At 41.7% G+C, this 115,343-nt stretch carries 94 protein-coding genes, 1 tRNA gene and 2 pseudogenes (1 of these 97 running past the window's edge); 54 read left to right on the top strand and 43 right to left on the bottom strand.

The genetic code is table 11. From position 1 onward, the window contains the following. A protein-coding gene (locus G4P69_RS08735; protein ID WP_310833930.1) for an RNA-guided endonuclease InsQ/TnpB family protein crosses the window boundary here: on the bottom strand, nucleotides 1-1,149 show its 5' portion. Its footprint begins 279 nt before the window's first position; 1,149 of the gene's 1,428 nt are visible here — the first part of the coding sequence; it begins with the start codon at nucleotides 1,147-1,149; its stop codon lies off the left edge, out of view. Between the two features lie 88 nt (nucleotides 1,150-1,237). Here G4P69_RS08735 and G4P69_RS08730 point away from each other — a divergent pair, with 88 nt between their 5' ends. After that, a complete protein-coding gene (locus G4P69_RS08730; protein WP_208344397.1) occupies nucleotides 1,238-1,378 on the top strand; it encodes a hypothetical protein in 141 nt (46 codons plus the stop codon). Nucleotides 1,379-1,634: 256 nt separating this feature from the next. On the opposite strand, the gene G4P69_RS08725 is transcribed toward G4P69_RS08730, so the two are convergent. Continuing rightward, a complete protein-coding gene (locus tag G4P69_RS08725; protein WP_208344386.1) occupies nucleotides 1,635-2,024 on the bottom strand; it encodes a VOC family protein in 390 nt (129 codons plus the stop codon). A gap of 374 nt (nucleotides 2,025-2,398) precedes the next feature. On the opposite strand from G4P69_RS08725, the gene G4P69_RS08720 reads away from it, so the two are divergent. The 3 genes from G4P69_RS08720 to G4P69_RS08710 all read left to right on the top strand — a co-directional run bounded on the left by G4P69_RS08720 (nucleotide 2,399) and on the right by G4P69_RS08710 (nucleotide 6,961). Continuing rightward, nucleotides 2,399-2,629: a hypothetical protein gene (locus tag G4P69_RS08720; protein WP_243902590.1), complete on the top strand. Its 231-nt coding sequence runs from the start codon at nucleotides 2,399-2,401 to the stop codon at nucleotides 2,627-2,629. 379 nt (nucleotides 2,630-3,008) lie between these two features. Continuing rightward, a complete protein-coding gene (locus tag G4P69_RS08715) occupies nucleotides 3,009-5,207 on the top strand; it encodes a protein kinase domain-containing protein (protein ID WP_208344387.1) in 2,199 nt (732 codons plus the stop codon). 95 nt (nucleotides 5,208-5,302) lie between these two features. After that, nucleotides 5,303-6,961, top strand: a complete 1,659-nt coding sequence (locus G4P69_RS08710) for an ammonium transporter (RefSeq protein WP_208349386.1) — start codon at nucleotides 5,303-5,305, stop codon at nucleotides 6,959-6,961. A 26-nt stretch (nucleotides 6,962-6,987) separates the two neighbouring features. On the opposite strand, the gene G4P69_RS08705 is transcribed toward G4P69_RS08710, so the two are convergent. Together G4P69_RS08705 and G4P69_RS08700 are read right to left on the bottom strand one after the other, a co-directional pair. Further along, nucleotides 6,988-7,467, bottom strand: coding sequence for a roadblock/LC7 domain-containing protein (locus G4P69_RS08705; RefSeq protein WP_208344332.1), 480 nt, complete (start codon nucleotides 7,465-7,467; stop codon nucleotides 6,988-6,990). Nucleotides 7,468-7,643: 176 nt separating this feature from the next. Beyond that, nucleotides 7,644-8,729, bottom strand: a complete 1,086-nt coding sequence (locus G4P69_RS08700) for an ABC transporter substrate-binding protein (RefSeq protein ID WP_208344331.1) — start codon at nucleotides 8,727-8,729, stop codon at nucleotides 7,644-7,646. Nucleotides 8,730-9,023: 294 nt separating this feature from the next. Here G4P69_RS08700 and G4P69_RS08695 point away from each other — a divergent pair, with 294 nt between their 5' ends. Both G4P69_RS08695 and G4P69_RS08690 read left to right on the top strand, forming a co-directional pair. Further along, entirely contained in the window at nucleotides 9,024-9,602 is a 579-nt protein-coding gene (locus tag G4P69_RS08695) for a TIGR04376 family protein (protein ID WP_208344330.1), read from the top strand. Nucleotides 9,603-9,758: 156 nt separating this feature from the next. Then, nucleotides 9,759-10,337 carry an ABC transporter permease gene (locus G4P69_RS08690; protein WP_208344329.1) on the top strand — a complete coding sequence of 193 codons (579 nt, stop codon included), beginning with the start codon at nucleotides 9,759-9,761 and terminating at the stop codon, nucleotides 10,335-10,337. Between the two features lie 32 nt (nucleotides 10,338-10,369). Here the strand turns inward: G4P69_RS08690 and G4P69_RS08685 are convergent, their stop codons facing one another. After that, complete coding sequence (locus G4P69_RS08685) at nucleotides 10,370-10,624, bottom strand: hypothetical protein (protein WP_208344328.1); 255 nt, start codon at nucleotides 10,622-10,624, stop codon at nucleotides 10,370-10,372. A gap of 543 nt (nucleotides 10,625-11,167) precedes the next feature. Between G4P69_RS08685 and G4P69_RS08680 the strand changes: the two genes are divergently transcribed. Beyond that, nucleotides 11,168-12,415 carry an RNA-guided endonuclease InsQ/TnpB family protein gene (locus G4P69_RS08680; RefSeq protein WP_208344327.1) on the top strand — a complete coding sequence of 416 codons (1,248 nt, stop codon included), beginning with the start codon at nucleotides 11,168-11,170 and terminating at the stop codon, nucleotides 12,413-12,415. A gap of 1 nt (nucleotide 12,416) precedes the next feature. Here the strand turns inward: G4P69_RS08680 and urtA (G4P69_RS08675) are convergent, their stop codons facing one another. After that, nucleotides 12,417-13,718: an urea ABC transporter substrate-binding protein gene (urtA, locus tag G4P69_RS08675; protein WP_208344326.1), complete on the bottom strand. Its 1,302-nt coding sequence runs from the start codon at nucleotides 13,716-13,718 to the stop codon at nucleotides 12,417-12,419. A gap of 558 nt (nucleotides 13,719-14,276) precedes the next feature. Between urtA (G4P69_RS08675) and G4P69_RS08670 the strand changes: the two genes are divergently transcribed. Further along, nucleotides 14,277-16,277, top strand: a complete 2,001-nt coding sequence (locus G4P69_RS08670) for a multicopper oxidase family protein (RefSeq protein ID WP_208344325.1) — start codon at nucleotides 14,277-14,279, stop codon at nucleotides 16,275-16,277. A 4-nt stretch (nucleotides 16,278-16,281) separates the two neighbouring features. On the opposite strand, the gene urtE is transcribed toward G4P69_RS08670, so the two are convergent. The 5 genes from urtE to urtA (G4P69_RS08645) form a co-directional block, all read right to left on the bottom strand. Further along, the gene (gene urtE, locus G4P69_RS08665) at nucleotides 16,282-16,980 is read right to left on the bottom strand and encodes an urea ABC transporter ATP-binding subunit UrtE (RefSeq protein ID WP_208344324.1); all 699 of its coding nucleotides are present in this window, start codon (nucleotides 16,978-16,980) and stop codon (nucleotides 16,282-16,284) included. 9 nt (nucleotides 16,981-16,989) lie between these two features. After that, entirely contained in the window at nucleotides 16,990-17,736 is a 747-nt protein-coding gene (urtD, locus tag G4P69_RS08660) for an urea ABC transporter ATP-binding protein UrtD (protein ID WP_208344323.1), read from the bottom strand. Further along, nucleotides 17,711-18,832, bottom strand: a complete 1,122-nt coding sequence (gene urtC / locus G4P69_RS08655; RefSeq protein ID WP_208344322.1) for an urea ABC transporter permease subunit UrtC — start codon at nucleotides 18,830-18,832, stop codon at nucleotides 17,711-17,713. The genes urtD and urtC overlap by 26 nt, the downstream gene beginning before the upstream one ends. An 11-nt stretch (nucleotides 18,833-18,843) precedes the next feature. Beyond that, nucleotides 18,844-20,004, bottom strand: coding sequence for an ABC transporter permease (locus tag G4P69_RS08650; RefSeq protein WP_208344321.1), 1,161 nt, complete (start codon nucleotides 20,002-20,004; stop codon nucleotides 18,844-18,846). 84 nt (nucleotides 20,005-20,088) lie between these two features. Further along, nucleotides 20,089-21,390, bottom strand: coding sequence for an urea ABC transporter substrate-binding protein (gene urtA, locus G4P69_RS08645; RefSeq protein WP_208344320.1), 1,302 nt, complete (start codon nucleotides 21,388-21,390; stop codon nucleotides 20,089-20,091). 410 nt (nucleotides 21,391-21,800) lie between these two features. Here urtA (G4P69_RS08645) and G4P69_RS08640 point away from each other — a divergent pair, with 410 nt between their 5' ends. Then, a complete protein-coding gene (locus G4P69_RS08640; protein ID WP_208344319.1) occupies nucleotides 21,801-22,589 on the top strand; it encodes a transposase in 789 nt (262 codons plus the stop codon). A 52-nt stretch (nucleotides 22,590-22,641) separates the two neighbouring features. Here G4P69_RS08640 and G4P69_RS08635 read toward each other — a convergent pair whose 3' ends face one another. After that, the gene (locus G4P69_RS08635; protein WP_208349385.1) at nucleotides 22,642-24,309 is read right to left on the bottom strand and encodes a caspase, EACC1-associated type; all 1,668 of its coding nucleotides are present in this window, start codon (nucleotides 24,307-24,309) and stop codon (nucleotides 22,642-22,644) included. Between the two features lie 245 nt (nucleotides 24,310-24,554). Between G4P69_RS08635 and G4P69_RS08630 the strand changes: the two genes are divergently transcribed. Further along, the gene (locus G4P69_RS08630; protein ID WP_208345537.1) at nucleotides 24,555-25,868 is read left to right on the top strand and encodes an AAA family ATPase; all 1,314 of its coding nucleotides are present in this window, start codon (nucleotides 24,555-24,557) and stop codon (nucleotides 25,866-25,868) included. Beyond that, entirely contained in the window at nucleotides 25,861-26,343 is a 483-nt protein-coding gene (locus tag G4P69_RS08625; RefSeq protein WP_208345538.1) for a hypothetical protein, read from the top strand. The genes G4P69_RS08630 and G4P69_RS08625 overlap by 8 nt, the downstream gene beginning before the upstream one ends. A 143-nt stretch (nucleotides 26,344-26,486) precedes the next feature. Here G4P69_RS08625 and G4P69_RS39100 read toward each other — a convergent pair whose 3' ends face one another. Next, on the bottom strand, nucleotides 26,487-28,097 hold the full coding sequence (locus tag G4P69_RS39100; protein ID WP_243902916.1) for a caspase, EACC1-associated type: 1,611 nt from the start codon (nucleotides 28,095-28,097) through the stop codon (nucleotides 26,487-26,489). A 133-nt stretch (nucleotides 28,098-28,230) separates the two neighbouring features. On the opposite strand from G4P69_RS39100, the gene G4P69_RS08610 reads away from it, so the two are divergent. Continuing rightward, entirely contained in the window at nucleotides 28,231-28,575 is a 345-nt protein-coding gene (locus tag G4P69_RS08610; RefSeq protein WP_208346037.1) for a hypothetical protein, read from the top strand. Further along, complete coding sequence (locus G4P69_RS08605) at nucleotides 28,572-28,997, top strand: HNH endonuclease (protein WP_208346036.1); 426 nt, start codon at nucleotides 28,572-28,574, stop codon at nucleotides 28,995-28,997. The genes G4P69_RS08610 and G4P69_RS08605 overlap by 4 nt, the downstream gene beginning before the upstream one ends. Before the next feature lie 33 nt (nucleotides 28,998-29,030). Here G4P69_RS08605 and G4P69_RS08600 read toward each other — a convergent pair whose 3' ends face one another. The 3 genes and pseudogenes from G4P69_RS08600 to G4P69_RS08590 form a co-directional block, all read right to left on the bottom strand. Further along, nucleotides 29,031-29,402 carry an AAA family ATPase gene (locus tag G4P69_RS08600; RefSeq protein ID WP_279605516.1) on the bottom strand — a complete coding sequence of 124 codons (372 nt, stop codon included), beginning with the start codon at nucleotides 29,400-29,402 and terminating at the stop codon, nucleotides 29,031-29,033. Nucleotides 29,403-29,405: 3 nt separating this feature from the next. Further along, nucleotides 29,406-30,219: pseudogene (locus tag G4P69_RS08595) on the bottom strand (IS5 family transposase). Nucleotides 30,220-30,477: 258 nt separating this feature from the next. Further along, nucleotides 30,478-30,564, bottom strand: a tRNA-Ser gene (locus G4P69_RS08590). Between the two features lie 66 nt (nucleotides 30,565-30,630). On the opposite strand from G4P69_RS08590, the gene G4P69_RS08585 reads away from it, so the two are divergent. From G4P69_RS08585 to G4P69_RS08565, 5 genes are all read left to right on the top strand, one after another. After that, nucleotides 30,631-30,999, top strand: coding sequence for a 2Fe-2S iron-sulfur cluster-binding protein (locus G4P69_RS08585; RefSeq protein ID WP_208344452.1), 369 nt, complete (start codon nucleotides 30,631-30,633; stop codon nucleotides 30,997-30,999). Between the two features lie 202 nt (nucleotides 31,000-31,201). Beyond that, on the top strand, nucleotides 31,202-31,720 hold the full coding sequence (locus G4P69_RS08580) for a thermonuclease family protein (RefSeq protein WP_208344453.1): 519 nt from the start codon (nucleotides 31,202-31,204) through the stop codon (nucleotides 31,718-31,720). 21 nt (nucleotides 31,721-31,741) lie between these two features. Further along, a complete protein-coding gene (locus G4P69_RS08575; protein WP_208344454.1) occupies nucleotides 31,742-32,575 on the top strand; it encodes an inositol monophosphatase family protein in 834 nt (277 codons plus the stop codon). An 863-nt stretch (nucleotides 32,576-33,438) separates the two neighbouring features. Next, nucleotides 33,439-34,131: a DUF6875 domain-containing protein gene (locus G4P69_RS08570; RefSeq protein WP_208344455.1), complete on the top strand. Its 693-nt coding sequence runs from the start codon at nucleotides 33,439-33,441 to the stop codon at nucleotides 34,129-34,131. Nucleotides 34,132-34,345: 214 nt separating this feature from the next. Continuing rightward, nucleotides 34,346-44,305: a non-ribosomal peptide synthetase gene (locus G4P69_RS08565; RefSeq protein ID WP_208349377.1), complete on the top strand. Its 9,960-nt coding sequence runs from the start codon at nucleotides 34,346-34,348 to the stop codon at nucleotides 44,303-44,305. Between the two features lie 163 nt (nucleotides 44,306-44,468). On the opposite strand, the gene G4P69_RS08560 is transcribed toward G4P69_RS08565, so the two are convergent. Then, the gene (locus tag G4P69_RS08560; RefSeq protein WP_208346154.1) at nucleotides 44,469-45,047 is read right to left on the bottom strand and encodes a nuclear transport factor 2 family protein; all 579 of its coding nucleotides are present in this window, start codon (nucleotides 45,045-45,047) and stop codon (nucleotides 44,469-44,471) included. A 686-nt stretch (nucleotides 45,048-45,733) separates the two neighbouring features. Here G4P69_RS08560 and G4P69_RS08555 point away from each other — a divergent pair. Together G4P69_RS08555 and G4P69_RS08550 are read left to right on the top strand one after the other, a co-directional pair. Further along, on the top strand, nucleotides 45,734-46,345 hold the full coding sequence (locus G4P69_RS08555; protein ID WP_208349369.1) for a hypothetical protein: 612 nt from the start codon (nucleotides 45,734-45,736) through the stop codon (nucleotides 46,343-46,345). 520 nt (nucleotides 46,346-46,865) lie between these two features. Beyond that, nucleotides 46,866-47,831 carry a glycosyltransferase family 2 protein gene (locus G4P69_RS08550; protein WP_208349415.1) on the top strand — a complete coding sequence of 322 codons (966 nt, stop codon included), beginning with the start codon at nucleotides 46,866-46,868 and terminating at the stop codon, nucleotides 47,829-47,831. 188 nt (nucleotides 47,832-48,019) lie between these two features. On the opposite strand, the gene G4P69_RS08545 is transcribed toward G4P69_RS08550, so the two are convergent. Further along, nucleotides 48,020-48,382 (bottom strand): sensor histidine kinase, encoded by a 363-nt coding sequence (locus tag G4P69_RS08545; protein ID WP_208346171.1) that lies wholly within the window; start codon nucleotides 48,380-48,382, stop codon nucleotides 48,020-48,022. Nucleotides 48,383-48,571: 189 nt separating this feature from the next. Here G4P69_RS08545 and rpsB point away from each other — a divergent pair, with 189 nt between their 5' ends. The 9 genes from rpsB (at nucleotide 48,572) to G4P69_RS08500 (ending at nucleotide 63,946) form a co-directional block, all read left to right on the top strand. Then, a complete protein-coding gene (gene rpsB / locus G4P69_RS08540; protein ID WP_208346172.1) occupies nucleotides 48,572-49,366 on the top strand; it encodes a 30S ribosomal protein S2 in 795 nt (264 codons plus the stop codon). A gap of 451 nt (nucleotides 49,367-49,817) precedes the next feature. Then, nucleotides 49,818-50,474, top strand: coding sequence for a translation elongation factor Ts (gene tsf / locus G4P69_RS08535; RefSeq protein ID WP_208344981.1), 657 nt, complete (start codon nucleotides 49,818-49,820; stop codon nucleotides 50,472-50,474). 186 nt (nucleotides 50,475-50,660) lie between these two features. Further along, on the top strand, nucleotides 50,661-51,545 hold the full coding sequence (locus tag G4P69_RS08530; protein ID WP_208344980.1) for a hypothetical protein: 885 nt from the start codon (nucleotides 50,661-50,663) through the stop codon (nucleotides 51,543-51,545). A gap of 7 nt (nucleotides 51,546-51,552) precedes the next feature. Further along, nucleotides 51,553-54,096 (top strand): ATP-dependent DNA helicase RecG, encoded by a 2,544-nt coding sequence (gene recG / locus G4P69_RS08525; protein ID WP_208344979.1) that lies wholly within the window; start codon nucleotides 51,553-51,555, stop codon nucleotides 54,094-54,096. Nucleotides 54,097-55,232: 1,136 nt separating this feature from the next. Further along, nucleotides 55,233-57,404, top strand: coding sequence for a multicopper oxidase family protein (locus tag G4P69_RS08520; protein WP_208349368.1), 2,172 nt, complete (start codon nucleotides 55,233-55,235; stop codon nucleotides 57,402-57,404). A 177-nt stretch (nucleotides 57,405-57,581) separates the two neighbouring features. After that, on the top strand, nucleotides 57,582-59,618 hold the full coding sequence (locus tag G4P69_RS08515) for a tyrosinase family protein (RefSeq protein ID WP_208349356.1): 2,037 nt from the start codon (nucleotides 57,582-57,584) through the stop codon (nucleotides 59,616-59,618). Between the two features lie 4 nt (nucleotides 59,619-59,622). Then, a complete protein-coding gene (locus G4P69_RS08510) occupies nucleotides 59,623-62,427 on the top strand; it encodes a LodA/GoxA family CTQ-dependent oxidase (protein ID WP_208349353.1) in 2,805 nt (934 codons plus the stop codon). Continuing rightward, nucleotides 62,417-62,836, top strand: coding sequence for a hypothetical protein (locus G4P69_RS08505; RefSeq protein WP_208340054.1), 420 nt, complete (start codon nucleotides 62,417-62,419; stop codon nucleotides 62,834-62,836). The genes G4P69_RS08510 and G4P69_RS08505 overlap by 11 nt, the downstream gene beginning before the upstream one ends. Before the next feature lie 27 nt (nucleotides 62,837-62,863). Beyond that, entirely contained in the window at nucleotides 62,864-63,946 is a 1,083-nt protein-coding gene (locus G4P69_RS08500) for an NAD(P)/FAD-dependent oxidoreductase (RefSeq protein WP_208349344.1), read from the top strand. A gap of 348 nt (nucleotides 63,947-64,294) precedes the next feature. Here G4P69_RS08500 and G4P69_RS08495 read toward each other — a convergent pair whose 3' ends face one another. After that, entirely contained in the window at nucleotides 64,295-65,431 is a 1,137-nt protein-coding gene (locus tag G4P69_RS08495) for a cob(I)yrinic acid a,c-diamide adenosyltransferase (RefSeq protein WP_208340113.1), read from the bottom strand. A 298-nt stretch (nucleotides 65,432-65,729) separates the two neighbouring features. Between G4P69_RS08495 and fraC the strand changes: the two genes are divergently transcribed. The 3 genes from fraC to G4P69_RS08480 all read left to right on the top strand — a co-directional run bounded on the left by fraC (nucleotide 65,730) and on the right by G4P69_RS08480 (nucleotide 68,206). Beyond that, entirely contained in the window at nucleotides 65,730-66,275 is a 546-nt protein-coding gene (gene fraC / locus G4P69_RS08490; RefSeq protein ID WP_208340056.1) for a filament integrity protein FraC, read from the top strand. Between the two features lie 44 nt (nucleotides 66,276-66,319). Next, the gene (gene fraD / locus G4P69_RS08485) at nucleotides 66,320-67,348 is read left to right on the top strand and encodes a septal junction protein FraD (RefSeq protein WP_208340057.1); all 1,029 of its coding nucleotides are present in this window, start codon (nucleotides 66,320-66,322) and stop codon (nucleotides 67,346-67,348) included. A gap of 78 nt (nucleotides 67,349-67,426) precedes the next feature. Next, nucleotides 67,427-68,206: an ABC transporter permease gene (locus tag G4P69_RS08480; RefSeq protein WP_208340114.1), complete on the top strand. Its 780-nt coding sequence runs from the start codon at nucleotides 67,427-67,429 to the stop codon at nucleotides 68,204-68,206. A gap of 128 nt (nucleotides 68,207-68,334) precedes the next feature. On the opposite strand, the gene G4P69_RS08475 is transcribed toward G4P69_RS08480, so the two are convergent. Next, a complete protein-coding gene (locus tag G4P69_RS08475) occupies nucleotides 68,335-68,991 on the bottom strand; it encodes a pentapeptide repeat-containing protein (RefSeq protein WP_208340058.1) in 657 nt (218 codons plus the stop codon). A 436-nt stretch (nucleotides 68,992-69,427) separates the two neighbouring features. Here G4P69_RS08475 and purN point away from each other — a divergent pair, with 436 nt between their 5' ends. After that, nucleotides 69,428-70,102: a phosphoribosylglycinamide formyltransferase gene (gene purN, locus G4P69_RS08470; protein WP_208340115.1), complete on the top strand. Its 675-nt coding sequence runs from the start codon at nucleotides 69,428-69,430 to the stop codon at nucleotides 70,100-70,102. Here the strand turns inward: purN and G4P69_RS08465 are convergent. The 5 genes from G4P69_RS08465 to G4P69_RS08445 form a co-directional block, all read right to left on the bottom strand. After that, entirely contained in the window at nucleotides 70,071-70,631 is a 561-nt protein-coding gene (locus G4P69_RS08465) for a DUF1016 N-terminal domain-containing protein (RefSeq protein WP_310833925.1), read from the bottom strand. The two genes, purN and G4P69_RS08465, sit on opposite strands and share 32 nt — an antisense overlap. A 274-nt stretch (nucleotides 70,632-70,905) precedes the next feature. Further along, nucleotides 70,906-71,502 carry a CPBP family intramembrane glutamic endopeptidase gene (locus G4P69_RS08460; RefSeq protein ID WP_208340059.1) on the bottom strand — a complete coding sequence of 199 codons (597 nt, stop codon included), beginning with the start codon at nucleotides 71,500-71,502 and terminating at the stop codon, nucleotides 70,906-70,908. Nucleotides 71,503-71,539: 37 nt separating this feature from the next. Next, entirely contained in the window at nucleotides 71,540-72,601 is a 1,062-nt protein-coding gene (locus G4P69_RS08455; protein WP_208340060.1) for a DUF3326 domain-containing protein, read from the bottom strand. A gap of 142 nt (nucleotides 72,602-72,743) precedes the next feature. Further along, the gene (locus G4P69_RS08450) at nucleotides 72,744-72,929 is read right to left on the bottom strand and encodes a hypothetical protein (RefSeq protein ID WP_208340061.1); all 186 of its coding nucleotides are present in this window, start codon (nucleotides 72,927-72,929) and stop codon (nucleotides 72,744-72,746) included. A gap of 178 nt (nucleotides 72,930-73,107) precedes the next feature. Next, nucleotides 73,108-73,422 carry a 2Fe-2S iron-sulfur cluster-binding protein gene (locus tag G4P69_RS08445; RefSeq protein WP_208340062.1) on the bottom strand — a complete coding sequence of 105 codons (315 nt, stop codon included), beginning with the start codon at nucleotides 73,420-73,422 and terminating at the stop codon, nucleotides 73,108-73,110. Between the two features lie 231 nt (nucleotides 73,423-73,653). Between G4P69_RS08445 and acnB the strand changes: the two genes are divergently transcribed. Then, entirely contained in the window at nucleotides 73,654-76,305 is a 2,652-nt protein-coding gene (gene acnB / locus G4P69_RS08440) for a bifunctional aconitate hydratase 2/2-methylisocitrate dehydratase (RefSeq protein WP_208340063.1), read from the top strand. Nucleotides 76,306-76,696: 391 nt separating this feature from the next. Here the strand turns inward: acnB and G4P69_RS08435 are convergent, their stop codons facing one another. Further along, a complete protein-coding gene (locus tag G4P69_RS08435; RefSeq protein ID WP_208340064.1) occupies nucleotides 76,697-76,936 on the bottom strand; it encodes a hypothetical protein in 240 nt (79 codons plus the stop codon). A gap of 295 nt (nucleotides 76,937-77,231) precedes the next feature. Next, nucleotides 77,232-77,486 carry a SemiSWEET transporter gene (locus G4P69_RS08430; RefSeq protein ID WP_208340065.1) on the bottom strand — a complete coding sequence of 85 codons (255 nt, stop codon included), beginning with the start codon at nucleotides 77,484-77,486 and terminating at the stop codon, nucleotides 77,232-77,234. 336 nt (nucleotides 77,487-77,822) lie between these two features. Here G4P69_RS08430 and rsmA point away from each other — a divergent pair, with 336 nt between their 5' ends. From rsmA to G4P69_RS08410, 4 genes are all read left to right on the top strand, one after another. Then, a complete protein-coding gene (rsmA, locus tag G4P69_RS08425) occupies nucleotides 77,823-78,656 on the top strand; it encodes a 16S rRNA (adenine(1518)-N(6)/adenine(1519)-N(6))-dimethyltransferase RsmA (protein WP_208340066.1) in 834 nt (277 codons plus the stop codon). Between the two features lie 239 nt (nucleotides 78,657-78,895). After that, nucleotides 78,896-79,846, top strand: coding sequence for a 4-(cytidine 5'-diphospho)-2-C-methyl-D-erythritol kinase (gene ispE, locus G4P69_RS08420; protein ID WP_208340067.1), 951 nt, complete (start codon nucleotides 78,896-78,898; stop codon nucleotides 79,844-79,846). A 20-nt stretch (nucleotides 79,847-79,866) separates the two neighbouring features. Next, entirely contained in the window at nucleotides 79,867-80,178 is a 312-nt protein-coding gene (locus tag G4P69_RS08415; protein WP_208340068.1) for a DUF3082 domain-containing protein, read from the top strand. Nucleotides 80,179-80,231: 53 nt separating this feature from the next. Continuing rightward, on the top strand, nucleotides 80,232-80,534 hold the full coding sequence (locus tag G4P69_RS08410; RefSeq protein WP_208340069.1) for a hypothetical protein: 303 nt from the start codon (nucleotides 80,232-80,234) through the stop codon (nucleotides 80,532-80,534). A gap of 2 nt (nucleotides 80,535-80,536) precedes the next feature. On the opposite strand, the gene G4P69_RS08405 is transcribed toward G4P69_RS08410, so the two are convergent. After that, nucleotides 80,537-81,358 (bottom strand): NADPH-dependent oxidoreductase, encoded by an 822-nt coding sequence (locus G4P69_RS08405; RefSeq protein WP_208340070.1) that lies wholly within the window; start codon nucleotides 81,356-81,358, stop codon nucleotides 80,537-80,539. Between the two features lie 139 nt (nucleotides 81,359-81,497). Here G4P69_RS08405 and G4P69_RS39090 point away from each other — a divergent pair, with 139 nt between their 5' ends. After that, nucleotides 81,498-81,815 (top strand): type II toxin-antitoxin system Phd/YefM family antitoxin, encoded by a 318-nt coding sequence (locus tag G4P69_RS39090; RefSeq protein WP_243902218.1) that lies wholly within the window; start codon nucleotides 81,498-81,500, stop codon nucleotides 81,813-81,815. Nucleotides 81,816-82,049: 234 nt separating this feature from the next. On the opposite strand, the gene G4P69_RS08395 is transcribed toward G4P69_RS39090, so the two are convergent. From G4P69_RS08395 to G4P69_RS08380, 4 genes are all read right to left on the bottom strand, one after another. Next, nucleotides 82,050-82,832 carry a hypothetical protein gene (locus G4P69_RS08395; protein WP_208340071.1) on the bottom strand — a complete coding sequence of 261 codons (783 nt, stop codon included), beginning with the start codon at nucleotides 82,830-82,832 and terminating at the stop codon, nucleotides 82,050-82,052. A 17-nt stretch (nucleotides 82,833-82,849) separates the two neighbouring features. After that, nucleotides 82,850-84,025 carry a hypothetical protein gene (locus G4P69_RS08390; protein ID WP_208340072.1) on the bottom strand — a complete coding sequence of 392 codons (1,176 nt, stop codon included), beginning with the start codon at nucleotides 84,023-84,025 and terminating at the stop codon, nucleotides 82,850-82,852. A gap of 424 nt (nucleotides 84,026-84,449) precedes the next feature. Continuing rightward, nucleotides 84,450-84,695 (bottom strand): hypothetical protein, encoded by a 246-nt coding sequence (locus G4P69_RS08385; RefSeq protein WP_208340073.1) that lies wholly within the window; start codon nucleotides 84,693-84,695, stop codon nucleotides 84,450-84,452. Nucleotides 84,696-84,785: 90 nt separating this feature from the next. Next, on the bottom strand, nucleotides 84,786-84,968 hold the full coding sequence (locus G4P69_RS08380; RefSeq protein WP_208340074.1) for a hypothetical protein: 183 nt from the start codon (nucleotides 84,966-84,968) through the stop codon (nucleotides 84,786-84,788). A 58-nt stretch (nucleotides 84,969-85,026) separates the two neighbouring features. Between G4P69_RS08380 and G4P69_RS08375 the strand changes: the two are divergent. Together G4P69_RS08375 and G4P69_RS08370 are read left to right on the top strand one after the other, a co-directional pair. Beyond that, nucleotides 85,027-86,458: pseudogene (locus G4P69_RS08375) on the top strand (RNA-guided endonuclease InsQ/TnpB family protein). 139 nt (nucleotides 86,459-86,597) lie between these two features. Then, nucleotides 86,598-87,053: a peroxiredoxin gene (locus tag G4P69_RS08370; RefSeq protein WP_208340075.1), complete on the top strand. Its 456-nt coding sequence runs from the start codon at nucleotides 86,598-86,600 to the stop codon at nucleotides 87,051-87,053. Nucleotides 87,054-87,151: 98 nt separating this feature from the next. Here G4P69_RS08370 and hpf read toward each other — a convergent pair whose 3' ends face one another. Further along, a complete protein-coding gene (hpf, locus tag G4P69_RS08365; RefSeq protein ID WP_208340076.1) occupies nucleotides 87,152-87,805 on the bottom strand; it encodes a ribosome hibernation-promoting factor, HPF/YfiA family in 654 nt (217 codons plus the stop codon). Between the two features lie 692 nt (nucleotides 87,806-88,497). Here hpf and lipB point away from each other — a divergent pair. After that, nucleotides 88,498-89,172, top strand: coding sequence for a lipoyl(octanoyl) transferase LipB (gene lipB, locus G4P69_RS08360; protein WP_208340077.1), 675 nt, complete (start codon nucleotides 88,498-88,500; stop codon nucleotides 89,170-89,172). Next, a complete protein-coding gene (locus G4P69_RS08355; protein WP_208340123.1) occupies nucleotides 89,169-89,357 on the top strand; it encodes a hypothetical protein in 189 nt (62 codons plus the stop codon). Before lipB ends, G4P69_RS08355 begins: the two co-directional genes overlap by 4 nt. 151 nt (nucleotides 89,358-89,508) lie before the next feature. Here G4P69_RS08355 and G4P69_RS08350 read toward each other — a convergent pair whose 3' ends face one another. Next, the gene (locus G4P69_RS08350) at nucleotides 89,509-90,261 is read right to left on the bottom strand and encodes an amino acid ABC transporter ATP-binding protein (protein WP_208340078.1); all 753 of its coding nucleotides are present in this window, start codon (nucleotides 90,259-90,261) and stop codon (nucleotides 89,509-89,511) included. A gap of 77 nt (nucleotides 90,262-90,338) precedes the next feature. Between G4P69_RS08350 and G4P69_RS08345 the strand changes: the two genes are divergently transcribed. After that, nucleotides 90,339-91,865 carry an ABC transporter permease subunit gene (locus G4P69_RS08345; protein WP_208340079.1) on the top strand — a complete coding sequence of 509 codons (1,527 nt, stop codon included), beginning with the start codon at nucleotides 90,339-90,341 and terminating at the stop codon, nucleotides 91,863-91,865. 58 nt (nucleotides 91,866-91,923) lie between these two features. Here the strand turns inward: G4P69_RS08345 and G4P69_RS08340 are convergent, their stop codons facing one another. The 7 genes from G4P69_RS08340 to G4P69_RS08310 form a co-directional block, all read right to left on the bottom strand. Continuing rightward, nucleotides 91,924-93,561, bottom strand: a complete 1,638-nt coding sequence (locus G4P69_RS08340) for a mechanosensitive ion channel family protein (RefSeq protein ID WP_243902915.1) — start codon at nucleotides 93,559-93,561, stop codon at nucleotides 91,924-91,926. A 62-nt stretch (nucleotides 93,562-93,623) separates the two neighbouring features. Further along, on the bottom strand, nucleotides 93,624-93,977 hold the full coding sequence (locus G4P69_RS08335; RefSeq protein ID WP_208340081.1) for a slr1659 superfamily regulator: 354 nt from the start codon (nucleotides 93,975-93,977) through the stop codon (nucleotides 93,624-93,626). A 51-nt stretch (nucleotides 93,978-94,028) separates the two neighbouring features. Beyond that, on the bottom strand, nucleotides 94,029-94,613 hold the full coding sequence (locus tag G4P69_RS08330; protein WP_208340082.1) for a DUF6272 family protein: 585 nt from the start codon (nucleotides 94,611-94,613) through the stop codon (nucleotides 94,029-94,031). Between the two features lie 157 nt (nucleotides 94,614-94,770). Then, complete coding sequence (locus G4P69_RS39895) at nucleotides 94,771-96,093, bottom strand: PP2C family protein-serine/threonine phosphatase (RefSeq protein WP_310833923.1); 1,323 nt, start codon at nucleotides 96,091-96,093, stop codon at nucleotides 94,771-94,773. Between the two features lie 38 nt (nucleotides 96,094-96,131). Beyond that, nucleotides 96,132-97,154, bottom strand: coding sequence for a chemotaxis response regulator protein-glutamate methylesterase (gene cheB, locus G4P69_RS08320; protein ID WP_208340083.1), 1,023 nt, complete (start codon nucleotides 97,152-97,154; stop codon nucleotides 96,132-96,134). Nucleotides 97,155-97,365: 211 nt separating this feature from the next. Next, a complete protein-coding gene (locus G4P69_RS08315) occupies nucleotides 97,366-100,323 on the bottom strand; it encodes a response regulator (RefSeq protein ID WP_310833922.1) in 2,958 nt (985 codons plus the stop codon). Further along, the gene (locus G4P69_RS08310) at nucleotides 100,320-101,027 is read right to left on the bottom strand and encodes a chemotaxis protein CheW (protein WP_208340084.1); all 708 of its coding nucleotides are present in this window, start codon (nucleotides 101,025-101,027) and stop codon (nucleotides 100,320-100,322) included. The genes G4P69_RS08315 and G4P69_RS08310 overlap by 4 nt, the downstream gene beginning before the upstream one ends. A 163-nt stretch (nucleotides 101,028-101,190) precedes the next feature. Here G4P69_RS08310 and G4P69_RS08305 point away from each other — a divergent pair, with 163 nt between their 5' ends. The 4 genes from G4P69_RS08305 to G4P69_RS08290 all read left to right on the top strand — a co-directional run bounded on the left by G4P69_RS08305 (nucleotide 101,191) and on the right by G4P69_RS08290 (nucleotide 104,890). Beyond that, nucleotides 101,191-103,239: a methyl-accepting chemotaxis protein gene (locus G4P69_RS08305; RefSeq protein WP_208340085.1), complete on the top strand. Its 2,049-nt coding sequence runs from the start codon at nucleotides 101,191-101,193 to the stop codon at nucleotides 103,237-103,239. Nucleotides 103,240-103,408: 169 nt separating this feature from the next. Beyond that, nucleotides 103,409-104,479, top strand: coding sequence for an FAD-binding oxidoreductase (locus G4P69_RS39075; RefSeq protein WP_243902220.1), 1,071 nt, complete (start codon nucleotides 103,409-103,411; stop codon nucleotides 104,477-104,479). After that, nucleotides 104,437-104,580 (top strand): hypothetical protein, encoded by a 144-nt coding sequence (locus G4P69_RS40420; RefSeq protein ID WP_390691848.1) that lies wholly within the window; start codon nucleotides 104,437-104,439, stop codon nucleotides 104,578-104,580. The genes G4P69_RS39075 and G4P69_RS40420 overlap by 43 nt, the downstream gene beginning before the upstream one ends. Nucleotides 104,581-104,650: 70 nt before the next feature. Further along, complete coding sequence (locus tag G4P69_RS08290) at nucleotides 104,651-104,890, top strand: bestrophin family ion channel (RefSeq protein ID WP_208340086.1); 240 nt, start codon at nucleotides 104,651-104,653, stop codon at nucleotides 104,888-104,890. 182 nt (nucleotides 104,891-105,072) lie between these two features. Here the strand turns inward: G4P69_RS08290 and G4P69_RS08285 are convergent, their stop codons facing one another. Then, on the bottom strand, nucleotides 105,073-106,413 hold the full coding sequence (locus G4P69_RS08285; protein ID WP_208340087.1) for a hypothetical protein: 1,341 nt from the start codon (nucleotides 106,411-106,413) through the stop codon (nucleotides 105,073-105,075). A gap of 342 nt (nucleotides 106,414-106,755) precedes the next feature. Between G4P69_RS08285 and G4P69_RS08280 the strand changes: the two genes are divergently transcribed. From G4P69_RS08280 to G4P69_RS39070, 6 genes are all read left to right on the top strand, one after another. Beyond that, nucleotides 106,756-107,208 carry a chemotaxis protein CheW gene (locus G4P69_RS08280; protein ID WP_243902914.1) on the top strand — a complete coding sequence of 151 codons (453 nt, stop codon included), beginning with the start codon at nucleotides 106,756-106,758 and terminating at the stop codon, nucleotides 107,206-107,208. Beyond that, nucleotides 107,205-108,416: a CheR family methyltransferase gene (locus G4P69_RS08275; protein WP_208340089.1), complete on the top strand. Its 1,212-nt coding sequence runs from the start codon at nucleotides 107,205-107,207 to the stop codon at nucleotides 108,414-108,416. The genes G4P69_RS08280 and G4P69_RS08275 overlap by 4 nt, the downstream gene beginning before the upstream one ends. 220 nt (nucleotides 108,417-108,636) lie before the next feature. Beyond that, nucleotides 108,637-110,262, top strand: a complete 1,626-nt coding sequence (locus G4P69_RS08270; protein WP_208340090.1) for a methyl-accepting chemotaxis protein — start codon at nucleotides 108,637-108,639, stop codon at nucleotides 110,260-110,262. Nucleotides 110,263-110,783: 521 nt separating this feature from the next. Next, nucleotides 110,784-112,529, top strand: coding sequence for a methyl-accepting chemotaxis protein (locus G4P69_RS08265; protein ID WP_208349339.1), 1,746 nt, complete (start codon nucleotides 110,784-110,786; stop codon nucleotides 112,527-112,529). A gap of 103 nt (nucleotides 112,530-112,632) precedes the next feature. Then, nucleotides 112,633-113,208 (top strand): IS607 family transposase, encoded by a 576-nt coding sequence (locus G4P69_RS08260; protein WP_208349337.1) that lies wholly within the window; start codon nucleotides 112,633-112,635, stop codon nucleotides 113,206-113,208. A gap of 128 nt (nucleotides 113,209-113,336) precedes the next feature. Then, nucleotides 113,337-114,077 (top strand): hypothetical protein, encoded by a 741-nt coding sequence (locus G4P69_RS39070; protein ID WP_243902222.1) that lies wholly within the window; start codon nucleotides 113,337-113,339, stop codon nucleotides 114,075-114,077. A 203-nt stretch (nucleotides 114,078-114,280) separates the two neighbouring features. On the opposite strand, the gene guaD is transcribed toward G4P69_RS39070, so the two are convergent. Further along, on the bottom strand, nucleotides 114,281-115,343 hold a 1,063-nt coding region (gene guaD, locus G4P69_RS08250; protein ID WP_208349335.1), incomplete at its 5' end, for a guanine deaminase.

Raw genomic sequence — 115,343 nt, 5'->3', positions numbered from 1 at the left:
AGGATTTACCTTTACTACAGCTGCTCCAGCTTTTGAGGCTATGTAGCCCAACGTAGTAAAGAATTGACCGAAACCAGCATCCAACCAAGACTTATTTAATCCTGATTTGGCGCTTTGCCCATTTGAAAGAAACTTTCCTAACTCGTCCTTTTTGGCTTTATTTCGCTTGGTAAGACCGCGTAAATTTAAGTCTTCGTGAAAGAAAACCTTCTTGCCAGTACGCACCAATTTATGAGCAGTTTTGTAAGCATGATCTTTGCGGGAACGTGCAATACTTTGATGTTCTCGCGCTTCCCTTTTTGCTAGCCTCCGACGGTTAGCGCTCCCTTTTTTCTTGGTTGCTTTGCGTTTAGAAACTTTGGCTAATCGCGATTGAGACTTGCGGAATGATTTAAGCGAGGGCAGTTTTTCGCCCTCTGACGTCGCAAGGTAGTCATCCTCATGCAGTACTGCATCCATCCCGATTGAGTTGTCCCAAGTAGGGGTGATTTCGTCAGGGTTGAACACTGGTACTGTTGGATCTTCGAGACAAATAGTTGTGTACCAACCATCTGCTTTACGGGTTAAAAGGATATTTTTAAGCGTAAAACCATCGGGCAAGGGTCGGTGTAGCCTTACTTTCAACCATCCCTTGAGTTTTGAAATTGACAGGAATAACCAGTCAAATTCTACTCGTTCAATGGTTACGGCTTGACCCTCAATCTTCATCGTGCGGAAACTAGCTGTGTTTTTGAATCTCGGTTTTCCGCTTTTCTTCCCGTTACCGTCACCAACAATGAACCTATCAAACGCTTTTTTAACTCTATCCGAGACATCTTGCAGCGTTTGAGATGGTACAGATTTGTAATCCAGTAACTCGCCGGAGTGACCAACTTTGATTAAGTCTTTTTTGAATTCTGGTAGTAGCTTTTTCTGGCTGTAATAATCTGGATTGTCTCTCAGAGTTGGAGGGGTGACAGTGCAAGAGATTAAGCAGAATTCACCTTGAGGAAGAATTACATAATTCCTGTTTAGTTCCCACCAATTAAACCTATCTCCTAGCTGCCAGTTGTACCAGTACCGGCAAATTCTTAACCATTCGTTAAGTTCTAGTTTTTGATTGGTGTCTGGGTAAGCTCTGTATTGGTAATTTAGCAGCGTAGGAATCACCTCTAGGTTTTTGTTAACTGAATTTATGATAGCATAAACGAGGAGATAATGAGGATATTTTATGAAAGATGATTATTTAAGAATAAGGATGAGTAAACGTAGAATGGATAAGTTACGTTTATACGCTCAAATGAAAGATACTACTATGACTCATGTTGTTGAAGATTGGATTGATGGATTACCCGTACCAGAGCTTGGCGATTCGTCAGCCACCCCGCTCCCTGGTTGAGCGTTGGTGAGACAGCGCTGCAGCCGGGTTTACCGGCGTAGGCGACTTTGGTCGTTCAGTTCTTCCTCACCGCCCCAAAATTCATCTCACACTGATCCGGAGTACCGGATTCAGATGTGAGGCTTCTTTTGGTGTTAGCTAAAAATTCATCCCTGTGTGTCGGGATCAGCAAAATATGGTGTGTAGCATATAAGTAATTTAAGACAACAAAATTACTTACTTATGCTGCTGTATTTTTTTATCTGTATTGTATAGATTAAACCGAACCTCTACTATCAGTAGATTCGTGCAATATTATGCGATTATTATCGGGATCGTATGCATAAATTTCCCTACCGTGAGAAGCAACAATAATTTCCCCAACAGGAGGATTGCCTAAAGTGGTAAGGTGTGCGATCGCGCTTTCTAAGTCATTAATTTCTAAACAGAGACTTATTTTACTGTTAGCTGAAGTTTGAAATTCTGACAGGTGAGTTGGTTTTGGTTTAAAAATACTCAATTTCATACCAGGAAGTTGAAACTCAGCATAAGTATTCGGGATAAAGTGTTCTGGTTGTTTTTGCAAAAACTGTGTATAGAAACACACCATTTTTTCAATATCGAGGGTTGCAATAGTAATGAGTGCATCAGTATATTGAAAAACCATAGAGAAGGAGTCAGGAATCAGTACTGTCTTATATTACTGGAACGTTTTTCATCATGGAGACAAAGAAAAATTTTCCCTAAAAGCCCTGACTTTATTCTGGCTCCTGAATTCAGAATTCCGACTCCTTTTCAATTACCAACGGAAGACGTTTTTACCGAAACCTAATTAATAAACTGATGCTTGGGCACAATTAGATCCAGCTTTTTCTTATACCAATTTTCTGTGAAGCTGCACATTATTTCTACCCCTCCTAACCTCCCCTTGCCAAGAGGAGGTGCTGCTATACGGTGGGGTTATTTCTATGCGTCTTCATATAAAAATGGTATTACCACGGTTTACGGATGAGTGCTTCGGGAAAATCTCCCACCAATAGCATGGCTGAAAACATTACAGAAATCCGCACAACAGAGAAAAACCAATTTGCTCTGGAGATGGATCACATGGCGGATTGCGTAATTCATAATAAACAGCCACACACCCCAGGGGAAGAAGGTTTGCAAGTGATCCCTGCCATCTATGAAGCAGCACGGACTGGTAAAACCATTACGCTTCCTCGAGTATCTGGGCTTGATGTTACACGTGGTCCAGCACCCAGAAACTTGTAGCAGGGAGCTCTTAGCAGGGGAGCTCTTAGCAGGGGAGCAGGGGTTTTGGAAGGACAATTAGACTTTTTTGAGTCCCCAAAGGGGGAACAGGAAACTTTTAACAATTTCTTTCTTCCATATATGTGATGGGATTAAGGCATCATCAACTCATATTACTATTCAGACCGGTTGGTCTGATTTTTTTTATTAAAGTATTTGCAAATTTATTTTAGTTAAGGAATGTCAACAAGCTAAAATTTTGATTAATTATCGCATTACTTAAAGCTCGAGAGTACGAGTGATGCATAAGGTTGGTTTCTGAAATGTTGTCCCTTTGTAATGTAGTTGACATTATCCTGTTTTGAAAGCTGGCTGTATACCGAGTTAGAGAATGTTAATTATGAGTTATCCAAACCTAAAACTATGGGCGTATTGCACAGCTAAGAGCAGCTTCATGATTCAGGGTAAATATCAGTTAATTAAACCTATGCGGGAAGGGAGTTTAAACCATCCTTATGAAGTTTATGAAGTAGAAGAGAACGGAACGCCTAAAGTCTTGAAGGTTCTGACTACAGAAGAGGAGCTACATTTAAAGCTGTTTAATCGAGAAGCTGAATTCTTAAAACGGTTGAAGCATCCGGTAGTTCCTCAACTTGAGGATAACTTTCCTCTAGATTTGTCATTCAATACTGGGATAAGGCGATTGCACTGCATAGTGATGGAAAAAATTGAAGGTTTAGACTTACAGCAGTGGTTATACGAAAATCATAGACTATCTGAGCAGCTAGCCTTGGACTGGCTACAACAGCTTTTAGAAATTTTGGCTTTACTCCATAAAAATAATCTTTTTCATCGTGATATCAAGCCCTCTAATATTATGCTCAGACCTAACGGGCAACTCGTGCTAATTGATTTTGGCACAGCGAGGGAAATTACACACACTTTCTTTAATAAATTACCGACAGAAGAAGTCACGCGAGTTTACTCGCAAGGATACACTTCCCCAGAACAAGAAAGGGGTCAAGCCGTTCCACAATCTGATTTTTTTGCATTAGGGCGTACCTTTATCTGTTTGCTCACAGGTAGACATCCTAATTACGAAGACTTCAAAACTGGCAAATTAAATTGGCGACTCTACGCTCCCCATGTTTCTGAGAGTTTTGCTAACTTGCTTGATGAGCTAGTAGCATATGATCATAACAAGCGTCCTCAAAATACACAAAAGATTTTTGAACGCTTGCAGGAAATTTGGGTTGAAACCAATGATGCTTTAAAGGCAATAGAGTCAGCGGTTCGTTTAAGTCTCTTAGATTTGCCTAAACCACTAAGATTTTTAGCTGAGCAATTTCTCAGACATCATCTCCAACAGTTAACAAAACAGAACCGGGTTCCGAAGATCGCTTTATTTGGTAGACAGGGAGTTGGTAAATCATCTCTGATTAACGCGATTCTGGGAAAAAATGCTGCTGATGTGGGGATTGGAGTTGAATCCACAACGCTACAGCAAGATACTTACCAACAAGCTGAATGGAGAGTAGAAGTCGCGGCATCGTCAACGCTATACCATGAAACATATCAACGGGCTGGATGGAGATTAGAAATTATAGATTCAAGGGGTATAGGCGATTCCCTGAATGATGCAGCGACTCAAACAGCAATTGATTACATTGTCAAGAACAAAGTAGACATTGTGTTATTTGTCATTCCAGCGACTAAAGCGTATGTGCCATTTGATATTAATTTTCTGCGAGAGCTAAAAGCTAGGCATTTTCAAGCACATAAAGTAGATTTACAAAGTATTTTGGTCATTAATAGAATTGACGAAATTCCCCCTCTAATATGGGATCCACCATATAATCTTAATTTGGATTTGCCGGTCCCTAACCAAAAACGAACTGCAAAAGAAGCCAAGGAAGCTAATATCCGAGCATGTGTTGCGGCAAGAGTCAATGATTATAACAAACTAATTTCCTCTTATGTTCCTGTTTGTGCATACCAAGATGAGTATGGTGGGAGCAGACTATATCAAATAGATATACTGACTCAAGAAATATATAAATATATTCCAGATGAAGCAGCAAAACAGGTTTTTGCAGGGGCTGCTGATGTTAGTCTTCTTAAAAAAGCTGTGGCTGAAAGATTTACATTAGCGGCTGCTTGGATTGCTTTCTTTGCTCGTCTTATTCCTATTTCTACTCTTGCTACAAGAATAGTTTTTACTACACAATTACGGCTAGTAAGTATGATTGCTCAAATTGCTGCAACAAATGAAGACAAAAGCAGGATAGCCGAAACTTTTTTAAATGAGTTAGGTGTACAGCCAACCAATACTAGCTCATTTTTGGCTAAAACACTTGCAATTGGGAAAGCAGCTATTTCGTACTTTATTGATGGTAAAACTACAATCGAGGCACATCAAGCTTTTACGCAGGAACAAGAGCGTCGTGAACCCGAATTTCAAGAGGCTGAAAAGAAAGGTTCGGAAACTGTAGTGGATATTCTCAGAGAATTAGAGGATGAACTGAATCAAATGTTGAATATTAATCATCCGAAGAATGAAGAAGATGACGATTTTGCAGGTTTGCCGCCTATGCTATAGGTGTTGTTTTGTTGTAATCAAAAATTAAAAAGATTGAGAGATTAGCACTTTTATATATAAACTGCTAGAAAAGGTTTGAAAAACTACTAAGCTGCATGTATAAGAAAAAACACAAAAAAACTAATCGCCAAAAAAATTGGCTGTCAATAAATTGGAAACTCTGCTTACCTTTGGCTGCTATGATCCTCCTAATATCCGTTGGAGTGGCTGTTGCAGCAAATTCCCCATCTGATACAGTATCAACAAAGGATATCAAACGAGCGATAGACACTGTATGGGTACTTATCACAGCCTGTTTAGTGTTTTTTATGAATGCTGGGTTTGCGATGGTGGAAACAGGATTTTGCCGTCGCAAAAATGCCGTCAGCGTTTTAATCCAAAACTTTCTGGTGTTTGCTATTGCAACAGTTGCTTTTTGGGCAACTGGTTTTGGCTTGATGTTTGGTAAGGGGAGTGGAGTTGATCCGATTATTGGTTTTTCTGGTTTTTTCTTGATGGGAAATCAGTTTAATTCCCCTAATCCTAATGTACCTCTCGAAGCAATATTTTTCTTTCAGTTAGTCTTTGCCGATACTGCTGCAACTATCTTTACAGGAGTTGTTGCTGAACGTATTAAGTTTTGGGCATTTTTTTGGTTTAGTCTCGTCCTTATGGGGTTTATTTACCCCGTCACTGGTCATTGGATTTGGGGCGGTGGTTGGCTAAGTCAAATGAAGTTTTATGATTTTGCAGGGTCAACGGTAGTACACTCGGTTGGTGGTTGGGCTGGTTTAATGGGTGCTTTGTTGCTAGGACCTCGTATTGCTCGTTATAAGCTACAGATCGTAGATCCTCCAACTAATTCGTCTGGAAAATACACTCAAAACAATTCACGTAAAACTAGGGTACTGGGTCTTTTGTATAGTCGCCGAACTTATATAAAACGTGAAGATATAGCTAGGGGAAATCCTATAGAAACTCCAATTGACAGTAATGCTGAAGTTGAAAAGCGTGAGCTACCATCCCATAATTTAGGGATTGCTACTTTAGGTTGCTTTATTCTCTGGCTGGGTTGGTTTGGCTTTAACCCAGGTTCAACTTTAGAAGCAAATGCTAGCGCTATTGCTCACATTTTCTTGACAACTAATATGGCTGGGTCTGCAGGTGGAATTGCAGCTACTATCGCGACACGGTTTCACCCAAACTTTCGTAAGCCGAATGTGCCAATGATACTTAACGGTGTCTTGATAGGATTAGTGAGTATTACAGCTTCGTGTGCTTTTGTCTCTATTCCCTACGCTGCTGTTATTGGTGCGATCGCCGGAGTTCTGGTGGTATATTCAACCCTCTGGATAGAACAGCAAAGAATTGATGATCCAGTGGGTGCTATTTCAGTTCACCTTGTAGGAGGTATTTGGGGAACTTTAGCAGTCGGTTTGTTTACCGCTAGCAATTACACTTCTTGGCTGGGTGACAGGGCTGGACCACAACTAGGATTAATACCAGGATTGTTACAATCAGGTCGTTTTGATTTTACCCAATTGGGAATTCAGTTAATTGGTGTGATAGCAGTCGGACTTTTTGCTTGTACATTTAGTTACATTACCTGGTTCGCAATCAAGAAAACAGTAGGATTGCGAGTTAATCTCCAAGTAGAACGGGATGGTCTGGATCTAAGTGAACATGGAAATAAAGCTTATGATGGTTTTGAACCAGAACCGGAACTTCTAGACGAAATTATAGGATCAGCAATACAAGGCGGAGAAAAAAGTTAAAATCAGCGTTGCTTGTAGTGCAATTTTTAGATTTGATCCCAACGGGTATCTTCTTCATTTTGTTTTCGCTGAAGGCTGCGTATGTTAGAGGTTTCGGTATTCTTGGTTATATCTCTTGCATCAAAGCTGTCTTCAGCGTTGAGTACAGCTTTTAGCCTTTCTACTGTTTTGTTTATTGCTATCCTTAACTCTCCTGGAAGGTCATTTTCCGACTTAATCGCTTTTACAAACAAGCAGTGGTAAGAAGTCAAGGGAACTAATATCTCGTAGCCGTTGTTAGTTTCCCTCTCGACTTTAATAACTCCCTCAAAATCTTGATTATTGTTTCTCGCTAACAAGATACATTTTGCGGCCATCTTTCTGATACTATCATAATCAAATTCTCCTATCAGCGTTGTCATGAGTTCAAGCTGCTCACTGTAGCACACAAAAGCTTCTTGAACACCTACTCTTCTAGCAACTAGTTCTTTGATAATGCGGTCAAGTTTTTCTCTCTTGGTTTCCATAAATATAAATTCATTTTTTACAAAATTTTACATAAAAAGGGAGATTATTTAGTTTTTTGCTCACGAATCAACCTACAGTCGCGTAAAACCCTTTGGGCATAGCTGCGCTAAGTGCTTAGCCTGTCCAGAAGGAAGTTGCTATGATGCCGTGTTGAGACAAAGAATAATTGTACTCCTTAGCTACTAGTTAATTCTGTCCAGTAGCGCTCATAAACTTCTTCAATTTTGCCCAAAGGAGTAATTCGTTCGCACTTGTCTAGCACAGATTCTGGAGGAAACAAACTAACATTTTTCTGGAATTTCTTTGGTAATAAGTCAAATCCAGCTTGGTTAGGAGTGGCAATGCTTAGACGTTGGCTCATCCGCGCTGCTACTTCTGGTTGTAAGATAAAGTTAATCCAAGCATAAGCTCCGTCAAGATTAGGGGCTGTTTTTGGAATAACGATTGTATCAGTCCATAATGAAGAACCACTCTTAGGGATAATATATTTAAATTTGGGATATTCTTGAGAGAGTTTAACACCGTCTGCTGAGTAACACATCGCCAAGAGCAAATCTCCTGCCACAATTTGATTACGCCAAGCATCAGTGTCAAAAGCTGCGATCGCTCCTTTAAGAACTTTTAGCTTTTCGTAGGCTTGTTTAATTTCATTTTCGTTTCGTGAGTTATAAGAATAACCTAGCATCCGCAACACCGCGCCCATAACTTCTCGAACATCATTGATCAAAGTCATGCGCTTTGAGAGTTGTTCTTGATGTTGCCAAAGATACTCCCAATCTTCTGGTGGGTTTTTGAGTACTTCAGAGTTGAAAATTAAACCTGTTGTTCCCCAGTTAAAAGGAATGCTGTAGCGGTTATTAGAATCATAAGTAGGGTTTTGAAAACGTGGTAATAAATTATCTAAACCAATTAAGCGAGCATGATTTATTTCGTTTAACAACCCCTTGTTCACCATCTTCTGCACCATGTAGTCAGATGGATAAATCACACTATAAGCTCCTCCACCTCCTGCTTGTAGCTTAGCCAGCATAATATCATTAGAATCATACACATCTGCAAGCACTTTCAGACCCGTCTGAGCAGTAAAGGTTGTTAATAATTCTTTATCAAAATACTGTGTCCAAGTGTAAAGATTTAATTGATCGCGAGAGCCTCGATTTTTGGAAGTTGCTCGCACATCCGCCAGTCTCCAGCCGCAACCAGCAGTAGACAAAGTAGAAAGCGCCGCGATACCTGTTACAAGTTGTCTTCTTTTAATCATATAGCAGAATTCAGGAGTCAGAAGTCAGGAGTCAGGAGAGCAGGGAGCAGGGAGCAGAGGAGCAGGGGAGCAGGGGGGCAGGGGAGCAGGGAGATAAAAAAATCCCAATCGCCCCCAGTACTTACTCCCCGATGCCCAATGCCCAATGCCCCATGCCCTATTCCCCATGCCCATTGTTAGCCGTTCATTGTAGCCGCTAGGTAAAAGATCTGTACAATATTGCTTTTTGAAGAGTGGGTAGAGTGGGAATAATTACTACAATAAAATCAAACACCTGACTTTGGAGTTCTAGCAGTGGGCTTATTTGATGATTTGAATCGGTTTCTAGAAAACCGTTTAGAAGAATTCTTACGGAATAATCCGCATCTCGAGCTAGAGGCGCTGTTAGAGCAGTTGCGATCGCAAGAGGAAGACACGTTAAAGCTGATTGCAGATTTACAGTTACAAGAGAAGCGATCGCAAGACGACATTCTCTCCACTGCACAAGAAATCCAAAGATGGCATATCCGGGTTGAAAAAGCAAAAGCTGCTGGTAGACAAGATTTAGAATCAGCAGCTGCACAACGAGAAGCAGCACTGTTACGTGAAGGTAATCAGCGTTGGGGACAAATGCAAGGTATAAAGGAACGTATTTCCCAAGCTAAAGAACTACTGCAAAAAATTCAGAAACGAAGACAAGAAGTACAAACCAAAGCTGCTGAAGCTCAAACAATGCGTGCTAAAGCTCAAGCCCAGCAACGTATAGAAACTTCTGGCTGGGGAACCCAAAGCAGCAGCTATTCTAGAACATTTGATGATTTAGAGGAAAAATTCCGTCGTTGGGAAACAGAGGATGAGTTGCAACAGATAAAGCGTAATATGGGCAAAGCTTAAGCTTCCTTGCTCTAGTCCCCTTCATTCGACCCATTTCAAAACCTGAAATGGGTCAACTCGTATTTATAGCATCTCTCGAATCCCCAATGCCCAATGCCCCACGCCCATTGCCACTTGGGTTATTATTCAAATGTTCCAAGTCAAATTCAAATATATATGGAACATAGTATCTTTGTAGACATTTTAACGAGCGTGGAACGCTTATTTGTAGGGTACATACCAGCAGCTATTTTAGGAATTTTAATTGGACTAGTCGTTGGTATCAATAATATAGGTTACCTAGTCTTCATGCGAATACTACAAATAGCAAATAGTATTCCTTCGATAGCCTTGCTGCCTATTGCCCTATTAGCCTTTAAACAAACTGAGGTAGCAATCTGGATTGTCGTTTTTATTAGTGCTTTATGGACAGTTATTATAGACACAGCAAAAGGTATGCGCCAATTTCGTACTCATGGCCATAACTTTAGAGTTGCTATCCCTCATATATTTAGAGCTTTGAGACTAGGGATTTGGTTTGCCTGGGTTACAGTCATTGCTGCGGAGATGTTAACAGGTGGACAAGGGCTGGGTTATGTTATCTGGGGTGGCTATAACAACACAAGCAACAAAAAAGTGATAATCGATGCATTAATCTATATTGGTATGATCGCCTTTACACTTGACCAGCTACTAGATATAACAGGATTGTTCCTCTCGCAGATTGTGGTAGAAGGAGAGCAAAGGAATAGATAAAATATTAAACACAACAGCTACATCACAAATCTTTACTCTTGTTGGGAAGTCGTAAAAGATATAGAGTGCGTGGGTTGAGGTGGTAAGTCCAACTGAGGTTGTTCTGGTGGTATTACACAGGTAGCATCCTTGATATAGGAGCCAAAAAACTTGTCATAGTTAGAAGCAACGGCTAAAAACACTCCACCTAAAATATAGATTGGTAGTGGTAATTTCCATTGTTGGATCCAGTCAAAAAATTGAGCAAGGGCAAACAGTACAAAAAAGCAAGCAAGCCAAACCCTCATTCTTCAATCCTTACAATTCAAACAACTGTAACAATTGTAATTCAACCTCTGATACTAAAGACCAAGCGTCTTCGTCGATTTTATAACTTGGAGTAGTACGAGCTAGAAAACCCGCTACTATTCTCATTGACGCTCCCACTCCTTCTAGGAGTGGGATTCGTGCGGGTAGCCACACCCAACACTATCCCATAAACTCAATTGATCTGGCGGGTTCCCAGGCACACCGCGTTCACTCTTGCGAGTACGGTGTTGTTTCCTTTTAATCCCTGTTGATTCAGGGATGGGCGTTTCAAGCAGGCAAAGCTGTTTGGGTTCCGAGCAGTCCACCCGTACCATCTGCACCTTAACCCTTTTGGGCTTTGGAGCATTCTTTTTAACTAATTCGCCGTAATTCCCCATCCGTCTGCACGGTGGGGATATAAGGCGGGAAAAATAGAGGTTATTTCTAAGAAATCGGCGAAATTTTTCCAAGTTCTGTCCGGAATTGCCTTTACTGGTAATGTTTAATATAGTAAAATAGCAAAATCAAGGAGGTGATGTTGAGTGTTGCGCAAAGTTGTCAAAGTCCGCATATATCCAGATGAACAACAACAAATCCAGTTAGCACAAGCTTTTGGATGTTCTCGTTGGTGGTGGAATTATGCACTGAATAAATCAATTGAGACTTATAAAGACACCGGGAAAGGATTATCTCAGTCAGCACTCAACGCACTACTCCCAGGACTCAAAAAAGCGGAAGAGACAATCTGGCTAGGTGAGTGCTACAGCCAAATATTACAGGCTACAACACTCAACCTTACCAAAGCTTACAAAAACTTCTTTGAAGGACGAGCTAAATTTCCTCGATTCAAATCAAAGAAAGATAAACAGTCTATACAATATCCTCAGAGCGTCAAAGTTCTAGATGGGGCTATTAAGCTTCCAGGTAATATCGGTGAAGTCAAAGCCGTTATTCATCGAGCAATTGAAGGGATAATCAAGACTGTTACCGTGAGCAAGTGTCCATCTGGCAAGTACTTTGCAGCTATCTTGTTTGAGGTAGACGGTGATACACCAGAAGCATCCAGTGAGGGTGATGTAATTGGGATTGACTTAGGACTAAAACACTTTGCTGTAGTCAGCAACGGTGAGAAGGTGTCCAAGTTTGAAAACCCCAAGCACATTGCTAAGCACGAGAAAAACCTCAAACGCAAACAGCAAAAATTAGCACGTAAAAAGGACGGAAGTAAATCAAGATTCAAGGCTAAAAAACTTGTTGCTAAGGTTCACGAACGCTTGTGCAATTCACGGCAGGATTTTCTACAAAAGCTTTCTACAAAGCTCGCCAACGATAACCAAGTTGTAGTAGTAGAAAACCTAAATACCAAAGGTATGGTTCGTAATCACAACTTAGCTAAAGCAATATCCGACGCTGGATGGGGAATGTTTACCAATTTCTTAGCTTACAAGCTAGAGCGTAAAGGCGGCGCTTTTGTTGAGATTGATCGGTGGTTCCCTTCATCTAAACTTTGCTCTAACTGTTTCTATCAAATGGGTGAGATGCCCTTGGATGTCCGTGAGTGGACTTGTCCACATTGCGGAACTCATCATGATAGGGATGGGAACGCTGCACACAATATTAGAGCAGAGGGCATTCGGATTCTAAAACTAGCTGCCAGTCAGCCTGTCACTGCCGGAGGGAACCCCGGTACTGCGGTAGGAGGGGAGGTAAGTCCGAAGAGAGGGCGCAAGTCCAAACTAAGGCACACCCCTATGAATACCGAAGCCCCATCCGCCTACGCGGTGGGGTAGTTCACACTTTATATTTACCACCCTTGGTTGGATCGGACCAATCACAACCAAATCCCTTAGTTTCTTTCACAAATTGATTCCAAGGAATTGGATCAACTGGTCCAGGAGTAGCATAGACAATCTTAAATAAACCATCTTCTCTCACTTCGCCAATCCGCACAATTTTAGATAGGTGATGGTTCGGTTGCATTGTTACTTTACCTTCGGGAGCAAGAAAGATTAGATTGTATGCAGCTGCGCGCACTTTACCCATATCAACACTATCGGCTTTTTCTACAGATTGCTTCCACAAATAAACTCCGACGTAAGCGGCTTCCATCGGGTCATTTGTCACTCGGGTATTACCGTATTCTTTCTTAAAAGCTTCAACAAACTTTTTGTTTTCTGGAGTATCAACTGTCATGAAGTAGTTCCAAGTAGCGTAGTGTCCTTTAAGATAATCAGCACCAATTGCTTTGACTTCTTCTTCAGCGATACTTACAGACATAGTAGGATACTTATCTACTCTTAAACCAGCACCTTGCAGTTGTCTGAAGAAAGGTACGTTGCTATCACCATTGAGTGTATTAAAAATCACACCGCCTTTGGGTAAAGTCTGCTTAATTTTATTGATGATTGGTGTGACCTCTGTGCTACCTAGTGGTAAGTAATCTTCTCCGACAGTTTCACCGCCTTTAGCTTCCAACTGTGCTTTAATGATTGTGTTAGCAGTACGCGGAAAAACGTAGTCTGAACCGACCAAAAAGAACTGTTTACCTTTATTCTTTAACAGCCAATCAACAGCAGGTTCTATTTGTTGATTTGGCGCAGCGCCTGTATAGAAAATATTATGGGAACACTCTTGACCTTCATACTGTACAGGATACCAAAGCATTTGGTTTTTGCTTTCAAATATCGGCTTGACATTCTTACGGCTTGCAGATGTCCAACAACCAAAAACCACAGCAACTTTATCTTGATCAATTAGCTTCGTAGCTTTTTCTCGAAAAATATCCCAGTTTGAAGCACCATCTTCTACAATTGGTTCAATTTCCTTGCCTAATACACCGCCACTAGCGTTTATTTCTTTAATTGCCAATTTTTCTGCGTCGGCGACGCTTTTTTCACTAATGGCCATTGTACCACTCAGGGAGTGTAAAATCCCTACTTTTATGGTGTTATTATTTCCAGCAGCAACAGGAAAAGCAGTAGAACTCTCTTTAGAGGGTTGAGAATTATTAGCACAAGCCTTTAATAAAAAACTAGTACCAAATGTAGCCGAACCATAGATTAAAAAATTCCGACGGTTAAATTTTCTTGCCATGTGGTTGCGTATTTTCTATCGCTCTATTCAAGAGTTGTCAAGTAGAATTCAGAAATAAAAAAAGAATATAGCTGTCAGAATCAATAAGCAGAGTAAGAAGATGCGCCTCTCATCGAAGACTAATAAAATGAACATAAGCGATGGTGTTTCACCAAGTCGCAGATCATCCCCGATCTAAATTCTGGCGAAGTAGCGTATATATTCTTTTGGGTAAATCTTACTCTATTTAATACACGCTTGTTACAAAATAAATATGAAGTATAAATTGTTACTTTATTAGTAAGCCAGCAAATTGTTGCAAAATATTAAGGACTAAGCAAAGCCGTTTGGGGATATCCCCGGTTTAAAAACCTGACGCTGCTACAAATTTTAATTAAAATTGGGTAAAACTCTCTTTAAAATTTTGCGAAAACACTCTTGTCTCCTTTGGAGTGAATAGAGTCATTAAGTGGAAAAGGTTTTATGTCTCACTGCGAGTGCAGCGGAGTGACTCATTCTCTAATCACATAGTCGTGTTTTGAATACAGCTTTATTCTTCCTTATCATTGATTGATTGCTATGGAAAGCCACAAAGATATCGCAGACAACGCACTTGATTCTTCAATCAGCACACAAGCAGAATTATCTGTTGATATCAACAACGAAAACTTTTTTGAAGGGGAAATTGGTACAACTCCCCGACTTTTACCAAATGAACTGATTCCCTACCAAGACGATTTGCCTGTTCCTTTAACCTACGATCTACGAGAGTCGGGATCTGTAGTTTACCAAAAGGTTACCCTCCAGTCTAGCTGTGTTCGTTTCTCGAAACAACTGGGTTCTACCAGGGCTTGGACTTATGATGGCACTGTTCCAGGACCATCATTTATTGTCAATCAAGGGCAGGTTGTGCATGTTGATTGGTACAACGGCATCAACAAAGATACTCCGCTACCATATAGGGTTGCCGTCTGCCCGGATCCACAGCAGGATGAGCCAATCCCACAAAATGTTCCAGGTCTAGACGAGACGGCTGAAGTCAACTGTCAGGCTGCTGACCTTCATGCAGCTACTGTGACTCATTTGCACGGGGGTCGTACCGCTGCTGATAGTGATGGTTGGACAGAGAATGTTGCTTTGCATAACCAATCCCAGCGAACTACTTATGAGAATAACCAGAGGAGTACAGCACTTTGGTATCATGACCATGCAATGGGTGTTACCCGCTTCAATGTTTATGCTGGATTATTTGGCTTTTGGATTATCCGTGGTCAAATCGAGTATGAACTCATCAAAAATAAAATTCTGCCTGGTGAGGAAGATGAGTTGTACTTGGTGATCCAGGATCGCAACTTCGACACTGATGCTGAAGGAAGATTGACCGGCGACCTGTTGCACAAAACTGAGCAAAGTACTGCTGAGATGTTCGGACCATACACTCTCGTTAACGGGACGCTGTGGCCCCGTTGTTCAGTTGGCGATCGCCCAGTGCGCCTACGTCTGCTCAATGGCTCTAACGCTCGCGCTTACTGTTTGCGATTGGTAGAGGTTAAGGAGAATGGGGACTATGGAGAAGATCTCACACAGAAGGTGCCAATCTATCAAATTGGCACAGATGGCGGTCTATTGGACTTTCCTGTCAAGCTCCCAGACCTCGGTTTAGTTCTTGCTCCTGCTGAGCGTGCAGACGTCGTCATCGATTTCACCGGGTTTTCTGACAAGAAATTGGCCTTTGTCAACACTGCTTTTGCCCCTTTTGATGGCACGACTGTTACCTCTGCTGGCAATGGGACAAGCAATCCAATTGCCCCAGATCCAAGCAATCGTCTACCATTCCTCCATGTCCTGCGCTTTGATGTTCGACCACATGAGCATGTAGAACCCTCTGTGCTCAATGAGAAAACGCGGCTTGACCACAACTTTGTACGCTATGTTCACAGTGCAGGTGATGCACAAGGACGCAAAGAACTGGTTTTGGGCAAACACAATCACCGTTGGATTGCTCTAACCGAGAATCCAACAGGGAATTTGCTGTTTCGAGAGTTACAAGAGGTGACTACCGACGAAAAGGTCGCAAAAGCAACAGACTCGCCCCTAATCGCAATTCAAACGTCAACTACCGAGATTACTTGGTATCGTACAGTAGCAATGCACTTCCACGACACCATTAACATCTTAATTCCTTATGATTCTTGGGAGATATGGAATATTATCAACCTAACTGGTGACACCCACCCAATTCACCTGCATCTGGTTGAGTTCCAAGCACTACATCGGCAGCCATACAACATAGACGGCTATGTAAATGAGGGTGGATTTACTCTCCCCGGCAAGCCGATCGCACTAAATGGTGCCCCCGTTTCTCCCGACTCTAATGAGCAGGGATTTAAGGACACAATTCGCGTTAATCCAAACGAATCGCTGTCTATCGCTGCTCATTTCAAAGGCTACTGTGGTCGCTATATGTACCATTGCCATGTTCTAGAGCATGAAGACCACGATATGATGCGTCCATTTGTCGTGGTTCCAGCTAAAGTTTTGGCCTTGATGGATGAGGGTATGGGTGGTATGGCAATGTAATATTTTACACGCTCAAAAACCGTTGAATAACCTCCTGACTTAGTTCACCTGTAGAACCAGAAGCAACAATACCGCCTTTTTGCATTGCATAATAGCAATCAGATTGGCGGACAAAATGCAAGTGTTGTTCTACCAATAAAACAGAAATATTAGTAGTGGAAACAATGCGACGGATGGCGGCTTCTATTTCTAGAATAATTGAGGGTTGAATTCCTTCTGTCGGTTCGTCTAGTAGAAGTAATTCGGGTTCTCCCATTAAAGCACGTGCAATTGCTAGCTGTTGTTGTTGTCCCCCGCTTAAATCGCCACCCATGCGGGAAAGCATAGTTTTCAAAACTGGGAACAGGCTAAAAATTTCTTCGGGAATTTCTTGAGTTTTGGTTTTTCTTTTTCTAGCTTCTAAACCCAATAAAAGATTTTCTTTTACAGTTAAGCGGGGGATAATTTCACGCCCTTGGGGGACGTAACCAATCCCCATTTTTGCTCTTTGGTCTGGAGATTTTGAATTTATTGTAGTTCCTGCAAAGGTAATTGAACCACTATGAGGTTTAAGCAACCCCATAATTGTTTTTAAAAGCGTAGTTTTTCCTACACCATTGCGTCCAATAAGACACACTATTTGCCCATCTAATACACTCAAATCTACGTTGCGCAGAATGTGACTTTCACCGTAGTAAACGTTAAGATTGGAGATTTGCAACATTTTTAAATTCTAATTGGTTTCTTGTCCCAAATAAACTTCAATCACTCGTGAATCATTTTGTACTTCTTCAATGCTACCTTCACACAGTACTGAACCTTGATGGAGAACTGTTATTTTTCGGGCTATTTGGCGGACAAATTCCATATCATGTTCAATAACTAATATTGAATGATTTTGTGCTAATTCTAAAAGTAATTCTCCGATATGATAAGTTTCTTCATCACTCAATCCAGCGACCGGTTCGTCAACGAGTAACAAATCAGGAGACTGCGCTACTAACATCCCAATTTCTAGACGTTGCTTTTCTCCATGAGAAAGTAAACCTGCTGGGATATTGGCTTTATTCTTTAAGCCGATGGTTTCAAGTAAGTTTTTAATCTTATTTTTTTCAGGAGTCGTAGTTTTTCTAAATAGGGTGGAAAAGACGTTTTTATTAAGGTTACTACTAAGTTCTAAGTTTTGTTGAGCGGTTAAATTAAGGAAAATTCGGGGCGTTTGAAATTTACGACCAATTCCCATGCGAGCAATTTGGTGTTCTTTCAAGGAACGGAGATTTTTGTCTTTGAAAATCACTTGTCCCTGGGTAGGGGTAACTTTCCCTGTAATGACGTCAAGAAATGTTGTTTTACCAGCACCGTTGGGACCAATCACTACTCGTAGTTCTCCCACATCCATGTCGAAGTTGAGGTTGTTAACGGCTTTAAATCCATCAAAGGTAACAGTGAGGTTTTCAGTTCTCAATATTTTCGCGTTCATGCTGGACTTCAGGATCTTGTTCTAGGCTCGGGTAAGTGGTAATTTGAGACGGGCGTTGGAAAAGAGGAATTTTTTGATGAAGTAACCATCCAACAATGCCATCTGGTAGTACAGTAACTATTATTAAAAATAGCCCTCCCTCGAAAAATAGCCATATTTCAGGAAATTGTTCGCTCAAAAAAGTGCGAGCATAGTTGACAAGCAAAGCACCTAAGATTGCTCCTATTAATGTGGCGCGTCCACCGACTGCAACCCAAATTACCATTTCAATAGAAAACGCAATATCCATAACTCTAGGTGAGACAGAACCACTTTGCAGGGTGTAAAATGCTCCTGCTATTCCTGCTATTGCTCCTGAAATTGCAAAAACCAGGACTTTGAAATCTGTAGGATCGTAGCCTGAGAAGCGCACTCGGCTTTCATCATCTCGAATAGCTATTAGTAACCATCCGAAACGCCCACTGGTTAACCAGCGACAAAGACAATAGGTGATTACAAGAAATAATACTGTAAGGGAGTAGAAAATAAATTGGGTTTTTGAATCGCTGACTGTTATACCGAATAAAGTGGTGAAGTCTATTAAGCCGTTGGTTCCATTGAAAAGTTTTTGTTGACCATTAAAGAAGTTGAAAAAAACAATTGTGGCGGCTTGGGTTAGAATCGAAAAGTACACTCCTTTTATACGGTTACGGAATACTAAATATCCTAATAACCCTGCTAATACTGCTGGAATTATCACTACAGCAGCGATCGCAACAGGAAACGAGTAGAAAGGTTGCCAAAACCAAGGCAGTTGTGTGACACCATATAATCCCATAAAATCGGGTAACTCGCCTTGGGGAACTTGCAGTTTGAGGTGCATAGCAATAGCGTATCCACCCAAGCCAAAGAAAATTCCGTGTCCTAAACTCAGTAACCCTGTATAACCCCAGATTAAATCTATACCTAAAGCGACGATTGCTAGTGACAAAAATCGACCTAGCAAATTTAGGCGAAAACTAGAAAGAATAACCGGGATAACCAAGATGAGGATGAGTGCGATCGCCACCACCACCCCTATCTCAATTAAAATTAACCGTCGTCCCTTCCTTCGCATTTTTTTTGTTTCTAAACATCAACAGTACGACCTTTTTGTGGAAAAATACCGCCAGGCTTCCACTGTAAAAACAAGATAATCAACGCAAATACCATTACCTTTGCCATACTTGTTGTAGCAAAGAACGTAAAAAAATCTGCCAAAGGCTTAATTGGCGCTAACGACAAAGCCAGAGTACCAGAACCAATCAAGAAATTAACCGTCCCAATTCCCAACGCTGCCACAATAGTACCAAAAAGATTACCCACACCACCTAGAACAACAACCATAAAAGTATCAACAATATAGTTTTGTCCCGTATTTGGTCCTACTGAACCCAGTAAACTAATTGCACAACCCGCTACACCAGCCAAGCCAGAGCCGAGTGCAAAAGTAACAGCATCAACTTTTTGCGTTGGAATACCCAAACAAGCACTCATACTTCGATTTTGAGTGACAGCACGAATTCTTAACCCCCAAATCGAGCGCTGTAAAAATAAGTAAATACCAGCTACACAAATAACTGTTAAGGCAATAATAAATAACCTAGCATAAGGCAATTGCACCCCGCTTAAAGAAATACCGCCTCGTAACCAAGTAGGTGCGGTAACATCCACATTCTGACTACCAAACCAGGGTTGAGTCACTGCTAAGTTATAAGTTAAACCCAAAACATTACCTATTGCTATTGCTACACTCACAGAAAGTAGCAATATTACTGACACAATCCAGTTACGAACGCGTCCAAAATTAGTTCTGGAATTTAAAATCCATAAACCACCAAAAAACAAGAGACAAAACAACGCTATTCCAATCACTAAAACCCAATTCACGCTACGGACAAACTGCTGCAAAATCAAACTTACACCCCAAGTCGCCAGCAAAGTTTCTAAAGGGCGTCCGTAGAGATAGCGAATCACTCCTCTTTCTAGAATTAATCCCACACACGCTGTTAGTAGGAAAGCAAAAATTAGAGCAAAAAATATATAAGTCTCAAACCATACTCCACCAAGTTGTTTGCTCGCATTTTGCACCACAAATGTGGTATAAGCTCCCAACATCATCAACTCACCGTGTGCCATGTTAATCACACCCATCAAACCAAATACAATGGCAAGTCCCAGTGCTGCAATTAATAATACAGCACCAATACTAATACCATTAAATATTGCATCGAAAAATCCCGGTAACACTTTTCCTAACCCTCTTGACTTATCTACAGCTTCGCTGTGTTACCGCCTCAGTCTCAGCCAACAACTACCAAGAAAAACGCGGGTTCACACTTTATATTTACCACCCTTGTTAGGGTCAGACCAATTACAACCAAAACCCTTAGTTTCTTTCACAAATTGATTCCAAGGAATTGGATCAACCGGTCCGGGAGTAGCATAGACAATCTTAAATAAACCATCTTCTCTTACTTCGCCAATGCGGACAATTTTAGATAAGTGATGATTAGGTTGCATTGTTACTTTCCCTTCCGGCGCAAGAAAGGTTTGATTGTATGCTGCTGTACGCACTTTACCTATATCAACATTACCAGCTTTTTCTACAGCTTGTTTCCACAAATAAACTCCGATGTAAGCAGCTTCCATCGGGTCATTTGTCACTCGGGTATTGCCGTATTCTTTCTTAAAAGCCTCAACAAACTTTTTGTTTTCTGGAGTATCAACTGTCATGAAGTAGTTCCAAGCAGCGTAGTGTCCTTTAAGATAATCAACACCAATTGCTTTGACTTCTTCTTCAGCGATACTTACAGACATGGTAGGATAGTTATCTGCTCTCAAACCAGCGCCCTGGAGTTGTTTGAAGAAAGCTACGTTACTATCACCGTTGAGGGTATTAAAAATTACGCCGCCTTTGGGTAAAGTCTGTTTAATTTTGGTAATGATTGGTGTAACCTCTGTGTTACCTAGTGGTAAGTAGTCCTCTCCGACAGTTTGACCACCTTTAGCTTCCAACTGTGCTTTAATGATTGTGTTAGCAGTGCGCGGAAAAACATAGTCAGAACCAATCAAAAAGAACTGTTTGCCCTTATTTTTAAGTAGCCAATCAACAGCAGGTTCTATTTGTTGATTTGGCGCAGCACCCGTGTAGAAAATATTATGGGAACACTCTTGACCTTCATACTGTACAGGATACCAAAGCATATGATTTTTGCTTTCAAATATCGGCTTGACATTCTTACGGCTTGCAGATGTCCAACAACCAAAAACCACAGCAACTTTATCTTGATCAATTAGCTTCGTAGCTTTTTCTCGAAAAATATCCCAGTTTGAAGCACCATCTTCTACAATTGCTTCAATTTGCTTGCCTAATACACCGCCACTAGCGTTTATTTCTTTAATTGCCAATTTTTCTGCATCGACAACGCTTTTTTCACTAATGGCCATTGTACCACTTAGCGAGTGTAAAATTCCCACTTTTATAGTGTTATTATTTGCAGCAGCAACAGGAGAAGCTGTCGAACTCTCGTTAGAGGGTTGAGAATTATTAGCACAAGCCTTTAATAAAAAACTGGTGCCAAATGTAGCCGAACCATAGATTAAAAAATTCCGACGGTTAAATTTTCTTGCCATGTGGTTTCGTATTTTCTATCGCTCTATTCAAGAGTTATAAAGTAGAATTCAGAAATAAAAAAAGAATATAGCTGTCAGAATTAATAAGCAGGGTAAAAAGACCAGCCACCCATCGAAGACCAATAAAATGAACATAAGCGATGGTGTTTGACCAAGTCCCAATCCCCTATCTAAATTCTGGAGAAGTAGCATATATATTCCTTTGGGTAAATCTTACTCTATTTAATACACGCTTGTTACAGACAAGATAAATATAGCCATTCTTATTTGTGTAAAATACAGCTCACTCTGAGGGCGTAGTCTCCGGCTTCTCGCAGAGTACGCCGTTCGCCCCTACAAAGGTATCGTACTCAATCGAGAATCGCTATAGGTAGGCGATCGCGCAACACAATATTTCCCCAATCATTACTATGTCACGCCCTAAACGTAATTTTCAACCAAACTTCTGTTATCACATCACTATTCGTTGTAACAACCGAGAATTTCGCCTAACGCGCTTGGAATGCCGAGAGGTGCTGCTTTATGCTATCAAAAAAGCACAAGAAAAATATGGATTTAAGGTTTATGCTCTCTGTATTATGAGCAACCATGTCCATTATTTGTTAGAACCTAAACAACCAGAAGATCTGCCCAAAATTATGCACTGGCTGAACTGGTACACTGCTATGTGCTTTAACCGAATGCTGAACAGAACCGGACATTTTTGGGAAAAGCGGTATCACAGTACAGGTTTTGCTAATACAGATACGCGGCGAGCATTAAATACCCTGCGATATATCCACGCAAACCCCAAAGCAGCAGGAACACAGCAGGGTTTCTTTTATGATTTCAGCAATTATGGTATTCATGACCGCTTAAGTAATGATGGTATCACTCAATGGCATCCTGCGTTTTTGCAATTAGGGAAAACGTTGGAAGAGTGCGCTGCTAAATATCGAAGATTCTGTAAAAAATATCGACCACAACCCAAGTCGGAGAAAAAGAACCATTGGGGTAGTCGTTTGCTGGCTGGAATGACGATTAAAGGTAAGACGAAAAAATCCCCAGGACAGATGAGTTTACCTTGGGACAAGCATAACGCGTCAGAACGTACGGAAGTACATGAGGTAGCAGAAAAGTTTATCCAGGCTAATTGTTTTAGCCCTTCGGTGCCAGGTATTGGAACTTTGGTGCCAGGTATCGGAACTTTGAAATACTGATTCTAGCGTGAATACGGGTGCTGTTATAAATCTTTATAAAATTCGTAAACGCCTAAATGCTACACTTTACAAGTCTCGATGCGAGAGAAGAGACCACCCCCCCCCAAAAAAAACCCGCCCCAAACCCGCCCCCCCAACCCAACCCAACCCAAACAAAAGTGCTCCCCCTTAGTGAGGGTAAGTGTCCTTCTGGAGATTGAGTATCAAATGTTACCTTGTCGTCGCTTATCCAGTTTCCTTTCACTCTCCATCCTACGCGATCGCCAAATTTTTTCCAGGCTTCTTCGTAATATTTGCCGTCAGGTTTACCACCCTCTTGCAGGTAAATTTTCTTTTGAACGCTGAAGCCATAGCGCCCATTGCTATATTTTACCCATAGGCTGTCAATTGTGCGTAGATCAGCACAAGGAAAGTTTAATAGTTCTTCAGCCCTAATCCAATCATTCTCCTTTCGACCAACAGCCTGTAGCATAACCATATAAGTTTCATAATCAGCTTCCTTCCACTTTTGTGCTGCTAGTAGGTCGCGTAGTTTAGTATAGTCTATGCCTTTTTCCGAACTTAGGTCGTCTATCTGAGATGGGGGGGTGTTAGGTTGTAGGGGTTGAGGTTTGGGCGGTTGCTGGGGAATTAAACGTTCGTGGATCGGTGTAACGTCCTCATCTCGCAGTTTGAGAATTTGCTGTATTCGTTTCAATAGCTCCCAATCATTTTTATTGAGTACAGATTTCTCTTCTAAAACAAGAGCTAGATCTTGCTCATACTCTCGTAAACTTTGCTGAAAATCACGGATTGGTTGCAGAACTTCCTGTTCTATCTGTGTTACTTTTTCTGGTGGAGCTAAGTTTAATTGTTTTTGCTTTCTATCTAGAAGCCTACGTCCTAACGCTGAGAAACGGTCATCTTGAACCAAAAACGCACCCTTTTTTACACATTCCTCAACTTCCTTTCGATATTCCAATTCTGGATCGCCTACTGGTGCTTTCGCTAAACAAATTGTATAACCTTCTTTAACGGAGAATATTTCTGGCTTCATTGCTGGTTGTGCTGACTGCACTTTTCGCTTGGCGTATTCGTGCAAAGTCGCCACTGTAATCATGCCATCATTATCTGCTGCTACTCCCTTTTCAATTCCCTCCACTAAATAGCGCGTGTATACTCCTCCTCCCTCGTCTTCAAACGACACTTGTGCAGATGTTGAAGAGGTTAACACAGCTCTACCTTCTCCTCCTAATTGCTGTTCAATTTCTTTATCGATGCTTGGAAGAATCTCTCTTGCACTCATTCCTTGAGCAAATGCACCGCTAAAACAACAGTCCAGAATTAACACCTGTCGCTTTGATTTGCTGCGGTTCATACACTGTTCTTGGAGAAATCTTGCAGGTACAGCAGTTGAGGTATAAGGTAATGAATGGGCATTAATTTGAGTATTGTAGCTAGCAAAGTACAAATACCCATTTTCATCTCGGAAACCGTGACCAGAGAAATACAATAGCAGAATGTCGTTTTTTTGACATGTTTCCGTAAATAACTGCTCGATTTCTAATTGGATGGTGCTAGAGGGAGTATTCTCTAATAACTTGACTTCAGCAAACCCACCAATATTTGGGTCTTGCAAGATGCGTTGCATTGACTTAATGTCTTGAACAACACCTGGTAATGGTTTTAACTTATTGCTCTGATACTCACTCGCTCCTATCAGCAAGCCATATTTCGCCATTTTGCTATTTTATTGCTCATTCCTAATCAATTATAGCGATGCGTTTACCCCGAATTATGCTTTCAAGATGCAGCAGATATTGGTTGAAATGCTGATATGACGTATCAACTCTAGCCCAATATCAATGGCAAGAAGCGAATCATGCAGTAGTTTATCATATAGTCTGAGGATTAGAATTAACCATTAAACCTACCTGTTGTTTTCCTTCAACATCTTGGATCTTGGATTCGCAGGAAAGTTGTAAAATGAGCGCCATGCTAACAGAATTTACCCTCGCCAACTTCAAAAGTTACATTACAAGTCGATTACCCATAGGATCGCTCACTGTCCTAATAGGCGCAAACGCTGCAGGTACAAGTAATGCTCTTGAAGGTTTGCGCTTTCTGTCGTGGTTAGCACAAGGACAAAAACTCTCTAGTATTCAATATGCTGTTAATAGTGCAGAGCGTGTTGTACGCGGTCGAGTAAATGATTTGTGCCATGAGGGACAATCAAGTTTTACCATCGGTTGTCGTTTTGATTCAACGCAGTGGAACCAACTCGATATAACCCTCAATGTGCGTGATGGAGAACTACATATCAGTAGCGAGCGAATCGTGGATTCGACTAGTCTTGTCCCATTATATGACCTAGATCAACCTTCTCAAGGAACAGGAACAGATATCGGTGTTGCATATAACAACTTTACAAGGGGAAAAAATAAACCACGAGTAACGTGCAGCGATCAAATGGCTATATTCGTGCAATTAGATAGCCCTGCTAGTTTTGATGCAAAGTACCCCAAATCTCAAAAGATTATTCCTGAAACTGTACGAGAATATCAACGAGTCTTAAACAACATCCTGTTTTTAGATCCCGTTCCCGCCAGAATGCGTGAATACAGTTTTAAGTATGATAGGCGATTACTTGAGGATGGGACAAATCTTTCTAGTGTTTTATTTCACTTGTGGGAAAATCAACCAGACAATCAACAAGCAATTTTGAACTTTATCCAAAGTCTACCAGAGCAGGCTATAGATGGGCTAGATTTCATTTTTGGCCCACGAGATGAAGTCATGGTGCGACTAGCGGAAACCTTTGGCAATAAACGTCGCTATTGTGAAGCAGCATTATTATCTGATGGGACATTGCGGGTATTGGCTATAGCTGCTGCTATGCTATCGGCACCTGCTGGTAGTCTAGTCGTCATCGAGGAAATTGACAACGGTGTTCATCCCAATCGTGCCAAGCATCTACTCGCCAGCATCCAGGATATTGCTTTGCAGCGTAACTTGCGGGTGCTGCTTTCCACGCATAACCCAGCGCTGATGGATGCTTTACCTGATGCTGCACTAGGTGATGTAGTTTTTTGTTTCCGGGATCTACACGCAGGAGATAGTCGCCTTGTAAGGCTTGGGGATATGTACGAATTTCCAGGTTTAATATCGCAGGGATCACTCGGTCAGTTGGTAACTGCTGGGATAGTAGATCGATTTGTCAAGTCCCCGCACACACCTGAAGAAAGAAAACAGCAAGCTATGGAATGGGTGTCTCGGTTGCAGGAATACGGCAATGAGTAGTATCTGCCTGATCGATACGAGCATATTCCTGGAAATACTGAACGTTCCTAACTATAATCAGCATAGAGCATCAGTTCTCGAAGATTTTCAGATCTATGCTCAATCTGGTTGTACTTTTTTGTTGCCTATGGCGACGATACTGGAAACGGGGAACCACATCGCCCAAAACGGTAATGGCTCAGTGCGAAGGAAAACAGCCCTACGTTTTGTTAAAGAAGTTAAAGAAGCATTCGCAGGTGTAGCCCCTTGGAGACCGACTACATTCCCAAACACGGTAGAAATATTGGAATGGATTGATAAGTTTCCAGATTTGGCTGGCAGAAATAAAGCTACTCATAAGCTGGAAGGAACTAGCTTCGGGGATCTCAGTATTATTCAGGAATTTCATAAGTCCTGTAATCTTTTCCAGATGAGTGAAGTGTTTATCTGGTCACTGGACACCGATTTACAGAATTATCACCAAAAGCCAAAATGAATATATATGAGTGACAAGATAAATGGATAGGCGATCGCACAAAACAATATTTCCCCATAAGTACTCTGAAATGCTGCTTGTGTCGTGAATAGGGGTGCTGTTATAAATCTTTATAAAATTCGGAAACGCTTAAATGCTAGACTTTATAAGTCTCGATGCGAGAGAAGAGACCCACCACCCCCCCCCAAACCCCAAACCCCACCCACCAACCAGGGTAAGTGTCCCTCTGGAGATTCAGTGTCAAATGTTACTTCTGAATAGCTAATCCAGTTTCCTTTCACTCTCCATCCTACGCGATCGCCAAATTTTTTCCAGGCTTCTTCGTAATATTTGCCGTCAGGTTTACCACCCTCTTGCAGGTAAATTTTCTTTTGAATGCTGAAGCCGAAACGTCCATTGCTATATTTTACCCATAGGCGGTCTATTGTGCGTAGATCCGCACAAGGAAAGGTTAACAGTTCTTCATTCCTAATCCAGTCTTTGTCTTTTCGACCAACAGCCCGTAGCATCACCAGATAAGTTTCATAATCAGCTTCTTTCCACTTTTGTGCTGCTAGTAGGTCGCGTAGTTTAGTATAGTCTATGCCTTTTTCTGAACTTAGGTCGTCTATCTGAGATGGGGTGTTAGGTTGTATGGGTTGAGGTTTGGGTGGTTGCTGAGGAATTAAACGTTCGTGTATCGGTATAACGTCCTCATCTCGCAGTTTGAGAATTTGCTGTATTCGTTTCAATAGCTCCCAATCATTTTCATTGAGTACAGATTTCTCTTCTAAAACATCACGGAGATCTTGTTCATAGTCTCGTAAACTTTGTTGAAACTCACGGATTGGTTGCAGAACTTCCTGTTCTATCTGTGTTACTTTTTCTGGTGGAGCTAAGTTTAATTGTTTTTGCTTTCTATCTAGAAGCCTACGTCCTAACGCTGAGAAACGGTCATCTTGAACCAAAAACGCACCCTTTTTTACACATTCCTCAACTTCCTTTCGATATTCCAATTCTGGATCGCCTACTGGTGCTTTCGCTAAACAAATTGTATAACCTTCTTTAACTGCAAAAATTTCTGGCTTCATTGCTGGTTGTGCTGACTGCACTTTGCGCTTAGCGTATTCGTGCAAAGAAGCCACTGTAATCATGCCATTATTATCTGCTGCTGCTCCTTTTTCAATTCCCTCCACTAAATAGCGCGTGTATACTCCTCCTCCCTCGTCTTCAAACGAGACTTGTGCAGATGTTGACGAGGTTAACACAGCTCTGCCTTCTCCTCCTAATTGCTGTTCAATTTCTTTATCGATGCTTGGAAGAATCTCTCTTGCACTCATTCGGTGAGCAAATGCACCGCTAAAACAACAGTCCAGAATTAGCACCTGTCGCTTTGATTTGCTCCGGTTCATACACTGTTCTTGGAGAAATCTTGCAGACACAGCCGTGGCAGTATAAGGTGAGGAATGCTCATCGATTTCGGTGTCGTGGCTAGCAAAGTACAAATACCCATTTTCATCTCGGAAACCATGACCGGAGAAATACAACAGCAGAATGTCGTCCTCTTGACATTGTTTTATAAACAATCGCTCAATTTCTAATTGTATAGCGTTGGAAGCAGAATTCTCTAATAATTTGACGCCAGCAAACCCACCGATGTTTGGATCTTGCAAAATGCGCTGCATTGACTTAATGTCTTGAACAACACCTGGTAATGGTTTTAATTTATCGGACTGATACTCACTCGCCCCTATCAGCAAGCCATATTTCGCCATTTTGCTACCTTATTTCTCATCGGCTGGTGTGCGGTTAACCCTTGAATTTTTGACTTTTACTCGATTTTGCCATATTAAACAAGGCGTGAGCGGTTTTTGTTATTATATTTGTATCCGAGCAATAGAAAATTGTATGTATCAGTCAGTCCAGTACATTACCAATCAACAAGGGGAGCGAGTTGGTGTAGTGTTGGATTTGGAAACATATCATCAGTTAACAAACCCATCAACAGCGGATCCTGAAATCTTAAATAATTTGAGCTTCGAGGAATTGCAAGCGTTAGCAACAAGTGTTTTATCCCCACCAGAGCAAACCCAATTAAGCGATTTGCTAGCCCGCAATGCTCAAAACGAATTATCATCTGATGAAACTGCTATTTTAGACAGTATATTGGCTCAGGTAGACCAGCTTAATATTCTCAAAACTAGAGCAAGATACACTTTAAACAAGCTGAAAGAGACCTCAAAATTAGCGTGAGTGTTTACATTTCTGTTGATCTACAAAAACGCATTCGTAATCATTTTGCCAACTGTTGTGCATACTGCAAAACTGCTGAATCGCTAACAGTCAGTACTTTCGAGTTTGAGCATATCATTCCCCGATCAGCTGGGGGAGAGACTATTTTTGAAAATATGTGTTTGGCTTGTCCGTCTTGTAATCGTTATAAAGCATCGCGCCAAACAGCACTCGATCCAATAACTCACCAAGAAGTTTCTTTGTTTCATCCACAGCAGCAATTATGGGCAGACCATTTTACTTGGAGTAAGGATAGTACTGAAATTATAGGACTTACACCGGTTAGTCGAGCAACGATTTCTGCTTTGAAAATGAATCGTCCGCAATTGACTCGTATACGTAAAATGTGGGTAAAGTTAAGGGAACATCCACCAAAGATTTGATTGACTAGTAGAGGTTGACGGAGGGAGATAAAGCTAAGGTCTCCCACCCAGAAGATTCTTTTTCCAAAGCTCACCCAAGCTATAATCTAGTAGCCACGACTCCAGCTCGTCGTTTGCCAATCTACGAAATGATGATTTTCCCTGCTCGAGGTCTACAACAATGACATTATTTGCCTCAAATTCGTTGAGTAGTTCTACAGACTGAGTTGAAAAAATGACTTGTTTAGTAGCAGTACGTATCAATGATGCTAGAACGGTGATAGCATAAGGATGAAGACCAAGCTCTGGCTCGTCTACCAGAATTGTCTCAGGCTGAAAATCTTCAGGTTGTAAGAAAACTGTTGCTAAGCACATAAAACGTAGCGTACCATCTGAGAGGGTGTTTGAAAAGTTGTGAGGGGTCAAATTTTATGCCAGTCGCCTCACCATAATCCGGATCATGGCAAGGTAAATAAACGTCTCCGATGTCTCCGGTAGAAGTTCATAGTCTCTTACCAATCGGCGACACCCCATAAACCAACCGAAAGTGCGCTCCACCACCCATCGCTTTTTGAGCAAGACGAAACCCTTAGTTTGTTCTGGTCGCAGCACCACCTGTACAATCCAACGATAAACATTCATGACCCACATCATGAAATCTGGACCGTCAAAGCCACCATCAGTCCAAATGGTGGTCAAGCGAGAAACCTTGTCGCCCATTTCTTTGACGCGCTTGAGTACTTGTTTGCCGCCTGCTCGCTCTGGTACACTGGCAGCAGTGACCAATACCCGCAGCACCAATCCCAAGGTATCAACGGTCATAAACCGCTTGCGTCCTTTAATTTTCTTGCCTACATCATAACCCACAGATTGACTTACCATCGCGGCACTCTTAACGCTTTGACTATCGATAATCGCTTCTGATGGACTCGGATGGCGCTCAATATCGATTCTTGTCCATTCTCGCACTCCTATCATGGATATGTAACCACGTCCCGTCTTTGCGCCAATTTCGGAAATATGTGTACACTGTTTGCCAAGGTGGAAAGTCCCCGGGTAGCGTAGGCGTAGCCCGCCGCAGGCATCGCCATCTCACTCCTTCTAGCAGAACATAAAAGATCGCGTTCAAGACTTCCCACATATCGACTTCACGCTTGCGACCACCGGGTTTGGGTTCTGGAATCATGTCACTCAGAAATTCATATTGTGCACGGGTCAGATTACTAGGGTATGCTTTACTCATGTTACTCTCTCGGTGCTGTGTTCTTTCTATTGACAGCTTACACTGAGAGAGCTTTTTTACACGGTGACCAACTTTTCAAACACCCTCTAAGGCAACAACTCTACATAGTATCACTACTTTTTGCGCCTTTTGATCTGCTTGTATGCGAAATTATTATCTCAAAGTAGAGATTGAACAAATAAGGTTGACTAGCCTTATTAAGGACTAATTAACCTTAGTAAAGTAGGATTCTCAATAACTCCTCGAGATAAGGAGAAACGGAGAGGGAGGGATTCGAACCCTCGTTGAAGTTGCCCCCAAACAGCATTTCCAGTGCTGCGCCTTCAACCACTCGGCCACCTCTCCAGGTATCACGAATTTTAATTGTACAATACAATTGCAGAAAATGCAATCAAAAAATCTAAAATCAAAATGTCCCGTACATACACTGTTAAAGTCTACGATCGCGCGACAGGTAAAACATACACCCTAGAAGTACCCGAAGACCGTTATATCCTACATAGCGCAGAAAAACAAGGAGTAGAATTACCCTTTTCATGCCGAAATGGAGCTTGCACCACTTGTGCTGTTAGAGTTCAATCCGGAGAAATTTACCAACCAGAGGCGGTAGGACTGTCACCAGCATTGCGCCAAAAGGGCTACGCCTTATTATGTGTCAGCTATGCTCGTTCTGATTTAGAGGTAGAGACACAAGACGAAGATGAGGTTTACGAACTTCAATTCGGGCGCTACTTTGCCAAGGGAAAAGTTCGGGCTGGCTTGCCATTAGATGAAGAATAGGGGCAATGGGCATGGGGCAGAGGTAATCAGTGAACAGTAAACAGTTATCAGTGATCAAGGGGTTTGGAGAAGGATTTAAAGCTATAAGATAGACACATTATTATTGACTGATAACTGTTAATAACCCCCATGCCCAATGCCCCATGCCCCATGCCCATTGCCCAATGCCCATTGCCCCATGCCCATTGCCCCCAAATCCATCATGACTAAAACTCTAATCTTACTGTGTTTATTACTACTCGTGGCTTGTCAACCTCACAAACCATTAGAAGAAGCAAAACCGGTGCAGGTAAAGGTTTCACAAGTAGTAAGTGGGCAAAGCATAAAGGTATTAGGTATTAGCGACCAACCAACTGTAATGTCGCAGGTGCGGTTGATAAGTATTGATGCACCAGATTTGCAACAACGCCCTTGGGGAGATGAAGCAAAAGAACGTTTAGAGGCGCTGATCGGGGATCAGCCCGTTAACTTAGAGTTTGATGTGGAAGCAAAAGACCAATTTGGGCGGACTCTTGCTTATGTGTGGAAAGAGGGAGTTTTATTAAATGAGCAGTTAGTCAAAGAGGGATATGCCCTATTCGTAGCGCGATCGCCTAATCACAAATACGATTTACGGTTAGAACGTGCACAACAATGGGCTAGACTTATGGGGCAAGGAATTTGGAACCGAGAAAAACCAATGCGTCTCACTCCCACTGAGTTTCGTAGCCAGAATCGTTAGTTGAGATTTCTATTTTTTACAATGACTAAATTACAAATTTTCTTAGAAATTGCCACGGAAGCAGCACTAGCTGGTGGTCAGGTATTGCAAGAGTACTTGGGTAAGTTAGAAGACGCAATTATTGAAAAACAACGTCCTGGGGATTTAGTGACAGCTGCTGATAAAGCTTCAGAAGTAGTGATTTTAGAAATCTTGCGTCGCCACTTTCCTGAACACTCTATCCTAGCTGAAGAATCAGGAAAACTAGGTAATCAAGAAAACGAATATCTTTGGGCTATTGATCCTTTAGATGGAACAACTAATTACGCTCACCAATACCCTTTTTTTGCGGTTTCCATTGGACTATTAATTAATGGAGTTCCCCAGGTTGGTGTAATTTACGATCCTTTCCACAATGAACTATTCCGTGCAGCTCAAGACTTAGGCGCAACACTCAACCGTCGCCCAATCAAGGTATCACAAACTTCAGAACTCAGCAAAAGCTTGCTTGTGAGTGGGTTTGCCTATGATCGTCGCGAAACATCTGATAACAATTACGCAGAATTTTGTCATCTTACCCATCTTACCCAAGGAGTGCGACGCAGTGGTTCCGCATCACTCGATTTAGCCCACGTCGCTTGCGGTCGTCTTGATGGTTATTGGGAAAGAGGTCTTTCTCCTTGGGATATTACTGCTGGTGTGATTTTATTACAAGAAGCAGGGGGTAAAGTTTCTGCATATGATAATACTCCCTTAAAAATTGAGTCAGGCAGAATTCTTGCAACTAACGGTTACATTCACAACAGCCTTAGCCAAGAATTACAGAACATTCCCCCGCTGTCTTCATATATTAGCAAGTCTCTGAGGGATGGGTAGTTTGGCCTACACTTTTCCTGGATTTCTCGCTTTGTGAGAAATCCGGGTTGTCTTCCCTTCTGCCATCTGCCTTTCTTAGGTGAAGAATTTTTACGAAAACAGAACTTTTGCATAAAAAGGAAAGGCATAACATAAGTAATATTCAGAAGCTCGAAATTGAGGAATATACAAATGGCTAATATCAATATTTCTGACCTGCAACCGCTAAATTCTGGGGTAAAAATATCATTAGAACAGAAAACCAGGTTAAGCTTAAAAGTCTTATCCTGTAAGGATTTTGTTCAGCGTTGTAGTAGCTGATTTTTTAAATTACCAGGTAGATCCTGAACGAAAAAACAAGGGTTTTAGCCTTCAAAGAAATTTGTATTATGTATGTAATAATACTTAACCCAGTTTTCTGTTCTAATGATACTTTTACTCCGATGCAGATGTCCCCGCTACACCTTAGGGAAGAATCGTCATCAGAAGTTTTGTCTGGAAAGGCGGAGGAAAGAGGGAAGCTAGCTATGCTCGCGGGATAAATCGCTTGTTGCCCTTATTCCCACGTTCTCCAGAATACCCGAACCGTAAGAATGCACTAAAGCCGAGAGTTTAATACCCTCTGCAAACTTGCAATTTAGTGGCTCTCGTAATCCATCTCAAGGAGATCTTCTGCAACCTTCCACCATGAAGATAGATTTTCATGGCAAGGTTTGTGGGCGATTGTGCTGCCTTCCCACTGCAGTAGTACACTGCGGGACGCAAAGCGCAGCCATGTCCGCACACCTGGCTTGCCCGTTTGCGTTTAGTGTCTCGCTTGGCAGAAGAGCCGTCCAATCGATGGTTCCAAGTAAATCTTCAAACTTAGAAGTATCTGAAGCACAATGGAAATACGTACACCCAGTCAGATCAAACAGATCCAACAAGACCTCCCATATTTAGTTGAGACTATGGAGTGGGTTGAAAGTTTTGTAGCAAAACCTCATCCAATCGTAGGTAGACTTGGTCCTGTTTGCCCTTTTGTTCCTCATGCAATCAAGTCAAACAGTATGCGTTTAGGAATTCTTCGCATCAAAGACTTGGATATAGAGCAAATTGCAGATGTGGTTTTGCACTACAGAGATATTTTCCAGGAGCTAGAACCACAAACAGGACCAGATACTCTCAGAAAAACATTATTACTCATCGTTCCTGATATCGATATAGAGGATGCTCTTACTATCATTGATGGTGTTCAAAAAAAGGTTAAGCCTTTGTTTGTTGAATCAGGAATGATGATCGGGGAATTTCACATGCGTACTGAAAGTCTTGGCCTTCACAACCCAAATTTTCGTCCTCTTCGCAGTCCCATTCCGATGTTTGTTCTTCGGAATATGGTTGAAGTTGATATTGCTTTTCTTCAAGATGAGAATTTGCACTTACGGATTAAATATCTAGAGGCTTATCTAAAGCATATGGAAGGGACATATTCACATCGTTTCGAGCAGAAAATAAAAGATCAAACTAGGTTAACGACGGCTCGTGAATTAGTGCGATTAGCACGAGATCAACTGCACTTAGAAGCTGATCTTGTATAAAGAATGTTACTTCTGTTCGATTTCTTTAACTGATTTCGATGTTTCCTGCTTGGTCAATTTTGCACAGGAGATATCAGCTTCTTAATTCAGTTCACTTCATTCTCAAAACTTTTTTAGACACTGATAATCCAAATTTGGATATCTATTAATCAAAAATGAAACCTTTTAGGTTTTGCAAAATTGTTGTCCTATTAAAACAGGAGATTTCAAAAAGATGGATACGTATAAAAAAACTATTAAATCCTACTCCTATAAACAACAGCAGTGGCTAATTAAAGATTTACAGTCAACTGAGGTCATACCAGAATTAGAGGCGCAGTTAGAGTACTGGAAGCAACAATTAGCCAATAGTCCTCCAGTACTGGAATTACCCACAGACCGTCCAAGACCATCAGTGATGTCCTGTGTTGGTAAAAAACTACATATAGAGCTACCTAAAAGCTTGAGCGAAGCACTGAAGGCATTCTCGCAAAGAGAAGATTGTAGTCTGTTTATGACTTTGCTAGCAGCGTTTAAAACCCTGCTCCACCGCTATTCCAGTCAGTCAGATATTGTGGTCGGTTCACCGATTGCCGGTCGTAACCGTACCGAGACTGAAGATCTAATTAGTTTTTTTGTTAACACTTTGGTTTTGCGTACTGACCTTTCTGACAATCCCACTGTTCGAGAATTGCTAAGTCGAATTCGAGAAGTTGCTTCGGGGGCTTACAACAACCAAGATCTACCATTTGAGAAGCTTGTAGAAGAACTGCAACTAGAACATTCCCTCAGCTACAATCCCCTGTTTCAGGTAATGTTCGTCTTTCAGAACACTTCAGTAGGAAAACGTACATTAGCAGATCTAACCCTGAGCGCTCAGCCAGTGGAAACCAAGGCTACACCGCTTGATTTAACTCTGGAGCTAGAGGAAACAGCGTCTGGTGTGAAAGGTTGTTTTGATTACAACACAGACTTGTTTGATGAGACAACTATCATCAGAATGGCAGGACATTTCCAAACTCTGCTTGAAGGGATGGTCGCTCATCCAGAGCAAAGAGTTGGACAATTGCCTCTATTGACAACAGCCGAACGGCAGCAATTACTGGTGGAATGGAACGATACCTACATAAAGTACCCCCAATCCGAATGTATTCATAGGTTATTTGAGGCTCAAGTAGAGCAAACTCCCAATGCAATAGCAGCGGTGTTTCAGGATCTAGAGACATTGCCTGCAGGGTGTTCACAAATCACTTACCATGAGTTGAATGCCCGTGCAAATCAATTGGCTCATTACTTGCAAACATTGGGCGTAGGCTCAGAAGTTCTTGTGGGAATCTGTGTGGAGCGCTCTTTAGATATGCTGGTGGGACTACTAGGTATTCTAAAAGCAGGTGGTGCCTATGTACCACTAGACCCTGCGTACCCCAACGAACGCCTAGCATTGATGCTAGAAGATGCACAAGTACAAGTGCTTTTAACTCAGAATCACTTGAGTTACAAGTTGCCTGAGTCTGCGGCTCATGTTGTTTGCCTGGATACTGATTGGGGAGTTATTTCTAGTGAAAGTGAAGCCAATGCGTTTAGTGAAGTCGCGGGGGACAACTTGGCTTATGTGATTTATACCTCAGGTTCTACAGGCAAGCCTAAGGGAGTTCAACTCACCCATAAATCTGCAACGAACTTCTTAAATTCCATGAAGCAGGAGCCTGGACTCACAAAGTCTGACATTCTCCTGGCAGTCACAACAATATCATTTGATATTGCAGTACTTGAACTTTACTTGCCATTGATAGTAGGAGCCAAGGTAGTTATTGTCAGTCGGGAAGTCGCAACTGACGGAAAACGGTTATTAGAGCAATTGGTAACCTCTGGCGCTACGATCATGCAAGCAACTCCAGCGACTTGGCGTCTACTTCTAGCATCCGGCTGGGAGAGCAGCCCAAGGATCAAAATCCTTTGCGGTGGTGAAGCTTTAACCCCAGATCTAGCAAATCAACTGCTTGAAAGAAGCATTTGTTTATGGAATTTATACGGTCCTACGGAAACAACTGTTTGGTCATCTGCCTATAAAGTTGAAGGCTTGCAACAGCAGTCTCGGGCAAAAGAAGCCCCAGAGCCTATCGGACATCCCATCGCCAATACCCAAATCTATCTGCTGGATTCCAACCTTCAACCAGTTCCCATCGGTGTGAAAGGGGAACTCCACATTGGTGGTGCTGGGCTAGCCAGAGGCTATCTTAACCGTCCAAAGTTGACGAACGAGAAATTTATTCCCAATCCCTTTTATAATTCAAAATTCAAAATTCAAAATTCAAAATTATATAAAACTGGAGATTTGGCACGGTATTTGCCAGATGGCAATATTGAATATATTGGGCGCATAGATCATCTAGTGAAGTTACGTGGCTTTCGGATTGAATTAGGAGAAATTGAAACTGTACTAAACCAACACCCCGATGTCCGGCAAAGCGTGGTCATAGTTAGAGAAGACCAACCAGGTGATAAACGCCTTGTAGCTTATATCATTCTAGAGCAAGAATCGCCTACCACTTCCAGGATGCTCCGCAACTTCCTGAAGGAGCAATTACCAGAATATATGGTGCCTGGGGTCTTTCTCATGCTGGAAGTTTTCCCCCTAACCCCTAATGGCAAAGTTGACCGCCGCGCTTTGCCAGCACCGGAGACGTCCCTAAGTGATTGTGAAGTTGACTTGGTTTTACCCCGTACAATTACAGAAAAACTCCTCGCTAGTATTTGGGCAGAAATTCTTGGGCTAAAACAAGTTGGTATTTATAATAACTTCTTTGAACTGGGGGGGCACTCACTACTAGCAACCCAAGTCACTTCTAGAATCAGGGAGACTTTTGCTGTCGATGTGTCTCTACGTTATCTGTTTGAATCCCCTACCATAGCAGCATTTAGCCAGGTGATTGAGACTGCCCGCAATAGCAACACGATGGGACATGTGTCTGAAATTGAAAGGGTATGTACAAAAGAGAATCTGCCCCTGTCTTTTTCTCAAGCTAGACTGTGGTTGCTCAATCAATTAGATCCAGAAGGTTCTGCTTACAATCTCTCAACAGCATATCAGCTTACAGGTGAGCTAAATGTTGTTGCCCTAGAGCAAAGTTTGGGTGAAATTGTCCAACGTCATGAGGCACTGCGGACAACTTTTGCATCTGTGAATGGGCAACCATTTCAAGTGATTCATGACAGCCAAATTGTACCGCTATCACTAATAGAAGCTCAAGACTTGTCAGAGAGGGAAGTTGAGATACTAGTGACACAATTGGCTGCACAACCTTTTAATCTGGCAACTGGACCATTGTACCGCGTTCGACTACTGCGCCTAACTCCTGAAGATTATTTGTTACTATTCACAATTCACCACATTATCTTTGACGAATGGTCAGAAAATATCTTCTTTGAGGAACTTGCTACACTTTATGAAGCTTTTTGCACAGGTAAGCGATCGCCACTTCCGGAATTACCAATCCAATATGCCGATTTTGCTAACTGGCAACGCCAATGGTTACAAGGCAAAACCTTAGAGGCGCAGCTCGACTACTGGAAGCAACAATTAGCCAATAGTCCTCCAGTACTGGAATTACCCACAGACCGCCCCAGACCATCAGTGATGTCCTATGTGGGTAAAAAACTACATATAGAGCTACCTAAAAGCTTGAGCAAAGCACTGAAGGACTTCTCTCAAAAAGAAGGTATTACCTTATACATGACTTTGCTGGCAGCCTTCAAAACTCTGCTTTACCGCTACTCCAGTCAGTCAGACATCGTGGTTGGTTCACCCATTGCTGGTCGTAATCGTACCGAAACTGAAGATATAATTGGTTTCTTTGTTAACTGTTTGGTTTTGCGTACTGACCTTTCTGGTAATCCCACTGTTCGGGAATTGCTAGGTCGAATTCGAGAAGTTGCTTTGAGTGCTTACGAACACCAAGACCTACCATTTGAGAAGCTTGTAGAAGAACTACAACCAGAACGTTCCCTCAGCTACAATCCCCTATTCCAGGTAATGTTTGTTTTCCAGAACACACCAGTAGGAAAACGTACATTACCAGGTCTAACCCTCAGCCCTCAGCCAGTGGAAACCAAGGCTACACAGTTTGATTTGACTCTCGAACTAGAAGAAACGGCGTCTGGTCTGAAAGGTTGTTTAGATTACAATACAGACTTCTTTGATGAGACTACTATCATCAGAATGGCAGGACATTTTCAGACTCTGCTTGAAGGGATAGTCGCTCATCCAGAACAAAGAATTGCACAATTGCCTCTGTTGACAGCAGCTGAACGGCAGCAATTGCTGGTGGAATCGAATCAAACCAGAGTTGACCACCCTCAAGCTCAATCAGTCCATCAGTTGTTTGAAGAGCAGGTAGAAAAAACACCGCTATCAGTGGCGTTGGTTTTTGAGGATCAGCAACTGACTTACCGAGAGTTGAACAATCGTGCTAACCAACTTGCACACCACCTGCAAACACTAGGAGTCAAACCTGACGTGCTAGTTGGTTTGTGTGCTGAGCGATCGCTCTTAATGATCGTCGGAGTTTTGGGCATTCTCAAAGCGGGTGGTGCATATGTACCATTAGATCCTGGATATCCACCAGAGCGCTTAGCTTTCATCTTAGACGATACCCAAGCATCGGTGATACTGACGCAAGAAAAGTTGGTCAATAAGCTGCCAAATCGAGAAGCAGAAGTTATTTGTCTAGACTCAGATTGGGAAGCGATCGCCAACAATAGCCAAGAAAATCCTGTCAGTGCAGTCACTCCCAACAACCTAATGTATGTCATTTATACATCAGGATCTACAGGACAGCCCAAAGGCGTGATGATCCCTCATCGTGGGATCTTGAATATGCTGCATTGGCGACAAAGAACTTTTGGTATTACCCAACAAGACAAAGTTTTACAGACAATTCCTTTTAGTTTCGATCCTTCAGTGTGGCAGATCTTCTGGCCATTGTCGTTCGGAGCACAATTGGTGATGGCTCGTCCCGGCGGACATCAGGACGGTGCTTACTTGATCAAGACAATCATTGAACAAGACATCACCGTCCTTGGTTTAGTACCCTCGATCATTCGCATGCTACTGGAGGAGAAGGGAATTGAGAAGTGCAAACACCTTAAACACGTCACTACGGGTGGAGAAGCATTATCCATTGAACTTATGGAGCGCTTCCTAACCAGTCTGGATTTGGAAAATGTGTTGTTGAATTGCTATGGTCCTACAGAAGTGTCTATTGATGCTACTGTGTGGATCTGCCCACGTCACACTGATCACCCTAGTGCTCCAATTGGTCGCCCGATTGACAATGTCCAAATTTATATCCTCGATGAAAATTTGCAACCTGTTAGTGTTGGTAAAACAGGTGAGTTGCATATTGGTGGTGCGGGTTTAGCACGAGGTTATCTCAACCGTCCTGAATTAACCAATCAAAAGTTCATTCCCAATCCTTTTAGTAGCGAACCTGGATCTCGTATTTATAAAACTGGAGATTTAGCACGTTATTTGCCGGATGGGAATATAGAGTTCTTAGGTCGAATTGACGACCAAGTCAAGATCCGTGGTTTTCGGATTGAACTAGGCGAAATTGAAGCCATACTACGTCAACATTCAGCAGTGCAACAAACTTTAGTTCTCGTCAGAGAGGATGTTCCTGGAAACAAGCAGCTTGTGGCATATGTTGTTGCAAAACCAGAGCAAGCCCCCAACCAAAGTGAACTACGCTGTTTTTTACAGGATAGGTTACCTGAGTACATGGTGCCTACTGCCTTTGTATTCTTAGATGTTCTGCCATTAAATGCCAATGGTAAGGTAGATCGTCGTGCCTTGCCTGCACCAGATATTTCTAGCTTCAGTCGAGCCAAGAGCTTTGTTGCACCCAGCACTCCTACAGAGAAGGTGTTGGCATCTATATGGGAACACCTCCTTTCTATACCACAGATCGGTATTAATGACAACTTCTTTGCATTAGGTGGACATTCTTTGTTAGGAATGCAAGTGATTTCGCGGTGTCGCCAAGCTTTTTCTACAGAAATTCCGCTACAGTTACTGTTTGAGAAACCAACAATTGCTGGTTTAGCTGGTGTGATTGACCAAAGTCACATTGAAAGTGCTGATGTGAAGACGCACCAAAGGATTATTCCACAATCCAAGGGAGACAGAATCCCCCTATCCTTTGCTCAACAAAGAGTTTGGTTTTTAGAACAATTGACACCAGACAGCGCAACCAGCTATATCATGACCAATGCGTTGCGCTTGACAGGCAACCTTAATGTCGATGTGTTGCAACAATCACTAGATGCAATTGTTTGCCATCATGAGGTACTGCGAACTAATTTTATATTATTACCCGATGGTAGCCCTATACAGATCATAGGTGAGCCAAGATCCGTCGAACTTATGACGATTGACTTGACACAAGAGCCAGAATCTGGTCAAAAAGAGCAGGTGCAAACTATCTTGGACTATGAGGCACAGCGTCCTTTTGACTTAGCATCTGACTTGATGTTGCGAGCAACTTTACTCAAAATAGATCAACAAGAACAGATACTGGTGTTGAGCATGCATCACATCGCCTCGGATGGGTCTTCAATGCTTATCTTGTGGAAGCAGTTAGCATCAGTTTATACAGCATTTTTGAATGGCTTGCAAAATCCCCTCTCAAAACTACCAATCCAGTATGGTGACTTTGCTATTTGGCAGCACCAATGGCTATCTGGTGAGATACTCGACACTCAACTCAACTACTGGAAAACGCAGCTAGCTGGTGCTAACCAAGTACTAGAATTGCCTACCGATTACCCACGCCCGCCAGTTCAAACCAACCGAGCCGGAACACAGTCTCTTCTTATACCCAAAGCTCTAAGTGAATCAATCACAGCAATCTCACGACAGGAAGGCGTCACCCTGTTCATGACAATGCTTGCAGCATTTGGATCTTTACTATACCGTTACACTGGTCAAGAAGGTGTCAGTATTGGTACTCCAATTGCTGGTCGTAATCGGGTTGAGATTGAAGAACTTATTGGATTTTTCGTCAACACTGTAGTTTTGCGGATTGATTTTTCTGGTCATCCTAGTTTTCGTTCACTGCTAGATCGCGTCCGGCAGCTGGCATTAGATGCTTATGCCCATCAAGAAATGCCTTTTGAAAAACTGGTGGAAGAACTACAGCCAGAGCGAGACACCAGTCGTAACCCCCTGTTTCAAGTGTGGTTTAATATGCTCAACTTGGAGGATGTTCAACTGGAACTCCCTGGGTTATCTTGTGAACCAATCCCAATGCAGGAAACTGCTGCCAAGTTCGACTTGACTGTGTATGTGACAGAACAAAAACAGGGAATAAAACTCGATTTGGTGTATAATGCAGACCTATTTACGCCAGAGCGAATGATGGAGTTGCTAGAGCAATACCATAATTTGCTCAACCAGATTGTTATTAACCCACAAGTAAGCATTACTAATTTATCTCTAGTCACTGTCCAAGCAAAATTCCTCTTACCAAATCCACAACAGCCACTTCATACGGGATCCGAGCAACTTGTTCATACTAGCTTTTGCGAACAAGCTCAAAGAGTGCCACTAAAATTGGCGATTGTAGATAAACAGCTTACCTGGACTTATGCTCAACTTGAGGAACGTGCTAACCAATTTGCTCACTATCTACTGGCAAATAACATTCGCTCTCAAGAGATTGTTGCAATCTATGCAGAGCGTAGTGCAGCACTCGTGTGGGCAATACTAGGCGTTTTGAAAGCAGGTTGTGCTTTCATGATTCTCGATCCAGCTTATCCGTCAGCGCGAGTGATTGATTGCCTTGAGATTGCCCAGCCTTGCGCTTGGTTCAATATAGCAGAGGTCGAATCACCAGCGAGTGTTTCTGAATATTTAGGTTTATCTGGTGTTAATTGCCTTGAGTTTTCTCCTGACTTAATATTGCCAACTGACGCGCCAAAAGTAGTCATTGAACCAGATGATTTAGCTTATGTCGCCTTTACCTCTGGTTCGACAGGAAAACCCAAGGGAATAAAAGGCACTCACAGACCCCTATCCCATTTTCTACAATGGCATGTACAAACGTTTGGTCTTTCTGAATCAGATAGATTCAGTATGCTCTCAGGTCTTGCTCATGACCCTTTGTTACGCGATATTTTCACACCATTATCACTTGGTGCAACTCTGTGTATACCCAAGCAAGAAGATATAGAAACTCCTGGTAGTCTGGCTGACTGGATGAAGCGACAACGTCTTAGCGTCGCTCATCTCACGCCCGCTATGGCACAACTTTTGACTACGAATGTCAAAACAAACACAACAGATTTGCGTTATCTGTTTTTTAGTGGTGATGTTTTAACACACCAGGATGTAAGCAGAATTCGCAATTTTGCTCCCCAAGCCACCTGTGTTAATTTCTATGGAGCTACTGAAACGCCACAGGCTATGGGTTATTTCATTGTCCACGACCAATGCGATCGCATTTTCAAAGAGACAATCCCGATAGGTCGAGGGATTGCTGATGTACAGTTGCTTGTTCTCAACGCCGATCTAAATTTAGCCGGTGTTTCAGAACTGGGAGAAATTTATGTCCGCACCCCTTACTTAACTCAAGGCTACATTGGTAGCGATCAACTGACGCAAGAGAAATTCATTATCAATCCATTAACAAATATTGCTCGTGATCGACTGTACAAAACTGGGGATTTAGGACGCTATCTACCGGACGGCAATATTGAATTTGTTGGTCGCGTGGATCACCAAGTTAAAATTCGTGGCTTCCGCATTGAGCTGGGAGAAATTGAAGCGGTTCTGAGTCAACATCCTTCCGTAGAACAGATTGTAGTCATTAGCCGTGAGGATGTTCTTGGTGAAAAACAGCTTGTGGCATATGTTGTTCCTAAGCTTCGGCAAGTTTGTACAACCAATGAACTATGCGACTTCCTTAAACCGAAGTTGCCTAAGTACATGATTCCCGCATCCATTGTGATGTTAGACGCTTTACCCCTAACTCCTAACAACAAAGTAGATCGATTAGCTCTGCCTATACCCGCCGATGCTCGGCAACAGTCCTTTAACTCCTCGGTTACCGCCCGGAATCAGCTAGAGGAACAGCTGACGGAGATTTGGCAAGAAGTTTTAGGCATCCACCCAATTAGCGTAAAAGATAACTTCTTTGATCTAGGGGGACACTCGTTACTAGCTATACGCTTATTCGCTGAAATAGAGCAAAAATTTGGCAAAAAAATTCCCCTAACTACCCTCTTCCAAGCAGGTACTATCGAGACTCTTGCTAACAGGATTGCTCTTGAAAAACAGTTTACATCTGATTATCATCACCAGGATGTATCAGAAAATCTATGGTCATCCTTGGTAGAAATTCAACCTAAAGGTTCTCGACTGCCTTTGTTCTGTATCCACCCTCTTGGTGGCAGTCTTTTAGGATACTACAATTTGTCAGTTCACTTGGGATTGGATCAACCGGTTTATGGGCTACAACCGCTAGGACTAGATGGCAAACAGCGTCCCTTCACTCGGGTTGAAGACATGGCTGAGTACTACATTCGGGAAATCCAAACTGTTCAGCCTCATGGTCCTTATTTTTTTGCAGGGTATTCCTTTGGGGGTACAGTTGCTTTTGAAATGGCGCACCAACTGATCAGAAAAGGTGAAAAAATAGGTATTATAGCCATGGTTGATAGTCTTCGTCCGGGTTGTGATGCACGAGCTTCTTTCTTCAAGCGGATTTTCTTACATTTAGAGCAAGTTTTAGAAGAAGGACCTGCATACTTGAAGCGCAAACTTGTCGGTTGGAAACAGTGGGGTACCTACAGTCTCAAACATAGATACAAGCATTATTTGCAAACACAGCATAAAATATCGGAAACTGACGAACACTTAGAAGTTATAGTTGCTAACACCATGGCAGCCGAAGCATATAACTACCAGGTTTACCCTGGTTCGATCACCCTCTTACGGACTGAAGATAAATATCGGGACGAGGCTATTGGTATACAATATGATCCTCAATTTGGCTGGGGAGAACTAGCTACTGAAGGAGTCGAGATACATTACGTTGCTGGAGACCACATTCATCTACTTGAGGAACCAAATGTACGCTACCTAGCACAGAAATTGAAGGTTTGCTTAAACAAAGCTCTTCCACCAAAGCATTAATTGACAGAGCGCCCGCGAGCGTAAGGTTTAAAGCCTCACCGCTTGTGGGCGAAAAAATCCTTGTCTCAGAGGTACGGTCATCTAATCTATGCATATTGTATGTTCAAACAAGATATGCATAGATTAGCTTAGATTTAAGGCGATCTGTTAAACCGCTTTCGAATTATTGTTGTTGTGTCGTTTGATATTGACAGCTTGTTATCGAGAATGGTGAAGAAGAAATCACACCTACCTGCACTAAAATTTCAGATATGTCAAAATTTTCATTATAGTATTTTATCTTATTGTCCTTTAAAATAAAAAGTGATGATGAGCGAACATTGAAAGTCTTGTTTAATGCTGATGGTGTTGAGACAAGTCCAATGTTAGTTGCAATAAAGTTATAATCACAGGCTGCCCATTCATCAGTAGCAAATCCATTCACTATTTCTATAGTGATATTAGTCAAAGTCTTAAACACACCTTGATAAAAACTTAGAATGTCATTCTTTCCTTCTATCCTCTGTTTAAATGGAATAGCTTCAATAACACCATCTTCTGTATAAAGTGAGGTCAGTGCAGCTGCATCGTTAGTATTTTGGATATCTGTCCATTCTTGAATAAATCGTGGTAACTTTTTTTTTCGATCTTTAGCTATTACATGTGAATCGAACATAAATGCTGTAGCTGCAGCTACCCCACCAGCTCCAGCCAAATTTAAAGTTTGACGTCTAGATAATTTATTTAGAAAATTGTTTGACATTGTATTTTTCCCTATTTACATTTGTTTAGAATCAACACTAGAAGAGCCAGTGCGCCCTTGCGGTAAATCCAGCGCTGCAGCCGGGTTTAAGGGCGTAGGGGACTGGCGAACCCGTAAGGGCTGTGCCGACTTGAAGCATATGGCCTTCGCGGGACTGGCCAGATCGTATCCCGCAGTAGGAACTTCAAAACTTACCAATAACGTAGTACACGTGGTACTGAGTCGCGTCATTAGCTAACGAATAACTTAATGACGATACTTGTTACAAAAACGACTCTATAGATGGTTGTATACACAAAACATCTATCTTTAGATAGATATTTTACCTCTTCAGAGGGTGTAGGGGGTGGGGTTGCAGGTTTCGGGTACCCACACGAACAAGTGTGGGATTGAAATAAGGATGCCGTATTTAAGAGCGCTGCGAAGCGAGCGAAATACATCTTTGTTTTCTTGGTGGGCTTCAAACCCACCCCTTAAGAATTCCTCGTCTAATACTCCCTACACCCTACCCTTCCGCCCAATTCGTTAAAGTTCAAATGCAACTACATTGGTGTATCTAACTGATTATATTCTTATCAAGATTTCCGAAAAAAATATCATAAATACATTTATTTTAGGCATGGAAATACATACTATCACGATGATATTTGTAGTAACTGTGACCTATTATAAAACTAGCTTCAAACATGTTGCGTTCAAAGATTAAATGGCTCGTGCCAGTAGCCTTAACTTTATTGAGTTTTTGGTCAGGTGTAGAAAGTGCTAACGCTCAGAAGATTTATAACTTTACTGTAGTATATGATACATCAGTCAAAATTAATCCGTTCAAACCAAACTTGCCAGATATTGTAAGAGCAACTATCACAGGTGAGGCTACTGATGCTCCCTACGGATTGAGTTCCTTTACCAGTAATACTTACGGCAAAGTTATTAACGATCCCAATACATCCATTACTACCACCATCTTTAATTCAGATCCAGCCGTGCTTGGCTTGCAAGGAGAACAAGCATTTTCCGACACATATGGTAGTGAGAATCAGTTGTTTGGCAAAGCGAGTGATAGCGCTCAAGTTAACCCAGCAGCAGGCACAATTCAGGGTGGTGGTACTATCACAATCTACGGTGGTACAGGCATATTTGAGAATGCCAGAGGCATAATAACTTTTACCGAATCCGATACGCTTAACTCAGATCCAACAGCCCCCTCCAAAGGACAAGCTAAACTGAGATTCTTCTTCGAGGTTCCAGACAAAGTTGTGGGATCAAGCAAGTCTCGGCACCAATACCCAAACCCATAACCGCGTTAGCTGGTATAGGCTTAATGTGGCATCAAACACCCAGTATCGTAGGGTGCGCTATAGACAAAGTCCGTAACGCACCAACCACAATTAAAGGCATGTTTTTGTTTGATCCAAAATAACAGCTTATTAAAATTACTGGGTTTAAAACCCCGTCCTTTTAAGACGGCTTTTCTTTACACTGCACCTATATTTTAGGTACAATATTAATATCGGTCATGAGATACACAGAATTTTGTTCTGGGAAGCAAATGCTTAAACCGTAGAGATTTAGCTACCTTCACTCGATGACAATCAGGGAGGAAACGCAACTAAGTTTCGATGTTTGTTTCAAATCAAGGTACTGGGGGACTCTCAGGAACCAGAACTACAAAGTTCTAACGCCCAAAATACTGTAAGGAGATATCAGTACGCCCTCGTGGCAAACGTATTGAGCCTGGGAACCTTAGTGATAAGGATATTGGGAGACTAGTCTCCTGAGAATTCCCGTCTCTTTAGAGCGGGGAGGGTCAACCTAGAGATCGATGGTAGCTTTGTGGGTGAGAGTGTGTTTTTTAGCGTTGTGATTCCAACTTACAATCGTAAGCCGATTTTGGAAAAGTGCCTCAGAGCATTAGAAATGCAGCAGTTAGATGCAACTTCTGTAGAAAGTTATGAAGTCGTCTTAGTCGATGATGGTTCCACTGATGGCACATTAGAATGGTTAGAGACAAATAAAGGTGAATTCCCTCATGTGCGAACTTTTCAGCAAAATCATCAGGGACCAGCCGCAGCCCGAAATTTAGGCGTTGAAAAAGCATCGGGAGATACTATCATTTTTATTGATAGTGATTTAGTCGTCACAGAAAATTTCTTGCAAGCTCATAACTCAGCACTGGTGGAAGGAAAAGAGAAATTAGGTAGCGATCGCTTTTTTACCTACGGTGCAGTGATCAACACTTGCAATTTTGATAATCCAACTGCTGAACCATACAAGTTAACAGATTTTTCAGCAGCTTTCTTTGCCACAGGGAATGTTGCAATCCCTAAGCATTGGTTAGAAAAAGCCGGACTGTTTGACACCCGATTTCAACTTTATGGCTGGGAAGACTTAGAACTAGGTGTTAGACTCAAACAACTGGATTTAAAATTAATCAAATGTCCTTCTGCTGTAGGCTATCACTGGCATCCACCCTTCAGCTTAGAACAAATCCCTCGCTTGATTGATAGAGAAATTCAGCGTGGACGCATGGGAATTTTGTTTTATCAAAAGCATCCCACATGGGAAGTGCGAATGATGATCCAAATGACTTGGTTGCATCGTCTACTTTGGGGTATTCTCTCACTCAATGGCGCTCTTAATGAACGCACGATGGCTCCTTTTTTGCGCTGGTTAATTAACTCAGGAAAAACCCAATTGGCTCTAGAAATCTCTAGAATTTTCCTGAATTGGTATAACGTACAGGGAGTTTACGCAGCATATAAAGAAGCAAAAGAAGCTGCTTAATGTTGCTTAAATTTACATTAATAATAAAAAGGAGTCAGGAGTCAGAATACAGGAGTCAGAATACACCACCCATAAAGGGATGGTGTTTAGGAAAAGTTTCAACCCCGATCCACTTCCACTCTTAGACGAGGTTTTAACCAGTATTTATCATTCTGACTTCTGGCTCCTGACTCCTGAATTCTTCTTTATTAGTTGCGGGAAACCTGTAAGCTAACTGGTAAGGAGAGGGTAAATGCTGTTTGACCATTCGATGTGGCGTCAAGGGTGAGATCGCCACCGTGAGCCCGTGCAATTTCACGAGCTAAGCTAAGTCCCAATCCTATTCCTTCTATTTTACGAGTTCGGGCAGGATCACCGCGATGGAAGCGATCAAAAATGCGTGAGCGATCGCTAGCTGGAATATCAATTGAAGCATTGGCGATCGTAACGTAGAGAGTTGTTTGAGTTTTGCGAGCGTGAATTTTTATCCAACCGTTGGCAACATTATATTTGATGGCATTACTCAATAGGTTTTGCAGAACTTGAATCAGGAGATCGCGCTGAGTTCTCACAACGAGAAAAACCCCATTATATACCCAATTCTATCCTCATTCCATTGAGAGGCTAGCACAAAGCCCAAAATTTGTGTTATATTAAAAAAGTTGTCTAATCTCGCACATCTAGGAATTCGGGTGTTTCCTAATTATTTAAGGAAATACGCCTGGATGGAGGTTTAACCCGAATAGGAGAAAATTAAAGATATGCCAGTCGTTTCATTGGCTCAGATGATGGAGTCGGGAGTTCACTTTGGGCATCAAACCCGCAGGTGGAACCCAAAAATGTCTCCTTACATTTACACTGCGCGTAACGGCGTACACATCATTGACTTGGTGCAGACTGCCCAGTTAATGGAAGACGCTTACAGCTACATGCGCTCGAATGCAGAAGCTGGTAAAAAATTCTTGTTTGTTGGCACCAAACGCCAAGCAGCTGGGATCATAGCTCAAGAAGCTGCTCGTTGTGGTTCCCATTACATTAACCAACGTTGGTTGGGTGGAATGCTCACAAACTGGGCAACTATCAAAACCCGTGTAGACCGCTTGAAAGATCTAGAACGTAGAGAAGAAACCGGTGCGCTAGATCTATTACCCAAAAAAGAAGCCTCAATGCTGCGTCGGGAAATGGCGAAGCTTCAAAAATATCTGGGTGGTATTAAAACTATGCGGAAAGTTCCCGACGTGGTAGTGATTGTAGACCAGCGACGCGAGTATAACGCAGTTCAAGAATGCCAAAAACTAGGAATTCCCATTGTGTCCATGTTGGATACAAACTGCGATCCAGACGTGGTCGATATTCCCATCCCAGCAAATGACGATGCTATTCGATCAATTAAGCTCATAGTGGGCAAACTGGCTGACGCTATTTATGAAGGTCGTCACGGTCAGTTGGATGCAGAGGAAGATTACGAAGATTACGAAGGCGCTGAGGAAGAATACGAATACGACGAAAGCGATTACACTGATTCGTTAATTCCAGACGACGAAGACGAGGAATAAAAGAAGGAGTCAGAAGTCAGAATTCAGGAGTCAGAATTCTGTTTTGAATTGGATGGAGTTAGAGTCTCCATGCAACTTGAGTAATGTCTAAACAGTGGGGATTTAAATCCCCTGATTCATGAACTTATTCTGACTACTGACTCCTGACTCCTGAATTCTTTAACTGATATACTGTTGTAGGGTTTTCCGCACCTAGGTGACTCGTAAACCCGTAAGGGTTAGTGTTGCAACGAACTGATATCATGTCTGGTTGAAGCGTTATCATTAAGCAAGCAGAGGCTTAGAAAAGAACAGTTTTCAGGGTTTTACATAAAATTCGCGAATTATAACTAGTTTGCCGGACATGATATAACAACTAACTACTAACAACTAAACAAGTTCTAAGTAAGATAGAAATACTAAAACATCCGTAAGCGGTTAAAATTGTCAGTCAAGTAGGAATTGAGGCAAAATGGCGGAAATATCTGCAAAAATCGTCCAAGAGCTACGCCAAAAAACTGGTGCTGGCATGATGGACTGCAAAAAGGCTCTTAAAGAAAACGATGGTGACCTGGTAAAATCCGAGGAATGGCTACGGAAAAAAGGGATCGCCAAAGCAGGTGCTAAAGCAGACCGTGTGGCAGCAGAAGGACTTGTAGGTAGCTATATTCACACAGGCGGTAGGGTTGGTGTTCTAGTAGAAGTAAACTGCGAGACTGACTTCGTAGCGCGCCGCGAGGAGTTTCAAAACCTAGTGCGCAGCGTTGCTATGCAGGTGGCGGCTTGTCCAAACGTAGAGTACGTGAGGGTATCAGATATTCCCCCCGAAATCGCTAACAAAGAAAAAGAAATCGAGATGGGGCGAGATGATATAGCGAATAAACCTGAAGCCGTCAAAGAAAAAATTGTTCAGGGGCGGATTGAGAAACGCCTCAAAGAATTGACTTTGATGGATCAGCCTTACATTCGTGACCAAAGTATCACGGTGGAAGAACTGGTGAAACAAGCGATCGCTCAACTGGGTGAAAATATCCAAGTTCGCCGTTTCGTCCGCTTTATATTAGGCGAAGGTATCGAAAAACAAGAAACCAACTTTGCTGACGAAGTCGCAGCACAAACAGGTAAATAATCAAGCAGTTAAGGGCTACGAAGTCCTTAACGACTTTAAAAACAGGTCAGCTTATTATAATGCTAGACCTGTTTTTCTTTAGCTATTGGGTTACGCTAAAGTCTAAAGTCCTATAGTATAGTTATCCTAAAATAGAAAAGTACATTCGTACCATTTAAGAATTTGTATGGGCAAGAACAACAAGATATGGCAAGAGCAATTGAGCGAATTGAACGGGAGATCCTAGCACTAGAAGCGACGACACGTGCGATCGCAATCCAACTCAAAAGTGCTTACAGCAAGTATTTAGCAACTTTAGAGCAAGCCTTGCGACAGCAGTTAGTTATGGCGAGTTATCATTTATGTACCCAAGGATATCCCAAAAACTTCCTGAGTTTGTCCTTAAATCAACGGCAACAGCTGCAGCAAGCTATCCGTAAATTAGGTGAACACAAATTTGAGCAATTGCTAGCCGATAACACAAGTGAGCTAGATAAACAAGATCAGGAAGATGAAGTAAATGAGGATACAGTAACACAGGAAAATGATGACACGGATAATTCTTCTAACGAACTTCCTGTCCCTTTAAATTTGTCGTTGTTTGCGTCAAATCCGCCGACTGTACCTACTTCCTTCCCTCCTTCATCCCCTGTAGAACTAGCCATATGGCAACAGAACATGGAGAAAGCAATATACGAGACACTGAAAAAAGTTTCTCGTGAGGCTAATCTTGCGTTACAAAAATCAGGAATATTTCCGAAAAAGTTGCCAGAGCCGATTTTAGAAGCAGCAGCAGCAGCATCGGAGGCAGCTGCAGAGGTTATGCTAGGACCGCCTAATTTATTAAACTTAGTAATAGAAGTTGAAAATGGGCAGCAGTCAGAAAACCCAAATTTAACACAGATAATGGCAATAAACTTGCGACTTGCGGAAATGGAATTTGCCGATGCGGCTCTATCGTCTGAGCGCAAACAGATTCGGAGTATCTTAGCTCAGCTTAACAAAGTAGGGCAAGAGTATCAAAAACAACAAAAAGAGCGAGTGATTGCCGAAGCAGAAGCGGCGTGGCGTGCCAGTTGGTTAGACGAATAGTAGATTAATGACTCTTGATACACCAGATTGGTTAAGATTGCAAAAAGCCTTGGCAATAGAGGCGGAACAGGGGTTCACTGATTTAATGGGTAAGCAATACCGGTTCAGTGAGTTTCTGGCGTTGACTTTTGGGAAATTTCCTACTGCTTTGCCAAGTTTTGCACGCCGTCGTTGGCAAGAATTGGCGGCTCAATTTGTTGAATATCCAAATCTGGAATTGGAAGACAGACAGAATTTAGTAGCAACAACCCGTTCTTATCTGCATGAGTTACAGCAAGTGACGGAAGAGGGAGTACCCCTTTCGGGGAAGTCAAAAGTCAAAAGTCAAAAGTCAAAAGTAACGGATCAGGGGAGTTCTGAGCAAGGAGCAGGGGGAGCAGAGGGGAGGAGTTATATTCAAAGTGTAAAAACAACTCCTGTTGTGGCTGAGATGGGGGGGAGACTGGCTGTAAGATTAGAGCAAAAACTTAGTCAGTTACCAGAAATAGGAGCAAAAAATGCGGATAAATTAGCACGTCTTGGTTTATATACGGTAAAAGATTTGCTTTTTTACTATCCTCGTGACCATATCGATTATGCTCGTCAGGTAAACATTCAGGAATTGGAAGCGGGTGAGACGGTGACGATAGTAGCAAGGGTAAAGCGTTGTAACTGCTTTACTAGTCCCCGCAACAAAAAGCTATCAATTCTAGAATTGGTACTCAAAGATAAAACAGGTCAAATAAAAATAAGTCGCTTTTTTGCTGGTACACGTTATAGCAGCCGGGCTTGGCAAGAAAGTTTAAAGCGCCGCTACCCAGAAGGCGCAATTGTAGCGGCGTGTGGGTTAGTGAAACAAAGTAAATATGGTTTGGTGTTGGAAGATCCAGAACTGGAGGTTTTGGCAAATCCAGGAGATAAGATTGAATCGTTGACGATTGGTCGTGTAGTGCCAATTTATGCTTTAACTGAAGGAATAGGAGCAGATCTTGTTCGACAGGCGGTCATTGCAGTTTTACCTTCAGCTAGTAACCTTAAAGATCCCCTGCCAAGTGGTTTGCGGGAAAAGTATAATTTGATGGAATTGAAAGACGCGATCGCCAACATTCACTACCCAAAAGATGCCTCCAGCTTACAAACTGCTCGTCGCCGCCTTGTCTTTGATGAATTCTTTTATCTACAGCTTGGGTTACTCAAGCGTCAGCACCAAGCAAGGCAAATCCAAACCAGTGCAGTTCTAGCGCCTAGAGGTGAGCTAGTTGAAAAATTTTATGAAATACTGCCATTTAAACTTACGAATGCTCAAACTAGAGTGGTTAACGACATCTTAAACGACTTGCAAAAATCTGTACCAATGAATCGCCTTGTGCAAGGAGATGTTGGATCTGGGAAAACAGTTGTTGCAGTCATTGCGATTCTTGCTGCTATTCAATCTGGCTACCAAGCAGCGCTGATGGCTCCTACAGAAGTTTTGGCAGAACAGCACTACCGTAAGTTAGTGAGTTGGTTTAACCTCTTGCATTTACCAGTAGAATTACTGACTGGTTCTACTAAAACGGTAAAAAGGCGACAAATTCATGCGCAGTTAGAAACTGGTGAATTGCCTCTTTTAGTAGGGACTCATGCTTTAATTCAAGACCCTGTTAACTTTAATCGCTTGGGTTTAGTGGTCATTGATGAACAACATCGCTTTGGAGTGGAACAACGAGCACGTCTGCAACAAAAAGGCGAGCAACCCCATGTGTTAACAATGACAGCAACGCCTATCCCTCGAACTTTAGCGTTAACAATACATGGGGATTTAGATGTAAGTCAAATAGATGAGTTACCACCAGGACGACAAAAGATTCAAACAACAGTGCTATCAGCTCAGCAACGCACTCATGCTTACGATCTTATGAAACGAGAAATTGCACAAGGAAGGCAAGTTTATGTAGTTTTGCCGCTAGTGGAAGAATCAGAAAAACTAGATCTGCGATCGGCTGTGGAGGAACATCAAAAGTTACAAGAAAGCATTTTCCCAGAGTTTCAGGTGGGGTTGCTTCATGGTCGCATGACTTCGGCTCAAAAAGACGAAGCTATTAACAAATTTCGCGATAACGAAACACAAATATTGGTTTCTACTACTGTTGTTGAAGTTGGTGTGGACGTACCAAACGCAACAGTTATGCTCATAGAACATGCTGAGCGGTTTGGTTTATCTCAGTTACACCAACTGCGAGGACGTGTTGGTCGTGGTGCGGCGCAATCTTACTGTCTTTTAATGAGCAGTTCTAAAAGTCCTGATGCTCAACAACGTTTGATGGTTTTAGAACAGTCACAGGATGGATTTTTCATCTCAGAAATGGATATGCGTTTTCGTGGTCCTGGTCAAGTACTCGGAACCCGCCAGTCTGGGGTGCCAGATTTTACATTGGCAAGTTTAGTCGAAGATGAGGAAGTCTTAATTTTAGCACGGCAAGCAGCTGAGAAAGTTATAGAAATGGATGTAACATTGGAACGTTGGTATTTGATGAAGGAAGAGTTGAAGTATCGAAATGAGCGCTTAATGGGTGGGGCTATTTTGACATAATTCCTCCTTTGCGGGCCAAAGTTGTACGTAAGAGAGCATTACCAATCGTATCCAATTTTCCTCATGTTGCAGATCTGGGGTTTGAAACTCACTCATCAACAAACGCTGCTTACCAAAACGAAACAGATGTTCAATATCGAGTATAGACTTATTAAAATAAGTTATTTTTGATACTTTCTCTCGCAGCATTTTTCAACTGGTATAGCCACGACATTTGATACAAGAAGCGAAAAACTTTCAGGAAGATTAATCCTGGGGCTGATTCGCGTAAAATTTACCCGAACCTATCTTTTTTTGTCCAAAGTCCAATGAGTTAAAAATGAAATTAAAGCTTAGGATACATTTTTACACGTAAAGGAATAAATACATTCATTTATCCGATAAGTTTCCTTTACCTCGGCTTTTTAAGTCCACAGGCTCTAGGCTCTAAATCTTTTTATTAAGTTAAGTAAACTATATACGTACGATCTCAAAATATATTGCTACAATGACCCTGGTCACAAATAAGACTCTCTGTCAAAGTTAATTGATTTGTAATTTTCCAAATCACAAATCATGATATAGCGGTTCCCGATCTGGTGAGGTACGTTTTCAAAGCTACTAACCTTGGTAGAAAAGGTTTGGCTGTACCACAGTTGCTTAGGAAACTCTATAAGAATAAAGACTAAAAATATCTTCTCTCGGAAGTAGTGTGAATGTAATAAAGCATGACAGGATTACCAAATTTATTAGGTAATTCTATTTGTGGTGTTGCAAACACAATAGATTTTCTCTTTTGTTGAGATAGTTTTTGGTAGAAGTGTAAGCATTTTAGCTTGTGTATAGATGAAATTGTGTTTCAGGGAGATCCAAAAATAAAATGATCGGCCATTCTACCACGAATAACCTACTGTGCTGACAGATCAACAACGAAGGCGGAACATTTTATTACTGGTAAGTGCTATAGCAATTTAAGCTGGCTCAAGTAACAGCAGATCTATAGATTTGCTAGAAAGTTTTAGTTTTAAGGTAGTTTCTCAATAGTTGAGATTTCCTATCCGGACTCAGGATCATCTACTTTGACAATGTACAGAACTGTCTGGGCAAAGTCATTAAAGTGAAGTCCTTAAAAACAGAGAGAACAGAGAGATTAAAAAATGTCAAAAACATATCACAACAAATGTCATTTTCCGGGTTTTATGCAAACTTGGAGATCTCTTCTAGGGAATTTGTCATATATTGCTGTTGCGGTTTTCATATCAACACAGATCGCGATGTTCGCAGCGCAACCTGCGCAGGCTGTGCCACAAGAACTCATCTTGAAAAACCCACCAGTGCTTCAACCCTGTCAGAAGCCCACGCCACCTACTACACCTCTGGTTACACCGAAAGCAACTGAGAACCAGGCGCAGGCTGCGACAGAAGAACGCATCTTGAAAAACCCACCGGTGCTTCAACCTACCGAGAAACCCACGTTAGGTAATACGCTCCTAGCAACACCAAAGGCAACGGCTGGTGTCTCACCCAAGAACGAGCAACAGTTCGACCTCAAAATCCAATATATCGATAGCAAAATTTGCAACCCAGCAACTGGGCAGTATGACAACGTGCGTTTGCGTGGCTACACAGGTACCGGTAGCAACCCGAACGATCCCTATGTGGCACCGACCATCGAAATCAAGCCAGGCGACACCGTGCGTATTAGTCTGAAAAACGAACTGCCCATAGATCCCACTTGCTTTGGTCAGACGGAGGTGAACACTCCCCATTGCTTTAATGGCACGAATTTACATTCACACGGCTTATGGGTTAGTCCGACTGGCAACAGCGACAACGTGCTGTTGTCGATCAATCCCGGTGTCAGTTTCCAATACGAATACAATCTACCGCCCGACCATCCGTCCGGTACCTTTTGGTATCATCCCCACCGACATGGCTCGACTGCACTTCAAGTGTCGAGCGGCATGGCTGGCGCTTTGATTGTCCGTGGCGATCGCTTACCTAAGTTACCCCCAGATATTGGCAGTAAATTTGTTCACGGTGACATCGACACTTTACTGAAAGACGGTCAGGGCAACCCTTTCGAGGAACACATTTTGGTATTGCAGCAAATCCAGTATTATTGTCCCAATTCCGACAATCCTTGGGTTTGCTCCCCCAGCGACACAGGCGTTATTGAGTCCTACAACAATTTCGGCCCCCGCACCTGGGACCAATCTGGTCGTTACACCACCATCAACGGGGAGGTTTTGCCCACCATTGCTAAGACCGAAGTCGGAAAAATTGAGCGTTGGCGAATGATCCATGCAGGTGTGCGCAACACCATCAGCCTAGAGTTTCGTAAGGAGCAAACAAATGCACCTAGTGTCAACGGATTGAAAGCCGCCGATGCCGAGAAGTTCATCGGGGAAAATTGTACAGGCGATCCCATTCCCTATCACGTCATCGCCGACGACGGACTGACCAGGGCAGCAGCCTGGAAAACCACATTGACGACTTTACAGCCTGGCTACCGCAGCGATGCACTGGTAGTTTTCCCGCAAAAGGGTACTTACTGTGTGATTGATACATCAGCTACAGCTGCGGGAAGCGTCAGCCGGAGTGCGGAGAGCCGCCAACTGCTCGGCCTGGTTGATGTTTCCGGCGACACAGAAATCCCAGACATCCACCAATATTTAAAAGACCAACTTGTTGCTGCTGCTGAGCGTACCATGCCAGATGGTAATCCCCTAGAGAAGACTGTGCGAAGAAGGGTTGTGGATGATCTCAAAAATGGGCTGAAACTCTCCCTCTTCACGCCTCATCCAACTATTCAGGACGGCGAGGTCACTGGCAAGCAGGAACTGGCTTTCTTCATTAACACTGGCACGCCGAATGCCCAGTTCGAGGTCAGCAACACTATAGGCTCGAAATTCGATCCTAAACCTTACGATCCCGAACGTATTGATCGCACCCTATACCTGGGCGACATTGATGAATGGACTTTGCAGTCATACTTTGTCAGCCATCCGTTTCATATTCATGTGAATCCTTTCCAGATCGTTAAAATCCTTGACCCGAACGGCAAAGATGTCAGTTTACCGAAGGCGACAGACAATGTTGGAGGACCTGACCCTGACCCACAGTATCCAGGGTTAAAAGGCGTTTGGAAAGACACCCTCTGGATAAAAAGCCTGCTTCCGCAGAATCCTAACGGTTTTTACAAGATCGTCTTGCGCACTCGCTACCAGCGTTATATCGGCGAATTTGTGCTGCACTGCCATATTCTCGACCATGAAGACCAAGGCATGATGCAGAACGTCAGTATTGTTCTTCCGAGTCAGCCGTAAGTACAGAACCCGGACGCCAGTTGCCTAGGTCGGGCTAACCCTCCTGCAGCACTGGCTCCCCTAAACCCTGCCTCAACCAACGGAAGTTTGAGGACTTCCTGTGAAAAGTAATGATGACACTTTTAGCACTACCGATTTTTCAAAATTCCCCAGCGTTACTCTTGAGGTCAATCAATTATGAGTAATAGTGATTTTGAGCAAGTTAAGGAAATTTTGCGACTGGCTGCGGGCGATCGCCCTGAAGCATATGGTGGAAACCCCTTATGGGAATTTACTATCCAAGAGTTGTTAAGCTCCAAGTTACACGGTATTCCACTAGTTGCCTCAGATCAAGTCAAATCTTGCTGTGGCTCAAATGGAAGCACAAAAGTCAGTATAAAAGGACGGGGGGCACAATCAGGCTTGATTAAAGGCTTACGAGGCGAGGCTCCCTTTGATGGCTCTCAGTTTCCGCCATTGCCTTGGGGGGGAAATCCTGTTTTGGCTCAAGATACTCAGTTCATCAGCGATTGGATTGATAATGGCTGTCCTTCTCAGGTTATAACATATGAACTAGATGAAGATCAGACTCAAACTAACACTAAAGCCACTTTAATTAGTGAATCGATCGCAGGCAACGAATATAGCGACGAGTTTGCCACTGACTATCAATATGAGTTAGGGGAACTGAAACAGCGCATGAACATTGACTACATGAGTGAAAGTCAATTGGAAAAACTGCGCTATGCCTTTCGAGAATTATATAACCTGAACAAATGGCCACTAGATAGCCGTAATTACAACAACCTTGCTCTTATTCACCAAAATCATTGCCAACATGGATGGGAGAGATTTCTGCCCTGGCACCGCATCTACCTCTATGAATTTGAGCAGGCACTTCAGGATCATTACCCTGATGTTACAGTACCCTATTGGGACTGGACTATGCCCCAATACAAACCAGAACAACCAGATAAAGGCTGGCGCATTCCCAAGGCTTTACAGGCTTATTTAACAGCAGAATCTTTGGTGTTCTTGGGCAAAAACGGCATTCCAGAAGATCTCCTGGAAAAGCTCAAAGATTTGGTACGTCCCCCGGAGCAGCGTAATCCTGCCTTTGCTACCCTGAGCGAGTTCTTTGATGCCGTAGCAAACCGTATCGGGAAGGAATATACCACAGGCGAACATCGTAACCGTTTTATCGATGCTTTGCTCGCTGCCAATGCCCTCTGGTACCCCCTGCGCTATCCCGGTCAATATACAGGGGGCACCATTAATACAGTAATTCATTACCATTATCCCTCAGCCCATGACATTGAGCAGATCATGAGTTTGCGAACTTTTCGAGATTTTGGCGGGGGTAGCCTTTACAACGATTCTTTTGGCTTTTTAGATCAGAATCCCCACAATACTATGCATATTTGGACAGGAGGGATGAACCCAGAATATAAGCAAAATGCTGCTCCTGAAGCAGCCGAGCGGAATAAAGCTGTCACTGTGGCGGGTCGGAAATTTCACAAGCGAGATGACTTTTATCGCCAGCCCCAATTTGGTGACATGTTCAGCAACCTCACTGCCTCTTACGATCCCGTGTTTTGGCCCGTTCATGCCAATGTCGATCGCCTCTGGTGGGAATGGCAACAGCAACATCCCGAATCTGTTCCCGCCGATCTAGATGCTGTATTAACGCCTTGGAGTTACACAATTAGTAATACTTTGGACATAGCACAGTTTGGCTATGAATATATCAAGAGTACCTATATTTTTCCTGTAGGTTTGGAAGTGCCCGTGGGACGGTTTGTCTCCAAAAGAATTGATGTTTCCAGCATTGCCACTGGTAACTTTGCTCAGGCCGAAGTACGGTTACATCGCGTACCTCAGTTGTTGCGCTCGTGCTTTATCCGGGTCTTTCTGAATCTGCCCGACGCAAATGCCAGTACACCTCTGGACAATTCCCACTATGGGGGCTATCTTGCCGTCTTTGGTCATGGTGCTTGTTATGGGGGTCCTGGTCACTGCGAGCCAGCACCCTTGCGGCGAAGGGAATATGACCTCCGTCCCAGAGATCACAATACTCCTCGCAATTATCGCATCAACGTCACGACATGCGCTAAACGTCTCCTGGCTGCAGGTGCAACTACGCTACAGGTCACACTGGTGGTGATTGGTGCCGATTACCAAGAAGACCATGAGCTATTACGGCTTAAGGGTGTTTCCCTGAACTTTTTAGATTGATGATATGAGTGTAAACAAAAGTACAGACAAACAAGCAGTTCCAACCTACCGGATCCATCCTGGTATTGGTATTGCGCGATTGGGGGATAGTCCCACCGAATTTTGCATTTCGCCAGAAAAACCTGCTGCTTTGCCCATTGACTGCGATGCCCTAGGCAACCCCTTATCTTCCCCTGATGGCAAGCCTGAAGTGACCATTACCAAGTTTAAAGATAACAAAGGACGGATCAAGCGTCAGGCCGCTCGGTTTCATCTTTATGTTTACGATAACGACTCTCCAGAGGGTCGCCCCCTCAAGCTAGGCGACAAAATTCAAGGGGGTGGCAACGAGGGCATTCTAGTAGACATTGAATGGCGAGTGTATTTAGCTAACAAAAAAGCTGTTTGGTATGAATTTGATGCCCGCAAAGGAGAACATGGCTATGCTTCTGACCATCCCCGACGCAATGCCAATCTTACAGAGTCAGAAGCTCGTCAACAATTGATTATCGACCCTGGTGGCCAGGTGGTAAATGTCAGAGATCGTCGTCAGGCAAGTTTCAGTCGAGATAACAACGATGTCTATGCCCCCACATTTCCGCCAGAACTATTGCCCCACTCAATTGATACTCTTGGAGAAATAAAAACAGACAATGCAGGTCGTCTGCTTGTATTGGGCGGCCATGGCAACTCTGGCACAACTAAGCGAGGGCTAGGACATCCCCGCATTGACACCTATGCCAATAACGATGGTTGGTTTGATGACACTTCCGATGGAGTAGTCATGGCGCGGTTGGTAATGTATTCTCCTGAAGTTGATCGCCAGCGCTTTATTGATGTGGAATATCCCGCTTGGGTTGTAGTTGGCTATCCCGCCTATGTGCCAGAAATCCTCGATATCATTACGGCAGAAGATGTGGTTTACGATTTGGCAATCCGGGAATTTGCCTATCGCACTGACATTTATGGCAAAGCAGGTACCTTCAATCATCCCCAGGAGATCGATACCAACGATCCTGGTGCTTTAATGCATTGGAAACGGAGCCGTCTCACCTGGAATTCTCAGTATAAACCCTGGTTTTATAGAGATGTTTGGCCTATTCTGTTCCGCGCTGATGAATTCACCAACCTGACGAATGTGCTGCAACAGTCCAACTTTCCCCATAACCAAAGCGAGCGTGGCAACATCGATCCTGAGAAACTGTCCATACCACCCCAAATTCTGCACAACGCTCTCAAGCGCAAACAGCAGGAACTGCTTGAAAAACATCGCAGCGGAGAACTTTTGGTAGAATCTTTAGAACTACAATTTCATCTGTGGGATGAAAAACTCAAAAAAGAATCCCATGACTTTAGCCACGGTTTTGTCCATACCATTGCAAAGTCTGAAAAATATTGGCAGCAAATCCAGTCTATAGCGGCGAAATTTGTCGCAGCCATAGAATCCTTAGCACAACAAATTTATGCAGATGAAGGTCTGGGTCAAGACCCGGTTCAATATCTGCACAGTTGGCAAGAGCTTTATACACAAGTTCAAGCTGAGTCGGAAGAAAGTGACCTAAAACGTGACTACGAGACCGCTACACAAAATCTAAAAGATGAGGTCAATGAGCTGCTGGTCAATGTCATGAGCGATCGCATGGATGCTGATCGAGGAGACAAAGCTAACGTTGGGGGTGTGAAGAAGTTGATTCAGACCCTTGCTCGTCGTCCCTCTCAGGAAGAAGAGGAAAAGCCCGACTCCGTAAAGCATTTAGTTGATTTGTCTCAACGTCTCCAGGAATTTCGTACTGGAAAACTGTTGACAGATTATTTTAAACAAGTGCAGGAGAATTGTACCTATGATCGCTTCAGGAACCAGCGGATGTTTCTTTATGATGTCATGCGACAGCCTGATGAAGAAAATCGCTTCCGGCTCGGTGGTGCACCCAAAAACCGCACTTTTAATCTCCCCCTGATGCCCTTATTAGCAGGAGACAATCCCCTAACTAATGTTACGCCATCCAAGTTCCTGCGCCTGACTGACTATCAGCTTTATATCCTGCGACAATGGGCCCACGGCAAATTCTATAACGAGATCGATGAAGGTTGGATCAAACCAGATCAAATCGATGTGTTTCAACCCTACAAATACTGGATCAATAAAACAGGACGAGATCTAGATCGGGGCGTATTGATGAACGTATTGGGTGGTGCCTTCTGTCCTGGTGGGGAAGTAGGTTGGCTGATTCGCAATGCTTCCGTTTACAAAGAACCGTACCGACTGAAAGCTGATCCAGATTTTTTCAACTTTCCCCAAACTGCGGCTCAGGCCAATTATCGGGGAGTTCCAGCACAAGATTACACCTCTTCGGTCGATATAAACCTCAGCCAAGACAGTAATTTTGAGCGGGGCTTGCAGCCGGGAGACTTCACCAAACAAATGGCGTTACCCTGGCAAGCTGACTTCAATGAATGTAGTACTCAGCCAATCAATATCACCTACGAAGATTGGAATTTACTCTTAAGCAATAGTGAAAACGCTCCCTTGCTGAAACGAGACCAGCAGGTATGGGACACTCTATGGTGGCCTGCCCATCGCCCCCTGCAAGCCAACGAAGTGGTGGGTTTTGATGAGCAAAACAACCGCCCCCAATATCAGTACCTCAACTGGTCTCGTGGCATACCCCAGACCAATGCGGGGGACCTCAAAATGGTGACGGAATGGTCTCGTCTCGGCTTTATCATTCGTAACCCTTACCTACCAGAATCTGAACTAGATCAGCCATCTCCAGACACAAAATATATTAGCGTTGAACGTACACCGGAGGACGTAGAACATGAACAATAACCCTTTCGTTGGTTCTTGGACCTATCGCAGTCTCTTAAATGATCCTGATATTACTAAGCCTTTTAATAACTTGGAATTTGGTCGAGGTACGATCGCTATTCACGAGGCAGACTTTCAACTGCTGAAAGGCACCATTGGCGGGGACGGCTGGTCTTTAGAGTTACATGGTAGCCGAGCCTATGGATTTCCCATGCAAGCCCGTTTTCAGGGGAAGGGGCTAGTTAATGGTGAGGAGTGGATCTATGACTATATTGCCTGGTTAGTACCAGACTGGCCCAATAGCGATGCCACATTGCAAAAGCTAGCGATGGTAGGATCTGTTGTGCGAACTATTCCTCATTCGTCTTCGGGGGGAGGTATTTCCCCAGCGGGTGTGGTTGCTTCTTTCTATGCGGTACGAAAGGGTTAATCTCGATAGGATTAGGATAGTTTGCTGTTGAATACCTATGATGTTGTGATTTTAGGCGGAGGTCCAGCAGGCTGCGCCACGGCGTTGTCGTTGCAATCTCACTTCCCTACCCTTGATCTGATTTTGCTCGAATCTTCAGCTTACGATCACCAGCGCGTGGGGGAAGTTTTACCAGCTATTGCTCGTCCATTGTTGACCCATTTGGGCATTTGGGAGGGGTTTGAAGCAGAGCAATTTCGCTCAGTTCATAGTCAAGCTGCAGCTTGGGGACAACCCTTCCTCTTGGAAAACCATTTCATCTATTCGGCACGGGGTGAGGGGTGGCATTTGACTCGAACCCGTTTTGATCAGTTTTTGGGGGAGCAAGTGTCTCAACGGGGTGTTGAAGTGCAACTAAAGGCGAAATTGGCGTCGATTATCCAACCCAACTTCACACCCAACAATCTCTGGCATCTCCACCTTTCCAATGGAACCTCACTCCAAACCCGTTTCCTTGTAGATGCAACAGGACGACGAGCAACAGTTGCCCGCAAAATGGGACGGTTGTTGGTTTTTGATCATTTAACTGCCTTCGTTGGTTTCTTCACAATTAATACTCATCCCACTTCCAGTACACTAATTGAATCTTTTCCCAATGGGTGGTGGTATACGGCACTGGCAAACAACTGTCGGGTAGTTGCTTGTTTGACCGATAGTGATCTTGCCCGTGAGTTGGGGTTGAAAGATCGCGATCGCTGGCTAGCACTACTGGGAAAAACCTGCTGGATTCAAGCCAGTGTAGGAGATTGTTTACTACAAAATGAGGTGATTGTGCGTCCGGCCAATTCGACATGTCTTGATCAAATTTGTGGAGACAATTGGCTGGCAGTGGGAGATGCAGCTTCTGCTTATGATCCTCTGTCAGCGCAAGGAATTACTAAGAGCTTGCGTTTCGGTATTTTTGCGGGATATGCCATTGGTGATCAGCTCACCAAACAAAAGACTACAGGACTGGCTAAATATGCTAGTTTGGTGCGACAGGAGTTCGAGCATTATCGGCAGATCCACAGGCAATACAGTGCTCAAGAGCAGCGCTGGAGCCAAAGCCGGTTTTGGCTCAGACGCCATTAGGGGAATCCGCACTCGACTGCCTGGCTCATTTTTAATTTTACCAAGATAGTACGGGAGACTGAAAGCCCCGTCCTTTAGCGCGGGGAGTGGCTCAATTTTTTGTAGTAAAAATAGTGGTAAACATCATTAGCATACCGCCCAGAAGAATTGCGATCGCAATTCCCCCTGTCACTAAGTCAAGTACATTACTGTTGTCCATAATTTTTTCCTTCTTCAAATAACTTCACAAAGGGGAAGAGTCACTATTTGAACTCCTCACCCTATAAATAATAATGAGTTAGAATTCAGGAGACAGGACTCATTCTGGCTCCTGACTCCTGACTCCTGAATTCTTTGTGTTAAATTTTTTTAAAAATCTACCCCTCTTTTAAGTTCTACACCCTGATTGGCGTAGTGCTTGTGACAATAAACTTCAGAATGAATACTAGCTAAGTCAAAGTATTTCGGCTGATTTTGACAGCGACCAGTGATAATAATTTCAGTATCGCGGGGTTTACGTAGTAAAGCTTGGACAATTGGCTCAACAGGTAGTAGCTCTAAATCAACAGTAGGATTAAGTTCATCAAGAATAATTGTCTTGTAAAGACCAGACGCGATCGCAGTCTTAGCGATTTCCCAACCACGTTCAGCTTCAATATAGTCTAATTCTTGTCTGGAGTTACGCCAAACAATAGCATCTCGGCCACAGCGTTGATGATCCACAACTTCAGGATATGATTGCTGTAAAGCGGCGATCGCTGCATCTTCCGTGTAGCCAGTACCACCTTTAAGCCACTGCATAATCAGCACACGGGTAGATCCAGGATGATTAATTCCTCTACCTATAGCTTGCAAAGCTTTGCCCAAAGCACTAGTAGACTTACCTTTCCCAGCACCTGTATAAATTTCAATACCCTTAATTCCTTGTGCTAAAGCTGTCGGATGGTAATGGGGTTTCATTTCTGAGTGCAAATCTGCAATATCTAGTAACTTTTGTGGTGCAGCACGTCCTGTCGCGATAATTTCCAACTCTTGAGGTTTAGATTTTAGTGTTTGCACTACCTCTTCTACATCCAGTAAACCCAAATCTAAGACAGGGTTAATTTCGTCTAGTACAACAACTGAATACAAACCCGAAGCAAGGGCACCTTTAGCAACGTCCCAACCCCGCGCCGCCTCTGTTTGATCAAACCGAGTAATCTCATCTGGTCCAAAAAATTCTGCTCTACCAGTCCTTACTTGGTCAATTAAATGGGGAAAACCCCTTTGTAGTGCTGCAATTGCACCATCTTCATCATAATCGCGTTCTGGTCCTTTTAAGAACCGGAGCAGTAAAACACGGTTAGAATGTGATTGTGTATTGATCCCCAAGCCAATGGAGCGTAAAACAACCCCTAAAGCCGCTTGAGACTTACCTTTTCCTATACCATCGTAAACGTGAATTTGGCCTGTAAGCCTAGAAGAGCGTACTTGCGCTGTACGAATACCGATGCCGTTCCTTGTCATCATCGCCAAAAGCTCTAACGTAGAAGTTTCATATTACAACAATTGAAGAGGGCATAGGGCAATGGGCATGGGGAATTGGGTGTTGGTTAAGGTTGCAATTTCCCTATCTATGACCTATGAGTGATTATGCAAAATTCTTTATATATTTCTTGAAACTGGGATCACCGTTTCACAAGTGTTTCAGGCGACGTTGCGCGACTACTTACCTTATGCGCCATGCCCGATGCCCATTGCCCATTGCCCATTGCTCTGTTTCAGGTATACTCTCTTACAGTCACATCGTACCGGTTACCAGATTATGATTGATTATCCTTTTCTTCCTAGAGTTTTTCCGCTCGGTGTAATTTTATTCGATTTTTTATTTCTACTGGTAGCAATTGCCATAGAAGCCTATATTTTACAGCGAAGGCTCAATTTTGATAGAAGAACTAGTAGTTTTTATGCTATTGCTATAAATGTTTTTTCAAGCGTAATTGGCTGGATAATATTTTTCTTTGTAGAACCTATGTTACCAGTTAGATTTAAAGCCGAATTAGTGGATTATATATTTTTTAATCAACTTAGATATGCAAATCATATCCAAAGTATTATAGTATTAACCGCCTTCATAATTTTCTTTGCTACTTTTTTAGTGAAATACATACTAATGAAAGTGATGTTAATCTCATTAAGTGATCCAAGTAAAAATAAACCACAAACTGAAATAATTAAACGGCGTAATTCTCGCAGAAACAATAAATTTAAATGGCAGAATAGCAATTTGGTTACTTCACTCTTAATAGCCAATTCATTGAGCTATACGGTAATTGTAATCATTGTGTTTATTCGTTCTGCCTATGTGTAGAAAAATATATATCTCCATTTTTGGAGAAACTAAAGGAGAAACATATGAACGTATTTTTTAGAGATTTCTTAGGATTTTTAAAAATATTTGACAGCATTTATGAACGGCTTAGACATCTGTTAATTCCGCCCAAGGCTTATTCCTGGCAAACATTAATTTATTTAAGTCTTTTTTCGTGGCTCATATCATCTTTGTCGACAGGCTATGTAAAGGAATTAATTGCAATTTGTGGATGGTTATTTTTAATTAGTGGTACAGCTTGGTATACCACTGATAAACCTTTATATATCCCAAGTACCAATATGCCAGTGGGTGCAGTGATAACGGGATTTTTAGTCAGTGTTTTTGCCTTTGGACAAGACAAGGACTTTATTACATCAAAGACAATAGTTCTTTGGCCAACACTCGCTGCAATAATCACTGCAATTCCGGAATTCTTTGAAGGAAGTGGGACCGATGTAAAAACTCAGATTCCTCGCGTAGACGAACGTCAAAGAATGATCGTTCTAGTTGGCTCTTGTATGGTGATTAGTTGTTGGTTACAGTTCTGCTTTGTTGTAAATAATTGGCTCGACGAATATCCTAGTATACAAGTTGATAATATTAATCGCAGTGCCTTAGTTTTCAAAAGTAATTCATTTGTCAAGGTTCCGAAAAACGGGGTTCTTATTTTAGATAATCTGACCCCACTAGTAGAAGACCAAATATCTAAAAAACCTTGGTCTGAAGTAGAACAATGGTTAATTGACGCACGCAAAAGAGTTGGTGATTTAGGTAAGCAAGTCATACAATCACAACTAGCTCAATATGACGAGAGGTATCTATGGCACGTTGAACCCCGTATATCTAATGTCAAATCAGGTTATAAACTAGATTTACTTAGTATTTGGACTGGTCCTAGTGCTAATTCAACTGGCTATTATTTCCGAAAAAATTGTCGAGTTGATCCAGTTGCAGTATCTCGAAATGGTACGACTGGAACTCCGAAAAAAATAGAAGACAACTCCACTATTGCAGAAATTGAGTGCGATCGCGTCAGTAAATTTATTAGGGAAGCACCACCACCTCAATAGTTAAGAGTGGGAGAAATGCTGATCTGAGGGGAATAATAAGTAATGAGTTCTGCCTCATTACTTGTTAACTTAATAACTATGAACATAACAAGAGTCTCTGTAATAGCAACAAATGTATTTCGGGAAGTGATGCGCGATCGCATCCTTTACATTATTGGCTTTTATGCTTTCATACTTGCTGCGGCTATCCGTCTATTTCCTGAATTTGCCGCTGCGACAGAACACAAAATGTTTTTAGACTTTGGTCTAGCATCGATGAGTGCTATTAGCTTAATTGTTGCTGTATTTGTTGGTGCTGGACTAGTTAATAAGGAAATTGAGAAACGCACTGTTTTGGTATTAATAGCTAAACCTATTAGTCGCGGTGAATTTATCGTCGGTAAGTACTTAGGTTTGTTGACTGTGCTAGCAGTGTTTATTTTTTCCATGACAGCAATTTACCTAGGATTTTTGCAGCTTGGAAAAATTGCTTACCCAGCAACAAGTATTGTGATTGCTTCTATTTTTCTATTCTTGGAAATGTCTTTGATCACTTCTTTTGCTATTACTTTGGGAGTGTTCACGAGTTCCTTATTAGCGACAGCGTTAACCTTTGGAATTTATTTAATGGGACATATTACTCAAGACATACTAAAACTTGGTCGTCTGAGTCACAATCCTGGTATTGAACGCTTTACTCAAGGTTTATATCTTGTATTACCAGATTTATCGCGATTAGATTTGAAGAATAATGCTGTCTATGGAATACAAGCTTTACCTGAATCTACTACATTAGTTATGAATGGTGGCTATAGCTTGATGTACACAACTATGCTGTTAGCGATCGCCATTCTTATCTTCTCACGACGAGAATTTTAATAAAGGAGTCAGGAGTCAGAATTCAGAATTCAGTATGAAGTCTCAATTGATTCGCTAATGTTACAGAATCATGCTGTCTCCTGACTCCTGACTTCTGAATTCTTTCTTTTAAGATTTACACTGGTAGCTCAAAAATAGATTATTTGAGGCTGATGAATTGTGCCATCAGGCATGATTGTACCTTGTTTCTTTGTAAAAGATATTTTTGCCTCCCAAAGATTTGCCCCACTTAAATTTGCATCTGTTAAATTAGTCCATGTAAGATCTGCACCTGTTAGGTTAGCTTGATGTAAATTAGCTTCTAGTAGCATCGCCCCAGATAAGTTTGCTCCGGTAAGATTTGCTCTCACTAAATTAGCTTCAATCAAAGACGCTTCAATTAATGATGCTTCACTTAGATCTGCTTCGCTTAGATCTGCATTACACAAAGAAGCTCCCCAAAGCTGGCTTCTGGTTAATTTTACACGCCATAAGAAAGCTCCAGACAAATTTGCTTGCTTTAAATTAGCGTCACTCAAGTTAGCTTCACACAAAGAAGCATCATCCAAACATGCTTTTTCCAAATTTGCTTGTGTTAAATTTGCACCACTTAAGTTTACACCACTTAGATTGGCTCCTTTTAAATTTGCACAACGCAAATCTGCTCCTATTAAGTTAATACCACTGAAATCGATCTCTCTCAAATCAATTCCACTCAAATCACATCCACTAAAATCTCTTTGCTGAAGACTTTTATCTGTGATTTGACTTAATATTAAATCTTGTCGGTTTCCATGATTGATCATGTTATTGTCCTTTGACTTTAGGGCGATACGTTGTCATCAATAAAAATTTGAGTCTTAAAAATCACTGGTCAGCTATAGCTTTTCAGCTAAAAGCTACGCTCCTCGCACCAACCCCCCGGATTCAATCCAGGGGTGCTGACTGCATTTTGAGAGTACACCCTACAAGTAGATTATGCTTAGTACAAAAATACCGAACAAATTTTAAAATAATCTTAAATATACTTTAAGTACTTACTTGCGCTAAATTGCCACAGGTCAGGCAATTTTAACAATAAAGTAAATTACTATGAGTAATTGTACTACATTCAACAGCAGTCTATAAACAACAAGAGCAAAATTAATGCTGGAGTGAGAAAAAACCACGCAGCAACAGTATCATTATCTAACCAGGATTTACCATAAATTTTTGACATTTACACTTAACGCTCCCTGTCACATGACGCTTTGCCCCGATTCTACCGTTAGTCTGATCTCTCCTAGTATTGTTAATCATGCCTTTTGCTCAGACGCTCCTTTAAAATTAGGGATTATGGCATCTGGTAATGGAAGTAATTTTGAGGCGATCGCCCAAGCCATCAAAGACGGACAGTTGTTTGCCGAAATTCAAGTTTTAATTTATAACAATCCAGATGCTTATGCTGCTGTACGAGCAAATAACTGGGGTGTTCCATCTATATTGGTGAATCACCGCGATTACAAAAACCGCGAGGAGTTTGATAAGCAAATTGTACAAATTTTACAGCAGCATAACATCGAATGGGTAATTATGGCAGGTTGGATGCGACTAGTAACACCTGTTTTACTCGATGCTTTTCCTAACAAGATTATCAATATTCACCCCAGCTTATTACCTAGCTTTAAGGGAACCCATGCTGTAGAACAAGCCCTTTCAGCAGGTGTAAAAATTACTGGTTGTACAGTACATCTGTTATCTTTAGAAATGGACAGTGGCCCGATTTTGATGCAAGCCGCTGTGCCAGTGTTACCTGACGATACGCCAGAAACACTTCATGCTAGAATCCAAATCCAAGAACATCGGATTTTACCAATGGCGATCTGCGCTTTGCTCAGCAGCGAAGCTATCGCACTGGCAGTTCAGACACAACCATAAGCTGCTGCGCTAAATCGGATTGGGGTTTGGGCAGAGTTTGGCTAAAGTTAGTGACGGCATTCCCATAACGTTCATAAAGACGGGTTTCAATCTGCATCTCCAGGATGGCGCGGCTCCAGCCATTTTCAATGGTCTGCTGGATGTACCAAACCCGCTGCTCCGGTGATTTTATACGATCCAGCAAAACGCAGTTATGCCGCCAGGGAATTTGTCCACCAACTTGGTGGACAAATGACTCATCCGGGTAGGCTTCCGCGAAAGCCCGCATGTAGAGCAGGTTTGTACGGGAGAACCCCTTCATCTCCGGAAACTCCCGTTTTAAGTCTTTCGCCAGATGCTCAATTACTTTAGTACCCCACCCTTCCTGTTGCTGGCGCTCAAGAATTTCTCGACCGATCTGCCAATAAAGCAGCACTAGCTCTCGGTTAACAGCAAGTGCTGCCTGCACCTGCGCGGTACGAATGCGCTGTTTAAGGGTGCTTAAAAAAGCATCATAGTTGCTCAATTCAGGAAAGAGGGGATCGGTCACGGCGAATAATGTATCAAGCAGTGATCTTATTCTTGCACTAGCTGTAGCGGTTTGAGTGTGAATAGCTCTGTTTCATCACTCTGGGTAGAGTATGATAACCAAGAAATTACTTAGTTTATAGAATTGGTCAACGATATCACCGAGAAAACCAGTAATAACTGTCCGCTTCATAGATGACTACTATGACCTGTATAAAGATATACTGCCTAAAGTAACAGGAGTTTTTAAATTGGCACTTTAACTCTTAGTTTAGTATAACAAGTACTGAAGAGCCTTAATTTTTTACTGCTGAAGACTGTGCAGCCTTCCATAAATAGCTAGAAATCAAATTGGTAATAATATGAGCGACTATCGGTACTAACAAATTACCAGTAAGAACAGCACTATACCCCAAGATTAATCCCACGATAGTTGCCCAAATTACATAGGGCCATTGTTGGGAACCACTAAGGTGTAAAATACCAAAGCAAAGACTTGACACAACGACAGCTAAATGGTCGAAGCCTAAAGCTGGTAGCATAACACCACGAAATAAAAGTTCTTCGCTTAATCCGGGTAGTAGCCCTAGCCAAATTAAGTCTGGCAAAACCAAGGGCTTAAGGATCATTTCAAGGTAATAATTAGCACTTCTACGATAAGGAGGGCAAAGTTGATAAGCTAACCCACTCATCCCAGTGATGGTTAAGCCTAAGCCCATACCTATAAGAAGTTGTTTTTCATCCCAGCGCCAGGACATCAAAGAAAAGTCGCTAAATCGTAACCATAGCTTAGAGAGTGACCACAAAATAATTGCAGTGACTCCCATCGCTACCAATACTTGGGTGCGTGTCAGGTACGGAATATCAGGTTCTTGCTTTTGCGGTTGGACCACGGGAACTTTAACAGAGAGTGAATTACTATAGTAACAACTAACTGACCAACGAGTGTAAGGGTGATATCAGGGGAGATAAAGCAGATGGATTGATACCTGCTTTATGTGCAACCAAGACACCCAGTGCCTCTAAATACGAGTTTACCTGTATTGATTTTATCCCTAATGGTTGTGAATAGACTTCTATTTTAGTTTGATTTTCATCAACAGTGATGATTTGACATCGCTGCTGGCTTAGACTAAGTAAAGCGCTACTGCCGCAGGCCGTTGCTGGTACAATCACAGCATCCACTTGATTAGCCCATATATCAGTAGGTTCAGGTAAGTCATGGGGTTCCCTTAAGATAAATTGAGGGGCGCGACTCAACCCTACAAGTACACACGGTAGAAAAGTATAGCCTAATTCTTCAGCAGCGGCGCGAGGAGATAAATTGGGATCTGGGGGTACAGGAGAAAGAGCAGGGGAATGGGCGCAAGGAATTTGAAAAGTCCTCACTACTAAATGACTAATAACTGCTTCTGCACCAGCAATGGGATCAACGCCTTGACCATAACGGTAGTTTTGCTCAGCAACTTCATCCAAATTATCAGGGAAACGAGCAACGACTGCGATCGCCTCCGCCCTTGCCCTTTTAATCAGTACCTCCGCTGCTCTTAGCAAACTATCTGGGTTGCCAATTGTTCCCCAACTTGCGCCAGACACGGATGTACGTAACTCTACATTTAACGGCGCATCAGTAATGACATAGTCGGTTAGAGACAATCCTAATGTTGCTCTCGCTGCGTCTGCTGCTTGTAGGTGTCGTAGCCTTAACTCAGGCTCAATTCCTTGGTCAAAAAGTAAACCTATCCTATTTTGATGAACTGGGCGCAATCCCCAACTTCCTGCGGCAAATTTGTCCAGTCCATAACCTTCTACATAGAAAGCGTTAGGTAGGTTCCAGTACAAACTTGCTCCATTAAGGACATTGGGGTGAGTGATCAGGCGATCGCAAACCTGTGCGACAGCTTTCGCCACTGGCAAAGCATCGCCTGCATAACCACCAATTGCTGCTCCAACACCGGTAGGAACAATTAAAATAGCAGTATATGGACGCATTGTATATTAAGATGTTCCACATCTAGGTCAGATATTGAGACAAAAGGGGGCATGGGGCATGGGGCATAGGGCATAGGGTTTGAAGCTTTTCTCACTAATAGATCACAATGTAACTTCTTAAATGTGGAAAAGCCTACTTCAGCTAGTCCTGAGTACCCTCTCTGGTAACGACAGCTTCAACAGTAGCTTTTTGCTGTCCAACATCCACAGATGTAATCGCCCAGCGTAAAGGTTCTCCCTGTTTTTTCAACTCTGCTTCAATAACTTTTTGCAGTTCAGTGGGAGTTTCTTGGAGATCAATTTCAGCGGTAATAAAATGGGTTGTCATAGAGCAATGGGTGATGGGTAATGGGCATGGGGCATGGGGCAGATAAACAGTTATCAGTTATTCAGTTATCAGTTATCAGCCAAGAATAATGTGTTGATCTCTGGGTTTAAGCCCCCTACCATACACCTTGATCACTGATAACTGTTAACTGTTCACTGATAACCCCTGCTCCCTAACGTTATTTACCAAATTGTAGACTATAGACTATTTCTTCTTTTTCTGTCTGAATTTTCAAATCAGAGCGGGGATATGCGACACAAAGCAATACATAGCCTTGTTTTTGTAGTTCTGGACTAACACCCATTCCATCACTTTGATCTACAGTTCCCTCAAGAATTTGACCGGCGCAAGTTGTACAAACACCTGCATGGCAGGAACTTGGTAGATCTAACCCAGCCGCGCCAGCAACCGATAAAATAGTCTCATTTTCGGGAACTTGTAAAGTATGAGTTTTTCCTTGATGGTTAATTTCGACAGTGTAAGTTTTGGGCATATGCAATTGTGAGCGTCATGCAACGGGCAGAAAAAATATTGTATCTTAAGGAATAGGGGAAAAGCCTACGTAAACGGATGCACACACAAAAGTTATCACCAAATCAGTTGACTGGCTAAGGAAGATCTCTACAACCATCATAAGTCCTTAGCACTGACCTAATCTAACCTAGTCAGAGACTTCTCGGCTGTCAAGACAGTAAAAAAAATAAATGAATATTTGGACAGGATTATGCTAGAACAATACCGCCAAGACGTTGCACAAAGAGCCGCACGGTTGATCCCCCCCTTACCGTTGGATGCACAGCAAACTTCAGAGTTATGTGAATTACTGAAAAATCCACCAGCCGGTGAGGAGGAGTTACTACTGCATTTGCTGCGCGATCGCGTTTCTCCTGGTGTTGATCCAGCAGCATACGTTAAAGCAGGGTTTCTTACCGCCATTGCCAAAGAGGAAATTACCAGCCCTTTAGTTTCACCTATCCAAGCTGTACAATTGCTAGGTACGATGGTGGGTGGCTATAACGTACAGTCCTTAATCGAACTACTGCAATTCCCTACAGTATCTTTATCCTCATCATCTGAAACACCTTTAGTTATGGGTGGGCAAGGAAAAGAACCCATTGCAGCACACGCTGCTGCGGCTTTAAGTAAAACTTTGCTGGTGTATGATGCCTTTCATGATGTCTTAGAATTATCCAAAACCAATCCCTTTGCCAAGCGAGTGATTGATTCTTGGACAGAAGCCGAATGGTTTACCAGTCGTCCTGTTTTACCAGAATTTATCAACGTTACCGTCTTCAAAGTTCCAGGCGAGACAAACACAGACGACTTATCCCCCGCCGTTCACGCTACCACGCGCCCAGATATTCCCTTACACGCTTTAGCAATGTTAGAGTCCCGAATGCCTGGAGCATTGGAAACCATTGCTGAGTTAAAGAAAATTGGGCATCCCATCGCTTACGTAGGCGATGTGGTTGGAACTGGTTCTTCCCGTAAATCTGCCATTAACTCCTTATTGTGGTACATCGGGCACGATATTCCTTACGTACCCAATAAACGTGCTGGTGGATATATTTTAGGTGGTACTATCGCCCCTATCTTCTTCAACACTGCTGAAGATGCAGGTGCTTTGCCTATCCAATGCGATGTTACCAAGATGGAAACGGGTATGGTAATTACCATCTACCCTTATAAAGGACATATCACAAATCAAGCTGGTGAAGTGATTTCAACCTTCACTCTCAAACCCGACACCATCCTTGATGAAGTCCGCGCTGGTGGACGCATTCCTTTACTTATCGGACGCACTCTCACCGATAAAACCCGCCAAGCACTTGGTTTACAAACCAGCACAGTCTTTATCCGTCCCCAGCAACCTGCTGACACTGGTAAAGGTTACACCCTAGCACAGAAAATGGTAGGTAAAGCATGTGGGTTACCCGGGGTACGTCCTGGTACTTCCTGCGAACCACTTATGACGACTGTTGGTTCTCAGGATACCACAGGCCCAATGACCCGCGACGAATTGAAGGAACTGGCTTGTCTTGGGTTCTCTGCTGATTTGGTGATGCAAAGTTTTTGCCATACTGCTGCTTATCCCAAACCTGTTGACATCAAAACACACCAAGATCTACCCCCGTTTTTCGCTTCTCGTGGTGGTGTTGCTTTACGTACCGGCGATGGTATTATTCACTCTTGGTTAAACCGGATGTTGCTACCTGATACGGTAGGAACTGGCGGTGATTCTCACACTCGCTTTCCTTTGGGGATCTCTTTTCCTGCTGGTTCTGGGTTAGTCGCGTTTGCTGCTGCTTTAGGTGCAATGCCCTTGGATATGCCAGAATCTGTTTTGGTAAGATTCAAAGGGAAATTACAACCTGGAATTACGCTGCGAGATGTTGTGAATGCTATTCCGTATGTAGCAATTCAAAAAGGTTTGCTGACAGTGGAGAAACAGAACAAGAAAAATGTCTTCGCTGGGCGAATCATGGAGATAGAAGGTTTGCCAGATTTGAAAGTTGAACAAGCTTTTGAATTGACTGATGCTAGCGCTGAACGGTCCTGTACAGGTTGTACTATCAAGTTAAGTACAGAAACAGTTGCCGAATATCTGCGCTCAAATGTGGCGCTATTGAAAAATCTGATAGCAAGAGGCTATCAAGATGCTCGCACGATTATGCGTCGCATTATCAAAATGGAAGAGTGGCTCACGAATCCAGTATTAATGGAAGCTGATTCTGATGCAGAGTACGCCGAAATTATCGAAATTGATTTGAACGAAATCGTTGAACCTATTGTGGCTGCTCCCAATGACCCTGATAATGTCAAGTTATTATCGGAAGTGGCTAACGATCCCGTGCAAGAGGTTTTTGTCGGTTCTTGCATGACGAATATAGGTCATTATCGGGCAACTGCTAAAGTTTTAGAAGGTGCAGGCGTAGTCAAGACTCGTTTGTGGATTTGTCCTCCAACTCGGATGGATGAATACCAACTGAAAAAAGAAGGTGTGTACGATATTTTTGATGCTGCAAGTGCGCGGACAGAAATGCCTGGTTGTAGTTTGTGCATGGGTAATCAGGCGCGAGTTGCAGATGGTACAACGGTGTTCTCTACTTCAACACGCAACTTCAATAACCGGATGGGTAAAGATGCACAAGTTTATCTGGGTTCGGCTGAATTAGCTGCAGTGTGTGCGCTGCTTGGACGTATTCCGACAGTTGAAGAGTATATGGCTATTGTTGTGAATAAGATACATCCTTTCGCTGAGAATTTGTATCGATACTTAAACTTTGATCAAATTCCAGGTTTTGAGGATGAAGGGCGTGTGGTTTCTGTGGAAGACATGCCTAAAATTGAGGAGATTTTGGGGATGAGCAAATAAGTACCTAAGATTTGAACAAAGCCCGCCTAAGCGGGCTTTGTTTCAAAATGGAACAAACGCAAGTAAATTTAAAAAGATATAGTCCAAAGAATAAGAGGAAATACAGAGTTTACAAACTCTCGGTATCAGATTTCATTCCCCTATTTTTAATAGAGTTTTCTCATTCTCCCGCCTTGATTTTGAAAATCTGAATACACCCTAAAAATATCTTTAATCCCTTGATAATGGGCATTGGCTATGGCCAATTTCTCTTAATTTGAAAACAATCACCAAGTATTTTTGGAAAAAGGAAAGTACCGGCTGCGTGTTCTCAGGCACTGTACCTTAATAATCCCAAAAAAGAGTAACCAGTTAGCGGAGTTTGTTGATTTTTACCGCCTGTCGATAAATCTCAGTTGACAGATTCTTCTCGTTGACAATCAAAGATAACTTCAAAGCGATCGCTAGGAGTTAATCGGCGTAAAAGGTGCAAATGACCTTCAGCATCAGAGCGGCTGCGGAACCGCGTTACAATCTCTGGTCGTACTTCATCAGGAAGTAGACGAGCAACAGCCCAAGAGTTCAGGCGTGATTTGTAAGCCACTGTTTGATTTTGTGGCTTGGAATTGTCGTCATGCGTGTTGTGTGACATAATGGAGATATCTATATTTAAGTGAGATCAGGAGCGTTAGTATTTCTTCTGCTAGAGATGAGCTAACGCCTTTTACTTAATTGATCAAAGCTCTTTACTGAATACCAGATTCTTCGGGGTTTGTCAATACTCCTCAAGACCGAACGTCTAGTTGACGCAAAATATGATGTTAAGAAGCATCAAGAAAGTGTTCTCGCTACAGCCTATTATGGGCATAGCTAGAACTTTTTCAAGTTATTTTACAAAAATTTACAAAAACTAGGGTGTAGAGGGGAATTATTGAAACCCTTAAGTGCTAGCTGTACTTGACCTTCAGGTATAAAATTATCATGTTAAACAGCAGAGTTAAAGCGTTGGTTAGTATAATCGGCAAAGCTTGAAGAAAGATACCATACAACAGCCATAAGAAAATCCCAATATTAAAAGTAATCAGCATAGAAAAGGACACATCTTTGGCTGATTTTGATTGCCAGGTTTTAAACATTTGTGGCAAAAAAGCCGCAGTTGTTAATGTACCAGCAGCTAGCCCTAAAATTGTAATCAAATCCATCGTAGTGCATCCCTTTAACACTCTCGCCTCTAAAAAGATGGGGATTTTTTTATGACTTTTTAGTCTTAATACCCCTATATCTAGCTAGAGTTTTGACGCTTCATTTTACCACGATGCTTTATAAACCGATGTGCTGTCAATTCCAATAAAAGACCCCGGTAGCTAGCCGGGGGTAAGAGATTTTGCCTTATGCTGTGTGTCTTAGCAAGACCGCATCAATACATATAGAATACTCTTGTGTTCATTGGAGCAGTTGCCAAATTGCCACTTCTTCACGGAGGCGTTCATGAAGATCCTGCATAGACTACGGTATAATCGAGCAGAAAGACAAAAATAATGAACGCAAGAAAGTTACAAGAGTTTCAACCACGCAAAACCTTTGCCCAGCATTGGCTAAAAAGTGAAAAAGCTCTTAATGAAATTGTTAAAGCTGCTCAATTACAACCAAGTCATGAGCGGGTTTTGGAAATTGGTCCCGGTACAGGCATTCTGACTCGTCGCCTCTTGCCTTTGGTAGAATCTTTAGTCGCAGTAGAAATTGACCGTGACTTGTGCAATCAATTGACTAAAGAACTTGGTCGTGAGGAGAAATTTTTGCTTCTGCAAGGAGATTTTCTTTCGCTAGATTTAGCGTCTCTTCTCGCACCATTTCCAGCTTTTGGAAAACCAAATAAAGTGGTGGCCAATATTCCCTATAATATTACTGGCCCAATTATAGAAAAAGTGCTGGGTACGATCGCTAATCCAAACCCAGAACCCTACGACTTATTGGTGTTGTTAGTACAAAAAGAAGTAGCACAAAGACTGGTTGCCAAACCAGGGTCAAAAGCATTTGGCGCATTATCAGTACGGGTGCAATATTTGGCAAATTGTGAATTAATTTGTATAGTCCCAGCAGGAGCATTCTATCCACCCCCAAAAGTAGATTCAGCAGTAGTAAGGCTAGTTCCACGCAAAATCGAAACACCAGCCCTAGATCCACGATTTTTGGAAACTTTGGTCAAGTTGGGCTTTGGAGCAAAGCGTAAAATGTTACGAAATAATTTGCAATCTGTTGTAGAACGCGATCGCCTGACACAATTACTGGAAGAATTAAATATAAACCCGCAAGCTAGAGCGGAAGACCTTAGTGTGGAGCAGTGGGTAACTTTATCTAATCAGTTACGCTGAAGAAGCAATGGGCAATGGGCATGGGGCATTGGGCAATGGGCATGGGGCAATGGGCATTGGGCATGGGGCAATGGGCATGGGGCATTGGGAATAGAGTTTCTATTATTGGTAATTTGTGGCAGGAACTGAAGTAAAATGCTTTTGTCCAGAAGCTAGACGGAAAATCCTCCTGACTCCTGACTCCTGACTCCTGACTCCTGACTCCTGACTACTGACTCCTGACTTCTGACTCCTTTATTATGCGTTCTTACACATTAATTGCCCCTGCTAAAATTAATCTGTATCTAGAAATCATTGGCGATCGCCCTGATGGGTATCACGAGTTAATCATGATACTTCAAAGTATTGACCTTGCAGACCAAATTGATTTACAAGCAAGTGTCACTGATAAGATCCGCGTTCGGTGTGACAACCCGCAAGTACCATCAGACAACAGTAATATCGCACACCGCGCCGCCAGTCTCATGGCAGAAGAATTTCCAGAGGTGTTTGCCAAGTACGGCGGTGTAGACATTACCATTCACAAAAATATTCCTGTTGCTGCTGGGTTAGCAGGAGGTTCGACGAACGCAGCAGCAGTTTTGATTGGAATGAACCTGTTGTGGAATTTGGGGCTTACTCAAATAGAATTGGAAGAACTAGGAGCGAAATTGGGTTCAGATGTACCATTCTGTGTGGCAGGTGGGACAGCTATTGCGACAGGTAGAGGCGAACAACTTTCTCCCTTACCAAGTTTAGATGCAATATACCTGGTATTAGGTAAATATCGAAGCTTGGAAGTTTCTACTGCTTGGGCGTACAAAACCTACCGACAGGAATTTGGTAGCTCTTACATTAGAGATGCAAACAGTTTAGTATCACGTGCAGAAGCAGTACACTCCGGCTCAATGGTAAAAGCTATTGTGCACAGAGACGCAGCGCAAATAGGGCAGAATCTACACAATGATTTAGAACGTGTTGTGTTGCCCATATATCCGCAGGTGTTACAACTGCGAGAAGTATTTGCAAGTGCTGGTGTTTTAGGAACAATGATGTCTGGTTCTGGTCCCAGTGTATTTGCTTTATGTGAATCTCAACAACAAGCAGAACAAGTTAAGTTTCATGTAGAAAAAACAATTCCTGATGAGGATTTAGAATTGTTTATCACTCGGACGACGACACATGGAATTCAAGTACGATCCTTAGTCTAAGGAGACAAAACAAAAATCCTATGAGTGAACCAAATGTCAACCAACAACCAGAAACAGTTCCCCCAACTCCGTTACGTTGTTTAATCGGCGCAGTCATTTCGGGAGGATTGGGGTTTGCATTATATTCCCTGATGATTAGCATAGCCACAACCTTTGCTAATAAGCCAATTAACTCAGATAATCCAATGGTGATAAATATCGGCTCTGCTGTACGTACCTTAGTCGTCGGTGTCGTTGCTTTGGGAACTGGGATATTTGGTTTAGTAGCGGTTGGGTTACTGGCGTTAGCAGTGCAGTTGTTAGTGCAGCAATTGACAAAACAAAAGAGTTAAAATTACTCTGCCAAAGCGAGTTATTATAATTAAGGAATTCACAGAAGTTAACAATGGTAGAACGCCCAATTAAGAAATCTGAACGTCAGCCCAAACTTAATACTGACAAAAATTCTGGGAATTCGGATTCTATATCTCCTGCTGAATCTAATCCGAAAAGATCAAAAGGTAGAGGTGATAGATCATCAGGTAAAGGTAAAAAAGGATCTTTTGCCGATGAATCTAAGCCCCCGGTTAATCCGGCGCTAGCACGTGGTCCAAAACCCGTTAAGCCTCAACCAAAAGTTACGACAGAACCTGAAACTGATTTGGAATCAAGCTCTGTCGAACCTCAAGAGGAAGCAGCACAGAGTTAATGTCAGCGCAATTGGAAGCCGAGGTTTTTCAAAGCTTCACTTAAGCGATCGCGTCCGGATAAAGACTGAGCAAAAGCAACCCGTTTAGCTGAATGTTCTGACCAATCACCAGTAATATTCATTTGTTGTTCTGCGTAGAAAGCTTTCATGACTTCGTCATAGTGCGCGATCGCCTCCGATTGTTCTGCTAGCTGATAAGTTTCTCGATGCAATATAGCTGATTGTGATAACCGGGGCTTAATAGCAGCCTCCTTAGCAGGATCAGCATAGCCCACACACAGTCCAAAAACACCAAAAACCTGGGGAGGTAGATTTAGTACCTTCGCCACTTCTTCCGGTTTGTTACGCATCGCCCCAATATACACTGTTCCTAAACCCAGAGACTCAGCAGCCACAGTTGCATTTTGTGCAGCCAATGCAGCATCTATTGTCGCCATTAGAAACATTTCCAAGTAATCTAAGCCTTCGTGAGGCAATCCTCGGCTTTCAGCAGCGAGAGCTAACCGAGCCAAATCCGCTAACCAAACTAAAAATAGAGGACACTGCCGAATATGTGCTTGATTGGAAGCTAATTCTGACAGCTTTTCCTTACGTTCTGGATCTTCTACTGCTACTAAACTCCATGTTTGGAGATTAGAGGAAGTAGCAGCAGATTGGGCAGCTGCTACCAATATTTCTAATGTTCCAGGTGGTAAAGGATCAGGTAAATAAGCTCTTATTGAACGGTGAGATAGTAGAGTCGTTAGGCTGTCATTCCAGCGGTTATATGTATCAACTGCTCCAGTACCATAACGCTGACTTAGCAAATCAGTAGGATTAGTCATTTGCAGACCCAAATTACTATAGATATATTTAGCCTCTAAAGCTTTGCCTAATTCAACTCAGGGTTAAGCTGAGATAGACAAAGCTATATAAAACCATCGTTCATACTAGCTTCTATAGTAGAATATACCTTACAAAACAATGACACGCATACAATTAGCAGAAGCCCAACTTCGTTTAGCCGAACTGATTGCAAGTCTGCAACCCGGTGAAGAAGTGCAGATTTTTTCGGGAAATCGCACCGTCGCTAGACTGATTGCCGAACCCCAATCACCCCGACAGCCTCGACAGCCCGGTAGTGCGATCGGAACCCTAACCATTTTGTCTGAAGACCAAAGTTGGGACGGTCTACTACTCTTTCTAAGATACAAGGTTGGGTTTCACTTCGTTCAACCCAACAAAATCCTAAAAATGTTGGGTTTTGTCCCTCAACCCAACCTACGTGATTTTAAGCTTTAGGCTTTAACTGAACCATATTGCACTATAGATCAACGCTTAGAGCAAATTAAAACATGTTACAATATCGCATCGGCTTAATTACTTATAAATAAAAATAAGTTCGTAGTTGCGCTTTAGCGCTCCATCACTGTCTTGGCGCAGACAGAGCAACTACATGCCTTATTATAAGTGTTCAGCCGGACACCATATTAACCAAAGCTAAAAGCAACATCCAAACAAGAATAATTCAAAAAATTAGAAGAAAAGTTTGAAGATCCCGATCAACTTCTTGATTAACTTACAAATAGGGTTGTCCATACCAGAAAATAGGCATGTAGAGGAACGAGGTTCGTCTTCAGATGCAGAAATGTTTGTTTCCTCCGGATTTTTGCTAGTAGAGTGCATGGTTATATCAGAACCATCCTGCAGTTTTAGGTTATCTATAGGAGGGGGTTGTAAAGATTGTTCTTTTTCTAAAGGAAAATATTCATCAAAACGTTTCAGTTCAAGTTTATTTTCTACATTGTTTTCTATGTTCTTGTTTGATGGTTCTGATGGAATGACAGATTCAGGGCGAGTGCATTGCCAAAATTTATGATAATATACTACAAGTTTTTTATGGATTGATTCGAATTCCTGTTTTGAAAATGCAACATTTTTCAATTTTTTTTCATAATTTGGCTCGAATTCCTCTTCTGTAAATGCAATGTTATCCAATAATTCTTTTTTTCTAAAAACAACACCTTCTATTAAATCAATTTCTCTTCCAAATGAATCTTTCAGCACTCCCTGTCCTTCAATTCCTATATCTTCTGCTCTAGCTGCAATGACACGGAAAACTAGAGTGAGATCACCGTCCTTAGGGCTGTGAATTTCGCGATAGTAAGCTATTCCGCCGGGTGTTGAATTTCCACCAGCTTTTTCAGCTAGTAAGCTTGACGTTTTTGAGTCACACATAAAATCGGGAGCAACTATGGTTCTATAGTCTAAGTATCGATTACACCCAACTAGAAATGCCCAAACCTGAATATCTGTCATATAAAATTTTTGGTTATCTATAGTTTCTTAAGATTAGATGCGGGGAATTTAGATTCAAGTTCATTTGTGAGTGAAATAAAACAGTTAACAACGTGGTTAAGTGCTGTTTCTTCATCAGCCACTTTTTTGAGAGATTCAGCTTGCTTACGACGCAGTTCCTCAGTTCTTCTTAATGCTTCTTCTTGCTTCTGTTGAATTGGTTTATCCAAGTTATCAAGCAAATTAATTAAATTTTCTAAGGTATCTTCAGCAAAGTTAAATTTTGTTGGCATGTATTTTTTTATCATGCCAAGACTTACTTGACCCACGACTTTGAAAGCTTGTCCTAATTTGTCCCAGAAATTTAAATCAGGCTTAACTTCAACTGGTTTGCTTAGTTCTTCTTGCTTTTGTATCAATTCCTGTAAGGTAATCTTAATCCTATCAGGTAAAATACAGGCTAGAGGCATTTCTACTAAAAACGGATCAGGTAACTTGCCTGTTTTAGCCATACTTCCATCTGGCTGAAGTTCTGCAAATCCCATACCTACAGAACTAACCGGGATAAGTCGAACAGGTAAATCATTTTGGTTACGTAGCTGAATTAAGTTTCTAAATTCATCAATTTCTAGTAAACGATTTCGTATTTGCTCAAGGCTATATTGATTGATAAGAATGTCCCATTTACTAATCAAAAAATGGATAGCTGGTTTTTTTTTGCCGCGTTGCATTACGCTCAGTATATTAGACAGTTCGTTCACCGCCCAAAAGTGCCCTAATTTTTCATTACGCATTAACGCCCGCAGTTTTTGACCATCTAAAAGACCTAGTAAAGCATCAGCATCTTGCAGCTTGCTGTCGAAAGAATTATCCCCATCTCCTCCCATCTCGTCCGTGAGTCTGCCACCTGCATAATCAAGATATTTAAATTGACAAGCCGGATAAATTGATAAATTTTTCCCTTGGACACAGCACGTGAAAGTCCACTCTGACACTTCTTCTAGTTGTGTCCCTTTGGGCCATCTTTCATCAATGGCAATTTGGGTATAGATATTATATAAGCGTTTACGCTTTTCCTCGCTATCAACTTCTAAGAAAAAACCTTCTTTACCTTGAATAGATAGCTTTTTATACATACTTGCCAGATATACGGTCTTACCAGAACCTCGCGGTCCGAGCATGATAATTGTGTAAGTCTTTGAACTATCACTCATGGAAATACGTGCAGCCTCCTTGTTTAGCTTACTTAGTATTCCCAGCGAACATGTTAAAATTAATATCGATAGTAATTAGCAGCTACTATTTAGCCAAGATATCTGTGATCTTTTCAACAGGATGATGCTACAGTCACCATCCCGCACCGGACTAAAAAATTACTACTAGAACTGACGCAGAGCTATTTACTGTCACGACTTGTAAATTAGGCGTACCATAACACTGTTGGATAAATCGTACTGCACCTGAGCGATTAGCAACACTTAAGGCATTACCTACTTCTACCAATACTGCTTCCGTTACCCCAAACAGCTGATGCTACTCGTACTCTGAGCAGAAATGCTTTTGCTACGAGATGATACTGGTCATGTCTATTCAGCAAAGCCTGGATGAATACTGTATCTAGAAATAAGCGCTCATCACTCATGGAGTATCTAGAAATTCTTGCTTTGGTGTACCGTACAAATAATGATCATGTTCACTAGACCAATCTCGTGGTGCCTCAACAGTCCCCACCATCGTTTCTAGCAAGTCCCAAGCATCTCCTGGTGACGACGCTTGATTTAATTCTTGGATTGTGATTACATAACGTGTGTTTGGGGTCAGATCCAAATGCGTATCTGGACGCAAAACACATCCATCAAATACAACAGTCACCCGCTTATCCATAAAGAACTCTTGTAAACCCTATCAAAATAATGTGGGAGGGTGAGAACCCCTAGTCTTTAGACAGGGGATGAAACCCGACGAGGACAGGTTTTAACCTGCTGTGTCTCTTAGCCATTGTTCAACGAACTCACTAACACTTAATCCCTTTTCTTTAGAGATATTTTTTAATTTATTCCAAGAAGAATCAGTTAAAGATATTCCATGTATTTTTTTTAGCTCGTTGTATAAAACGGGTTGATTTTTTATTCTTTTCTTTCCTTTACCTGTTGACATAATTAGAATTATCGAGTATTCTAACCTAAGGATAACAAAAGACTAGGAGGTAAGTCAACTGTACCGGACAATTCCAGTAAAAGCGAATTTCACAGAAGAAGAAAAACTGTTTTGGGTGGATCAATGCCAACGTGCAAACAGTCTAATCAATTGCGCTCTTTATCATGCCAAAAAGGAACATTACGAAAGATTAGAGGAGTCAGGGAACGCATTTACAACATATTGGCGTGGTGATGAATTGCGTCATGGTTGGAAGATTTACAAATGTCAAACAACATACCCTCAACTCGACAAAGCTTTAAAAGACAATCCACATTACAAAGCACTTGCAGCGCAAGCCGCACAACAAACACTTAAAACTGTTGGAGAGTCAATAACTTCTTACAACGGTCTAATTAGTCTCTACTACAATCGAGAAGTTGATAGACCTTCTTTACCCAAGTACCGTAAAAAAGGTGGGTTAGCATCTGTAACATTTCCACGTCAAGCACTCACGGTTTCTGATGGCTGCTTTTATCCGTCAATCAGCCGAGAAACTAAGCCTCACATGCTTGTTGACATCTGTTTGCGACTACCGGAATTCATTGATTCTGACTGGGTAAGAGAAGTTACGGTGCGTCCATATTACGGAGAATTGTGGATTGATTGGGTAATTGACGATGGTAAACAGCCGATTGAGATTAACCCCAACCTTGACTACACCCAAGCCTGGAGTTTTGACCACGGTGGAACAAATTGGTTAACAGGTGTTTCAACTCATGGTCAAAGTTTAATCATTGATGGTTCTAAACTAAAGTCAATGAATCAAGGTTATTGTCGTCTTGTTGCCAAGTACAAACAAGGCAAGTCAGATTTCTACTGGGATGCAAACCTTGACAGAATCCAGCGTAAACGCAATAACCAGATGAGGGATGGCATCAACAAAGCGGCACGGTTTATCATTAATCGTTGCTTAGATGATAAAGTTGGTAATCTCGTTATTGGTTGGAATGTTGGACAGAAAAACGGTTCCAATATTGGGAAACGCGGGAACCAAAATTTTGTGCCGATTCCTACGGGTAGATTAATTGAAAGATTAAAACAGCTTTGCCCAGAGTACGGTATTGTTTTGACAATCACTGAAGAAGCTTATACGTCTCAAGCGTCTTTTCTCGATGGCGACTTATTACCGAAATACGGTGAAAAACCCGAAGGATATAAGGTGTCAGGTGACAGAATTGAGCGCGGATTGTATCAGAGTGCAAAGGGTTTTTTAATCAATGCTGATTGCAATGGTGCAGCCAACATTTTAGCAAAAGTAGCCACACAGCTAGGCATTAGTCTAGTCAAGGTGGGTAGCGCAGCTTTGACACTGCCGCATAGGTATGACTTGTTCCACGATCTAAAGAAGTCATTTCGCAACAACGTTGCGCAGTGCGTCTTTAGACCATCGAGCAACATCCTTGCAGAATCCCCGTCTTTTTAAAGCGGGGAGATGTCAAATTATATAATCAGGAATATTAATTATTGAATCAATGTTATGCGAGATAAAAGGTTTTTGATTCGCTAATCGATTAGAGTACCTAGATACTTTACTTAGTAGACAAATAATACGTGACCGTATAATAGACCCTGATTGAGGATTGAAAAATGGCAATCAAAGTAGGAGATCAAGCTCCAGATTTTACATTACCATCACAGGATGGCTCATCGGTGAGCTTAAGAGATTTTCAAGGCAAAGCTGTTGTATTGTACTTTTACCCAAAGGACAATACACCTGGTTGTACTGCTGAATCTTGTGCTTTTCGCGATCAGTATGAGGTATTTAAAGCGGCTGGTGCGGAAGTGATTGGCGTGAGTGGTGATTCTCCTGAATCACATCAAAAGTTTGCTAGTCAGTATAATTTACCCTTTACTCTCTTGAGTGACAAGGATAGTCAAGTGCGTAAGCTATACGGCGCAACAACAGCTTTTGGGTTGATTCCTGGTCGTGTAACTTATGTTATTAGTCCGCAGGGGGTTGTGCAATATATCTTCGACTCGATGCTTAATTTTAAGGGTCACGTGGAAGAAACTTTGAAGGTGTTGCAGCAGCCTGTGGGTTAGGGATTTGTTGTTGTTTGTTGATTATGTGAATTTATTTGCAACAACGTTAAAGGGTTTTAGTTGCGCTTCAGTGCGCTAAAGCGCAACTACGAACAAGTTCATCTATAGTTCTTTTCGGGGGTAGCAATGTTGGCGGTGTGTGCTACTTTGCCGTTCTTGCTGTTGCCGTTGGTATGATTGTTACCGTTGCGGGGTTGAATGACGCCGTATCCTCCGTGGTTACGTTCGTAGATTACGTTGATCTCTCCAGTTTCAGCGTTGCGGAACATATAAAAGTCGTGCCCCACCAATTGCAGTTGCTCTAAAGCTTCGGTAATGGTCATTGGGGGCATAGCAAAATATTTGGTACGCACAACTTCGCCCGGTAGTTCGGGGGTGCGATCGCCAATTAAATCTGTTACTATTTCCTCTGGTACTATTCCCTCTAGGGTTGGTTCAGCATGGGTCTTCTTCCCGTTTCGCCGTTCTTTGTATTTACGGAGTTGACGGGCTATTTTATCTGCCACTAAGTCTATGCTAGCATACAGGTTCTCGCTACTCTCCTCGGCGCGGATGACGTTGCCGTTGGCATAAATGGTCACTTCCGCAGCTTGCTTAGGATTTATTCGGGGATTGCGAGCTACGCTTAAATGGACATCCACTTCGTTTGTGATGTTCTGAAAATGATTCACCGCCTTTTCTATTTTTTGCTGAACGTATTCTCGGATTGCATCGGTGATTTCAATATTTTTGCCGTGGATGACAAGCTTCATGTAAACTCTCCCGCTCAATGTTTAGTATGTCTTTGGTTTGGAAGAAACAAAGTTGAGTTCAGCTATCTCATTGCTGCCAGAAACAGTTAGAAATAAATGTTTACAAACTACTGATGCACCTGCCCCAACTACCTGAAGTTAAGTTTTTGTTACGTAGAGGCTTTATCAAACAGAAGTCAGGAGTCAGGAGTCAGGAATCAGAAGAATAAATACTGGTTTAAACCTCGTCTACTCGTTTCTGAAACAGGGGGTTACAACTTTTCTTAAAACACCATCTCTTTACGGGTGGTGTATTCTGACTCCTGTATTCTGAATTCTGACTCCTGTTTATAAGACTTACTTACCTTGGGTAAGGCAAAGTTCCATACCCTTGCAGATATTGTAAGCTTCAGTCTCCTTCAGAATTGGGTTACACTTACTTTTCATAGAGATTATTTATTCCTCTTATAAGTGTTACTTTTATTGTATCAAAACAACTGGCTAGACGCCATCCGCAGTTTCCATTAATTCCTATTTTCTTGGCTTGCGCGTTATTGCAGAGAATTCCTCCCAACACCATTGAGGTTATTTATTCAACTTAGCACTTTGCTCAGTGCAAAAACTATTCATTTGACTTTCCTTTAAAATCCTTTGCATAGCTTGACAATTGCTCATTAAACAATTTGTAACTTTACATACATTTCATTGTTTCCATGCTAATCGATAATACCTCGCATCAGCGCCAATGCTGGATATACAATAGGGGGGTTACCCCGTACTTAGAAGCTCTTAATTGGCAAAAAGCGCTACTTAGTGAGCGGGTTCAAGACCCTAGCCTTCATGATGTGTTAATCTTGCTAGAGCATCCACCTGTCTACACCCTAAAACAAGGAACCAGCCGAGAATTTTTAAAGTTTGCTCCCGGACAGAGTCCATATGATGTACATTTTATAGAACGAGGTGGAGAAGTCACTTACCATTGTCCTGGTCAACTAGTGGGGTATCCGATTTTGAATCTGCGACGTTATCGCCAAGACCTTCACTGGTACTTGCGGCAACTAGAAGAAGTATTAATTAATACTTTAAACTTCTATGATTTGCACGGAGAGCGCATACCACCTTTTACTGGTGTTTGGTTAGAGAATTGTAAAGTGGCTGCTATTGGCATTAAAGTCAGTCGTTGGATTACTATGCACGGCTTCGCCTTAAATGTTTGTCCAGATATGAAAGGATTTGAGCGCATTGTACCCTGCGGAATTTCTGACAAACCTGTAGCTAGTTTAGCCCGATGGATTCCTAATATCACAGTAAAAGAGGTACGGTCTCGTGTAGCAGAATCATTTGCTGAGGTGTTTGATATCGAGTTAGTTGAGCCATTACAGCAGTGAACGATGTAGTATATGCACAACCGTTAATGCCCCTTAAGGAACGAGACTGGAAAGTTCTAGTAGACTTGTTCGATAGAGGAGACAGTGATGAAATAGAAGCAGATATCAACAATAAATTGCGGATGATGATACCCGAACCATGTTGGGAAGATGACCCCTTCGATTTCCTACGCGAATATTTATGATAATGGGGCATGGGGCATGGGGCATAGGGCATGGGGTTTTAAGATTTTTCGACTAATAGAGTAAAATGTAACTTAAATGTGGATAAGCTTAATAAATTGCTCCTTTGCTCCCCGACTTTTGAATGCGTGACTTTTGACTTCCCCAAAGGGGCTAACTTCTCAACCGACTCAGAAAAGCACGTAGGCGATCGCTTTCAGGGTTTGTCAGAACATCATAAGCTGAACCTTCTTCTGCTACAACACCTTTATCTAAAAATATGACCCGATTTGCTACCTCACGAGCGAATTGCATTTCATGAGTAACAATCACCATCGTCATACCTTCTGTTGCTAATTGCTGCATGACTTGTAAAACTTCACCAACAAGTTCTGGATCTAAAGCACTAGTTGGTTCGTCAAACAGCATAATCTGGGGTTTCATGCATAAACTACGAGCAATAGCTACCCGTTGCTTTTGTCCACCTGAGAGTTGATCGGGATAAACAGATGCTTTATCAGACACCCCTACTTTTTCCAGATAAAACTCTGCCATCTGTATACTTTCTTGTAACGATTTCCCCAAAACCTTTCGCTGAGCAAGTGTCAGATTTTGAAGTACACTCAGGTGTGGAAATAAGTTAAACTGCTGAAACACCATACCGACTTGGGTTCGCAGCTGCCGTAGTTGCTTATTATCAAAGTTAGTTTGGTGCAGAGGGATATCGTTAACTACTAAACGTCCTCCATTAATTGTTTCTAGTCGGTTGAAGCAGCGTAGTAGCGTGCTTTTGCCACAACCTGAGGAACCAATTACAGCAACAACTTCTCCCCGATGGATTTCACCAGTAATTCCTTTGAGAACTTTGAGAGAGCCAAAGTTTTTTTCAATATTGTCAAAAATTATTACGGGAGTGGAGTTGTTCATGAGAATGTTAGCTTCACTAAAGCTAATTTTAACTAATAAATACAGAGCCGTGGAGGAAGAGAAGGGATAGAAAAGATATGGTTAAATTGTTTGTTAAGCGAACTTTACACTTGGGTCTAGTTTTTGGGTTGACTTGCCTGCTGTTGTTTGGGGTTTCTAGTCTCAACGGAAGTGTTAGAGGTGTCCAAAAAACCCTGACGGTAGCAACTGAACCGACTTTTGCTCCTTTTGAATTTCAGGTTGCTGGTAAGTTGCAGGGTTTTGATATTGAATTGGTAAATGCGATCGCAGCTGCTGCTGGCTTTCAAGTCAAATACCAAAACATGCCTTTTTCTGGAATGATACCCGCTTTACAGGCAAAAAGTATAGATGCGGCAGTTTCAGCAATGACTATTACCGAAGAAAGATCCAAGACAGTTTCTTTCTCACGCCCTTATTTTAAATCTGGTTTAGGGATCGCAGTTCGTGGTAGTAATCAAGATATTACAAACTTTGAAAGTTTAAAGAATAAGAAGATTGCGGTTCAAATTGGCACCACAGGCGCAGATAAAGCCAAAACCGTACCTGGCGCTGCTATTCGCACTTTTGATGATACACCCATAGCGCTGCAAGAACTGCTCAATGGCAATGTGGATGCTGTTGTTCACGATCAGCCGGGACTTTTATACGGGATTAAAACTGGTAACCTTCAAGGGTTAAAAATTGTTGGTCAGTTGCTGACTGAAGAGTATTATGGTATTCCAACACCAAAAAATTCGCCAAATCTCAAACTGATCAATCAAGGTTTGACAAAGGTGCTGAGTAACGGCACTTATGCTCAAATCTATAAAAAATGGTTTAATAGCACTCCACCTGAGTTACCAGAGAAATTATCCTTTCAGAAAGAAGATACTCAATCAGGCGACGCAGGTATTTTTGCATCAATTAATTTAATTCTTAAGTATTTTCCCCTACTTCTTCAAGGAGCCTTAATAACCCTGATACTTACTGCAATTTCTGGAGTCCTTGGTTTAATTGGTGGGTCATTGATAGGAATTGTAAGGCTGTCTCAAATTATACCGTTGCGATGGACTGCAAGAGCATATATAGATTTTTTTCGCGGTACACCATTGCTAGTGCAAATTTTTATGATTTACTTTGGTATACCCGCTTTAGCTCAAGAGCTTGGTTTTACCTTCACTTTTGATCGCTTTGTAGCAGCAGTGATGGCGTTGAGCTTAAATAGCGCCGCTTATATTGCAGAAATTGTGCGTGCTGGGATTCAATCTATTGAATCTGGACAATCGGAAGCTTCACAATCACTGGGTTTAAGTTCTGTACAAACGATGCGATATGTCATTTTTCCCCAAGCTTTCCGACGAATGCTACCTCCCTTGGGTAATGAGTTTATTGCTATGCTCAAAGACACAAGCTTAGTCGCGGTGATTGGTTTTGAAGAATTGTTTCGTAAAGGACAGTTGATTGTAGCGGAAAATTATAAGGCGTTTGAATTCTATGGAGCCGTAGCTGTGGTTTACTTATGCTTGACACTCCTATCTTCACAAGTGTTTAGCCGCATAGAAACTTCTATGAATCCTGTTAAGCAATCCAAAGCTAAGGTTTGACTGGTTCCGTATTGGCCAATAATAGTTGATAATGCGCAAGAGCGCACCCTACCGTCGTTTAATTTTTACTGCTGTGACTTGCGCTAAGACTAATATCTTCTGCCGATTCTATTTCCTTAACGCCATCCCAATCAAGGTAGGTGTTTTTGAAATGGCGGAAGATTTCTTGATAAATTTGGCTTCTGACGCGATCGCCTCTTTTACCATCTTCTAGTTTTATTTCATCCACAAAAAATGCCACTTCCAATTCAACATAGTACGAAGACTCATCATGATTCATGCCTATCATCTTAACTTTAGGTTCTTGCCATTTTTTTCGTGGTACTTTTAGCTTTTCTTTCAGCCACTCAATTAAATCTACGACATAATCATCTAAGCGAGTTTCATCAGTTTTAGGATTAGATATTTTTTGCGACAGACGTTGCGCTCTTCTTTTTAATAAAGAAATTTTCCGCTCCCATTCTTCTGAAATAAAAGCTTCATCTTCGTCGAGTAAATTAGGATCTTTAATCCAGCTTCGATACCATTCCCTAATTAATTCAACTAATCCCTCTTCAGAATTTTCTTCAAAATTAAATCCTGTACGGTTGTTATGGGTTTCCTCAATAAGTTGGAAACCCATAAGTTCTAGAACTCCTTGATACTCTTGTTGTACATTATCTATTTCCTCTTCCGTCATCCCTCCTTTTTCAGTACACTGTATTGTGACAACTAAAGCTTCTAGAGCTTGTTCAATTTCATCTAACTTAGAGTCGACTGCTTGTTCGGCTAGTAACCGTAATTTGCCATATTTTTGTTGTTTTAGTACATGAACACCGACATCTTCAGAATTATAGTATTCATCGATGACGTCTAATTTAAGATCCATATCCCCTAGTGTATCGGGATGAGCTAGAACAATTTCTTCTATCAGTTCTTTAGATTGATTAAGGTCACATTCTGAGGGTATTTCTAGCGAAAGAGAATGATAGTATAAAGATGTAGGGCGGCTTAAGTTTGTTATTTTTTGACCTTGTAGTACACTATTAGGCACATAGACATCACAATGATCACTAAATACATATAACTGAGTTACCCTAATACCGATCCTGCGTAACATTCCAATTGAACCGTCTTCAAGTAGTAGGATATCTCCAAATCTAAAAGGAGTATCAATAAGTAAAACAATTCCACTAAAAAAATTAGCTAAAATATCCTGGAGTGCAAAACCGAGAACAAAAGTCGCGCCCCCTAATGCTACCCAAACCCCTGTTAAATCAACTCCAAAACTACTGATAACCAGAACTCCACCCGTCACAAAAATAAGTATGGGAACAACCGCCGAAAGTATCGGAAGCAATACATCATCCCACATAACTTCGGTTTGTTTAGTATACTCTTTAAGAGAGTAGATAAAAACTTGAGTAAATAATTGAACCGCCCAATAACTAGCAACTATAGTGACAGAAGAAATCAGAATATGGTCTATTAAGGGAAAAATTTTAATAGATGCTAATTTCTCGGAAATAATTTTTAGGCTAAGAATCTGGAAGATGATTAAAGCGGGATAGATAGAAACATTTAAGGTAACAATTGCGGTATCCTTTTCAAATTGGCGAAAAACAGGCCGCAGGATATATTGCAAAAATGTATATAATACACCAGTTAAGACAACACTTATTAGCAAACTGGTTAGGAGTAAGCCTCCTGTATTCATTTTATGAAGTTGATTCAAGAGGTTGTCTATCATACTAATCAATAGGATATGGTGTTATTATTTTATTCCACTACCAATTTTAACCCTGGCAGTAATCGCTCTAAGTTTTTCAACGATTTAGATTGCCAAGGCATTTTCTTTGAACCTAATACCACCAATTGAGTTCCTTTCTTTTTGCGCATTCCAAGAACAAACTTAGACAACATACTGATGCCAGAACTATTAAGGAATGCTAATTCCTTGACGTTTAAGGTCATATTTTTGGGTTCTGATGCAGCCACCTCGTTGAGTAAATTCACCAGAGGAGCATACTCCGATGGCTTTCCTAGAGTGATTTGTCCTTTAAAATAAACTGTTGTTGATTCTGGCTCGTATTGAACTTGATAGTCATCGCCTTTAATTTGTTGAGCGATCATAGGTCGTCTGTGTTTCTTCTTCGAATGTTTGAGTAAGGAGTTATTGTTATATTATATAATAACCTGAGCCATTGTGGTTACAGTTAACATTCCTAAATTACTGAGATCTGAATCAAATTCCCAGCCTAATTTTGCTGAATAATCATTGATTATAGTCAGTAAACCTAACCCTGAAGCTTCACTATCTCCGTCTTCTGCTGTTTTTTCAATCTGCTGAATGTATAATTCATGCGTATCAGCACAGAGTAGTTCTTTAATAAAATCTTGAAATTTCTCAGCCTTTTGAGCAGTTATGGCGTTTTTGGTAAAAATCACAGCCGTAAACGTTTCACCGTCTTCCAGGAAATGAATGCCAAACTTAACTTGATTGTCTTCGCTAAATTTCATCGCATTCTCTAACAATTCATTGGCAATATAAGTCACAGTACTTTTACTTGCCTCGATGCGAGAATTATCTTGAGTTTCATCTTCGTCAATTGGTAGAATGTTTGATAAATAGTCTGCTACGAAATAAGCTGATAACCGGTTATTTTTCCATCGTTTCTGTATTAATCGCGAACCAAAATTAAAGCTTATCTCTAATGAATCATACTCTTGAGGAAAATTATCAATGAAATTTCCAAAAATTCTACTCATATCTAACAAAATTTGTCTCTAATTTGTTTTTTTCTTTATAAGATGAACACGTAGGGTGCGTTAGCGAAGCGTAACGCACCGTCTCTAAATTTAAGGCACCACACATAAATTTAACACACCAATAAAGCAAGAACTTTAAAGATTCGGTGCTACGATATTAAATTTTTCCTCTACGAGAAAAACCCAACCTTCTCCTTTTTCGCACATTTTCATACACTTCCTCAAACGATTCTTCGTTATCAAACGATTCTTCGTTATCAAACGATTCTTCATTATCAAACGATTCTTCATTCGGTGATGAGGTTTGCTTGAGAACAACTAAAGTAATATCATCAAAAACTTTCTGTTCACCAATAAATCCCCTAACATCATCAATCACTGCTTGCTTAACTTCTTCCGCAGAACCATCCCAACTTTGACTAATAACTTTGCATAATCTTTCTATTCCATACTGTTGTTTATCAATATTGTATGCTTCCGGAATTCCATCGGTGTAAAGAACAACTCCATCTCCGGCATTTAATTCAATAGTAGTATGAGCAATAAAGTCACCGATTTCTTCATCTAATCCGATAGGGAATCCTAAATTCATAGTATTTATACGCTCAATTTCACCCCCATTTCGAACTACAATAGTTTCTTCATGTTGACCACTAATCCTAATTTTTCCTTCTGAATAAGTGAGAACCACTAGCGTCAAATTCTTTTCAGAATTCATGCGTATAACATTTTTATAAATAGTCCGGTTGAGCGTTTCTAAAAATTTAACTGGATCGATCTCTCGAACCTCTTTAAGAGTGCGCACTGCTGTTTGGGTCATGACCATAACAATACCACTTTCAAGTCCGTGTCCCGTTACATCACCGATCGCAATAGTAGCAACATCATCTATATACAACACATCATAGTAATCACCGCCTACTTCATCAGCAGGTTCCATGTACCCAGCAATTTCTAAACCTTCTATAGAGTTTAGTTCTTCTGTTGTAGGTAGGATCATTTGTTGCATTTGGCGCAACATATCCAATTCTTTACGCATCCGGACGTTATCCGCTTGCAAGATAGCTTCTGCTTGTTGTCGTTTGAGAAAGTTTACGTATGCTTTAGAATGGTAGCGGATCCGTGCAATCAGTTCTGCCTTGTCTGGAAGTTTGACTATATAATCGTTAGCCCCTAAAGCAAAAGCTTTTGCTTTAATGACTGGTTCTTCTTTACTAGAGAGAACGATCAAGGGAACATCTTTTGTAGAAGCATTGTGAGCCCGTAAAAACCTCACTAAGACTAGTCCTTCCATTTCTGGCATTACTAAGTCTTGTAAAATGATGGTTGGTTGACATGACTTAGCAACTTTGAGAGCTTGGGTGGGATCACTACAGTAATGAAAGCTAATATCTTCTTCTGTTGCCAACATTCGACGAACAGCTTCGGCGATCATTGGCTGATCGTCGATAAGCAACACTGTAATTGGATCTTCTGCCACAGATGAGATTCTCCTTACAAAAAAGTATACTAAAAGTACTAATGGCTAACCGCTAATCTCTCAATTAAAGTAGGAGCGATCGCCTCTAGTGGCAAAATTTCCACAGCTGCATCTAGTTCTACAGCAGCTTTTGGCATTCCATAAACAACGCAAGTTGCTTGATTTTGAGCAATTGTATGCCATCCCTGACTACGTAAGGCACTTAACCCCTGAGCGCCATCTCTACCCATACCTGTTAATAACACAGCCGTTCCCCTGCGTTTCCAATACTGAGCTACACTTTTAAAAAATACATCAACCGAGGGACGATAAGGATAATCAATAGGATCTCGCGTGTATTTTAAAGTCATGTTTGATTGCAAACACAAATGATCGTTTGTTACAGCAATCAATACTTTGCCAACTTCTGGACGATCGCCAGCAGATGCCATTAAAACTGGTAAAGGGGTCTGCTGATTCAACCATTCAATTAAACCCGTCGCAAAATAAGCATCTAAATGTTGGACAATCACCACCGATGCACCAAAATTTGCAGGTAACTCCCCAAGGATTTTTGCTAATGCATTTGGTCCACCAGTAGAACAGCCGATCGCTACCAGTGGTGGAACCGACGAGGTGAAGGTTGATTGCACTGTAGTAGCTTTGGTCAAAGTATTACTTTTTCCACTAGAGGTCGATTTTGCCAGCAGTTTACGAATAGTGGCAATTTTACTCAGTAACTCTTCGCTCCCGCTAGATCCCAAAACCGGTGTACTCACTGCATCGAGTGCACCATATCCCAAAGCTTCAAATACTTTAGCTACATTTTTATCAACACTCCCTGTCACAATTAAAATAGCGCAGGGAAAGTTTTTCATAATCTGGCGAGTCGCCTCTACCCCATCCATAATTGGGATGAATAAATCCATCAGAATTAAGTCGGGTGTATCTTTGGCACACTTGGCGACTGCATCAGCACCATCGTGTGCAACCCAAGCCAGTTGACAATCAGGAATTGTGAGCAAGATGCGCCGCAGGATCTCTACACTCATGATCATCTCATTTACAATAGCAACTTTCATAGGGCATAGGGCATAGGGCATGGGGCATGGGGCATGGGGCATGGGGCATGGGGCATCGGGGATTGGGGCATCGGGGATTGGGGTAATGGGAATTGGGAATACGCGATAGGTCAAGACAAGGGAAATACACAGATATATTTTTGTACATTCAAAACCAAGTATATTTACCACTTACTTATCATTTTCACACCATGCCCCGTGCCCCAGTCCCCTATGCCCCAATTAAATCAATCACCGCATTCACCAAGGTCTCGTCATGGAAACTGGCTTTGGTTAAGTAATAATCAGCTCCTGCGGTTAAACCTTGAACGCGGTGTTCTTCACTGTCTTTATAGGAGACAATAATCACAGGAATAGAATTTAATCTTGGGTCATTTTTAATCTTACTCACAAACTCTATCCCGTTCATGCGAGGCATATCTACATCGCTTATTACTAAATCATAGTTTTTAGCACAGACCGCGTGCCAACCCTCCATACCATTTACTGCAACATCTACTTGGTATCCTTTATTTTCTAGTAATCTTCGCTCCATTTCACGTACTGTAATTGAATCATCAACCACGAGAATGCTCTTGCGAGAGTCTAACACGGCAATGCCTGCATCATTGCTGAAATGAGCCAAGCGACGGTTATTAAGCAGATTATCAATAGAACGCATTATATCAGAAACGTCCACAATCAGAATTAGAGAACCATCACCCATAAGAGCAGCAGCACTCATATCTTGGACTTTACCTAGCCGGGGATCTAATGGTCTGACAACTAGATCATGTTCACCCAAAAATCGATCTACTACTAAGCCGTAATAATCTGATTGTTCACTAATCACTACGACAGACAAAGTGTCGGAGTTTGAGGGAAATTCCTGCAACTCCAATACTTGATGGGCAGCTACTAAACCGATATTTTTGTTGTCTAGTGTAAAGTATTGTCGGTTCTCAACCGAGGAGATTTCTTTTTTATTAACAATTACAATCTGGTCGATACGTGCTAACGGGAAGGCATAGGGTTCACCGGATATTTCTACTAGTAAGGTGCGAACAACAGACAGTGTTAAGGGTAACTGGAAATTAAAAGTTGTACCCATTCCGGGTTGAGAACTTACTCGGACGTTACCACCAACTTCTTGTGCCATAGTCTTGGCTATATCCAGACCAACACCGCGACCAGAAATTTCAGTAACCTGCTTCGCTGTGGAAAAACCAGGCAAAAACAAAAATTCCATCAGTTCGCTGTCGCTAAGTTGTGCAGCCATTTCTGCATTAGTCAGGTTTTTGCTAACAACTTTTTGCCGTAGCCACTCTGGGTTAATTCCTTTACCATCATCAGAAATGGTAATAGCTAACATCCCTCCTCGGTGAAACGCTTCGAGTTTGAGCGTCCCTTCTTCAGGTTTACCAGCAGCTAACCTTTCTGGGGGAAGTTCAATACCATGATCAACGGCATTACGTAGAATATGGGTGAGGGGGGCTTCTAGTTTCTTTAAAATATCCCGATCTACAGGGGTAGATTTGCCAAGAATTTCTAATTTCACCTGCTTACCCAGCTTTCTTGCCAAATCCCGAATCATGCGGGGAAATCCCTGTACCCCATCGGTGAACGGACGCATGTTAGAAGCAATTACTTCTCTATAGAGCCGATCAGAAAGAGTGGTGTTGCGACGGGCAAATAATTCTAGTTCGTTTAGGCGATCGCCCAAAATCTCCCTACATTCTCGCTCCTTTTGTCGCGCTTTTTCTAAATCTTTCTCACTGCTTTGAGCAGGTTGGTTCGATGAGGAAGAGTTCTGCAAGTCTTCAAGAATTTTTGCCAATTCTAATTGTCGTCTCTTTAAAACTATCAGAGAATCAGCAAACGGTTGTAGCCAGTTCGCTTCAATTAACGATTCCCCTGCTAAACCCATGATGCGATTTAAATTTTCGGCACTAACCCGCACAACCCGATCTGTCGCAGGAGTTAGCTGTGATGTTGTTGATTGGTTAATTGGTTCCAGTTGACTGGATGTTGTTGTAGCTAACTCGTTAGCTGTAGTTGCTAGTGATTTTTCGGAACCAGCTGTAACATCTAATTTGGGCTTATCTGGGGGTGCGCTGTTAACTTGCTCCTGTGGGCGTTGCACCTTTACCTTAGCAACTGCGCCAGGTGTGAATATAGCAGTAACTGCTTCTTTAGTTGCTGCAATTTCTCCAACGTGTTGTGACAACCAAGGGTTTAAATCCGTAGGCTCAAGCTGGCTAATATTTATGAGTAAATCAACCCCTGACAATAGCACATCTACATCATCTCCATCTAAGGTAACCGCATGGTTCTGAGCAGCAACAAAGCAGTCCTCCATGACGTGAGCCAATTGAACCGCCGCATCGATCCCAACAATCCGAGCTGCTCCCTTCACCGAATGCGCAGCCCGCATTAAGGACTCAAGCGCTTGCGCAGACTGCGGCTGACTTTCGAGAGATAACAAGCCCTCATTTAATATAGCCCCTTGCGCTTCCACTTCCAGTCGAAACAAATCCAACATAGAAGTATCCTTAATTTCTACCACAGAAGGGCTAACAACCTGAGGCTCACCAGAACTCACTGACTGCGTTACTGTAGGGCTCTTGGGCTGAGAATCTGAAGAGGTTCCCAAGGAAACTTCCCCTTTCCCCTCTGGGGAAAGAGAGTCCCCCCCACTCACGCCAGTCGCTTCAACTTTGGAAACCAAAGTACGGCGCTGGCTCAAGAGCTCCTCTGCTCCCATTGCCCCATGCCCCGTGCCCCATGCCCGAATTCCCTGTATAATCCTATTAACCTCATCCAGATGTTGTGATAGCCAATTATCTAGATCTTCATCTACTGTTTGGCTAAGGTTCTGGAGCCAATTAACTGCTTGTTGCAGCAAATCTATCTGGTTTGGTTCAAGGTTAATGTTTTGCTTAGCAGCACCAATAAAGTAGTCCTCTAAAAATCCAGCCAGTGTCACGACGGGGTCGATTTCGACAATTGTGGCAGCCCCTTGGATCGAATGGGCTGCTCTCATCATGTTTTCTAATGTCTGGCGAGATTGGCTTTGGTTTTGTAGAGCTAACACTCCTTCCTGGATAATGGCTGTTTGGGTTATAACCTCTGAGCGAAATATACCCAGTAAAGAGAGATCAGTTGTAATATCGTGTTTGCTGTCTGTCACAACACCCTCCGATTTAAAGTATAAAATAATAAATCAGAATCTAAATAATTCACTTTTTGATCTTGCCAGTGAATTACGCCTTTTGTGTAAGCCTCTGTTGCTTTGGAAATGACTACAGGGGCGGCTTGTAGCTCTTGATTGTGGAAGCGGTGAATTCCACACACTTCATCAACGGTAAAAACCCATCTTTCTTCATTTGTTCCCACAACTACCATTCGTTGAGGAGTAACTGAACTTAGATGATTAGTTGAGTCAGCTATGGTTTCTAAATCGAGGAGATGGCTGAGGGAAACGCACATTAAAATTTCGCCGCGAATATTAACTAAGCCGAGAAAAAGTTCGTTAGTTCGGTGGGGTATACTATGAATAGTACACGGTTGTGTCACTTCTTGGAATAGACGCACTGGTAGTGCTAGCCATTCGCCGCCCAGTCGAAAGATCATTACTGATATGGTTTGTGCAAGACCAAGCACTGTTGTGCTAAGTTGGGATGCAGAAACAGAATGTTCTGACTGAGTTTTTGAGAGTATGCTAGTCCACTCATTCAAATATTCTACTGGTGCTTCTCGTTCTAATAAGCTGCGCCCAGCTGCCGAGTAAACAGGACAGTTACGACAATGAATGAAGGTTGTTAACTCGGTACAGGAGCGATCGCCTTCCACGCCAATATGGTTCCAGCAATCATTAACGATATTTTGTTGCATACAGCAATTTGTGCAGGAGTTGTAAAAGTTAAGGTAGATAATAGGGAATATGTGTACTTAGTTTTTCACAAACTTGACAAATTTTGCAAGAACGGGAGAATTAGGTAACAAAGTATAGCTGAACAGCCAGCAATAGAGTGTTATGGGGTTCTGTCCAAGATCGTTGAAAATATCACAAAAACTTAGGCTGAGCATTCTTTCCTTTTCTGTACCGATATTGATGCTGTTGTATTTTACAGTTTCAGGCATTACCGACAATATTAATGTCGGTCGTTTAGAAATTTTTGGCAATAGATTTTTAGAACCTTTAACCCATCTGTTAGTCTTGGTTCCACAGCACCAAAGACTCGGAAAAGTAGCGCGTAGAGGCGATCTCTCAGTTTTCAATGAGTTAGAAGCTACAGCCCAGAGCATTGACAAGAATTTTGAGAATCTTGAAAAAGAAACCAAAGCTTTGGGGGAAGTTCTAAAAATCACCCTGTCGGGTTTGCGATCGGCAGGAATGGAGCAGTTAATACCAGCAAAACTTGCAGCCGAATGGCAGACATTACGCAACAACCAGACAATCTCTCAAGAAAACTTAGAGCAGCACTATAATGATTTAATACAACATGTACGTGGACTGATTAGCAGAGTCGGTGATACCTCAAATTCAATTTTAGATCCAGTTCTAGACTCGTATTATTTGATGGATGTTGTTCTTGCAGCGATCCCAGAAGCTCAACAACGAGTCGGAGAAGCTTTGCTGTTTGCTGAAAGCTTAACCTCACAGCCGCGATTAACAAATGAACAAAGAGTCAAACTAGAAGTTTATGCATTATCACTGCAACAAGCAGATTTGGACAGGATCGTCCAAGGAATTGCAACTTCTATACGAGAAAATAAGAATTTTTTTGGTATAGTTCCCTCTTTACAAATGAATATTCCACCGGGTGAAAGCCTTTACAAAACTGCTGTTACAAAGTTTAGCGAAAGGTTAATACAACTTGCTAGAACAGATAAAGGAGATATTCTCAAGCAGGATTTTTTTCAGTTAGGGGATGAAGTACTTCGTAAAGGTTCGGAACTATGGACAGTTGCACGAAAAGAACTAGATAAGATAATTGAGCGACGTATTCAATATTACGAGAACACGCGGTTAATTTACCTTTTGTTAAGCCTGACTGCTCTAGTAATTTCTAGCTTTTTTGTTTTCAAAGTATCGCGTGAAATCTCAGAGCGCCTTATTCAGGTTGTTGCTATTACTAAAGATATTGCTCGTGGCAATTTGACACCGAATATCTTCGTTGATTCTAAGGATGAAATTGGAGAATTGTTGCTTGCTGTTAGATACATGGTTCAAGATTTAAGTTCTTTGATTAAAAACACTCAAGAATCTGGAATTAAAGTTTCTTCGTCAGCTACAGAGTTGTTAACGATGGCAAACCAACAAGAAGTAGTTATAATGAACCAGACGGAATCGACTGATAATTCGTTTTTATCTATCAAGGAAATTTCACAACTCATCGAAAACCTGGTGCAAAAAATGTCTGAAGTCACTTGCATGTCAGAGGAAACCGCTGAATTTGCTAGTAGAGGTCAATCAGAGCTAGTTCACATGGAAGATAACATGCAAAATATGGAAACTGCTTCAAACAATATTTATAACAGGTTGCAAACTATTAAGGAGAGAGGAGAAAAAATTACATTTGTTGTTACTACAATGGCAAAGTTAGCAGAGCAAATTAATATTCTTTCTCTGAATGCCGCAATTGAATCAGAGAAAGCGGGCGAGTATGGAACTGGTTTTTCTGTTGTTTCTAGAGAGATTAGACGACTTGCTGACCAAACTGCTGTAGCTGCTTTAGAAATTAAACAGATAGTTGATGATACCCAGCTAGCGGTTTCATTTGGAGTGGAAGAAGTAGAACAATTCATGGTAAAAGTTCGCGAAGAGGTTAGGCAAATTAATAAAATCAGTGCAGATTTCACAAAAATTATTGATCAGGTACAAGCTTTATTACCAAATTTTGAAAGTGTGAGTATTGGAATGCAGCATCAATCTAAAAATACAAAAAAAATAAGTGATTCAATGATATATTTGAATCAAGGAATGTTACAAATAAAAAACTCGTTACGGAAAACGTATGCTGCTATCGAGCAACTTAACGAAGCCTCGCTCAGCTTAAATGATTCGGTATCTAGATTTCATATTAGCACTTCAAAAAAATAAAGCAAATTTTCAATTTTGAAGAAGCATTATTATTGCTAGAATCTCTCGTTTTCCAACGATCGCTGCTTCAACAAGCCTAGTTAGTGGAGAGTGGTTCAATCCAAATTTAATTTCTCAAAACATTTTACCAGAGGATTTTGACGGTGCTGAGGCAGCAGTAATTTTCATCATGCCAACAGACTTATCTGATGTGGTGTCGCTCACTCGATCTTGGATCAAGATAGCTCAAAACAAGGGTATTAGACGTCTAGCTTGGGTTGCACCTGCTTGTCCAAACGGACAAGTTGGCGATCGCTTGGCTGAAGCGGAAAGTCTCATACGCGGGTTGAATATAGAAACTCTAATCTTACGCCACGCACCTTTATTTTCCCACCTGTTAATGCACAAAAAGGAATTGAGGTTTCGTCGTACTTTGTCCTTACCCATTGGTAGTATTGCCTTACCTTGGCTAGAGCCAGATGCGATCGCCCAAGGATTATCCAAATGGCTACACGGCGAGATAAACAATGATCCTCCAGAAATCCTGACAGGTTCCACTCAGTTGAGTGGTGCAGATATCGTGTCAGAACTATCCGCAATACTGCGCCAATCTCTGTCGGCTCAACAATTTGCTCGCTTGCGATTTGACGTGATCGACTTGGATCAAAGTGGGCAAATTGACGCTCAAGAGTTGCTTCCCTACCTCTTAGATTTAGGGTATAGCCAAGATGAATGTCAGTCTATAGAGGGAATTATCGAACAAACACAAGTAACGATGATCTGCGGTAGTTGTCAGCCTTTAGTTGAAGAAATGCTAGGTTCAGCAAATCTTGCTATAGCTGAACTCGTGAACAAAGAAGATTTGGGGCGAGGAATGATGCGCTTCCAATTCCGCCCTGTTTACGAAGAAGTCGTTGCCTCGAAACCTGGACAGCATATACTAGTGCAAGGACGGGTGGATGGTTCTTGGGTGACTCGTGCTTATACTTTAAGTTCGCTTGCTGATCAAACCGAGCAATACGAAGTCACAGTTAAACGAGAAGAATTAGGACTATTTTCCCGTTGGCTGTGCGATCGCGCTGATTCAGAAGCTTTGTTACGTATTTCTCAACCAAGAGGTGAGTTTGTTTTAGAAGATGAAAACTCCGTTATATTTTTTGCGGGGGGAATTGGCATAACTCCTGCGATCGCCAGGTTTATGGTGACTGGCGCTGGCTTATTCCACCACTATCGGCTTCAACCGTACCAGTCTACCCCTTAGAGTTTGAAAATCGCCTACTCAAGCCCAATTATTTCTATACGCCAAATCCTTGGGAAAAAGAACCATCTACGGGTAAATGCCCATTTCATCATCAAGCGTAAATAGGTTTCAACAAAACTAGGGTGTAGGGAATACCCTACACTCCACACCCTTCTTAAGAAAATAATTTATATGAATTTTGAACGCAATAATTGGTTTAAGTTAGCTCTCAATTTTAAAATATCTGTTATTCGTGATATCAAAAATCAAGTACTTTTGAGTATCGGTTTAGAAATTGAAGATCCATTCGGATGTGATCCTAACGATATTCCCCTTGACAAACTTTGTAAGAGATTATTAAGCAATATAGAAGAATTAATTGCTTCTCAAGCAAACCTAGATATTGCTACCACTCCTAAAAGGGGAGATTGATTCGACTTTCAATCAGATCCTTTGGCTAGTTGAAAAGAGCCAAAGGATCTCAATACTGCGTAGGTTTTGCCTGAAAATTCGCCCTGAACTAAAGTTCGGGCGCTTTAGCTCGCATTAAGCTAAAAGCTCACTGGGTAATCTTTTAACCCAATAAAATGGGTTTGAGCTTTGATCCGGGAAATTTATTTCCCGGCTCTTAACCCCTGAGCAGCCTCAAGATAAGCCTTAATAGTAGGTAATCCTGTCATCTTTTCATAGAAGAAATTGTTGACAATTTTCATCACCTCTGCTTGGGCTACATCCACTTCAGAACTGAGGCGAGTACCTGGTTCCTGACGACACAGAATGCGGTATATGCGCAGCAGATAACGCACGATCTCCAATTCCTCTTCCCCTTCCAAAACCTTGACGACCGCAATGATCAGTTCATCGGTCTGATCAAGAATGTTCTCAATATCAAAAACAGTCGCTTTGTCCCTAGCTTCTTGAACAGTTCTCACGAGTGCATGGACTTGATACAGTAGCGACGCAGGTTCATCGAACAACTCACGCAGAAAGGCTGCTTCTTCATAGCGCCCGTTCAGTCGGAAGATGTTGTACATGCGCTTGGCTGCTTTTCCGTAGTTAAGATCATCGGTTTTGAGACATTTTTTGACTTCATTTTCTAATCGCGCCACATAATCATCCATGACATCAGTGGAGACGTGCTTGACTAGCTTGGAAAAGATTGGGACTGACTCAGCATCCAGGTAAACTTCTTGGAAGTAGCCGTCGAGATAGCCATCCAGTGGAGTGATCGTACCATCTGGTGCTTCCCAGGTGACGTCTAACATGTTACCTGCATTGCACAACTGACCGCGTATCGTATCAGCGATCAGCCAGTCCAGCTTGCACCAACCGGGGTCGTGTGCTACCGAATCCCAGGTGATGACCACGGGATTGCCAAGCATATCTGTCGCCTCGATTTGACCTGCAACAATGTCATTGGGTAGCCAGGTAATTGGTGAACCAGCCCGTAGAGTGTGTTCCCCCCTAATCACTTGTTGGGGGTAACTACCAAACTTCACCTCAATTAGTTGGTAATTGGGACCAGACAAAGCCTTGAGTGACTTCTCTCGCATCAGTTGGGAAAGAATCTGGCAGGCTTCAGCACGGGTAGGTGCAATGATATTCACCCGCTCAAAGTAGTCACAATCACCAGGATAGCTTTGAATCTTGGATTGAGCCGCTGATCCAGACAGCGCCAGCGCAGTTTCTACAACACCAGGAATGTCGTCAAATTCTACTATTTTGCCAATGGCACGAAATCGTGCCACCTCTTGCGGATCGAAATCCAACATGGTGACTTTATGGCCAAAAACACCTGTTTCTTTATCCACGACAATATCTTCGTCACCTGTTGCCTCAGTGATCGCCTTCATCCAACGTTCCAATTCTTGCTCATTGAGTTGAACTTTTAAGCGACTAGCAGATTCCACAATGCGTTTGTATGCATCTTTAGTTTGGTCTTCTGGTTTTGTCATAGCGTATTTCTCATTTTTTTTGTGAGTACATTTTATAGGCGATTAGAAGCACAGAAATTATCTGATTTTCTCTCACTGGTAGCGTGAATCCACAATGGTCAATCAATAATCAAGCCTTAATAGTAGGCAAAAATTTACTGTAAAAATGGTGAAATTCAACAATGGCATAAGTTTACCATTCTTAAGTTTGGAGATAGTTCTTCTATTACTGGACAATCTCTCGCTTAAGTAATCTGCAAGACATTATACCATAAAGTATGGTTTGCGTTACTTCCTTTGATTTTTAGGCTAAGATTTCTTAGTAGCACATAATAAATAATACGTATCATTAAACAAATGTTAATGTTACTCTTCTATGTTGGGGATGATCTTTATGCTCTTGATAGTTCTCAAGTTACTGAAATTATCCCTAGAGTCCTTCTCAGAAAGGTTCACCATGTTCCTGACTATGTTGTAGGGTCGTTCAACTACCGGGGTATGATCGTGCCTGTTATCGATCTGTGCCATCTAATTCAAGGCAATCCTAGTCGTTCGTACTTGAGTACACGGATTATAATGGTCAACTACATAGGTAAAGATAAAACTAAGCGCTACCTTGGCTTAATGGGGGAACGAGTCACAGAAACTTTAAATAAACCAAATACGGAACTCATGAATATAGAAGCCCAATTAGATGAAACTTCCTATTTAGGAGGAATCATTATGGATGACAGACGGATGATCCAACTTATCCGGTTAGAGAATTTGCTATCAGATTCACAACACAAGTACCTATTAGCAGGGGAATATTCATGATACAGGCAAAAATAGAAGCACTGCTAAAGGATAAAATTGGTCTGGAGGTAGGTGTGATTGGTTCTCAGAAAATTTCGCTAGCTATAGAAAAGCGGAGGTTAGCCTGTGGTTTAGCTGATTTACGCTCGTATCTGCAACGATTGCAAACATCAAACCAAGAACTGGAAGAACTGATTGAACTTGTGGTTGTCCCAGAAACTTGGTTTTTTCGCGATCACAAACCGTTCACCTTTCTTGAACATTACGTTAAATCTGAGTGGTTACCTAACCAAAACGATAACATTCTACGCGTGTTGAGTGTTCCCTGTTCTTCTGGAGAAGAGCCTTATTCAATTTCCATGGTTCTGCTCAATGCAGGTATAACCCCGGAAAAATTTCGTATAGACGCTGTTGATATTAGCAAAAAAGCGCTAGAAAAAGCTCAAAAAGCTGTTTACAACAAGAATTCTTTTCGCGGTCAAGATCTAGTAGAGAGGGAACGCTATTTTCAGTTAACAGCAGAGAGTTATCAGTTATCCAAATTGGTACGTAATACAGTGAATTTTATTCATGGTAATATCTTAGAGCCTTTGTTTTTAGCAAATAAAAAATATGATATCATTTTCTGTCGTAACTTATTAATTTACTTTGATTCTTCTACAGCTTCCCAGGTTATTAATATTTTAGAGCGCTTATTAACACCCAAAGGTGTATTGTTTATGGGTTCTGCTGAGGCTAGCAGTATACCAAACAATCGATTTGTATCAGTTCGCTATCCGTTTAGTTTTGCGTACCGAAAGGTAGCAGATAAGGTAACGACTGTAACGGATAAGTTACCTGTGGCAAAAGCAAAAGAGGCACTTCAAAAACCTGAGACCACATTTCCTGGGAAACTTGATATAACAGTTCCAGCAACATCAGTTGTTACAATTCCCGATCTTGAGACAGTCAGAAACTTGGCAGATGAAGGGCGGTTAGATGAAGCTGCAACCCTATGCAAAAGTTATTTAGAACACCACACTACTGATGCTCAAGCTTACTTATTATTAGGCGAAGTGTATCAGGCAAAAAGGGATCATAAGCAAGCAGAGCTGTATTTCCAAAAAGCAATTTATCTTGAACCAAATTACTACGAGGCGCTGATTCATTTGTCTCTTCTGAAAGAATATAATGGCGATCGCGCTGGTGCAGCCGCCCTGCAACGAAGGATTCAAAGGCTTAATAAATAGAAAGGAAATCTATTGCATGAAAAACTGTAACTTAAAGCCATGATAAGTATTTATGCTTAAAGATATACTGGATGTACATTCTACGGAACAAAACGAACCATTTATATAAGCCCTCACACACCCGCTTGCGAGAGAAAGAGTGCAGGTTAAATATCATAACTTTTTAGACGGACATGATATTATTTGCCTAATCAATATATTTAAGCAAAAAAATACGCAGATGTTGAATAAAATTGGTAATCGCTTTCTTGTCGGATATTCAGTGCCGTTAGCTTTCTTAATTATTCAGGGTTTGGTTATCATCTCAACAGTTAACCAGGTGACGAATTTAGACAACCAGGTTTTGAAACTTCAAGCTACTAACACACAATTAGAGCAATTGTCTTACGACATTTCTAAAATGTTACGAATTGTCCTTGGTTACGCAGTTCTACCCAAAGACCAAACGTTTAAACGTTCCTTTGATAGTGCCTACGAATCTTTCAATAAAAATGCTCAACAACTAAGAGAGGCTGTTGCTATTCCTGAAGACGAACAGTTGACAAACTCTCTGTTGACACAAGCGAATAATTTTATTGCAGAGGGAAATCAATTACATAGCAACTATCTAGAAATTTTCCGCCTAATTGATGCTAACAACTTAGCACAAGTCACTCCACAACTTAGTAACAACGAAGCACAAAATATTGACGTTAAGCGACGGCAATTCAACGATTCGGTCGAAGCTGCGATCAATCGGCGTAAGCAGCAACTTGATCAAGCACGTTCGTACATGTTCACGATAATTTGGTTGAGCACTATATTAGCAGTTCTTACCACAATCATTATTGGTCTAAGAATTAGTTTACCTCTCAAACGACAGCTACCCCAAGTTGTTGCATCAGCCGAACAAATTGCAGATGGTAATTTAATCGGGACGATTGAAGTGACTCAAGATCAAACGGAGCTTGGTCAAATACTGAAAGCCTTTCATAATATGACGAAAAGCTTGAATACATTGATATCTCAGGCGCAAAAGTCTGGGATCCAAATCACTAGTTCTGCAACTCATATAGCAGCATCCGGTAAGCAGCTAGAAGCCACCCTTGTAGAGCAAACTGCTTCTACCAACCAAGTTAGTGCTACTTCTGGGGAAATTGCTGCAACATCTGGGCAACTGGTAAAGACTATGGATAATATTACTAATAAAGCTCAAGAAACTGCTTTGGCAGCTAATAATAGTCAATCAGACCTAATGGTAATGGCAACTGCGATGCGTCATCTGGCTGCTGCTACAACTACTATTGCATCTACTCTTGGGGTGATGAATGAAAAAGCCAATAATATTAACACTGTCGTCACCACCATTACTAAAGTGGCGGATCAGACCAATTTACTTTCATTGAACGCTGCAATTGAAGCGGAAAAAGCAGGAGAATATGGAGCAGGGTTTGCTGTTGTCGCTAGAGAAATTAGACGTTTAGCAGATCAAACAGCAGTCGCAACTTTAGAAATTGAGCAGATGGTTAAAGAGATGCAATCTTCTGTTTCTGCTGGTGTGATGCAAATGGATAAATTCAATCAAGAGGTGAGTCGCGCTGTAGAGCAGGTAAATCAAATCAGCGGACAAATCGCCTTGGTGATTGAGCAAGTGCAGAGTTTAACACCACGTTTTGAAGAGGTGAGTCACATCATGGAGCAGCAATTTGAGGGTGCACAGCAAATCAGTGGCGCGATCGCACAACTAAGCCAAGGTTCACAGCAAAACCTAGAATCCCTCAAAGAAACTAACCGCGCTGTTGAGCAACTCGATGATGCTGCGCAAGGACTACGCTCAATTATTTCTCAATTTAAGGTGCACAGCTAGTGACACACGGTTGTGTCAAAACAATTCAAAAATCAAAATTTTTATTTCTTATTAATTTTGAATTTTGAATTTTGAATTTTGAATTCAAAAAGAAGTGCTAGCCATTCCCCTCCCAGTCGAAAGATCATTACTGATAGGGTTCCTGTAAGGTTCACAGCAAACCCTAGAATCCCTTAAAAAAACTAAACGCGCAGTTGAGCAATTGGATTATGCTGCACAAGGACTACGCTCGATTATTTCTCAATTTAAGAGGATGTTTTAACAGTCAAAGCAAATGAAAGGGATCAGGGGAGCCAGTTCTGCAGACGGGTTTACCGACGTAGGCAACTGGCGTCTGGCTTTGCCAGCTTGTAGCACCCACTGTTTTCCCTTATTCTGGAAGATTGGTAGGGGTTTGAATACCTTAATAGCCTCGGTTATAGCCTCCTTCTTGAAGAAAGTAGTCCCCATGAAACAGCTATCATAGCCAAGGATGAAAAATTAATATTCCCTACTGCCTCTTTCAATAAGGAATTGATTTGATGAAAAACTTTAGCTTGCAAGCACGCCTTTTCTCCGGATTTATTTTTCTTGGTCTAATAGTATTAGTTGTAGCTATCATTGGCTGGATAGGTAGCAACAGCTTAAGTCAAAATCTTGATACAATTACTAACAATGCTTTTCCTAGTATTGTTAATTTATCAAAAATGCGTCTTGCACAGACTGCAATTCAAAGTGAATTGAGAGTGCAGCTTTCTCCTGACTACCCCGCAGATCTTAAGCTCCAAGAATTAGAAAAGTTGAAAGCAAATATGAAACTTCTAGATGCAAGGTTTGAAGATTATAAAAAACTTTCGAGGGAGTCTGAAGAAGAAACACTATACCAAGCTTTATTACCTGCTTTACAAACATGGCAAAACAGTATTAACGAAGTTATCAGGCTAATAGAAGAATTTACACAACTGAAGATTAATGACCCTAAACCCGTCCAAATTGACTTACCGACTCAGAACAAAGCCAATACACCAGAATCTACACAAGCAAAAGCTGCTGGTCTACCACGAAAAAAGATATCTGATTATTTACAATCTACTGAACGCCCTGCCTACAATAAATCAGAAACAGCACTCGTCAACCTTTTACAATACAACGAGAAACTAGAAGAGCGCGAAGCAACAAATGCAAATCAAAATATCAGCAAAACAAATTTTTGGGTACTTGTAGGCATGACTATTGGTCCCTTAACAGCAATTATTTTTGGATTTTACTTCAGTAATACAATCGCCAAACCTATGGGAGCGAAAATTAACCGTGTGGTGACTGTTGCTGAACAAATTGCTCAAGGGGATCTCACCGGTCTTGTGCAACCTGCTGAGAGCAACGACGAAATCGGTAAATTGCAGGATGCATTCTACAAAATGAAGAAAAACCTAAACTCGTTAATTTTACAGACTAATAAAGTTGGGATTCAAATCACTAGTTCCACCACCAAAATTGCTGCATCTGGAAAGCAGTTAGAAGCGACCCTCGTAGAGCAAACAGCTTCTACCAACGAAGTTAGTGCAACCTCTGGCGAAATTGCTGCAACTTCTGGTCAGCTTGTTAAGACTATGGACAACATTAGCGAGAAAGCGCAAGCAACTGCATTAGCAGCTAATAATAGTCAATCAGATTTGATGCAAATGGCAAGCGCCATGCGTTCTTTGGCTGTAGCCACAACTTCTATTGCTTCTACACTTGGGATAATGAATGAAAAAGCCAATAATATTAACACTATAGTCACCACCATTACCAAGGTGGCAGATCAAACGAATTTGCTTTCGCTGAACGCTGCAATTGAAGCGGAAAAAGCAGGAGAATATGGAGCAGGGTTCGCTGTGGTAGCCAGAGAAATCCGACGACTAGCAGATCAAACAGCAGTTGCTACCTTAGAAATTGAGCAGATGGTTAAAGAAATGCAATCTTCTGTTTCTGCTGGTGTGATGCAAATGGATAAATTTAATCAAGAGGTGAGTGTCGCTGTAGAAAAGGTAAATACGATCAGTGGGCAAATTGCTTTAGTGATTGAGCAAGTGCAGAGTTTGACACCACGGTTTGAAGAAGTCGGTCACATCATGGAGCAGCAATTTGAGGGCGCACAGCAAATCAGTGGCGCGATCGCGCAACTAAGTGAAGGTTCACAGCAAACTCTACAATCCCTCAAAGAAACTAACCGCGCTGTTGAGCAACTCGATGATGCTGCGCAAGGACTACGCTCAATTATTTCTCAATTTAAGGTGCAGAGATAGATCCGGATACATCTTTTTACTCTCCGTGATCCTTTCTTGCCTAAAATACGAAATTTGCACAAAAATTTCGTACTTCTCCATTTTTCTTATAAAAAAGTAACTTTTGTTGAGTTTCGGCTTTTCAAAAGCAATTATTTCTATTGATTTCGCTCGTATTGGTATGATAAACTTTTGTTATGAATATAGACAAATATTCCCAAGAATAGACAAGTATTGTTATACTGTGAATATGAAATTATCACAGTACGCGGAACATATTGGAGTAAGTTATAAAACTGCTTGGCGTTGGTGGAAAGCAGGTAAATTCCCTCATCCTGCAAAACAATCACTGTCAGGCACAGTCCTAGTTGACTTTACTCCTCAAAGTATTACAGAAAACAATAACTCTATTAAAGTTGCTATATATGCCCGTGTTTCTTCTTCAGAAAATAAATCAAACCTTGATAGACAAGCCGATAGACTAACACAGTACTCAGTAGCTAAAGGTTATACGATTATCAAAATTGTCAAAGAAATAGGAAGTGGTCTGAATGATAATAGAAAAAAACTAAATAGCTTACTAGAGTCGGATGATTATGATGTTTTGTTGGTTGAACATAAAGATAGATTAGCGCTTGTTTGGAACTGGTTGTATCTCTATTCTTTTGAAACGACTGAATGTCAAACTAGAAATTGTTAATCAGACTGATAATGGTCGAGACGAGTTAATGCAAGAGCTAATAGGAATTATTACCAGTTTTGCTGCTAGATTATATGGTCAACGTAGGTCGAAACGTAAGACTGAAAAAATTATCGAGGCTTTAAAAAATGAAGAGTGTTGAAAAACATGTAATGAAAAAATCGCATGAGTGGTATAGTTATTGTGCAGAAATAACATCGCTCTCTAGATGTCTTTACAACACTATTCAATATAATCAAAGACAGGGTTATTTTTATGGTTATAAGCCACTTAATTTGTCACAATTAGACAAAGGCTTTAAAGATAACGAGAATTATAAAAAATTACCAGCAAAGGTAGCTCAATTAGTTTTAAAACAAAATGTGGATGCATGGAATTCTTACTATTTAGCCTTAGAAGCTTACAACCAGGACAAGTCAAAATTTACTGGCAAGCCTAAAATACCAAGCTTTATTACTAAAAAGCATAATTTAATAAAGTTTAATAATCAGGCTATTGGTAAAAAAGAGTTTAATAAAGGTTTTGTGGTTCCTTCTATGTCTCCTATTAGAATTCCTGTAAAACCAGGGATGAAATTTGAAGATATTTGTGAAGTTAGAATAATACCTAAAGTGGGCTGCTTTGTAGTAGAAATAATCTATGAATCACAGTGGTTAGTTGACGTTTTAGAGAAAATACTTAGAGCGGATGCATTTGATTTTGAAAATAGGGAAGCCGCTTGGTGGGCAGTACAGCAGATGAAAACACATAAAACAGATTTTTCCGATTTCTTAATGACTAAGATAAATCAACAAGCAGGATGTAATGAAACCGTTACCTTTGACGCCAAACTACAAAAACTAGAGGGGATTCGGTTACTTTCAACTTAACTAATTTGCTTCGCTTTAGGTGTTAAACTAGTGTGACTGCATTTAAATCAGCCAGGGATTATAAATCCCTGTCTAAGAGCTAAATTCCTCTATAAGAGGAATGGAAACGAATGTTTTATAGTTCAATCTTTGATACTTTTGTGGCGTTAATTCAGTATTTATATTTAAAGGTGCAAGATCTGAGCTACCCCCCAATCCTTACTTCAAACTCGTGCGTAAGCAATTTCTCCCATGATGTGAGTAGCACGAACTGCTCGATCATCAGCTAAAGTCATAAGTACAAAGGCTTGATCGGCAATTTCATCGAGAGTGCTGGGCGTCTGGGCGTTGTTACGTAATGCCATTAGCGGGGTAGCATTGGGATCTAAAACTGTAAAATCTGCTTCTTTACCAACATCAAAGTTACCAATTTTATCTTGTAGGGAGAGTGCGATCGCGCCACCTAGCGTAGCCAAAAATAACGCCTTAAATGAAGATAAGTTTTGTTGTTGTAGTTGCGCTACCTTATAAGCTTCGTTTATCGTTTGCAACATAGAAAAACTAGTTCCACCACCTATATCCGTTCCCAAACCGACTTTAACCGGTGTTTGAGTTGATTTGGCTTGAGCCAAGTTAAAAAGCCCACTACCTAGAAATAGATTAGACGTGGGGCAAAAAGCAATTGAAGAATCCGCCTTTGACAAACGCTCAAATTCAGATCCAGAAAGATAAATACAATGAGCGAAAATAGATCTTTTTCCTACCAATCCAAACCTTTCATAAATATTCAGATAGTCCTGATTCCCAGGAAATAACTCTAATGCCAATGCAACTTCGTCTTTATTTTCTGATAAATGAGTATGGAGATATACATCAGGAAATTCATCTAAGAGTTTTTTTGCTAGATCTAGTTGTTCATCAGTAGATGTAACAGCAAAACGGGGAGTCACAGCGTATAATAAACGGTTATTCTTATGCCATTTCTTGATGAGTCGCTTTGTATCCTCATAGGAAGATACAGCCGTATCCAGCAGATAGTCAGGTGCATTGCGATTCATCATCACTTTGCCTGCAATTATACGAAGATTACGACGGTTGGCTGCTTCGAAAAGAGCATCTACAGACTCAGGAAAAACGGCGGCAAAAACCAGTGCTGTCGTGGTTCCATTCTTGAGCAGTTCATCTAGGAAAAATGATGCAATGCGATCGGCATAGGACTTATCTTTAAACTTTCGCTCTATGGGAAACGTGTATTTATTCAACCAGCTTAACAGTTGTTCCCCATAG

Origin of the sequence: Aetokthonos hydrillicola CCALA 1050 (assembly GCF_017591665.1) — a bacterium.
Taxonomy (GTDB): domain Bacteria; phylum Cyanobacteriota; class Cyanobacteriia; order Cyanobacteriales; family Nostocaceae; genus Aetokthonos; species Aetokthonos hydrillicola.
Note: the sequence above shows the minus strand (reverse complement) of the source record. Positions and strands in the feature narration are given on the sequence as shown.

Excerpts from the sequence above, each read along its gene's own strand:
- G4P69_RS08480 (WP_208340114.1), top strand. The coding sequence starts at position 67,427 with ATGAACATAACAAGAGTCTCTGTAATAGCAACAAATGTATTTCGGGAA.
- rpsB (WP_208346172.1), top strand. The coding sequence starts at position 48,572 with ATGCCAGTCGTTTCATTGGCTCAGATGATGGAGTCGGGAGTTCACTTT.
- G4P69_RS08290 (WP_208340086.1), top strand. The coding sequence starts at position 104,651 with ATGAATTTTGAACGCAATAATTGGTTTAAGTTAGCTCTCAATTTTAAA.
- fraC (WP_208340056.1), top strand. The coding sequence starts at position 65,730 with ATGATTGATTATCCTTTTCTTCCTAGAGTTTTTCCGCTCGGTGTAATT.
- G4P69_RS39070 (WP_243902222.1), top strand. The coding sequence starts at position 113,337 with ATGAAGAGTGTTGAAAAACATGTAATGAAAAAATCGCATGAGTGGTAT.
- G4P69_RS08415 (WP_208340068.1), top strand. The coding sequence starts at position 79,867 with ATGAGTGAACCAAATGTCAACCAACAACCAGAAACAGTTCCCCCAACT.
- G4P69_RS08330 (WP_208340082.1), bottom strand. The coding sequence starts at position 94,613 with ATGAGTAGAATTTTTGGAAATTTCATTGATAATTTTCCTCAAGAGTAT.
- G4P69_RS39100 (WP_243902916.1), bottom strand. The coding sequence starts at position 28,097 with ATGGCGAAATATGGCTTGCTGATAGGGGCGAGTGAGTATCAGTCCGAT.
- G4P69_RS08505 (WP_208340054.1), top strand. The coding sequence starts at position 62,417 with ATGAACAATAACCCTTTCGTTGGTTCTTGGACCTATCGCAGTCTCTTA.
- urtC (WP_208344322.1), bottom strand. The coding sequence starts at position 18,832 with ATGCGAAGGAAGGGACGACGGTTAATTTTAATTGAGATAGGGGTGGTG.
- G4P69_RS08725 (WP_208344386.1), bottom strand. The coding sequence starts at position 2,024 with ATGGTTTTTCAATATACTGATGCACTCATTACTATTGCAACCCTCGAT.
- G4P69_RS08475 (WP_208340058.1), bottom strand. The coding sequence starts at position 68,991 with ATGATCAATCATGGAAACCGACAAGATTTAATATTAAGTCAAATCACA.
- G4P69_RS08530 (WP_208344980.1), top strand. The coding sequence starts at position 50,661 with ATGGCAAGAGCAATTGAGCGAATTGAACGGGAGATCCTAGCACTAGAA.
- G4P69_RS08385 (WP_208340073.1), bottom strand. The coding sequence starts at position 84,695 with ATGGATAAGCGGGTGACTGTTGTATTTGATGGATGTGTTTTGCGTCCA.
- urtA (WP_208344326.1), bottom strand. The coding sequence starts at position 13,718 with ATGGCAAGAAAATTTAACCGTCGGAATTTTTTAATCTATGGTTCGGCT.
- G4P69_RS08370 (WP_208340075.1), top strand. The coding sequence starts at position 86,598 with ATGGCAATCAAAGTAGGAGATCAAGCTCCAGATTTTACATTACCATCA.
- G4P69_RS08555 (WP_208349369.1), top strand. The coding sequence starts at position 45,734 with ATGTTGCGTTCAAAGATTAAATGGCTCGTGCCAGTAGCCTTAACTTTA.
- G4P69_RS08700 (WP_208344331.1), bottom strand. The coding sequence starts at position 8,729 with ATGATTAAAAGAAGACAACTTGTAACAGGTATCGCGGCGCTTTCTACT.
- urtA (WP_208344320.1), bottom strand. The coding sequence starts at position 21,390 with ATGGCAAGAAAATTTAACCGTCGGAATTTTTTAATCTATGGTTCGGCT.
- G4P69_RS08495 (WP_208340113.1), bottom strand. The coding sequence starts at position 65,431 with ATGACAAGGAACGGCATCGGTATTCGTACAGCGCAAGTACGCTCTTCT.
- G4P69_RS08560 (WP_208346154.1), bottom strand. The coding sequence starts at position 45,047 with ATGTCAAACAATTTTCTAAATAAATTATCTAGACGTCAAACTTTAAAT.
- G4P69_RS08395 (WP_208340071.1), bottom strand. The coding sequence starts at position 82,832 with ATGACAGATATTCAGGTTTGGGCATTTCTAGTTGGGTGTAATCGATAC.
- G4P69_RS08410 (WP_208340069.1), top strand. The coding sequence starts at position 80,232 with ATGGTAGAACGCCCAATTAAGAAATCTGAACGTCAGCCCAAACTTAAT.
- G4P69_RS08575 (WP_208344454.1), top strand. The coding sequence starts at position 31,742 with ATGACTAAATTACAAATTTTCTTAGAAATTGCCACGGAAGCAGCACTA.
- G4P69_RS08715 (WP_208344387.1), top strand. The coding sequence starts at position 3,009 with ATGAGTTATCCAAACCTAAAACTATGGGCGTATTGCACAGCTAAGAGC.
- G4P69_RS08405 (WP_208340070.1), bottom strand. The coding sequence starts at position 81,358 with ATGACTAATCCTACTGATTTGCTAAGTCAGCGTTATGGTACTGGAGCA.
- G4P69_RS08580 (WP_208344453.1), top strand. The coding sequence starts at position 31,202 with ATGACTAAAACTCTAATCTTACTGTGTTTATTACTACTCGTGGCTTGT.
- G4P69_RS08515 (WP_208349356.1), top strand. The coding sequence starts at position 57,582 with ATGAGTAATAGTGATTTTGAGCAAGTTAAGGAAATTTTGCGACTGGCT.
- G4P69_RS08510 (WP_208349353.1), top strand. The coding sequence starts at position 59,623 with ATGAGTGTAAACAAAAGTACAGACAAACAAGCAGTTCCAACCTACCGG.
- G4P69_RS08350 (WP_208340078.1), bottom strand. The coding sequence starts at position 90,261 with ATGAACAACTCCACTCCCGTAATAATTTTTGACAATATTGAAAAAAAC.
- G4P69_RS08335 (WP_208340081.1), bottom strand. The coding sequence starts at position 93,977 with ATGATCGCTCAACAAATTAAAGGCGATGACTATCAAGTTCAATACGAG.
- G4P69_RS08640 (WP_208344319.1), top strand. The coding sequence starts at position 21,801 with ATGTCACGCCCTAAACGTAATTTTCAACCAAACTTCTGTTATCACATC.
- G4P69_RS08380 (WP_208340074.1), bottom strand. The coding sequence starts at position 84,968 with ATGTCAACAGGTAAAGGAAAGAAAAGAATAAAAAATCAACCCGTTTTA.
- G4P69_RS08265 (WP_208349339.1), top strand. The coding sequence starts at position 110,784 with ATGAAAAACTTTAGCTTGCAAGCACGCCTTTTCTCCGGATTTATTTTT.
- G4P69_RS08310 (WP_208340084.1), bottom strand. The coding sequence starts at position 101,027 with ATGCAACAAAATATCGTTAATGATTGCTGGAACCATATTGGCGTGGAA.
- G4P69_RS08710 (WP_208349386.1), top strand. The coding sequence starts at position 5,303 with ATGTATAAGAAAAAACACAAAAAAACTAATCGCCAAAAAAATTGGCTG.
- G4P69_RS08275 (WP_208340089.1), top strand. The coding sequence starts at position 107,205 with ATGATACAGGCAAAAATAGAAGCACTGCTAAAGGATAAAATTGGTCTG.
- G4P69_RS08635 (WP_208349385.1), bottom strand. The coding sequence starts at position 24,309 with ATGGCGAAATATGGCTTGCTGATAGGAGCGAGTGAGTATCAGAGCAAT.
- G4P69_RS08280 (WP_243902914.1), top strand. The coding sequence starts at position 106,756 with ATGTTACTCTTCTATGTTGGGGATGATCTTTATGCTCTTGATAGTTCT.
- rsmA (WP_208340066.1), top strand. The coding sequence starts at position 77,823 with ATGAACGCAAGAAAGTTACAAGAGTTTCAACCACGCAAAACCTTTGCC.
- urtE (WP_208344324.1), bottom strand. The coding sequence starts at position 16,980 with ATGTTGCAAATCTCCAATCTTAACGTTTACTACGGTGAAAGTCACATT.
- G4P69_RS08445 (WP_208340062.1), bottom strand. The coding sequence starts at position 73,422 with ATGCCCAAAACTTACACTGTCGAAATTAACCATCAAGGAAAAACTCAT.
- G4P69_RS08625 (WP_208345538.1), top strand. The coding sequence starts at position 25,861 with ATGAGTAGTATCTGCCTGATCGATACGAGCATATTCCTGGAAATACTG.
- G4P69_RS08285 (WP_208340087.1), bottom strand. The coding sequence starts at position 106,413 with ATGACAAAACCAGAAGACCAAACTAAAGATGCATACAAACGCATTGTG.
- G4P69_RS08570 (WP_208344455.1), top strand. The coding sequence starts at position 33,439 with ATGGAAATACGTACACCCAGTCAGATCAAACAGATCCAACAAGACCTC.
- G4P69_RS08705 (WP_208344332.1), bottom strand. The coding sequence starts at position 7,467 with ATGGAAACCAAGAGAGAAAAACTTGACCGCATTATCAAAGAACTAGTT.
- hpf (WP_208340076.1), bottom strand. The coding sequence starts at position 87,805 with ATGAAGCTTGTCATCCACGGCAAAAATATTGAAATCACCGATGCAATC.
- G4P69_RS08565 (WP_208349377.1), top strand. The coding sequence starts at position 34,346 with ATGGATACGTATAAAAAAACTATTAAATCCTACTCCTATAAACAACAG.
- G4P69_RS08430 (WP_208340065.1), bottom strand. The coding sequence starts at position 77,486 with ATGGATTTGATTACAATTTTAGGGCTAGCTGCTGGTACATTAACAACT.
- acnB (WP_208340063.1), top strand. The coding sequence starts at position 73,654 with ATGCTAGAACAATACCGCCAAGACGTTGCACAAAGAGCCGCACGGTTG.
- purN (WP_208340115.1), top strand. The coding sequence starts at position 69,428 with ATGACGCTTTGCCCCGATTCTACCGTTAGTCTGATCTCTCCTAGTATT.
- G4P69_RS08340 (WP_243902915.1), bottom strand. The coding sequence starts at position 93,561 with ATGAATACAGGAGGCTTACTCCTAACCAGTTTGCTAATAAGTGTTGTC.
- recG (WP_208344979.1), top strand. The coding sequence starts at position 51,553 with ATGACTCTTGATACACCAGATTGGTTAAGATTGCAAAAAGCCTTGGCA.
- G4P69_RS08610 (WP_208346037.1), top strand. The coding sequence starts at position 28,231 with ATGTATCAGTCAGTCCAGTACATTACCAATCAACAAGGGGAGCGAGTT.
- G4P69_RS08720 (WP_243902590.1), top strand. The coding sequence starts at position 2,399 with ATGGCTGAAAACATTACAGAAATCCGCACAACAGAGAAAAACCAATTT.
- G4P69_RS08435 (WP_208340064.1), bottom strand. The coding sequence starts at position 76,936 with ATGTCACACAACACGCATGACGACAATTCCAAGCCACAAAATCAAACA.
- lipB (WP_208340077.1), top strand. The coding sequence starts at position 88,498 with ATGCTAATCGATAATACCTCGCATCAGCGCCAATGCTGGATATACAAT.
- G4P69_RS08685 (WP_208344328.1), bottom strand. The coding sequence starts at position 10,624 with ATGAGGGTTTGGCTTGCTTGCTTTTTTGTACTGTTTGCCCTTGCTCAA.
- G4P69_RS08690 (WP_208344329.1), top strand. The coding sequence starts at position 9,759 with ATGGAACATAGTATCTTTGTAGACATTTTAACGAGCGTGGAACGCTTA.
- G4P69_RS08730 (WP_208344397.1), top strand. The coding sequence starts at position 1,238 with ATGAGTAAACGTAGAATGGATAAGTTACGTTTATACGCTCAAATGAAA.
- G4P69_RS08390 (WP_208340072.1), bottom strand. The coding sequence starts at position 84,025 with ATGAGTGATAGTTCAAAGACTTACACAATTATCATGCTCGGACCGCGA.
- G4P69_RS08450 (WP_208340061.1), bottom strand. The coding sequence starts at position 72,929 with ATGACAACCCATTTTATTACCGCTGAAATTGATCTCCAAGAAACTCCC.
- G4P69_RS08585 (WP_208344452.1), top strand. The coding sequence starts at position 30,631 with ATGTCCCGTACATACACTGTTAAAGTCTACGATCGCGCGACAGGTAAA.
- G4P69_RS08670 (WP_208344325.1), top strand. The coding sequence starts at position 14,277 with ATGGAAAGCCACAAAGATATCGCAGACAACGCACTTGATTCTTCAATC.
- G4P69_RS39075 (WP_243902220.1), top strand. The coding sequence starts at position 103,409 with ATGCCAACAGACTTATCTGATGTGGTGTCGCTCACTCGATCTTGGATC.
- G4P69_RS08630 (WP_208345537.1), top strand. The coding sequence starts at position 24,555 with ATGAGCGCCATGCTAACAGAATTTACCCTCGCCAACTTCAAAAGTTAC.
- G4P69_RS39090 (WP_243902218.1), top strand. The coding sequence starts at position 81,498 with ATGACACGCATACAATTAGCAGAAGCCCAACTTCGTTTAGCCGAACTG.
- G4P69_RS08345 (WP_208340079.1), top strand. The coding sequence starts at position 90,339 with ATGGTTAAATTGTTTGTTAAGCGAACTTTACACTTGGGTCTAGTTTTT.
- urtD (WP_208344323.1), bottom strand. The coding sequence starts at position 17,736 with ATGAACGCGAAAATATTGAGAACTGAAAACCTCACTGTTACCTTTGAT.
- fraD (WP_208340057.1), top strand. The coding sequence starts at position 66,320 with ATGAACGTATTTTTTAGAGATTTCTTAGGATTTTTAAAAATATTTGAC.
- G4P69_RS08520 (WP_208349368.1), top strand. The coding sequence starts at position 55,233 with ATGTCAAAAACATATCACAACAAATGTCATTTTCCGGGTTTTATGCAA.
- cheB (WP_208340083.1), bottom strand. The coding sequence starts at position 97,154 with ATGAAAGTTGCTATTGTAAATGAGATGATCATGAGTGTAGAGATCCTG.
- G4P69_RS08455 (WP_208340060.1), bottom strand. The coding sequence starts at position 72,601 with ATGCGTCCATATACTGCTATTTTAATTGTTCCTACCGGTGTTGGAGCA.
- tsf (WP_208344981.1), top strand. The coding sequence starts at position 49,818 with ATGGCGGAAATATCTGCAAAAATCGTCCAAGAGCTACGCCAAAAAACT.
- ispE (WP_208340067.1), top strand. The coding sequence starts at position 78,896 with ATGCGTTCTTACACATTAATTGCCCCTGCTAAAATTAATCTGTATCTA.
- G4P69_RS08270 (WP_208340090.1), top strand. The coding sequence starts at position 108,637 with ATGTTGAATAAAATTGGTAATCGCTTTCTTGTCGGATATTCAGTGCCG.